This window comes from Spirosoma areae, from assembly GCF_054781775.1.
Genome location: NZ_BAAGTT010000027.1, coordinates 1 through 115343, shown reverse-complemented (window position 1 = coordinate 115343; position 115343 = coordinate 1). Strand labels below are relative to the sequence as shown.

The 115343-nt window shown below is 52.3% G+C and carries 109 protein-coding genes (1 of these 109 running past the window's edge); 72 read left to right on the top strand and 37 right to left on the bottom strand.

The genetic code is table 11. The annotated features are described in order from the left end of the window. Positions 1 to 309: the 5' portion of a 5-dehydro-4-deoxy-D-glucuronate isomerase gene (gene kduI / locus ACYVI1_RS14655; RefSeq protein WP_460911352.1), read on the bottom strand. The gene continues 537 nt to the left of window position 1, outside the view; 309 of the gene's 846 nt are visible here — the first part of the coding sequence; the start codon lies at positions 307 to 309; its stop codon lies beyond the left edge, outside the window. A gap of 237 nt (positions 310 to 546) precedes the next feature. On the opposite strand from kduI, the gene ACYVI1_RS14650 reads away from it, so the two are divergent. The 4 genes from ACYVI1_RS14650 to ACYVI1_RS14635 all read left to right on the top strand — a co-directional run bounded on the left by ACYVI1_RS14650 (position 547) and on the right by ACYVI1_RS14635 (position 4662). Further along, complete coding sequence (locus ACYVI1_RS14650; protein ID WP_460911351.1) at positions 547 to 1665, top strand: glycoside hydrolase family 88/105 protein; 1119 nt, start codon at positions 547 to 549, stop codon at positions 1663 to 1665. Positions 1666 to 1880: 215 nt separating this feature from the next. Next, positions 1881 to 2186 (top strand): hypothetical protein, encoded by a 306-nt coding sequence (locus ACYVI1_RS14645; RefSeq protein ID WP_460911350.1) that lies wholly within the window; start codon positions 1881 to 1883, stop codon positions 2184 to 2186. A 273-nt stretch (positions 2187 to 2459) separates the two neighbouring features. After that, positions 2460 to 3554 carry a GntR family transcriptional regulator gene (locus tag ACYVI1_RS14640; RefSeq protein ID WP_460911349.1) on the top strand — a complete coding sequence of 365 codons (1095 nt, stop codon included), beginning with the start codon at positions 2460 to 2462 and terminating at the stop codon, positions 3552 to 3554. 61 nt (positions 3555 to 3615) lie between these two features. After that, a complete protein-coding gene (locus ACYVI1_RS14635; protein WP_460911348.1) occupies positions 3616 to 4662 on the top strand; it encodes a LacI family DNA-binding transcriptional regulator in 1047 nt (348 codons plus the stop codon). A 204-nt stretch (positions 4663 to 4866) separates the two neighbouring features. Here the strand turns inward: ACYVI1_RS14635 and ACYVI1_RS14630 are convergent, their stop codons facing one another. Further along, entirely contained in the window at positions 4867 to 6156 is a 1290-nt protein-coding gene (locus ACYVI1_RS14630) for a sialidase family protein (RefSeq protein WP_460911347.1), read from the bottom strand. A gap of 258 nt (positions 6157 to 6414) precedes the next feature. Here ACYVI1_RS14630 and ACYVI1_RS14625 point away from each other — a divergent pair, with 258 nt between their 5' ends. The 4 genes from ACYVI1_RS14625 (at position 6415) to ACYVI1_RS14610 (ending at position 12075) form a co-directional block, all read left to right on the top strand. Beyond that, positions 6415 to 7200 carry an NIPSNAP family protein gene (locus ACYVI1_RS14625; RefSeq protein ID WP_460911346.1) on the top strand — a complete coding sequence of 262 codons (786 nt, stop codon included), beginning with the start codon at positions 6415 to 6417 and terminating at the stop codon, positions 7198 to 7200. Positions 7201 to 7292: 92 nt separating this feature from the next. Next, entirely contained in the window at positions 7293 to 9053 is a 1761-nt protein-coding gene (locus ACYVI1_RS14620) for an L-lactate permease (protein WP_460911345.1), read from the top strand. A gap of 193 nt (positions 9054 to 9246) precedes the next feature. Beyond that, positions 9247 to 10731, top strand: a complete 1485-nt coding sequence (locus ACYVI1_RS14615) for an arabinose isomerase (RefSeq protein ID WP_460911344.1) — start codon at positions 9247 to 9249, stop codon at positions 10729 to 10731. A gap of 327 nt (positions 10732 to 11058) precedes the next feature. Beyond that, entirely contained in the window at positions 11059 to 12075 is a 1017-nt protein-coding gene (locus tag ACYVI1_RS14610) for a GntR family transcriptional regulator (RefSeq protein WP_460911343.1), read from the top strand. Between the two features lie 63 nt (positions 12076 to 12138). Here ACYVI1_RS14610 and ACYVI1_RS14605 read toward each other — a convergent pair whose 3' ends face one another. The 3 genes from ACYVI1_RS14605 to ACYVI1_RS14595 form a co-directional block, all read right to left on the bottom strand. After that, positions 12139 to 12456 (bottom strand): 2Fe-2S iron-sulfur cluster-binding protein, encoded by a 318-nt coding sequence (locus tag ACYVI1_RS14605; RefSeq protein ID WP_460911342.1) that lies wholly within the window; start codon positions 12454 to 12456, stop codon positions 12139 to 12141. Positions 12457 to 12574: 118 nt separating this feature from the next. Then, positions 12575 to 13579 (bottom strand): NAD(P)/FAD-dependent oxidoreductase, encoded by a 1005-nt coding sequence (locus ACYVI1_RS14600; protein ID WP_460911341.1) that lies wholly within the window; start codon positions 13577 to 13579, stop codon positions 12575 to 12577. A gap of 171 nt (positions 13580 to 13750) precedes the next feature. Continuing rightward, positions 13751 to 15022, bottom strand: coding sequence for a M20/M25/M40 family metallo-hydrolase (locus tag ACYVI1_RS14595; RefSeq protein ID WP_460911340.1), 1272 nt, complete (start codon positions 15020 to 15022; stop codon positions 13751 to 13753). A gap of 268 nt (positions 15023 to 15290) precedes the next feature. On the opposite strand from ACYVI1_RS14595, the gene ACYVI1_RS14590 reads away from it, so the two are divergent. The 5 genes from ACYVI1_RS14590 (at position 15291) to ACYVI1_RS14570 (ending at position 19898) form a co-directional block, all read left to right on the top strand. After that, a complete protein-coding gene (locus tag ACYVI1_RS14590) occupies positions 15291 to 16838 on the top strand; it encodes a S10 family peptidase (RefSeq protein WP_460911339.1) in 1548 nt (515 codons plus the stop codon). Between the two features lie 226 nt (positions 16839 to 17064). Then, on the top strand, positions 17065 to 17637 hold the full coding sequence (locus ACYVI1_RS14585; protein ID WP_460911338.1) for a transposase: 573 nt from the start codon (positions 17065 to 17067) through the stop codon (positions 17635 to 17637). Positions 17638 to 17804: 167 nt separating this feature from the next. Continuing rightward, entirely contained in the window at positions 17805 to 18944 is a 1140-nt protein-coding gene (locus ACYVI1_RS14580; protein WP_460911337.1) for an amidohydrolase, read from the top strand. A 191-nt stretch (positions 18945 to 19135) separates the two neighbouring features. Next, entirely contained in the window at positions 19136 to 19324 is a 189-nt protein-coding gene (locus ACYVI1_RS14575; protein WP_460911336.1) for a hypothetical protein, read from the top strand. Between the two features lie 10 nt (positions 19325 to 19334). Further along, positions 19335 to 19898: an RNA polymerase sigma factor gene (locus ACYVI1_RS14570; protein WP_460911335.1), complete on the top strand. Its 564-nt coding sequence runs from the start codon at positions 19335 to 19337 to the stop codon at positions 19896 to 19898. 21 nt (positions 19899 to 19919) lie between these two features. Here ACYVI1_RS14570 and ACYVI1_RS14565 read toward each other — a convergent pair whose 3' ends face one another. Both ACYVI1_RS14565 and ACYVI1_RS14560 read right to left on the bottom strand, forming a co-directional pair. Then, positions 19920 to 23051, bottom strand: coding sequence for a hypothetical protein (locus ACYVI1_RS14565; RefSeq protein ID WP_460911334.1), 3132 nt, complete (start codon positions 23049 to 23051; stop codon positions 19920 to 19922). Between the two features lie 171 nt (positions 23052 to 23222). Beyond that, positions 23223 to 24599 carry an enolase C-terminal domain-like protein gene (locus tag ACYVI1_RS14560; protein ID WP_460911333.1) on the bottom strand — a complete coding sequence of 459 codons (1377 nt, stop codon included), beginning with the start codon at positions 24597 to 24599 and terminating at the stop codon, positions 23223 to 23225. A 164-nt stretch (positions 24600 to 24763) separates the two neighbouring features. Between ACYVI1_RS14560 and ACYVI1_RS14555 the strand changes: the two genes are divergently transcribed. Beyond that, a complete protein-coding gene (locus ACYVI1_RS14555; protein WP_460911332.1) occupies positions 24764 to 25006 on the top strand; it encodes a DNA glycosylase AlkZ-like family protein in 243 nt (80 codons plus the stop codon). Positions 25007 to 25149: 143 nt separating this feature from the next. Here ACYVI1_RS14555 and ACYVI1_RS14550 read toward each other — a convergent pair whose 3' ends face one another. Beyond that, complete coding sequence (locus ACYVI1_RS14550) at positions 25150 to 25962, bottom strand: LytR/AlgR family response regulator transcription factor (protein WP_460911331.1); 813 nt, start codon at positions 25960 to 25962, stop codon at positions 25150 to 25152. 363 nt (positions 25963 to 26325) lie between these two features. Between ACYVI1_RS14550 and ACYVI1_RS14545 the strand changes: the two genes are divergently transcribed. The 3 genes from ACYVI1_RS14545 (at position 26326) to ACYVI1_RS14535 (ending at position 28926) form a co-directional block, all read left to right on the top strand. After that, complete coding sequence (locus ACYVI1_RS14545; protein ID WP_460911330.1) at positions 26326 to 26736, top strand: hypothetical protein; 411 nt, start codon at positions 26326 to 26328, stop codon at positions 26734 to 26736. A gap of 244 nt (positions 26737 to 26980) precedes the next feature. Continuing rightward, positions 26981 to 27961, top strand: coding sequence for a c-type cytochrome (locus ACYVI1_RS14540; protein ID WP_460911329.1), 981 nt, complete (start codon positions 26981 to 26983; stop codon positions 27959 to 27961). 23 nt (positions 27962 to 27984) lie between these two features. Further along, positions 27985 to 28926: a hypothetical protein gene (locus ACYVI1_RS14535; protein WP_460911328.1), complete on the top strand. Its 942-nt coding sequence runs from the start codon at positions 27985 to 27987 to the stop codon at positions 28924 to 28926. A gap of 411 nt (positions 28927 to 29337) precedes the next feature. Here the strand turns inward: ACYVI1_RS14535 and ACYVI1_RS14530 are convergent, their stop codons facing one another. The 3 genes from ACYVI1_RS14530 to ACYVI1_RS14520 form a co-directional block, all read right to left on the bottom strand. Next, positions 29338 to 30648: an RNA polymerase sigma factor gene (locus tag ACYVI1_RS14530; protein ID WP_460911327.1), complete on the bottom strand. Its 1311-nt coding sequence runs from the start codon at positions 30646 to 30648 to the stop codon at positions 29338 to 29340. A 48-nt stretch (positions 30649 to 30696) separates the two neighbouring features. Beyond that, on the bottom strand, positions 30697 to 31029 hold the full coding sequence (locus ACYVI1_RS14525; RefSeq protein WP_460911326.1) for a YciI family protein: 333 nt from the start codon (positions 31027 to 31029) through the stop codon (positions 30697 to 30699). Positions 31030 to 31142: 113 nt separating this feature from the next. Then, complete coding sequence (locus tag ACYVI1_RS14520) at positions 31143 to 31565, bottom strand: DoxX family protein (protein WP_460911325.1); 423 nt, start codon at positions 31563 to 31565, stop codon at positions 31143 to 31145. Between the two features lie 356 nt (positions 31566 to 31921). Here ACYVI1_RS14520 and ACYVI1_RS14515 point away from each other — a divergent pair, with 356 nt between their 5' ends. The 7 genes from ACYVI1_RS14515 (at position 31922) to ACYVI1_RS14485 (ending at position 41157) form a co-directional block, all read left to right on the top strand. Further along, positions 31922 to 33262 (top strand): hypothetical protein, encoded by a 1341-nt coding sequence (locus ACYVI1_RS14515; protein WP_460911324.1) that lies wholly within the window; start codon positions 31922 to 31924, stop codon positions 33260 to 33262. A 170-nt stretch (positions 33263 to 33432) separates the two neighbouring features. Continuing rightward, a complete protein-coding gene (locus ACYVI1_RS14510) occupies positions 33433 to 33981 on the top strand; it encodes a cupin domain-containing protein (RefSeq protein ID WP_460911323.1) in 549 nt (182 codons plus the stop codon). Positions 33982 to 34124: 143 nt separating this feature from the next. Continuing rightward, complete coding sequence (locus ACYVI1_RS14505; RefSeq protein WP_460911322.1) at positions 34125 to 35906, top strand: IPT/TIG domain-containing protein; 1782 nt, start codon at positions 34125 to 34127, stop codon at positions 35904 to 35906. 157 nt (positions 35907 to 36063) lie between these two features. Continuing rightward, positions 36064 to 37116 carry a sensor histidine kinase gene (locus tag ACYVI1_RS14500; protein ID WP_460911321.1) on the top strand — a complete coding sequence of 351 codons (1053 nt, stop codon included), beginning with the start codon at positions 36064 to 36066 and terminating at the stop codon, positions 37114 to 37116. 137 nt (positions 37117 to 37253) lie between these two features. Continuing rightward, positions 37254 to 37979: a hypothetical protein gene (locus tag ACYVI1_RS14495; protein WP_460911320.1), complete on the top strand. Its 726-nt coding sequence runs from the start codon at positions 37254 to 37256 to the stop codon at positions 37977 to 37979. A 202-nt stretch (positions 37980 to 38181) separates the two neighbouring features. Next, positions 38182 to 39714, top strand: a complete 1533-nt coding sequence (locus ACYVI1_RS14490; protein WP_460911319.1) for a right-handed parallel beta-helix repeat-containing protein — start codon at positions 38182 to 38184, stop codon at positions 39712 to 39714. A gap of 111 nt (positions 39715 to 39825) precedes the next feature. After that, positions 39826 to 41157: a histidine kinase gene (locus ACYVI1_RS14485; RefSeq protein ID WP_460911318.1), complete on the top strand. Its 1332-nt coding sequence runs from the start codon at positions 39826 to 39828 to the stop codon at positions 41155 to 41157. A gap of 62 nt (positions 41158 to 41219) precedes the next feature. Here ACYVI1_RS14485 and ACYVI1_RS14480 read toward each other — a convergent pair whose 3' ends face one another. Next, the gene (locus tag ACYVI1_RS14480; protein WP_460911317.1) at positions 41220 to 42125 is read right to left on the bottom strand and encodes a LysR family transcriptional regulator; all 906 of its coding nucleotides are present in this window, start codon (positions 42123 to 42125) and stop codon (positions 41220 to 41222) included. Positions 42126 to 42370: 245 nt separating this feature from the next. Here ACYVI1_RS14480 and ACYVI1_RS14475 point away from each other — a divergent pair, with 245 nt between their 5' ends. The 8 genes from ACYVI1_RS14475 (at position 42371) to ACYVI1_RS14440 (ending at position 50159) form a co-directional block, all read left to right on the top strand. Then, a complete protein-coding gene (locus ACYVI1_RS14475; protein ID WP_460911316.1) occupies positions 42371 to 42790 on the top strand; it encodes a hypothetical protein in 420 nt (139 codons plus the stop codon). Positions 42791 to 42932: 142 nt separating this feature from the next. Continuing rightward, positions 42933 to 43685 carry a hypothetical protein gene (locus tag ACYVI1_RS14470; protein WP_460911315.1) on the top strand — a complete coding sequence of 251 codons (753 nt, stop codon included), beginning with the start codon at positions 42933 to 42935 and terminating at the stop codon, positions 43683 to 43685. A 141-nt stretch (positions 43686 to 43826) separates the two neighbouring features. Beyond that, entirely contained in the window at positions 43827 to 44573 is a 747-nt protein-coding gene (locus ACYVI1_RS14465; protein WP_460911314.1) for a hypothetical protein, read from the top strand. 46 nt (positions 44574 to 44619) lie between these two features. After that, positions 44620 to 45921 (top strand): FAD-dependent monooxygenase, encoded by a 1302-nt coding sequence (locus ACYVI1_RS14460; RefSeq protein ID WP_460911759.1) that lies wholly within the window; start codon positions 44620 to 44622, stop codon positions 45919 to 45921. 82 nt (positions 45922 to 46003) lie between these two features. After that, positions 46004 to 47089, top strand: coding sequence for a sensor histidine kinase (locus tag ACYVI1_RS14455; protein ID WP_460911313.1), 1086 nt, complete (start codon positions 46004 to 46006; stop codon positions 47087 to 47089). A 20-nt stretch (positions 47090 to 47109) separates the two neighbouring features. Then, a complete protein-coding gene (locus ACYVI1_RS14450; RefSeq protein WP_460911312.1) occupies positions 47110 to 48159 on the top strand; it encodes a sensor histidine kinase in 1050 nt (349 codons plus the stop codon). Next, on the top strand, positions 48156 to 49205 hold the full coding sequence (locus ACYVI1_RS14445; RefSeq protein WP_460911311.1) for a sensor histidine kinase: 1050 nt from the start codon (positions 48156 to 48158) through the stop codon (positions 49203 to 49205). Before ACYVI1_RS14450 ends, ACYVI1_RS14445 begins: the two co-directional genes overlap by 4 nt. A 198-nt stretch (positions 49206 to 49403) precedes the next feature. Next, positions 49404 to 50159: a VOC family protein gene (locus ACYVI1_RS14440; protein WP_460911310.1), complete on the top strand. Its 756-nt coding sequence runs from the start codon at positions 49404 to 49406 to the stop codon at positions 50157 to 50159. 229 nt (positions 50160 to 50388) lie between these two features. On the opposite strand, the gene ACYVI1_RS14435 is transcribed toward ACYVI1_RS14440, so the two are convergent. Then, positions 50389 to 51702 (bottom strand): glycosyltransferase, encoded by a 1314-nt coding sequence (locus tag ACYVI1_RS14435; protein WP_460911309.1) that lies wholly within the window; start codon positions 51700 to 51702, stop codon positions 50389 to 50391. Positions 51703 to 52074: 372 nt separating this feature from the next. On the opposite strand from ACYVI1_RS14435, the gene ACYVI1_RS14430 reads away from it, so the two are divergent. The 4 genes from ACYVI1_RS14430 (at position 52075) to ACYVI1_RS14415 (ending at position 56230) form a co-directional block, all read left to right on the top strand. Further along, positions 52075 to 52590, top strand: a complete 516-nt coding sequence (locus tag ACYVI1_RS14430; protein ID WP_460911308.1) for a hypothetical protein — start codon at positions 52075 to 52077, stop codon at positions 52588 to 52590. A gap of 91 nt (positions 52591 to 52681) precedes the next feature. Beyond that, positions 52682 to 53779: a Nif3-like dinuclear metal center hexameric protein gene (locus ACYVI1_RS14425; RefSeq protein ID WP_460911307.1), complete on the top strand. Its 1098-nt coding sequence runs from the start codon at positions 52682 to 52684 to the stop codon at positions 53777 to 53779. A 154-nt stretch (positions 53780 to 53933) separates the two neighbouring features. Next, a complete protein-coding gene (locus tag ACYVI1_RS14420) occupies positions 53934 to 54689 on the top strand; it encodes a zinc ribbon domain-containing protein (protein ID WP_460911306.1) in 756 nt (251 codons plus the stop codon). Positions 54690 to 54730: 41 nt separating this feature from the next. Then, positions 54731 to 56230 (top strand): tetratricopeptide repeat protein, encoded by a 1500-nt coding sequence (locus tag ACYVI1_RS14415; protein WP_460911305.1) that lies wholly within the window; start codon positions 54731 to 54733, stop codon positions 56228 to 56230. A gap of 64 nt (positions 56231 to 56294) precedes the next feature. Here ACYVI1_RS14415 and ACYVI1_RS14410 read toward each other — a convergent pair whose 3' ends face one another. From ACYVI1_RS14410 to ACYVI1_RS14385, 6 genes are all read right to left on the bottom strand, one after another. Then, positions 56295 to 56933, bottom strand: coding sequence for a transposase (locus tag ACYVI1_RS14410; RefSeq protein ID WP_460911304.1), 639 nt, complete (start codon positions 56931 to 56933; stop codon positions 56295 to 56297). A gap of 97 nt (positions 56934 to 57030) precedes the next feature. Next, on the bottom strand, positions 57031 to 58218 hold the full coding sequence (locus ACYVI1_RS14405; protein ID WP_460911303.1) for a phosphoglycerate kinase: 1188 nt from the start codon (positions 58216 to 58218) through the stop codon (positions 57031 to 57033). A gap of 83 nt (positions 58219 to 58301) precedes the next feature. After that, a complete protein-coding gene (locus ACYVI1_RS14400) occupies positions 58302 to 58490 on the bottom strand; it encodes a hypothetical protein (protein ID WP_460911302.1) in 189 nt (62 codons plus the stop codon). 7 nt (positions 58491 to 58497) lie between these two features. Next, positions 58498 to 58584, bottom strand: a complete 87-nt coding sequence (locus ACYVI1_RS14395; protein WP_460911758.1) for a type II toxin-antitoxin system VapB family antitoxin — start codon at positions 58582 to 58584, stop codon at positions 58498 to 58500. 43 nt (positions 58585 to 58627) lie between these two features. Then, the gene (locus tag ACYVI1_RS14390; RefSeq protein ID WP_460911301.1) at positions 58628 to 59818 is read right to left on the bottom strand and encodes a hypothetical protein; all 1191 of its coding nucleotides are present in this window, start codon (positions 59816 to 59818) and stop codon (positions 58628 to 58630) included. A 47-nt stretch (positions 59819 to 59865) separates the two neighbouring features. Beyond that, complete coding sequence (locus ACYVI1_RS14385) at positions 59866 to 60843, bottom strand: DUF2157 domain-containing protein (protein WP_460911300.1); 978 nt, start codon at positions 60841 to 60843, stop codon at positions 59866 to 59868. Between the two features lie 27 nt (positions 60844 to 60870). Here ACYVI1_RS14385 and ACYVI1_RS14380 point away from each other — a divergent pair, with 27 nt between their 5' ends. Continuing rightward, positions 60871 to 62559 (top strand): VRR-NUC domain-containing protein, encoded by a 1689-nt coding sequence (locus tag ACYVI1_RS14380; RefSeq protein ID WP_460911299.1) that lies wholly within the window; start codon positions 60871 to 60873, stop codon positions 62557 to 62559. A 27-nt stretch (positions 62560 to 62586) separates the two neighbouring features. Then, on the top strand, positions 62587 to 63060 hold the full coding sequence (locus ACYVI1_RS14375; RefSeq protein ID WP_460911298.1) for an LIC_13387 family protein: 474 nt from the start codon (positions 62587 to 62589) through the stop codon (positions 63058 to 63060). 54 nt (positions 63061 to 63114) lie between these two features. Here the strand turns inward: ACYVI1_RS14375 and ACYVI1_RS14370 are convergent, their stop codons facing one another. Beyond that, positions 63115 to 63855, bottom strand: a complete 741-nt coding sequence (locus ACYVI1_RS14370; RefSeq protein ID WP_460911297.1) for a class I SAM-dependent methyltransferase — start codon at positions 63853 to 63855, stop codon at positions 63115 to 63117. A gap of 173 nt (positions 63856 to 64028) precedes the next feature. Here ACYVI1_RS14370 and ACYVI1_RS14365 point away from each other — a divergent pair, with 173 nt between their 5' ends. Continuing rightward, positions 64029 to 64433, top strand: a complete 405-nt coding sequence (locus tag ACYVI1_RS14365) for a c-type cytochrome (protein WP_460911296.1) — start codon at positions 64029 to 64031, stop codon at positions 64431 to 64433. 211 nt (positions 64434 to 64644) lie between these two features. Here the strand turns inward: ACYVI1_RS14365 and ACYVI1_RS14360 are convergent, their stop codons facing one another. After that, the gene (locus ACYVI1_RS14360) at positions 64645 to 65133 is read right to left on the bottom strand and encodes a hypothetical protein (RefSeq protein ID WP_460911295.1); all 489 of its coding nucleotides are present in this window, start codon (positions 65131 to 65133) and stop codon (positions 64645 to 64647) included. Positions 65134 to 65773: 640 nt separating this feature from the next. Here ACYVI1_RS14360 and ACYVI1_RS14355 point away from each other — a divergent pair. Genes ACYVI1_RS14355 through ACYVI1_RS14345 form a run of 3 tightly spaced genes read left to right on the top strand, consistent with a single transcriptional unit; the run spans position 65774 to position 68354 of the window. Beyond that, positions 65774 to 66499 carry a sensor histidine kinase gene (locus tag ACYVI1_RS14355; protein ID WP_460911294.1) on the top strand — a complete coding sequence of 242 codons (726 nt, stop codon included), beginning with the start codon at positions 65774 to 65776 and terminating at the stop codon, positions 66497 to 66499. A gap of 3 nt (positions 66500 to 66502) precedes the next feature. Next, positions 66503 to 67657: a sensor histidine kinase gene (locus ACYVI1_RS14350; RefSeq protein WP_460911293.1), complete on the top strand. Its 1155-nt coding sequence runs from the start codon at positions 66503 to 66505 to the stop codon at positions 67655 to 67657. Continuing rightward, positions 67632 to 68354: a LytR/AlgR family response regulator transcription factor gene (locus tag ACYVI1_RS14345; protein ID WP_460911292.1), complete on the top strand. Its 723-nt coding sequence runs from the start codon at positions 67632 to 67634 to the stop codon at positions 68352 to 68354. The genes ACYVI1_RS14350 and ACYVI1_RS14345 overlap by 26 nt, the downstream gene beginning before the upstream one ends. 11 nt (positions 68355 to 68365) lie before the next feature. Here the strand turns inward: ACYVI1_RS14345 and ACYVI1_RS14340 are convergent, their stop codons facing one another. After that, on the bottom strand, positions 68366 to 68731 hold the full coding sequence (locus ACYVI1_RS14340) for a hypothetical protein (protein ID WP_460911291.1): 366 nt from the start codon (positions 68729 to 68731) through the stop codon (positions 68366 to 68368). 150 nt (positions 68732 to 68881) lie between these two features. Continuing rightward, a complete protein-coding gene (locus tag ACYVI1_RS14335; protein WP_460911290.1) occupies positions 68882 to 71137 on the bottom strand; it encodes an FG-GAP-like repeat-containing protein in 2256 nt (751 codons plus the stop codon). 138 nt (positions 71138 to 71275) lie between these two features. Between ACYVI1_RS14335 and ACYVI1_RS14330 the strand changes: the two genes are divergently transcribed. The 3 genes from ACYVI1_RS14330 to ACYVI1_RS14320 all read left to right on the top strand — a co-directional run bounded on the left by ACYVI1_RS14330 (position 71276) and on the right by ACYVI1_RS14320 (position 75044). Beyond that, positions 71276 to 72607, top strand: coding sequence for a UDP-N-acetylmuramoyl-tripeptide--D-alanyl-D-alanine ligase (locus tag ACYVI1_RS14330; RefSeq protein ID WP_460911289.1), 1332 nt, complete (start codon positions 71276 to 71278; stop codon positions 72605 to 72607). A 13-nt stretch (positions 72608 to 72620) separates the two neighbouring features. After that, positions 72621 to 73307 (top strand): GDSL-type esterase/lipase family protein, encoded by a 687-nt coding sequence (locus ACYVI1_RS14325; RefSeq protein WP_460911287.1) that lies wholly within the window; start codon positions 72621 to 72623, stop codon positions 73305 to 73307. 66 nt (positions 73308 to 73373) lie between these two features. After that, the gene (locus ACYVI1_RS14320) at positions 73374 to 75044 is read left to right on the top strand and encodes a beta-N-acetylhexosaminidase (RefSeq protein WP_460911285.1); all 1671 of its coding nucleotides are present in this window, start codon (positions 73374 to 73376) and stop codon (positions 75042 to 75044) included. A gap of 50 nt (positions 75045 to 75094) precedes the next feature. On the opposite strand, the gene ACYVI1_RS14315 is transcribed toward ACYVI1_RS14320, so the two are convergent. Beyond that, positions 75095 to 75556 carry a GNAT family N-acetyltransferase gene (locus ACYVI1_RS14315; protein WP_460911283.1) on the bottom strand — a complete coding sequence of 154 codons (462 nt, stop codon included), beginning with the start codon at positions 75554 to 75556 and terminating at the stop codon, positions 75095 to 75097. A 7-nt stretch (positions 75557 to 75563) separates the two neighbouring features. Then, a complete protein-coding gene (locus ACYVI1_RS14310; protein WP_460911281.1) occupies positions 75564 to 76058 on the bottom strand; it encodes a MarR family winged helix-turn-helix transcriptional regulator in 495 nt (164 codons plus the stop codon). Positions 76059 to 76282: 224 nt separating this feature from the next. Here ACYVI1_RS14310 and ahcY point away from each other — a divergent pair, with 224 nt between their 5' ends. The 6 genes from ahcY (at position 76283) to purQ (ending at position 81933) form a co-directional block, all read left to right on the top strand. Further along, positions 76283 to 77593 carry an adenosylhomocysteinase gene (gene ahcY, locus ACYVI1_RS14305; protein WP_460911279.1) on the top strand — a complete coding sequence of 437 codons (1311 nt, stop codon included), beginning with the start codon at positions 76283 to 76285 and terminating at the stop codon, positions 77591 to 77593. A gap of 174 nt (positions 77594 to 77767) precedes the next feature. Beyond that, positions 77768 to 78346 (top strand): Uma2 family endonuclease, encoded by a 579-nt coding sequence (locus ACYVI1_RS14300; protein WP_460911277.1) that lies wholly within the window; start codon positions 77768 to 77770, stop codon positions 78344 to 78346. A gap of 40 nt (positions 78347 to 78386) precedes the next feature. Beyond that, positions 78387 to 79535, top strand: a complete 1149-nt coding sequence (locus ACYVI1_RS14295) for a hypothetical protein (RefSeq protein ID WP_460911275.1) — start codon at positions 78387 to 78389, stop codon at positions 79533 to 79535. After that, positions 79532 to 80272: a 5'-nucleotidase C-terminal domain-containing protein gene (locus ACYVI1_RS14290; RefSeq protein ID WP_460911273.1), complete on the top strand. Its 741-nt coding sequence runs from the start codon at positions 79532 to 79534 to the stop codon at positions 80270 to 80272. The genes ACYVI1_RS14295 and ACYVI1_RS14290 overlap by 4 nt, the downstream gene beginning before the upstream one ends. Then, on the top strand, positions 80250 to 81176 hold the full coding sequence (locus ACYVI1_RS14285) for a bifunctional metallophosphatase/5'-nucleotidase (RefSeq protein WP_460911271.1): 927 nt from the start codon (positions 80250 to 80252) through the stop codon (positions 81174 to 81176). Before ACYVI1_RS14290 ends, ACYVI1_RS14285 begins: the two co-directional genes overlap by 23 nt. Before the next feature lie 70 nt (positions 81177 to 81246). Next, positions 81247 to 81933, top strand: a complete 687-nt coding sequence (gene purQ / locus ACYVI1_RS14280) for a phosphoribosylformylglycinamidine synthase subunit PurQ (protein ID WP_460911269.1) — start codon at positions 81247 to 81249, stop codon at positions 81931 to 81933. 57 nt (positions 81934 to 81990) lie between these two features. On the opposite strand, the gene ACYVI1_RS14275 is transcribed toward purQ, so the two are convergent. Both ACYVI1_RS14275 and ACYVI1_RS14270 read right to left on the bottom strand, forming a co-directional pair. Then, the gene (locus ACYVI1_RS14275) at positions 81991 to 83097 is read right to left on the bottom strand and encodes an alkene reductase (RefSeq protein ID WP_460911267.1); all 1107 of its coding nucleotides are present in this window, start codon (positions 83095 to 83097) and stop codon (positions 81991 to 81993) included. A gap of 93 nt (positions 83098 to 83190) precedes the next feature. Further along, positions 83191 to 83460, bottom strand: a complete 270-nt coding sequence (locus ACYVI1_RS14270; RefSeq protein WP_460911265.1) for an ArsR/SmtB family transcription factor — start codon at positions 83458 to 83460, stop codon at positions 83191 to 83193. A gap of 131 nt (positions 83461 to 83591) precedes the next feature. On the opposite strand from ACYVI1_RS14270, the gene ACYVI1_RS14265 reads away from it, so the two are divergent. Beyond that, positions 83592 to 84659, top strand: coding sequence for a uroporphyrinogen decarboxylase family protein (locus ACYVI1_RS14265; protein ID WP_460911263.1), 1068 nt, complete (start codon positions 83592 to 83594; stop codon positions 84657 to 84659). Between the two features lies 1 nt (position 84660). On the opposite strand, the gene ACYVI1_RS14260 is transcribed toward ACYVI1_RS14265, so the two are convergent. The 3 genes from ACYVI1_RS14260 to ACYVI1_RS14250 all read right to left on the bottom strand — a co-directional run bounded on the left by ACYVI1_RS14260 (position 84661) and on the right by ACYVI1_RS14250 (position 87160). Continuing rightward, positions 84661 to 85416 carry a glycoside hydrolase family protein gene (locus tag ACYVI1_RS14260; protein WP_460911261.1) on the bottom strand — a complete coding sequence of 252 codons (756 nt, stop codon included), beginning with the start codon at positions 85414 to 85416 and terminating at the stop codon, positions 84661 to 84663. Then, entirely contained in the window at positions 85413 to 85643 is a 231-nt protein-coding gene (locus ACYVI1_RS14255; RefSeq protein WP_460911259.1) for a hypothetical protein, read from the bottom strand. The genes ACYVI1_RS14260 and ACYVI1_RS14255 overlap by 4 nt, the downstream gene beginning before the upstream one ends. A 203-nt stretch (positions 85644 to 85846) precedes the next feature. Continuing rightward, positions 85847 to 87160: a lactonase family protein gene (locus ACYVI1_RS14250; RefSeq protein WP_460911257.1), complete on the bottom strand. Its 1314-nt coding sequence runs from the start codon at positions 87158 to 87160 to the stop codon at positions 85847 to 85849. A gap of 265 nt (positions 87161 to 87425) precedes the next feature. On the opposite strand from ACYVI1_RS14250, the gene ACYVI1_RS14245 reads away from it, so the two are divergent. After that, positions 87426 to 89060 (top strand): CotH kinase family protein, encoded by a 1635-nt coding sequence (locus ACYVI1_RS14245; RefSeq protein WP_460911255.1) that lies wholly within the window; start codon positions 87426 to 87428, stop codon positions 89058 to 89060. Positions 89061 to 89075: 15 nt separating this feature from the next. Here ACYVI1_RS14245 and ACYVI1_RS14240 read toward each other — a convergent pair whose 3' ends face one another. After that, positions 89076 to 90587, bottom strand: coding sequence for a sensor histidine kinase (locus tag ACYVI1_RS14240; RefSeq protein ID WP_460911253.1), 1512 nt, complete (start codon positions 90585 to 90587; stop codon positions 89076 to 89078). Then, entirely contained in the window at positions 90584 to 91309 is a 726-nt protein-coding gene (locus ACYVI1_RS14235) for a response regulator transcription factor (protein ID WP_460911251.1), read from the bottom strand. The genes ACYVI1_RS14240 and ACYVI1_RS14235 overlap by 4 nt, the downstream gene beginning before the upstream one ends. Before the next feature lie 204 nt (positions 91310 to 91513). On the opposite strand from ACYVI1_RS14235, the gene ACYVI1_RS14230 reads away from it, so the two are divergent. Further along, complete coding sequence (locus tag ACYVI1_RS14230) at positions 91514 to 91792, top strand: pentapeptide MXKDX repeat protein (protein WP_460911248.1); 279 nt, start codon at positions 91514 to 91516, stop codon at positions 91790 to 91792. A gap of 80 nt (positions 91793 to 91872) precedes the next feature. On the opposite strand, the gene ACYVI1_RS14225 is transcribed toward ACYVI1_RS14230, so the two are convergent. Beyond that, the gene (locus ACYVI1_RS14225) at positions 91873 to 92616 is read right to left on the bottom strand and encodes a hypothetical protein (protein WP_460911246.1); all 744 of its coding nucleotides are present in this window, start codon (positions 92614 to 92616) and stop codon (positions 91873 to 91875) included. 342 nt (positions 92617 to 92958) lie between these two features. On the opposite strand from ACYVI1_RS14225, the gene ACYVI1_RS14220 reads away from it, so the two are divergent. Beyond that, a complete protein-coding gene (locus tag ACYVI1_RS14220) occupies positions 92959 to 93600 on the top strand; it encodes a response regulator (RefSeq protein WP_460911244.1) in 642 nt (213 codons plus the stop codon). On the opposite strand, the gene ACYVI1_RS14215 is transcribed toward ACYVI1_RS14220, so the two are convergent. Continuing rightward, a complete protein-coding gene (locus ACYVI1_RS14215) occupies positions 93566 to 95221 on the bottom strand; it encodes a sensor histidine kinase (protein ID WP_460911242.1) in 1656 nt (551 codons plus the stop codon). The genes ACYVI1_RS14220 and ACYVI1_RS14215 overlap by 35 nt on opposite strands. A gap of 436 nt (positions 95222 to 95657) precedes the next feature. Between ACYVI1_RS14215 and ACYVI1_RS14210 the strand changes: the two genes are divergently transcribed. The 9 genes from ACYVI1_RS14210 to ACYVI1_RS14170 all read left to right on the top strand — a co-directional run bounded on the left by ACYVI1_RS14210 (position 95658) and on the right by ACYVI1_RS14170 (position 107157). Next, the gene (locus ACYVI1_RS14210; protein WP_460911240.1) at positions 95658 to 96392 is read left to right on the top strand and encodes a response regulator; all 735 of its coding nucleotides are present in this window, start codon (positions 95658 to 95660) and stop codon (positions 96390 to 96392) included. A gap of 6 nt (positions 96393 to 96398) precedes the next feature. Further along, positions 96399 to 99521, top strand: a complete 3123-nt coding sequence (locus tag ACYVI1_RS14205) for a sensor histidine kinase (RefSeq protein WP_460911238.1) — start codon at positions 96399 to 96401, stop codon at positions 99519 to 99521. A gap of 256 nt (positions 99522 to 99777) precedes the next feature. Further along, positions 99778 to 100266 carry a hypothetical protein gene (locus ACYVI1_RS14200; protein WP_460911236.1) on the top strand — a complete coding sequence of 163 codons (489 nt, stop codon included), beginning with the start codon at positions 99778 to 99780 and terminating at the stop codon, positions 100264 to 100266. Positions 100267 to 100397: 131 nt separating this feature from the next. After that, positions 100398 to 100592, top strand: a complete 195-nt coding sequence (locus ACYVI1_RS14195) for a response regulator transcription factor (protein ID WP_460911234.1) — start codon at positions 100398 to 100400, stop codon at positions 100590 to 100592. A 75-nt stretch (positions 100593 to 100667) separates the two neighbouring features. After that, the gene (locus tag ACYVI1_RS14190) at positions 100668 to 101117 is read left to right on the top strand and encodes a Cif family virulence factor (RefSeq protein ID WP_460911232.1); all 450 of its coding nucleotides are present in this window, start codon (positions 100668 to 100670) and stop codon (positions 101115 to 101117) included. Positions 101118 to 101445: 328 nt separating this feature from the next. Then, positions 101446 to 102822 (top strand): FAD-binding oxidoreductase, encoded by a 1377-nt coding sequence (locus ACYVI1_RS14185; protein ID WP_460911230.1) that lies wholly within the window; start codon positions 101446 to 101448, stop codon positions 102820 to 102822. Positions 102823 to 102841: 19 nt separating this feature from the next. Continuing rightward, positions 102842 to 103726 carry an SDR family oxidoreductase gene (locus ACYVI1_RS14180; protein ID WP_460911228.1) on the top strand — a complete coding sequence of 295 codons (885 nt, stop codon included), beginning with the start codon at positions 102842 to 102844 and terminating at the stop codon, positions 103724 to 103726. 34 nt (positions 103727 to 103760) lie between these two features. After that, the gene (locus ACYVI1_RS14175; RefSeq protein WP_460911226.1) at positions 103761 to 106169 is read left to right on the top strand and encodes a TonB-dependent receptor domain-containing protein; all 2409 of its coding nucleotides are present in this window, start codon (positions 103761 to 103763) and stop codon (positions 106167 to 106169) included. Between the two features lie 115 nt (positions 106170 to 106284). After that, complete coding sequence (locus ACYVI1_RS14170; RefSeq protein WP_460911224.1) at positions 106285 to 107157, top strand: glycosyltransferase family protein; 873 nt, start codon at positions 106285 to 106287, stop codon at positions 107155 to 107157. Between the two features lie 49 nt (positions 107158 to 107206). On the opposite strand, the gene ACYVI1_RS14165 is transcribed toward ACYVI1_RS14170, so the two are convergent. Together ACYVI1_RS14165 and ACYVI1_RS14160 are read right to left on the bottom strand one after the other, a co-directional pair. Beyond that, positions 107207 to 108079 carry a hydroxypyruvate isomerase family protein gene (locus ACYVI1_RS14165; RefSeq protein WP_460911222.1) on the bottom strand — a complete coding sequence of 291 codons (873 nt, stop codon included), beginning with the start codon at positions 108077 to 108079 and terminating at the stop codon, positions 107207 to 107209. A 99-nt stretch (positions 108080 to 108178) separates the two neighbouring features. Beyond that, positions 108179 to 108946 carry a 3-keto-disaccharide hydrolase gene (locus ACYVI1_RS14160; RefSeq protein WP_460911220.1) on the bottom strand — a complete coding sequence of 256 codons (768 nt, stop codon included), beginning with the start codon at positions 108944 to 108946 and terminating at the stop codon, positions 108179 to 108181. A 164-nt stretch (positions 108947 to 109110) separates the two neighbouring features. Between ACYVI1_RS14160 and moeB the strand changes: the two genes are divergently transcribed. The 7 genes from moeB to ACYVI1_RS14125 all read left to right on the top strand — a co-directional run bounded on the left by moeB (position 109111) and on the right by ACYVI1_RS14125 (position 113779). Then, positions 109111 to 110250, top strand: coding sequence for a molybdopterin-synthase adenylyltransferase MoeB (gene moeB, locus ACYVI1_RS14155; RefSeq protein ID WP_460911218.1), 1140 nt, complete (start codon positions 109111 to 109113; stop codon positions 110248 to 110250). Between the two features lie 136 nt (positions 110251 to 110386). Beyond that, complete coding sequence (panD, locus tag ACYVI1_RS14150) at positions 110387 to 110740, top strand: aspartate 1-decarboxylase (RefSeq protein WP_460911216.1); 354 nt, start codon at positions 110387 to 110389, stop codon at positions 110738 to 110740. 75 nt (positions 110741 to 110815) lie between these two features. Further along, a complete protein-coding gene (locus tag ACYVI1_RS14145) occupies positions 110816 to 111883 on the top strand; it encodes a lysylphosphatidylglycerol synthase transmembrane domain-containing protein (protein ID WP_460911214.1) in 1068 nt (355 codons plus the stop codon). Between the two features lie 28 nt (positions 111884 to 111911). Further along, entirely contained in the window at positions 111912 to 112160 is a 249-nt protein-coding gene (locus ACYVI1_RS14140; RefSeq protein ID WP_460911212.1) for a hypothetical protein, read from the top strand. Continuing rightward, complete coding sequence (locus ACYVI1_RS14135) at positions 112144 to 112470, top strand: type II toxin-antitoxin system RelE/ParE family toxin (RefSeq protein WP_460911210.1); 327 nt, start codon at positions 112144 to 112146, stop codon at positions 112468 to 112470. Before ACYVI1_RS14140 ends, ACYVI1_RS14135 begins: the two co-directional genes overlap by 17 nt. Positions 112471 to 112481: 11 nt before the next feature. After that, positions 112482 to 112961 (top strand): D-glycero-beta-D-manno-heptose 1-phosphate adenylyltransferase, encoded by a 480-nt coding sequence (rfaE2, locus tag ACYVI1_RS14130; protein ID WP_460911208.1) that lies wholly within the window; start codon positions 112482 to 112484, stop codon positions 112959 to 112961. 152 nt (positions 112962 to 113113) lie between these two features. Then, positions 113114 to 113779: a zinc metallopeptidase gene (locus ACYVI1_RS14125; protein ID WP_460911206.1), complete on the top strand. Its 666-nt coding sequence runs from the start codon at positions 113114 to 113116 to the stop codon at positions 113777 to 113779. Between the two features lie 126 nt (positions 113780 to 113905). Here the strand turns inward: ACYVI1_RS14125 and ACYVI1_RS14120 are convergent, their stop codons facing one another. Further along, positions 113906 to 114304, bottom strand: a complete 399-nt coding sequence (locus tag ACYVI1_RS14120) for a phage holin family protein (protein WP_460911204.1) — start codon at positions 114302 to 114304, stop codon at positions 113906 to 113908. A 77-nt stretch (positions 114305 to 114381) separates the two neighbouring features. Here ACYVI1_RS14120 and ACYVI1_RS14115 point away from each other — a divergent pair, with 77 nt between their 5' ends. Further along, positions 114382 to 115113: a class I SAM-dependent methyltransferase gene (locus ACYVI1_RS14115; RefSeq protein WP_460911202.1), complete on the top strand. Its 732-nt coding sequence runs from the start codon at positions 114382 to 114384 to the stop codon at positions 115111 to 115113. Positions 115114 to 115343 lie beyond the last annotated feature (230 nt).

The window sequence follows — 115343 nt, the reverse complement described above, 5'->3', positions numbered from 1 at the left end:
ACGCCCCAGTTCATAGGTTTCGCCATCGGCAACGACCCGGCCCGGTCCGCCAACGTTGACAGTGCCCAGTTCACGGCGTTCCAGGAAATAATTCGCCTTTAGATTTTCGGGGGTTTCCAACCTGATCGGGCCTTGCACGGGCATGGCTCCGCCCGTCAGGTAGCGGTCAAAAAAGGTGAGCACCCACGGGCATTTGTCAGCAACGAACAGGGTTTCGATCAGGAAATTCTGCCGCAATTGGGTGGTATCCATTGCGTTAACTTCGTTAGGCGAGGTGGCAAATCGACTCTCAAATAATTCGTAACTCATAGTAGATTATCAGGCTGTATGGTAGCTAAAGCAAAAACAGCGTAGAATGTACCTATACAAACCCTCACAAGTAAAGTAAAAAGTGATTCCCTCACCCCCGGCCCCTCGCCTTGGGGGAGAGGGGCCGGGGGTGAGGGAAATCTGTGTCCAATTGGGTAGATTTTAACCTTCGTTCGCTTGTTGACCTGTATTAATTAGTCAGAAATCGAACTAATAAGCCAAAGAAACAGCCTGAAAATGAGCCATTCACCTAAAACAAGACTTCTTTTTGCCAGTGTTTTACTTGCCGTGTTTGTAAACTTCATCTCTGCCGATACGGACGTCTTTTCGTCGGACTACATCAAAAGTACGATGCTCAAAGTCGTCGGCTGGCAACTGAAAAATCCCAAACACAAAACTACCGACTGGACGAACGGCGCGTTTTATGCCGGTGTCTTTGCGGCTTACGAAACCACCAAATCGCCGGTCGTGCTCGATTCATTGATGGCCATGGGCAACCGCACCGGCTGGAAACCCGGCGACCGCTACGACCATGCCGATGATATTGCCATTTGCCAAACCTATATTAATCTCTACCGACTCAAAAAAGACCGCCGGATGATTCAGCCGACCATCGACACCGTTCAGAAAATGAGCCGGGTGCCGGGCAGCGAGGTCAAAAACCACGGCATTACGTGGTGGTGGTGCGATGCCCTGTTCATGGCTCCGCCCGTGCTGGGGCAATTGGGTAAAACCCTCAACGACCCGTCGTACTACGCCCTCAACGATTCGCTTTTCAAACAAACCTATAAGCTGCTCTATAACGAAGAGGAAGATCTGTTTGCCCGCGACGCATCGTATCTGTGGAACGCAGCAGGCGAAGGCAAACGGGAAAGCAATGGCAAAAAGCTGTTCTGGTCGCGGGGAAACGGCTGGGTAATGGGTGGTTTGGTGCTGTTGCTGAAGGAGTTGCCAGTTAATCATCCTTCCCGTAACTGGTACCTGACGCTCTATAAAGACATGAGCGCCCGCTTATTGTCGCTGCAACAGGCCGACGGCTTGTGGCGGTCCAGCCTACTCGACCCCGAGGCTTATCCGGGTGGCGAAGGCAGCGGGTCGGGCTTCGATTGTTATGCGCTGGCCTGGGGAATCAATCAGGGAATTCTGAATAAGAAAACGTATTTACCCGCCGTTCAGAAAGCCTGGACGGGCCTGAACACGCTGGTTTCTGCCGAAGGGCGCGTGGGCTGGGTGCAGCCAATTGGGGCCGATCCGCGCCGTAATTTCACCGCCGATAGTTGGGAAGTTTACGGGTCGGGTGCGTATCTGCTGGCCGGTTCTGAAGTAATAAAAATCCGTGACTTAGTGAGGAAGTAAGGTATAGTCTAACTCGATTATGAACAGATCCGGCTTTGTCTTGTTTCTGCTTATTTCGCTGGTAAACCAGGCACAGCCACCATCTGTGCCTGGTAATGGCCTTGGTCAACACCCATTTCTGTCTGCTGGCGTGTGGGATCATCGCAATGCTCTGCAAACGATTTGGGTGGTTCGGGATGGTAAGGTTGTCTGGTCGTATGGCATTCCGGTCAAGGATGAAGCCAAAAGGAGAAATCGTTTGGGAGTTCACCCAGCGGGACGTGCCTGCCATTAAACTCTATAACATACAGGAAGTTATCCGCCTGACGAATGGCAACACGGTGATCTGCAACTGGTGTGCCAATGGCATCAAAGACCCGAACAACTGGCCGGGTTCCGTTCAGGTACTGGAGGTAACACCCGGCAAAAAAATGGTCTGGACGTTAAGCTCCTGGCAGGCCCCCGCCGATCTTGGCCCGGCGTCATCTATTCAGCTATTAGCTCAGCAGGGCAGCGCCGAAAATGGTGATCTGCAACGGTAGGGCCATCTAACTTAAGTTCTATTTTCCTTCTTTTAACAGGCAAAACCACCGGCTCATAACAACGTTTGTGAGTCGGCAAAAAAAACTCTTTTTTCGGGCTAACCAATTTTCTATACGTTTTGGTAACGTTCCCGATAACGATTGCATAAAAATAAGTTGATAGTTTCTCTATTATATACAATTTTATAATGAAGCTTACGAACCGAAGTAGCCAAAAAGCCGATTGCTTAAAATTTATCTTACCTTAGACTAATCTGTAAAATTCCCGTCGTTATGATAGCCAGATTTTCTTCTCAATCGCATAACCAACAACAGGGAAATGGCTTTATTGCGGTTCATAAAAATCCATTGGCACCCTTGTACAAATTACAGTTTAATCCCAAAGACAAGACGCCCAAGTATAAGCAGATTGTGCAGTCGGTCATCACGGACATTGAACGGGGAGTTCTGAAAAATAATGAGCAGCTCCCGTCCATCAGCGAGTTGAGTGTCGAGTATTATTTAGCCCGCGATACCGTTGAGAAAGCCTATCGGGAACTCCGCGAACTGGGCCACATCACGTCGGTGCAGGGTAAGGGATACTACGTTCAGGTCAGCAGCACACCGAAACTAAAAATTCTCCTTATTTTCAACAAGCTCAGTTCGTACAAGAAAATTATTTATTACGCCTTTCTGAAAGCCCTCGGCGACAAAGCCACCGTCGACCTTCAGGTTCACCATTACAGCGCACAGAACTTCCAGGACATTATTGAAAAGAATCTGGGTAAATACAATTATTACGTTGTGATGCCGCATTTCACGCAGGATCTGGACAAAGCCGATTACATGAGCGTGCTGGCCAGTATTCCTTCCGGCGAGTTAGTGCTGCTCGATAAAGACGTAGAAGAACTACCCGGCACTCCATTGAGTGTGCATCAAAACTTCGATAAAGACATTAGCGAAGCGCTGGAAAACGCCCAGGATTTGCTGGCTAAATACAGCCGGATGGTGCTTATTCTGCCGAGCGATGGCAACTACCCCGTTGAAATTGCACGCGGCTTTCGGTCGTTCTGCGTCAACTTCAGGAAGGAGTTCACCATTAAAGAGAATGCCGTAGATGAGACCCTCACAACGGGCACGGCCTATGTCGTGATCGAAGAAACGGATTTGTCGGAGTTAGTCAAAAAAGTCCGGCAGTCGAGTTATCAACTCGGCAGTGACATCGGCATTATTTCCTTCAACGAAACCACGCTGAAGGAACTACTAAATATTACCGTGATTACGACTGATTTCGAAGCAATGGGCTACACGGCGGCCTCGCTGCTACTCGACCACAAACGGATAAAAGTCAAGAATCCGTTCTACATGATTCGGCGTGGGTCGTTGTAAAAAGCGAAAGAGCGAAAGAATGAAAATAAGATGCGTCAGCTTTTCGCTCTTTCATTAAACCATGAACCCTAAACGTCCGGTTACCATTAAGGACATTGCCCGGAAATTCAGATGCTCGCCCTCTACAGTGTCGCGGGCGTTGAACAACCACTATGCCATTAATGAAGATACCCGAAGGAACATTCAGGAGTACGCACAAAAAGTTGGCTACCAGCGAAATTCGGTTTCGCTGAGTTTGCTGAACAAGTTAACCGGCTCGCTGGGTATTATTGTCCCAACCATCAGTAACTATTACGAATCGTCGGTGATTGATGGGCTTCATTCGGCTTTGCAGCCGCTGGGCTACTCGCTCACCATTTGCGTAACCAATGAAAGCAGTCGGATAGAAGCTGAGTACATTTCCAGTTTGTTGGCTAACCGGGTCGAGGGTATTTTTTTATCGGTTTCGCAGGACACCTATAACTCAGGTTACTGCGACCATTTAGAGGCCGTTCTGAAACGGCGGATTCCGCTTATTTTTATCGATCGCGACTATACCGGCTTCAACACCAGCCGGGTTACGGTCGATGACTATCATGGCGCCTATACCGTTGTGGAGCATTTGGTCAAAATGGGCTGCCAGCGCATTGCTCATTTAAAAGGACCAAACGGGCTGACGGTTTCCGAACAACGCTTTTCGGGCTACGTCGACTGCCTGAAACGATACGACCTACCAATCCGGGAAGACCTGATTATCAACACTAATTTCAAGATTGAGAGCGCCATTATACCCACCAAAAACCTTCTCGACGCGGCCTCCCCACCCGACGCTATTTTTGGGGTAAACGACGAGGTGGCCATTGGCGCAATGCGGGTTATTAACGACCGGGGCTTACAGATTCCCAACGACATTGCCCTGGTGGGCTTCGATAACTCGCCCACATCGGCCTATATGTATCCGTCGTTAACGACCGTAGCGCGGCCCGGTCGGGAAATCGGCACCGAAGCGGCCCGGCTTTTTCTACGTCAACTGAACACCGCTGATGACTTTTCGGAAGAAGCTATTATTTTACCTTCCAGCCTGATTATCCGGGAGTCTTCACTGCGGAATACGCAGGCAGGTGTTTGAGTGATGGAGTAAGTAGAATTAATTTAGCCTTTTACCCCCAACCCCCTGAAGGGAGCTTTAGTCATGCTCAGACAAAGCCCCCTTCAGGGGGTTGGGGGTATCTGATACGAAAGATTCAGGTCGTAGGTTAGCCAAAAACGCCCGTCAATGGATTCCACCATCAACGGACGCTTTAATTCACTAACTCGTATGTATTCGTATCAATTACAACTCAATCTGCGCGAACTCGATTAAATTTTTATTGTTCGCGTTTTTCACTTCATACGCCACCAGAAGTTGATTATCGACTATAATGCCGCTGGCGTTTGTGCCGCTCCGGTTAGTTTTCACAAACTGCGTGGCCGGATTCTGCTCGGCTTTGATGTTTTTGTAGGCAATCACCGATGTCAGCCCCGCTTCGGTGGTCTGATTCTGCTCCCACAGCAACACCGACGATTTCGGGGCCGACACTAAATACGCATTCTTAGCCGTCGGCTCATCGAGCACTAACAGCCGTTTTCCCTGCTGCGTAACGACCCGGATGCCCGGCGACTCGGTCGTGCCGGAAAACCAGGCAATCAGGTTCGTACCTGTGCCCACAACGGACGTAGGTCCTGAATGCGGGCATCCGTTTACCTTCCAGTTGTCGGCAAAGAGAATGGCTGGCTTCGAGAAACTCGCCCCATTGTCGGTCGAACTCATGCGGGCAATATCCCGGATGTTTTCCTGGTTTTCGCGGTAGTACATGTGCAGGGTTCCGGCATTGTCGACAAGCAGACTGATGTTGCAGCAATCGCAGACGAAGGGGTCAAGAGTTTTTTCCGTACCGAACCGATCGCCCGTTGAGGTCACAAACCGCAAATCGCGCTGGTGGGCCTGCCCTTCAATGTCGTTCAGATAAGCCACGCCAATTTCGCCATTGGCCAGCACCACCGCATCGAAAAATCCACGAACAAGATTGGGTGTTTTGTCGGTGTAAACGGGCGCAGGCTGGCTCCAGGTGTTGCCCTGGTCTTTCGACAGGCAATACACAATCTGTAAATCGCGGGGGCGTCCACCACTCGGCGGGCTGCTTTGGGGCTTTGCGTCGCTATGTTGATGCGTGGCATTATGGTCATGCGTGGCGGCTGGAACGGGCTGGGTAGCAGCAGTTTGAGATGCACTTAAATCAGTGCCACGCACCGAGAAAACCGCGACAAGCGAACCATCTCTCTTAAACAGAAGTTTGGGGCGCATCAACCGCGAACCGCCAAGGCCCTCCGACGCAAAAATTAGTTTTTTATCGCCAAAAGTCTTCCCCCTGTCGGCCGATTCGGCCCAGTAGAGATAAACGATGCTGTTTTTATCTTTCTCGGTCCACGATACGGCGGCAGTCCCTTTAGGCGTTTTTGTGAGCGTTGGTACTGCATACGTGCGGGTTGTGTCAGTGAACAGGCCATTTGCCCGTGCGTTCAGGCCAAAAACAAGAGTCAGGCACACCAACCCGACAAGTGTAAAAATAGTATTGAGTTTCATTATTTAGATTGAGTATAAGTAAGCCGCAAAGATTGCGGCTCAGCGTTTACAATCCAACTATTATTTAGCCTACTTATTTATATAGACCAGACTTTTCACTGAGCCTACCCCTTCCCTGACTCTACAACGCGCTAAACGGGTACGAGTCTTCGCTAATTTTCTGAACTTCACGGCTACAGGTAAAATTTTATGCTCATCAGTATGAGTTTCCAGGCGTTATGTGCTTTGCTAAATAGAATCACATTTTCAATTCGTATTATGCTCAGCAATCCAGTAACCCGAAGTGCTTTTTCCGGTTGGCTTTTCTTTTTAGTAATCAGTGTCGGTCAGTCATATGGGTCGGCACCCAAACGCGAATTCTACCAGCTTAAAGTTTATCACCTCAACGGCAGCAGCCAGAAAGACCGCCTGGAAACCTATCTCAAACAGGCGTATCTGCCCGCCCTGCACCGGGCAGGTGTGGGCAAAATTGGCGTTTTCAAACCAGCTACCGAAGCCGATTCGTTAGTGTATGTATTGATTCCCTTCAAATCCGTAGAGCAGTTTATGGCCCTTTCAGAAACGCTGACGAAGGATAAACAATACGTAACCGCTGGCAAAGACTATCTCGATGCTGAATACAACAACCCGGCCTATAAGGACTTCGAGTCTGTATTAATGGAATCGTTTGCCGGAATGCCAACTATGATGTTGCCGAAGTTGACGTCGGACCCATCGGAGCGTATTTATGAACTCCGCCGGTACGAAGCAGCTACTGAAAAACTGCACGAGAATAAAATCAGCCAGTTCAATAATGGCGAATTAGATATCTTCAGCCGGTTGGGGTTCAACACGATATTCTGCGGTCAGGTGAAAGCGGGGGGCAAGCTGCCGAGTCTGATGTACATGACCTCATTCGAGAACAAAGCCGAGCGCGATGCTCACTGGAAGGCGTTTAGTGCGGACCCCGGCTGGAAAGCGCTGAATGCTAAACCCGAATACGCCCATAATTTCCTGCGGGCCGACATTTATTTGCTGCACCCAACGCCTTATTCGGAGATATAAACAAGCGGGCAAAGAGGGTGCTCACCTACCTGTAATATACCCTGGTGAGGGTATGCTTCTTTAACTACGTTTAGGTCTTAACGACGACACGCATGGTCTGGCAACAACTTGTTGATCCCTTTAACACGATTGCTTTATCGGTGTTGGTTGCAGCCGTGCCTATTCTATTTATTTTCTGGGCGCTGATTATCAAAAAAATGAAAGGCTACCAGGCCAGTTTGATAGCCTCGGCGCTGGCCATGCTCATTGCTGTGTTTGCGTATGGTATGCCGCTAAAACTGGTGCTGCTGTCGGCGGCTCATGGCGCTTTATACGGCTTGTTCCCGATCTGCTGGCTGGTGATTATGGCCGTATTTCTTTTCAACATCACTGTAAAAAGCGGCCAGTTTGAGGTCATTAAATACGTTATGGCCTCGATCACTGCGGACCGGCGGTTACAGGCCCTGTTGATTGCGTTTTCCTTCGGCTCATTTCTGGAAGGCACCGCCGGATTTGGCGCCCCCGTTGCCATCACGGCGGCCATGCTGGTTGGCCTGGGCTTCAATCCGCTCTATGCATCGGGTATCTGCCTGATTGCCAACACCGCACCCGTTGCCTTTGGGTCCATTGGCATTCCCATCACGGTGGCGTCGCAGGTATCCGGCATTCCCGAACTCCCCATTTCGCAGATGGTAGGACGTACCCTGCCCATCCTGTCGGTTCTGTTGCCTTTTTACCTGGTCACCATAATTGCCGGTTTCAAAAAAGCGCGGGAAGTTGCCCCGGCGGCTATGGTGTCGGGCCTCTCGTTTGCCAGTCTTCAATTTATTTCGGCGAATTACTTAGGCCCTGCCCTGCCCGACGTGATAGCCGGACTTGGCTCTATTGTCTGCCTGATGATCTTCCTGCGATTCTGGAAACCCAGAACTATCTGGCGCTTCGCCAACGAACCGGCTCCGACACGCCCGACTGACCGGCGCTATTCAAGCCGGCAACTCATCATCGCCTGGTCGCCCTTTATCATCCTCACCATTCTGGTTATCGCCTGGGGACTACAACCGGTCAAGGATGCCCTTAATTCGGTGGGACTGCTGCAGTTCGAGTTTCCGGGACTGCATAACGCCATTCTGGGAGATGATGGGCTTCCTCAACCGAAGCTTTTCAAACTCAACTATTTATCAGCGGCTGGAACGGCCATTCTGATAGCGGCTCTGGTCGCGATTCCCCTGGTTGGGCTAACGTACCGTGACGGCGCGAAAATTTTTGGCGCCACCTTAACCCAACTGAAATTCCCCATCCTGACCATCGTGGCTGTATTAGGTTTCGCCTACAGTATGAATGATTCGGGCATTACCTTAACGCTGGCCAGAGTACTGGCCAATACCGGGGTTTTGTTCCCGTTTTTTTCTCCTGTTCTGGGCTGGCTTGGCGTTTTCATTACCGGCTCCGATACCTCAGCCAATGCCTTATTCAGTAAACTCCAGTATGCCACCGCCCAGACCATAGGTGTCGATCCGGTCGTTACTGTGGCGGCTAACGTGTCGGGGGGCGTAGTGGGAAAAATGATTTCTCCGCAATCCATTGCCGTAGCTGCGGCAGCGGGGAATCTGGTTGGCAAAGAATCCGAGCTTTTTCGCTTCACGGTAAAGCATAGTTTTATCATGCTGGCCTTCGTTTGCCTGATTACGCTCGCTCAGGCCTATGTCCTAAACTGGATCATTCCGGTTTATGAAATGCTGAGCAGCAAAAAAACCGCCATTCCCAATCCATCGGCAGGCTTTACGTACCTGATTATACTGGCCATTGTGGTGATCGGTATAGCATCTGCTATCCGCCTAACGGCAACGAAGACGGCACAACCCTTACGTCGGTAAATAGCGCATGAAGTGCCCGGCAAACAACTCAGGGATTGGGTGAAGGTCTACACCACGTTTGGAGGCTGTTCCTATCATAAAGTGTAAAAAAAGAATCAGATAGTCTATTCCCTCCCTCTTGGAATCGTATTAATTTTGACCAAAAAAAGACAATACAGACCGATTCTTCTTGTCTCCCCCACCCGTTGTCCTCATGGAATCCACAGTCGAAATTACATCGGCCAGCTTAGTCGACACGGCCCCATCGGCGAATCTCTATGCCCTGAAAGTGGGTTTATTTGGTATTGGCCTGGAAGCCTACTGGGTTCAGTTTGCTGGTTTACAGGCTCGTCTGGAAGGATATCTGGACCAGTTAACCACCACCATGCAGCGGCCAATGGTAGAAATCGTTAACCTGGGGTTGGTGGATACACCCCAGAAAGCGATGCAGGCGGGCCACCAGTTCAGGCAGGCCGACGTGGACATTATTTTTCTGTATGTGACAACCTACGCGCTTTCGTCAACCGTGCTGCCGGTAGTGCGCCGGGCAAAAGTGCCGGTCATCGTGTTGAACCTCTCGCCCGGACCCGCCATCGATTACGCCTGGTTCAATACGCTGGGCGACCGCACCCGCATGACGGGCGAATGGCTGGCCTACTGTTCAGCCTGCCCGGTGCCCGAAATAGCTTCGGTTTTCAGGCGGGCCAACATTCCATTCTACCAGGTGACGGGTATGCTGCACGGTGACCCGGAAGCCCGGACAGAAATTGACGAGTGGATCGAAGCCGCCCGTGTAGCGGCTATTATGGCGCATAATCGACTGGGCGTAATGGGTAACTACTATGGCGGAATGCTCGATATTTATTCGAACCTGACGCTGCACAGCGCTACGTTCGGCGGCCACATCGAAATGATTGAAGTCGACCAGCTTTCGTCCCTGCGCCAGGCCGTAACCGACCCCGAAATACACCAGCGGGTAGCGCTGTTCGCCGAAACGTTCGACATACAGCCCGATTGTACGATGGACGAACTCGAACGGGCGGCACGCACCTCGGTAGCGCTCGACCGGCTCATAGCGGATTTGGACCTGGGTTCATTAGCCTATTACTGCAAAGGCACCGGAAATTCGCACAACGAAGACACGATGAGTTCGGTGATTCTGGGCAATTCGCTGTTGACAGCCCGAGGCATACCCGTTGCCGGTGAGTATGAAATAAAAAATGCACAGGCCATGAAAATCATGGATGCGTTTGGGGCAGGCGGCTCCTTTACGGAATATTATGCCATGGATTTCCTGGATGACGTAGTACTGATGGGGCACGACGGGCCGGGCCACATTGCCATTGCTGAAGGCAAAACCAAAGTACGTCCGCTCTGCGTCTACCACGGCAAGGCTGGCCAGGGTCTATCGGTAGAAATGTCGGTGAAACAGGGACCGGTGACGTTGCTGTCGGTGGTTGAAACGGTTGATGGGAAGATACAGTTATTGCTGGCCGAAGGCGAATCGGTGCCAGGGCCGATTCTGGAAATCGGCAATACCAATAGCCGGTATCGGTTTTCGATGGGTGCCCGACGGTTCGTCAACGACTGGAACAGCCATGGGCCTGCCCACCACTGCGCCGTGGGGGTGGGGCATATCGCCGGCAAGCTTAAGAAACTCGGCGCCCTGTTGGGTGTTGGTGTGATTCAGGTGGGCTAACCGTCTCCCGCACCTCCCTTTACCATTTTGATAGAGTCTACTATCATAAAGTATAAAAGAAGAATCAAATAGTCTATTCCCTATTTCTTGGCAACATCTTAATTTTGTACGAAAATATACAAAAAAGAAGCAGTCATTTTTAATTCATGGGTGTTTTTCAGTCGGCTGACAACGGTGTATCGTTTATCAACCTGCTTTTTTGATACTGAGCATTCGTTGGGTTTTGTTTCAACAGCCGGTTCGGCTCACTTTATTGATCTGTTTACACCTGCTGATGGCATGAGCGAGTACAGCAACCGAAAATGATGGTGTATAACCAAGTTCAACATGCTTCACCAAATAGCCATAAATGATATTTCCAGCACGCCCAAGTACCTTCAGCTTTATAATTCAATTGTGGAAGGTATTGAAAGCAAGGCGATTCTGCCAGGCGAAAAACTGCCTTCTATTTTTGAAGTGTTTGTTGAATTTGATATATCGAAGGCAACTGTTGAACGGGCCTATGATTTGCTGAAGGAGAAAAAAATCATTGATTCAAGAAAGGGTAAAGGCTTTTATATTAAAGACACCGAAATTGGCCAGCAGCTCAGCATATTCCTGCTGTTCAATAAACTCAGCGCCCATAAGAAACTCATTTATGACGGCTTCGTCAATGAGCTGGGTCTTGATGTGCCGATTGATTTTTTTGTTTACAACAACAACGCCTGTCTGTTCAAAAAAATCCTGCTGAACCATGCCCACAACCATACGCACTATGTAACGATTCCGCATTTCTTCGAGGGCGGAGACGAGGCTACAGATCTCCTCAACAAGCTGCCTAAACATAAGCTGATTGTTATGGACAAGCTGGTTGAGGGGTTAACGGGTAAATATTCAGCCGTCTATCAGGATTTTGAAAACGACCTCTACCAATCGCTCACGGAAGCCCTGCCTCTGTTGTGCAAATACACTACGCTGACTATTTTGTTTCCGGCCTACAGCTATCACCCGGCCGCCATCCTGACGGGCTTTCACCAGTTTTGCGCTCAACACGGCTTTCAGGCCCGGGTTATCCCTGATGTTCAGGCGGTGGCCATTGAACCCGGCACTGCCTTTATTAATTTAATCGAGGAAGATTTAGTGACCCTCATCAAACGCCTGAACGATACAGCGTACCAGATAGGCCGGGAAGTTGGTATTTTGTCGTATAACGAAACGCCCCTGAAAGAACTGCTGCTGGATGGCATCACTGTTATATCCACCGACTTTACGCAAATGGGCCGAACAGCCGCCAGGCTGGTAAAGGGCAACACAATTGAGCAGATCCGGAATCCATTTCAGCTCATCATACGCAAATCGCTTTGATCCTGATTGCCTTGATTACTTCCCAGGTTCACGCTTGCGTTTGCTCCAGTTGTTCGAATTGGCTTATTCTTCGCCCTGTATCTTGAACAGAGCCCCTTCCAGGGTTTCATTGACCCGAATCTGACACGCCAGCCGACTATCGAACTCGGCATCGGGCAGCGTATCGAGCATGTCTAACTCGGCATCCTGCGCGGCCGGGAGCGCGTCGAGGCCGTTCAGCACCTGCACGTGGCAGGTCGCGCAGAGAGCCATCCCTCCGCAGGTTGCCAGGATATTGTAGTCCGATGCTTTCAGGACTTCCATCAGGCTCAGGTTAATGCCTTCGGGAATTTCCAGTGCCTGCCGCTCCCCGTTGCGGTCTTCTATCGTGAATTGAATCATTGTTTTACTACATTGGCTTTAAAGACAGAGGAACGGAGGTTGACACGGAGGTTACAGAGAACATAGACAATAATCTCTGTGACCTCCGTGTCAACCTCCGTTCCTCTGTCTTTAAAAATTAAAAGGTAGGAACACCGTTGACGGTCGTGTATTTAAAACTCAGTTTCTGGTTTGGATGAACGTGCTGAAACGCGCTCTGGCACATCAGCGCGGCTTCGTGAAAACCACACAGAATCAGTTTCAACTTACCCGGATAGGTGTTGATGTCGCCGATGGCATAAATGCGCTCAACATTGGTGGAGTAGTCCGCTGTGTTGACGCTGATGGCTGATTTGTCGATGCTCAGGCCCCAATCTGCAATGGGACCGAGTTTGGGAGTCAGGCCAAAGAGCGGAATCAGGTGGTCGGCAGGGAGCGTAGTCACGGTTTTATCTTTCGCCGTGATGTTGATTTCCTTCAGATGGCCGTTGCCGTTCAGGCTGGTAATGTTCGATTGAAGCAGAAGCCGCACCCGCCCCTGCCGGGCCAGTTCAACCACTTTCTCGGCGGAGTCGGGTGCCCCCCGGAAGGTATCGCTGCGATGAACGAGTGTCACTTCCTGGGCAATATCGGCCAGAAAAATTGTCCAGTCGAGGGCCGAGTCGCCCCCACCAGCCAGCACCACCCGACGGTCGCGCAACTGTTCGGGATTCTTCACCATATAGGCCACGCCTTTTCCTTCAAACCGCTCCAGATTGATGATTTCGGGTTTGCGTGGCTCAAAACAACCTAATCCACCGGCAATCACTACCACCTGACAGTGTACTGCTGTGCCCTCATTGGTCGTAATAACGTAGGAACCATCCGGTTGCTTATCCAGCGACTCAACCCGTTCGCCGAGGGTAAAGCCCGGCTGAAACGGATTAATCTGGTCCATGAGATTGTCGACTAATTGCTGGGCATTGATGGCTGGATAGCCAGGAATATCATAAATCGGTTTTTGCGGATAAATCTCCGAAAGTTGCCCGCCCACTTGTGGCAGGGCATCAATCAGGTGGCAGCGCATTTTTAATAAACCGGCTTCAAAAACAGCGAACAGCCCCACCGGACCCGCGCCAATTATACAAATGTCTGTAGTAATCATGGTTGTAGTAGAGAACTACCCGACTGGTAGCTTAATTCACCTGTAAACGTAACACGGGGGAAACGTTGGCCGTGCTAAAAAGGCCATCACATATCGTGATGCAGGATAATGGGAAGGAATGGAATGTACTAAACCCTAAAAGGTTTTCTGAGACCTTTAGGGCTGAAGACCCTACCGTGTCAACCGGTAAATCAACAGGGCCGCGCGTTGAATCAGCAGCGGGTATTCTTTGGTGTTCATCGTCTCTTCGATGCTGTGCGCGCCCTTGCCGGATGCGCCTAATCCATCCAGACAGGGCATGTATTGGGCCACAAACGACACATCGCCCGCACCGCGCGAGCCGGGGTCCCCCGCCTGAACGGAGCCGAAACCCATATCCTGACTGAGTTTGTCCACCTGCCTGCGGAGTTCGTCGTTGGCGGCTGAGGGTTCCATGCCCGGAATCCCGTCGGCGAACGAGATGGTAGCTTTGGTAAGCGGCAAACTTTTGGCTACGATCTCACGCATTCTGGCGCGGGCGCTTTCTTTCTGGGCTTCGGTCAGAAACCGCAGATCGCCTTTTACCAGCGCGGCTCCGGCTACGATATTGGTTTTGCCAACGGTTTGGGCTTTGGCCGTTTTGTCGTCGTAATGCACTTCTGAGCCGCCCACAATCAGGCCGGGGTTGAACGTCAGATACTCCTCCTGCCCCAGCGTCCGCCGAAACTCGTTCAGAATGCGGACGGCTTCGTAAATGGCGCCATACCCTAAATCGCTGAAAATGCGCGAGGAATGACCCGACCGAGCTTTCACGTTGAGTGTCCAGCTACTTGACCCCCGCCGGCCGGTCGTCACACTGTGCAGGCCCTGGGCGGTTTCAAACGCCAGAGCGACATCGCAGCGTTTGGCGCGGTCGATGAAATCCCGCCGACTTTCGGTCCCGCCCGAACTCTCTTCGTCGCCGGTGAAATAAATGGTAATGGACGTGTCGTCGAGCAGTTTTTGGGTGTGCAGGGCTTTCAGAGCGGCAATGATGAGCACATCGCCCCCTTTCATGTCGTTGACGCCCTGCCCCGATGCCGTCGAATCGTTGACGCGCGTAAACGGCTCCATCGGCAGGCTTTTTTCAAATACGGTATCCAGATGCCCAATCAGGAAGAGTTTTTTACCCCGTTTGCCCTGCCGGGTAGCCACTAAATGCCCCGCCCGGTTGAGCGAGTCGGGCAGCGTGACCCACTCAGTTTTGAAGCCCAGCTTATCGAATTCATCGGCCATTAGTTTCCCGACCTGCCGCACGCCTTCTTTATTCAGCGTACCACTGTTGATGTTCACGACTTTTTCCAGAAAGGCTTCGGTTTCGGGAAGTTGCTTTTTTACGGTAGCAAGAACAGCGATTTCGGGTTTGGAGAGCGATTGCGCCGACACGACAGGGCTGATAAGCAACAGGATGACGAGGTGTTTCATGAATGGAGAGAAGGAATTCAGTAAAAATATAGTAGCGGATTTTGTCATACTGACGAAGTTAGAAAAATAGGCTAAAGTACGGAAAGTTATTCATCCCGCTAAATAGCCTATATTTCTAACGTTAAACGCGAGTTCCCCGTTGCTGTGTCCTCACAGCAACGGGGAACTCGCGAAAAAGCAGTTTTCATGAAATTTAAACAATCACTTACCAAATGGCGATTGTACTACCTTCGGTCAAAAAAACGGGCACCTCGCCGAAATAGCACTCATGAAACACGTTTTCCTAAGTTTTCTCATCGCTTGCTACACCCTCATCAGTACCTACGCGCAAAAGCCAGCCAGCGCCGACAAACAATTGGCCAAAGACGACAAACCGGCCTCGCTCTCCCGCAGCCTGAACATCGATTCACAGGTGGTTACTAACGGTCAGGTAACGATCAAAGGCCAGCGGGTACCCTATAAAACCACGGTTGGCACCATTCCGGTCTGGGATGAAGAAGGCAAACCTGTGGCCGGGGTGTTTTTCACCTATTTTGAACGCGCCGATGTGACCGACCGCTCGGCCCGCCCGCTGGTTATCTCCTTCAATGGTGGTCCCGGAACGGCCTCCGTCTGGATGATGATTGGCTATACCGGCCCGCGCATCCTGAAAATTGACGACGAAGGCTACCCCATTCAGCCGTATGGCATTAAAGACAACCCCCACTCGATTCTCGATGTAGCCGATATTGTGTATGTCGATCCGGTCAATACGGGCTTTTCGCGACCCGTCAACAAAGATGTTCCCGCAGCCAAGCTGTTCTTCGGCGTTAACGCCGACATCAAATACTTGGCCGACTGGATCAATACGTTCGTGAGCCGGTACAATCGCTGGGCATCGCCCAAGTATCTGATTGGCGAAAGCTACGGCACTACCCGCGTGTCGGGTCTGGCGCTGGAACTGCAAAATTCGCACTGGATGTACCTGAACGGTGTGATTTTAGTGTCGCCTACGGACCTGGGCATCGAACGCGACGGCCCCGCCCGGGGTGCACTGAAACTCCCTTACTTTGCCGCTACCGCCTGGTATCACAAAGCCCTTCCGGATGATTTGCAGAAGAAAGATTTGACAGCCCTGCTGCCCGAAGTCGAAGCCTTTACAATGTCGGAATACCTGCCTGCCCTGGCGCTGGGCGGCTCCCTGAGCGACTCGAAACGGAGGGAGATTGCCGCAAAAGTGGCGCGGTATTCGGGCCTGTCGGAAACCGCTGTGATGCAGCAGAACTTAGACGTGCCAACCAATTTTTTCTGGAAGGAACTCCTGCGCGACAAAGGCCAGACGGTGGGTCGGCTCGACTCGCGTTACTTAGGCATGGACAGCAAAGATGCCGGTGTTGCGCCCGACTACAACGCCGAACTGACCTCGTGGCTACACTCCTTTACGCCCGCCATCAACCTGTTCATGCGCGAGGAACTCAACTACAAAACCGACCTTAAATACTACATGTTCGGCCCCACCTTTCCCTGGGATAATACCAATAACAAGACCGGCGAAAACCTGCGGCAGGCTATGGCGCAGAACCCCTACCTGCATCTGCTGGTACAGTCGGGTTATTATGACGGTGCCTGCGATTATTTCAACGCTAAATACAACATGTGGCAAATGGACGCCAACGGCAAACTGAAAGACCGCATGGATTGGGAGGGCTACCGCAGCGGTCACATGATGTACCTCCGCAAAGAAGACCTCGCCACCAGCAACGAGCACTTGCGGCAGTTTATCCAGAAAAGTACCCCGAAAAACAGTATGCCCGCCCGGTATTCGGGGAGTAAGTGAGTTAACCAATTAGCAAACAGCGGCCTGTATCCGCGCAGGCCGCTGTTTATCAGGCTTTTGCGCGTGGCCTGTGCGGACACAGGCCGAGGAGATATCGCTTCATGTAACTAACTCAACAAAAATTGCCACAGAACCGTAAATTGAAAACCGTACTTTTAGCGTAGGCTCCCCGGCATCCCGTGGTCTGTGTCCTCACAGACCGCACTCGCGTCAGCAATGAATAAACATGACTAACAATCCTGATGACCTACTCAATCGCCCCCGCAACTCACATATGGATTTTGGGCAGGTTTACTTCTGGACAAATACCATACATAACTGGAAACGACTATTGACACCAGAAAAATACAAACAGATTATCATCAACTGCTGGCAGGAGTTAGTTAATCGAGGGCGCATTGCTGTCTATGCTTTTGTGATCATGCCCAACCATTTACATATCGTCTGGGAGATGCTCGAACCCAACGGTAAGGAAATGCCTCACGCCAGTTTCAATAAATTTACTGCTCATCAATTTCTTACCGATTTAAAAACCTATCACCCGCACGTGTTGACGTATTTTGAGGTAAATAACGATCAACGTCAATATCGTTTCTGGCAACGGGATGCGCTGGCGGTACGTATGGATAATCAGGATAAACTACTTCAGAAAATAGATTACATTCACAATAACCCTCTTCAGGAACGGTGGTCATTAGCCACCCGTCCGGAAGAATACCGTTGGTCTTCAGCCCAGTTTTATGAAACGGGTGTTGACGAATTTGGCTTTCTGACTCACTATCGGGAGCGATTTGGCTAAGTCATATTGCTGACGCGAATGCGGTCTGTGAGGACACAGACCGTGGAATAAGCAATCTTTATCTCGAAAATCTGTCCCCGGTCTGTGTCCTCACAGACCGCATTCGCGTCAGCAATCACCCTCATTGGGGCAGCAAAAGCCGAATAACCTGTGAAACCTTATTAACTATGCCTTCAGAAAAAACAGACCCTTTTATCCAGTTCAGGCGCGAACTTCACCGATTCCCCGAAATGTCGGGCCAGGAAATTGACACCCAGAAGCGAATAAAAACCTTTGTCGGTCAGTTTAATCCCCTTGCGATGCGCGACGTTGGCGGGACTGGCTTATTGCTTCAGTACGGCCAGGACGTTTCCGGCCCGACTACCTTAATCAGGGCGGATATTGACGCTTTGCCGATTCAGGAAGTCAACGACTTTGGGCACAAATCGCTTCATGAGGGCATTTCACACAAATGCGGGCACGATGGGCATACAGCTATCCTGACCCGATTGGCCTCGCACTTAGCCGATAGGCCCGTAGCGAAAGGGCAGGTCTACCTGCTTTTTCAACCTGCCGAAGAAACCGGAAAAGGCGCACAGGCAGTCCTGAACGATCCAACCTTTGCCACCGTTCGTCCCGACCGGGTGTTTGCACTGCACAATTTGCCGGGCTACAAACAAGGCGTCATTTTGTGTAAAGCCGGGGCCTTTAACCCGTCGGTTCAAAGCCTGATTACCACCTTCACGGGCAGAACCTCGCACGCAGCCGAACCCGAAAATGGCCTCAATCCGGCTTATGTGATGGCGCAGTTCACGCTGCTGAGTAAGGCGCTGGAAAACCCCGATACCCAATCTGACGACTTTGCGCTGATAACGCCGGTCCATACCATTCTGGGCAAAAAAGATTACGGTACATCCGCCGGTTATGGCGAAGTTCACCTAACCCTGCGGACCTGGACCCAGCCCCGCATGGAGCAGTTGGTTAGTCAGCTATTGACCAGCCTGGCCGACCTTTGCGATGGGAGCGGTATCGACACGGAAACGACCTACACGGATGTTTTTCAGGCGGGTAAAAACGAGCCGGAAGCCGTTGAGCAGATTAAACAGAGTGCCCTGACACTTGGCTACGACTTTATCGAGAAACAGGAACCCTTTAAATGGGGTGAAGATTTCGGGCTGTTTACGCAGCAATATAAAGGGGCCATGTTTGGCATCGGGGCCGGTGAGGACGCTCCCGCCCTGCACAATAACGATTACGATTTCAACGATGCGCTGATTGAACCAGCCGCCCGGTTGCTTTTAGACCTGGTTGAGCGCCAGCATGGCTGACCCGAAAAATGAACGGCAACAGGGTGATAAATGCGCCGGTTGGGTATTAATAAGCAAACCAGTCAACTGTATCGCTTATGAAACCCCGAATGAAACATGTTCTTATTGGCGCAGCCGTGCTTATGACCTTATGCTGTATGTATCTGCTCTTCGGTAGAAGTTAATTCATAGTAACAAACTCCACCTTACGCATGAATATCTGGAACATTGAGGAATATGAAGGCGACGGGGTAAGCTGCCCCATTACACCGGCCAACCTACCCTGGTACAAAAAAGCAGGCTTGTTCTTTTTTCGATTTGGGATTTGCCCACTCTGTGTAACTACAAGTGTTGGTTATAGCCTGTATCGACTGATTCGCCCAATTGAGAAACACCCGTAAACCAGCCTGTATGCTCACACGTAGTGATTTATCGGATGAACAATTGCTCGACCGGTTGCGGGCAGGCGACAATCAGAGTTTTGACAGGCTCTATCGACAGTGCTATCCGTCGATAGAGCATTTTGTCCTGCAGAATAACGGCAGTCAGGAACAGGCCAATGATCTGTTTCAGGAGACGCTACTCAGTCTGTTAACGACGATTGGCGATGCTGACTTTCAGCTCAGGTCATCGCTGAAAACCTACGTTTTCGCCATTAGCAAGAACCTTTGGCTGAAACACCTGAAAAAATCAGCCCGGTGGACGAGACTGGAAGCGGCCGACGAATGGAGCAGTGCTGTGCCACCGGCGGAGATGGACACACCGCCAACGGCTTACGAAACAGTTATGGTGATTATGCTAAAATTATCCGCTCGCTGTCTGAAACTGTTGTCGGCCATCTTTTTCGGCAATAAACCCATAACCGACATTGTGAAAGAGGACGGCTACGCGAGTGTACACTCGGCGCAAAATCAAAAATACAAATGCCTCCAGCAAGCACGCAAAGTGGGGGGTAACGGGAGAGTAGCTCCGTAAAACTGTGAACGGGCAGTAGGGCTATCCATCGGTTTCAGCTTTCTCTTTATCACCTTTTCCCATCCGGATCTTCGGGTTGGTCTGGGTGCCGGTAATGGTCATCGGAATGCCAAAGATGCCAAACGGCGGCAGCCCCAGCCGGAAGTTCAGGTTGAGTCGCCCGTCTAAACTCACCTTTCCATCGAGCCGGGGCCGAAACCCCGCTACGCGCAGTTTGGTCCGTTCGATGGTGATGGTGTTGCGGGCAATGGTCGATTTGATGGTCACCTTCGATACGTCCGGGTTTCGGATGTCGTGCCCGGTTTTCGTGCTCACGGCATTGAACAGCCGAAACCCCTTCATTTTGACTTTATGGATCGATAAAACCCCACCCCCTGTCAGCGACGGATATACCGGCTGCATGCTGGCATCCAGATCACCCCGCAGTTGATAATCCAGCGAAACAAGCCCCTCGGCACTGGCCGCCGACGTGGCTAACTCCCGAAAGAGGGCAATTTCGCGGTAAGCCCGTTTGATGTCAAAATCGCGGGCGTTGATGTGATAGTCGAACGTCGCCCGTTTAGGCGATAAGCTCTGGTAGGTGGCGTCCATCGTAACGGGTGTGCCAATCAGGGTGAAGCCGGTTTTTCGTAGTCTAATTCGCCCACTATCGACCAGCATTTGTCCATGAACATCCTGAAGCGCCAGGCCATTATACGTCACCCGGTTAACGGCGGCCTGAACGTTAACGGCTAAATTCGTGGGCACCATTACCACACCCGTCGGCTGCGCGGCTGGCGCCCTGGATGGGGTTGACTTTGGTACTGGTTTTGCTACCGCTGGCTTAGTGGCGAAGGCCATGAACTCGTCTACATTGATGGCATCGCTATTGAGCGTGAAGCTGCCGTGCAGACGCGCCTGGGGTTGGGTTGCATAGGCCACAAGGTTCGTTAGGTACCCGTTCATATCGACCGCCGACGAGCCATAGGTCGCCCGAAACCGGTCGAACCACACTTTCTCGCGGTCAAAGCGAAATAAGCCGGTTTTGATCAGGAACGGCAGCGGAAACAAATCGGACGAAAGCGTTAAATTCCTGACCTGCATGGTTCCCTGATTGACTAATTGGTCATACCGCCCGGCCAGTGCGTCGGCCTGATTACCGCGCAGAGATAGGTCCGTCTGGATAATCCCCTTCACATCGTACCCCTGTTGCGCCACAACCCGGTAGAGCTTTCCCACATCGACCACACCCCGCGAGGTAATGGCGTAGGTCGGGTTCTCGAAATCGCGGAGATTCGCCTGTAGCTGAAATGGCTGCCCCTCAAACCAGAACGACACCGGCGTCAGCGAAACGGTTAGCGAACGCAGCGACGGCGTTCGGCAGAGCAGGCTGGCGTTAACCTGAATGCGCTCCACCGGGCGTGGGTAATACGGGGATTGAACGGAGCCATCCGTAAGCCGGAGGGTGGCGTTGGTAATGGGGAACTGGCGACTGGCGGGCACGTATCGTCCCTGCGTCCGGGCCTGAATAGCCAGGTCACCGGATAGTTTCAGGCTATCGGGGAGTGGGTAGAACGACTTAACATCCGCTAAGTGAACAAGAGCCGCTACCTGTGCGTCGACAAGGGGATTCCGGGCGTCACGAATTCGGACAAACCCGTTGATTGCATTGGTCAGTGCTCTGGCCCGCAGACCCTCCAACGCCAGATGCGCGTGCTGATAATCATGGTCGGGGCACGCGGCATCGAGCGTAAAGTGTATGCCGCTGACTGGCTGCGGCAACGACACGTACTTGATGGAGCCATTCTCCAGCGAGGACGTCAGGGTAAAACGCGGAATACTCGTGATGACCCGTTCCATTTTACGCAGGCCGGTCCGTTTCAGCGTCGTCGCATACAAACCGTCGGCCTGGAGATGCAGCCGATACCGCCCTTTCACCTCAACCGATGGAATTCCAACGGCTTTGCCCCATTTTTCCAGATCAAGATCAGTGTTGACGGTAGCATGAATGGTTGGTTTGCTGAACCCATTTACCCGCAGGCGCGAACTGAAAAAGTCTTTATCGAGCGTAAAATAAAGCGAATCCATGTTCAGGTCCAGCTCTTCGGGATTCAGGCTGGGCAGTTTGGCCGTTAAATCGAGCCGCAGGTTACGAACGGGCACGGGCGCCTTTTCGTAGGCAATATAGCCATTCCGCAGCGTCGCATTGATTTGCAGCGCAGGCTTCGTATTGGTAGCCGCGTTATAGCTACCCGCCAGCGATACTGCAAATGCGCCGAAGCCCCGGATGTCGGTTTTGTCGGCCCAGCGGACCAGATCGGGCGGCAGGGCCGAAATGATGTTATGCAAATCGGTCTCAACGGACTTCGCCCTGAAATCCAGTGTATAGCCATCGCGCAAAAACGCAAATTTACCAGTAAACTGAACCGGCAGCCGGTTGATTTTCAGGTTGTTTTTGGTAAACGCAAAGGCCAGCGAATTTGTGTTGATGCGCGTAATCAGGTCGGCATCGATGCGCTTTCCCAGTGCATACGGTTGCTGGTCGTAATATAAATCCACCGAGTCGATGTGTGTATGCGTGTGTAGGTCGAATATGGCCTTGCTCAGGTCGCCTTTACCTTCGTAGAAAACGCCCGTTGCCCGAATCAGCATCGGAATCGACAGGTCGTTGTAGCGAATAGTGGTGCGTTCAATCTGTATTTTTTCGATGGTCAGGGCCGTACTGCTATCGCTGGCCGAAGCAGCCGGCGAATCGGTGGAAGCCCTGTATACGTTGTAATTGGCCCGCCCCTCTTCATCGACCTGAACATCAATTTGCCCATCGGCCAGAAACAGTTTGTCTATCCTGATTCGCTGGTCGAACAAACTGGACAGATCGACTCCCAGGCTGATTTCTCCGGCCGCTAATAGCGTATCCCGCTCAAACGGAGCTGATCCCTGGAGGGTAACGTCGTAGAGGGTTAGGGTTAGATTCGGAAAGCGAGTGAAAAAGGACAGCGTTGCCCGCGAAAAAACCATTTTTCCCCGGAGGTGGTTTGCCGTCCAGTCGTTGAGTTTTTCGGCAAGAAGATCGGGAAACAGAAAAGGCAATAAACTAATCAACAGGCTACCTATCCCTAAGCTGATGCTCAGTCGTTTAAGCACCGTTGCCACAGGCTTTGGGCTACGTTTCATCTTGGGATAGAGTAATGTTACTATGTACGAATACCAAACGGATGGCCTTAGCCGTGTGCTGACCACAAAGTTAGTATAAGGCTACAATAAGCGATTAATTTTAACTTAGCGGTAGTAGCCGAGAGCGGCTTACGTCATTACCCATCGCAAGATTGATTGCTGCTTTTAAAACTACCCGAACATGGCTTCGTAATGAGCCGATGGCTGTAGAATACCCCCGCTTTCGGCGTAGAAAGTGTCGTCTAATTCAAATACGCCCTGTTTGGCCCGTGTCCAGGGGGCGGTGCCGCGCGGATGGTAGCTGATCATGGTTTGCCAGTTCCGGTAATTCAAATCGCCGTTGGCTTCGAGGAGTTGCATGTCTAAGCCGGGAAATGGCTGGAGCCGGGCGGCTAAATTCTTGTTCCAGTCGATGAGAATCGGGTTCACCGTGAGGTCGGCGCACAGGCAGGGAATCCCGCGTTCGTGGGCCATTTTCGCCACCTTCATCGACTGGCTCAGCGTTTTGGCAATGCCCTTCAGCACAATGGCCCCATAGCCCTGTTGCAGGCGTCGCATGGCTCCGTCCTGATCGTGTGCGCTCTCATCGGCACACAGCCGGATACCCACGTCGCCCACCAATTCCTCATTGGTTTCAAACAAGGGGTCTTCAATCAGCAAAATCTGGTCGAACGCGCCAATTTTTCGGGCATGGTCGAGCAGGCGGAGCAGGGTTTCTTTCCGTTCGTAGCGGGTGTTGGGGTCGAGGGTGTAAATCAGGCGACCCGACGGGGTTTGTGGCGTGGTCAGGTTTTTCAGCGTGTTATGAATATCGGTCAATCGCTGCTGATCTTTTTCCAGCATTTCGGCCTGCGTACCCGGCTGCCCAAGTTTGATTTTAACCACAAAATACCCCTGCTGCTCCACCGCCCGGCGGATGTCCGGGATGGGTAGGGCATACGAAGCGGAGTACAAAATAGCGATTCGCTTATTCCGATAGCTGAGGGCAGGGCGGTAGGGCTGTGGAATCAGTTCATCGAACGTGCGGTAGCCATTCTCAGCGGCATACAGCAGCCAGGCGGCATTGTCGGGGCCAACCAAAGCATTCAGGGTGAACAGTTTGTTGAGCGTAGGGCGACCCGTCAGTTGAATCCCGGCTTTGTGGATCGGCTCCAGCAACTGGTCCATCAGGTCGATGGGCGTCTGGAACGGCACGTCGCGCATCAGCCGCAGGGCCTGGTCGGTCAGGCCGAAGAGCAGGGCGTTTGCCCCCGCTTCAGACCAGGCACTGTATAGGTCGGCATCATCATACAGCACATTCTGGGTGGCTAAGCCAATCCGGCGCTGCCCCGATGCCGTTTCGACCATCGACGCCGACTGCCAGCATTCGTGCATGAAATTTCCTTTAAACCCAAAGGGACGGATAAGTGGTTCCCGCTCAAAATTGGCCCTGGTTCGACTAATCCGCAGCGTTTTGGGCGGGCAGGCCGATGAGAATAACGGCACTGGGTGTAGCAGAGGCATCCCGACCACAGCCCCGGTGGTATGCAGAAACTGGCGACGATTCATACGATACAGAAAACATATCGTATTCCGCTTTCTACTTACAGCCTGCCCTGTTCGGGAAGATTACGCAGGTTTGACTTCGCTCAGTAGCTTTGTGTCATGACTATTCCCGAACTACTGCTGTACCGGTTGATTAACCAGCAGATTGCCCTGACCCACCAGCGTTTATGCATGGAAAATGGGCCGGAAACGACTATTTTTTCGCCCCCTTCGGGTTGCCCGTCGCGCCTGACTGTCAAACCACGTTTCTGCTGCCCGATTATGATGAGTATGGCATGACCTACAAAAGTCGCAGCGTCCTGATCAACCCGGCCGTTCAGTCGGCTACGACTACTCCAGCCGTTCCCGACCATTGGTTAATCGTTGACGGAATGATTGGGGGAAGCTGGCAGCGAACGGCAGGCAACTAAACAGGTGACGTTACCTACGCAGTTTGCCCCCCGCTGGCCGAAACAAAATCGGAGCAAATTGCGCAGGCCGTTGACCGCTACAAGGTCTATAAAGGCAACTGATTCTGCCTAAATAGGGCGTAGGTAGCCGCCGTCGACGCCCCTTATTTTCCCATCCATTTCTTAAACTCCGTTGCTCGCTCGCGGCTAACCAATACCTCATCGTCGGCAACGGGCTTGAGCGTCAGTTTCAGTTTATTGTTAAAATACGGGTGAATCTGCTGGACGGTGTTGATATGCACGATGTACTGCCGGTTGGCCCGGAAAAACTGGGATGGGTCGAGCATAGTTTCCAGCTCATCGAGTGGATAATCGAGAGAAAACTTCTGATTCGTTGTTGTCCGAAACAAACTTACGCCCTCTTCAGAATAGAAATAAGCAATGTCGGTCACTTCCACCGGCACCCACTGCTGGAGGTGTTTGACCAGGAACCGACGGCGGTAGTCGGCGGGTTGAATCTGCTGGCGGAGCTGCTGCACTAAGGCATCAATATCGACCGCGCCGACGTCGTTGCCCTTTGCTTCGACCGGTTCGCCATCGGGACCGACCTTTGTGCGCTTGTATTTGGCCAGGCTTGCTTCCAGTTCATGGCGTTTGATGGGTTTCAGCAGGTAGTCGATGCTGTTGACCTTGAAGGCTTTGAGGGCGTACTCATCGTAGGAGGTCGTGAAAATAACCGGAGCGCACACGGTTGTCTGTTCAAAAATCTCGAAACTCTGCCCATCGGCCAGTTCAATGTCCATCAGGATCAGGTCGGGGGCCGATGGTTTTCCGGGGCCATTGGCATTGAGCCAGGCTACTGAGGCCCGCACACTGGCGGCTGTGCCAACAATCTGGATGGTCGGGTCCACGTCCTGCAACAGTTTGGTCAGTTTACGAACGGCCAGTTCTTCGTCTTCTATCAGCAGTACGTTCATTGAGAAAAGAGGTTAAAAATGAGTGCTGGTTATTTATTGATCAAAATAATCGACATACAATCGAATTTGCAACGGGCAGCAGGATTAAACCTGCAAATCGCTCCCCGAAACGGTACGAACCAATCATGAACCGTCAGGCCAGGTCTGGTTATTGGTTATCAACTGCCCAGACCTGGTGATAATCAACTAACCAATAACTCATCACCAAACCAATTGGTCCCTTTCTTTCCACAGTTCAATTACCATTTCTACCGCTTCAGCTAACGCGCTGTTTAGCAGCGCGTTGCCTCCCGCTACATTTGTATCGTTCCTTTTTTTAACCGCTACGGCGGACAACCAAACAACAAATAACTACTTAAACTCATGAAAACAATTGCAAAAACAGTACTGGCGGCCCTGCTGCTGAGCACGGCTACCTTCGCATCAACTGCTGCCCCAACTCGCCCAATGGTACCGGCAGGCCCAACAACTCCCACAAGTTCGTATAAAGTGGCCGTTTATCCTTCGGCTACAGCGCCCGCCAAACTCAATGTGATGGTTGAGCGGGCGCCAGGCAAGTCGATGGGTATTTACCTGAGAGATGCTCAGGGCTACATCCTGGCTACGCAATATGTGTCTAAACACGAAGGAAATCTCCACATCAAGTTTGACCTGTCGGCACTGGAAGACGGCAACTACCGCGTTGAGGTTGTTTCGGGCAACGACAAAACCGTTCACTCGGTTGAACTGACCACAAAAGTCGCCCAGTCAGCCCGCACAATTGAGCTGATTTAATTCCGGCTGGTGATTGGTTGGTGGATATCGAAAATACGCACGTACAACAAATCAATAACCAGTAAGTCAATAATCAATCACGAAAAGGCCGATTCACGTCGGTCTTTTTTCGTTTCACAGGTTTGGAATGTCGCTTCACCCGGAACAGGACTGGCTTAGGGCCGGGTAAGAGCCAACTTTGTTCCGGTCAGCAAACGACCACCTTCCTCTTTTAAACCACAACGGCGCACTGCCAACAAATACGATGAAAAAAGTTCTTAAAATTACCGGCCTCACCTTAGGCAGCGTGCTGCTGCTGCTGGCCGGATTCTGTGTCTATGTAGCTGCGGTAGGCGTCCCGACGTATGACCCACCCTCGATTCCCGAAATCACTGTCGAAAGCACGCCTGCCCGCGTGGCCCGTGGCGAGGCAATCGCCCAGATTCAGTGCATGGAGTGCCATGCCAACAAGGACAACCGATTGACGGGCAAACACTTAGCTGAGGTGCCGGCTATGTTCGGCAAGCTCTACTCCAAAAACATTACCCAGGATAAAGAAAAGGGTATTGGCAAGTGGACCGACGGCGAACTGATCTACTTCTTACGGACCGGCGTTCGTCGCGATGGAACTTATGCGCCCATTATGCCGCAGTACCCCAACTTGGGCGACGAAGACCTGAAGTCGGTGGTAGCCTGGTTGCGGTCGGATCGGTTCCCGGTGCAGGCCTCCAAAATAGAGCCACAGGCCTCTGAGTTCACGCTGTTCTCAAAAATGCTGGCCCACACGGTCATGAAGCCGGAGCCCTATCCGCAATCATTTATTGCCATGCCCGACAGCACGAATGCGGTCGCGCTGGGCAAATACACCGCCGACGCGTTTGGCGACTGCTTCGCCTGCCACTCTGGCGACATGATCAAACAGGATAAGGTGAACCCACCCAATTCCGAAGGCTATTATGGTGGGGGCATCGAGATGGTTGGCGAAGGCGGCCAAAAGATTGTTACGGCTAACCTGACCTTTGACGAGGAGACGGGCATTGCCAGAAAATACACCAAAGAGCAATTCATCCGGGCCGTTCGGATGGGTGTGCGGCCGGATGGCAGCATCCTGAAATACCCAATGGCACCGAAGCTCTCCCTGTCAGAACGGGAAGTGGGCGCCATTTATGAGTACCTGAAAACGGTGCCGAAGATTCACAACGACATCGCCAAAAAGAACGCTGAGGTGCAACTGGCCGAAAAGTAAACCCCTGAAACCAACCGAAACTCATGAAATCCTTCCTCTCCTTTACCTTCCTCGTGACCGGGGCTGTCCTCTGGATGGCCGCCCGACCGACCGACGTGCTGACCGACCTGAAACTAACGACAGAACAGGTACACAACCAGGTATTTTACCAGCTCTCAACGGAAAATCCCACGACAGAACTGCCCGGTAAGCTTCGCCAGGTTGGCAAGCAGCTTTCGGCGGGGGCGCGGGTGTCGGCGGTGCAGGCGATGGGCGCTTTGGTACGCACCTACGTGCAATCGACCGATTTCCGAAGCCGCTACGACCACTGGATGCGCGACCGCTACCGGGTTAGTGATGAGCAGACCGCCGAAGCCCAACACGCCGAGAAGGCATCGATGAACGACGTTCAGACGGCTGTTGATCAGCAGCTTGCCCAGACCAGTGCGGTGTTCGACCAGATGCCCCCGGCTACGCTGGCCATGATGCTTCAGCAGCAACTGATGCAGCTACAGCAGCAGTTGATCAACGCCGACGCCCCCGGCAAAGCCGCCCTGACCCGCGACCTGACCGTGTTAAGGCAACTACAACCGCTGGCCACTACAAAACCGGCTGAGTTCAAGACGAAATACATTGCCTTCATGAACCGCTACATGGCCCGGCAGATGGGTCAGGGACTGGAAGGCCAGGAAGAACGGCTGGCCGAAAACAAAGCCAAAGCCGCCGACTACCGCACCCGGCTGGCTCAATACAAGGCCAACGCCAACCCAAACATCGCTATCAAGAAACGGCTTACTGAGTTTATCACGCTGGCCGAGTCGGTCGATTTCGACGCAAAAGTCGAGAAGCAGGGGTACAAACTGGAGTTTGTCCGGCCCGACTACCGCAACCAGTCCGACGAGTGGAAGTTGCTGTACCGCATCGGTCGTGAGCCGGTCCTGACCGCCCGCGATGTAGCCCGCACCTGGCTGGGCGATCTGAAGTAGTAGTTCAAGTACGCTATCCTGCCATTCCACCTGTAAAAAGCCGCTGATGAAGCGGCTTTTTATATTCGTACTATTGAACCTTTTTAGGATTTTTCTTTAAGGCCTATAATGTGTTTGTTGGCCAGCCGGTTTTACCCCTAAATCCCCTAAAGGGGACTTACACCCGCCCGAAAGAAGCCCCCTTCAGGGCAGGGTTGTTAAGTGCTGGTTTTTAACCGCACGGGCGGCCCCGGCTGAAGGCGTGGCAGGAGTATAGCCAAAACACGCCAAAAGTCCAGCTTGAAGCCCGAAGGGGTGACAGTATACCACCCCTTCGGGGTTTAAACCATTTTGGACCCGTTTTTACTATAATCATTCCACCCTTTCAGGGTTTAGCGTAACATCACATAATAAACAACCCGGTAATCAGGTTTAACCCAGTTCCTCCAGTTTTCTCTGAATGAGTTGCCGGTCCGTCGCGGTCTTTGCTAACTCATACGCCTGCCAAAAATTAATCGTTGCCTGCACCGGGTCAGTTTCCCGGTAAAGTTCGCCTAACAGCATAAAATATAGGTGGTTGGTATCCAGTCTGAGCGTTTTCACTGCCGCCAAAGCCGCCGCCCGCCCGCTAACTTTGTAGAGCGCATAGGTTCGGTTGAGGGCAACGCTGGGCGATTGATTGATTACCAGGAGCTGGTCGTACAGGTGCAGAATGGCCGCCCATTTTTCCGGTGTATCTTCTTTCACACAATGCCACGAAGCGATGCGGGCTTCCAGATGATAGGCGCTCAGTTGATCGCCCTGTAACGACCGTTCTAAATAAGCGAACCCCTGACGAATTAAGGCCGTATCCCATAAGGCGTCGTTTTGCTGTTCGTAAAGAACCAGCGAATCGTCGCCTGTTCGACGGGCACTTCCACCGAAGCGTCGGATCGTCCCGGACCCTCCAGTCCCGGACCCTCCAGTCCGGGACTGGAGGGTCCGGGCCTCAAATCGGGAGGCATGAAAACACATGAGGGCCAGTAGCGCGTTGGTTTTGGGTTGATTTGTTCGGTCATACTCGGTTAGCATGATGGCTAAGCGCATGGCTTCTAAACACACATCTTTCTGCAGGGGCCGGTTGTGGGTTCTTGACTGATACCCCTCGTTGAACAGCAGGTAGATCACGTGCAGCACCCGGTCTAACCGGCGCACTAATTCAGCTTCCGACGGCAACTCCATCGTTATGTTGGCCGCCCGCAATTTTTCTTTAGCCCGAAACAGTCGTTTGTTGATGGTCTCTTTATTCGACAAAAAAGCGTCGGCAATCTCATCAATACCGAAACCGCAGAGAATCCGCAGGGCCAAACCAATCTGGGCTTCATCGGCAATGAGGGGCGTGCAAATGGCAAACAGCATTTGCAGTTGGCTATCGCGGATTGTCTGGGCCGAGAAGCCCGGCTCGTCCCATTCATCTTCGTTCCTGAGCCGGGCCGCCAACTCAGGAATAATTTTGTCGTTCAGCAGGTTGCGCCTTTTGAACTGGTAGAGGGTTTTCTGTTTGGCGACGGTGTAGAGCCAGGCCGTTGGGTTGGCAGGCAGCCCCCGAACGCCCCAGGTTTCGGCCGCCAGCAGAAACGTTTCGCTCACAATGTCCTCGGCCAGCTCGATATGCTGCAAGCCAAATCGCTTACTGATAACAGCCACCAGTTTGGCAAACTCCTGCTGAAACAGAGATTTGATTGATTCCTGGGCGTTCTCCATACATACAGATGCTTACTCACCAGCCGGAGTGGGGCGTTAACCAGCCGATCAATTGAGCATGGGCCGAATTTCGACGCTGCCCTGGACCGCTAAGACCGGGCAGCCCTGGGCCAGCGCCGTCGCTTCGTCTAAACTGTCGGCGTTGACAACCAGAAAACTACCCAGCCGCTCCTTGACTTCCACAAACGGCCCATCGGTAATTAGACCATCGGCCCGCAGGACTTTCCCTTCAGTGGCCAGGCGAGTGCCGGTGCTGGCTAACTTGCCCTGGGCCGCAATACCGCCAACCCACTCCTGCCACTGCTTTGCAATCGCTTCCAACTCCGTGGGCGACATGCGCTCCAGGCTGGGTTGCCGAAATAATAAAATGAACTCGCTCATTGTATCTCAAAAAGTTTAGTGCTGCCCCGGTTGATCATCATCCACTGGTAGATGATCTTTTGCCAAAATGCGCTTATGGCGCTTTAGATTTTTTCCTGATTTCGATCAGCTATTTACCGGCTTGCGTTGGCAATGCGCCGGTTATCTGGCCGTAGTACCCAGGAGCAGACAGCGAGAACACCGAACAGGAGCGACCAAACCGACTGGCCAGGACCATCCTCCACTACTAAATGCGACATAAATGCGCCGGCAAAAAGAATGACAACACCTGCGTATACCCATTCTTTCAGCAGCAGAAATCCAGGTATAAGGATAATCAGGGCAGCGATCAGTTTGCATACACCCAGGATAGTCCCTAAATAGATTGGGTAGCCAAGATGGGTTAAAATGTTGTATACATACCCCTGGTTGAGTACATTAAAATCCCAAAGTGCTCCGTAAATTAATTCAAATGTCAGGAATGCCGTTATAATCCAATAAGCAATGCTTTTTGCCTTTGCGTGTTGGCGAGTCGGGGAAATGACGGATGGATTCATAAGTCGTTTTTGCGTTTTGTTTTTCTGTTTATCAGTTTACGATTGGCTGCCAGTTGAAGATGGTGTTTTAGTTTACAACCCAACAAGGATTGAGGTGCCTGAAATTGGACATCCTGAGTAGTATTTTTTTACATCAGCTTTTCAACCTGCCTAAAAATCGGTGCTGAAAGCGGGTTCGCTGAGTTTGCCTATAGCCACAAAAGTCAGCCAGTAATGTAAACTCAGGAGCAGCGTATTTCTGACAAAAGCCGTTTCATCAGCGGCTTTTGTCGTTTCAGGGCGAACGCCACTGGCCAGCTAAAAGCGGGGGGGCAACTTTGGTTCACGAACAACAACCGGAACGCCGGACCGTACTCATGAACAAGCTCTTCGCCTTTTTTCTGAGCCTTGCGCTCACTGTTGCCTCGGTGGCCTGCAAACACGACACCGACGTCGTAGTGCCCGATGGACCGGGCAGCCCCATACCCGGCCAGCCAACGCCCGACCGACCGGGTAAGGTCTGCCCTGCGGGGACACCCATTGGCGAGGTTACCACAAAAACCATCGGTCCCGAAGGGGGCGAACTGGTAGCCGCCGAATTGGGTATCCGCATCAGCGTACCCGCCGGAGCCGTTGCGTCGGCTCAACCCTTTAGTGTGCAGCCCATTGGCAGCACAGGGCCACAGGCACTCGGAATGGGCTTTCGTCTGGCTCCACACGGCATCACGTTTAAAAAACCCGTTACAATAACGGTGCGCTATGATCCGGAAACACTGCCGGGTACCGTGCCCGACGTACTTGCCCTGGCTTACCAGAACAGCCGGGGTGTGTGGGTGCTGGCCGCCAAAGGCAACGTCGACACAACGGCCCATACCGTGAGCGTGGAGACGACCCATTTCAGCGACTGGAACCTGCTGCAACGGGCCGTTCTGACGCCGGAGACAGGCTTTGTCCGGCCGGGGGGCAATCTGGTTCTATCCGTGAAGATACTGGCCGGGGATGTATCTGCACCCCTACCCGGCGAAGAAGAAGTGCCTGAGCCGTATGAGTCGCCGGAGAAGGCGGTTAACTACAGCACCTGGAACCTGTCGGGCGAAGGTAAACTCACGCCAGCGTCCTTTAAAGCGTCGTATGATGCCCCCAACGCACCCCCTGCCCGCAACCCGGTCGCCGTAAGTATTAAACTCAGAGGCCCGGCGGTTGTCGATGGCAAGCCGTACAAAGAGTTGTGGCTGGTATCGAACATCTACATCGCCCAGGAAGGACTTACCTACCGCATTAACAAGGGTAAGTGGATACATACGACGGCCAGTGCGCTGGGAGCAGCTTTCGTGTCGAACGGTTATTTGTTTTTAAGCACAGGAACAGCCAAAGAGGGCAACCTTGGCGTGACCATCATTACGCCCAAACCTACGTATGCGCTGGGCGATGACGATCCTATTCAGTTCTCACCAACCAGAACGCCCTGGTCGGCTGGTGCTCAGCCCACTACATTCAATCTATCCGACTACACCAGCGGCACCCTACACCTGCATTACTACAAGCAGAAGGTCAGTACCGGCACCCTCAACATCAGCAGTTTCGGCCCCGTCGGTTCCTGGGTTATTGGCAGTTTCGAACTGGATGCTGCGGGTATCCTGCACCCCACCAATGGATTCACCGGCACAGCTCAAATTGAGGGCTTCTTCAAACTTCCACGCTCGCGAAACCTGAAATAGCCACTCATTCTCACAGGCTTACCAATACGTGGAGATGCCGGGGGTTAATCACGGGGGAAAAAGCCGCTTCACCAGCGGCTTTTTCCGTTTCAGCCAGCTACGGATTGGGTTTTGGGGCCGAAGGGCCGACCTTTGACCTACTTAATCAACCCTTAAACACAACCACTACAATGGAATTTACGTACCCGCATACAATTGAAAACTGCATCGGCGAAACGTTGACGTTTCGCGAACTACTCGCCGAACCGGATGGCGACAGAGTCCTCGTGGAAAACCAGGTTGCACCGGGCGTTGGGCCACCGATGCATGTCCACTGGCTACAGGACGAATGCCTGACGGTTGTTTCGGGCCAGCTTGCCTACCAGGTTCAGGGGCAGGCAACCCAGCACGCACGCGAAGGCGAAACCGTTCTGTTCAGGCGCGGTATGCCCCATCGGTTCTGGAATGAGGGCACCGAAATGCTGACCTGTACGGGCTGGATAAAGCCCGCCAATTCGGTTGTGTTTTTCCTGTCGTCCATCTTTGCGGCCCAAAATAAATCGGGCAAAGCCCAGCCGGAAGCCTTCGACGCGGCCTATCTGCTGACCCGGTACGCCAGCGAATACGACATGCTGGAGATTCCCCGGTTTGTTAAGCGCGTTATTCTTCCCATCACCTATCAGGCTGGGCGCCTGCTGGGCAAATACAAACAGTTTGAGCAGGCACCTAAACCGCTCTGACAACGACCTGCCTATCCCTTCGGAAAAGCCGCTTCATCAGCGGCTTTTCCCGTTTCATCAGGTTCAGCGCTGGATACATGCCGGAGACCAGCCAACTTTGACCCAGTCGAACAGTAAACAACAACTACCTCGCGAATAACCTCATGAAATCCTTCCTCTATCTCCTGCTGGCGGTCTTTACTCTGGGAATAACTGCCTGCAAACATGACAGCAACGAAATTGACCCGGCTCCTGCCAGTAGCGCTGGCGAAGGCGTTGAACGCCCGGTGGGTACACCGCTGGGTGCGGGTGTCAAAAAACAGATTGGACCCGCCGGTGGCAGTCTCCAGTCGGCAGATGGCACGCTTACCATCACCGTACCCGCCGGGGCGCTCACCGCCCTGACCGAAGTGGGCATTGAACCCATCACCAGCACCTGCCCCGGTGGCATCGGCGATGGCTGGCGGCTGACCCCGCATGGCCCGGCCTTCGCCAAACCGGTTCAGCTCACGCTGAATTATTCGGCCCAGAAAGACAGCGTGTCGCTACCGAAGGCCCTGGGCTTAGCCTACCAGGACGATAAGCGCGTATGGCGTTTTGTGGGCGCTACATCGGTGAACGCCACGACCCATACGCTGACCATGCAGACCAGCCACTTCAGCGACTGGGTGCTGCTGCAATGGATGACGCTCTCGCCCATTACCCAGCAACTGCACGAAAAACAGCAGTTGACGCTGGAAGCCCTTCAATACGTTTATGTTCCCGAAGACGATAAGGACATATTTGTGCCGATTGTGGCCAGCTACGAAAACGGCTACCCGGTGGGCGAAGCACATCAACTGTCCAATAAGTACATCAAGAAGTGGTCGCTGGCAGGTCCGGGGTCACTTCAGGAATTGTTTAGTGTGCCGGAGGCCATCTATACGGCGCCAGCCCAAATTCAGAAAACGCAAACCGTTGCGGTCAGTCTGGAATTAAAGGGGTTCAACGAGCAGGCCATTCTGGTGTCGAACATAACCTTAGTGGGCTTCTCGATTGACTACCTGCAGGTGGCCGAGCAGCACGGGCCAAATGGCCGGAACAGCCAGTTGCTTATCTACGGCAGCCACTTTGGGGCGCAGGACAAAGCCAAATCGAGTGTTATTGTTGGGGGCGAAGTGATTGGCGCCGAAGACATTGGACTGTGGAGCGATAACCTCATCATGTGCCGGATTCCAATGATTGGCCCCGGTTCATCCGGCGAAGTACGCATAAAAACGGCAGCGGGCACCGTCAGCGAACCCCACCTGCTAAACGAGTGGACCGTATCCATGCACATCAAACGACCCTGTGGCCGCGTCGGGCAGAGCCTCTACGAATCTGGCACGGTGTACCTGCGGATTCGGGGCGATGCCGCAACACCGCCCCAAAATCTGGAGCCTATCCTGACCCCCGGCCCGTATGACGATAACGCCAATACAGTCGCGTTTAAGTCGTATGTGCACTGGGAAGCGGGTGGCGAGGGCCACTCCAGCTACGACAACATCGAAAGTTGCGGCACCGAAAATGAACGATGGGCGGAAAGTAAAGGAGATATAGACCTGACAACCGACGTCAATAAGTCGGATAAGGAGTCGTTTAAAGTGGCTCTCTATCACCTGCCAGGGAAAGGATTTGAGGTCAGCTTTACGTATGAAGCGGTAGGTGTTGTGCCGGTCAATTTTGTATTCACCCCCTGCAAAGGCGATGCGGTACGAAACAACTACCCCTACACGGTTCATTTTCCTGGCGAGTTTCACGAAGAGCGTTTCCCGCTGCTGTTCAATGGCAACATCTTGAAAGGCGGAAAATCGAAGGTTCACGGAACGGGCGTTGGCTCTTCCAACCTGCACTTCGACATCAGTGACGCCCCCAACTGGAAACACGAACTTCAGCTAACCTGGAACGACACAAAAGCCAAGTGGTAGCGCATCATAACAGGGTGCTCTCCGCCGGTACGGAAAAAGCCGCTGGTGAAGCGGCTTTTTCCGTACCGGCGGAGAGCACTTTGGGTTTAAACCGACTAAGATAGCGACTGATTTTTAACCATAGGTAGTATCTTCACGACCGTTACTTTCCGGTTTTATGAAACAGTGGTTTTCTCTCGACCGCAACGAACTATTGGTGATGCTGTTGAGCTACCCAACGGTATTCCTGTCGAACTACTTGATTCTGGGGCCGTTGTACTTTCAGAACAGACAGGTGTTTCTGCCGACCACTATTGGAGTTAGCGGGCTGTATGTCCTGTCCGTCTGGCTGATGGATGCCTGGATGAAGTTTATGCGTTATCGGTACCCTCATCTGAGTCAGACGGCCCGGCGTGTGACTTACTCCATGATCGTCTATGTAGCCCTCACCTTTACGCTTATTAGCCTGGTTGCGGGAATTTATTACGTGGTGGAATTACCTGGCTATCAATTCAATGCCGGCCCGTTTCAGGTAGCCTTGCTGGTTGGCTTCGTGTCGGTGGTCCTCTCCAACGGCATTTTAGAGGCTATCTATTTCTTCAGGCAGTGGAAAAGCAGCATGGCGCGGGAGTACGAACTCAAGCAATTGCACATGCAGCGTCAGTTAGATGTATTGAAGCAGCAGGTCAACCCGCATTTTCTCTTCAACAGTCTGAACTCGCTGATTTCGCTCATTGGCGAGAATCCCCGGCAGGCGGAAACCTTTGCCGAAGAACTCAGTTCGGTGTACCGCTACGTGCTGCAAGCCAACCGTGGCGACGGACCGGAACACAACTTGACCGACCTAACCAGCGAACTCGGGTTCATCCACTCGTATTATCAACTGCTTAAAACTCGCCACGGGTGCGGTCTGAGTTTAGTCATTGCCGTCGATGAAAGGTTTGGCTCCTATCAGATTCCGCCCCTGACGCTACAACTGCTGGTCGAAAACGCCGTCAAACACAACATTGTCATGGCCGAACAGCCGCTGACGATTGAGATTACATCCGATGAGAAAGCCCAGCTGTCAGTACGCAACACCCTGCAAAAGAAGCCCACGCGAGTGCTGAGCAACGGCGTGGGGCTGACCAACATCATGGCGAAGTACCAGATGCTTGGCCAGCCTATGCCTACCGTACAGGAAGCCGACGGGCAGTTCGTGGTGACGCTGCCGCTGATCGCCAATCCATAGTATAGCTGGTATGACGCGGTAAAGACAAAAGCTGCTTCATAGGCGGCTTTTGCCGGTTCAGTGCCGTCACGATTGGCCGGGCGAGGATGGGCACCCAACTTTGGGGTAGTAGACAATGTAAATCTCTTCTGTTCACCATGAAAACTCCCATCGCTTATGCCCACGCAGTGGGCTGTCTCACCCTGCTCTCTGGCCTGCTGGCCCTGATTAGCCTACTGCTGCTTGCCATCCCGCTAGCCGACCACCCCGAAGCGCTCACCAACCCAGCCCAGATTTTGACCATCCCGAACGTAGATCAATCCCTGCTACGCTGGTCAATGATTGCCGATATGACCGGTTATTATCTGTTGCTGTTGCCGGTAATTTTCTACCTTAAGCCGCGGCTAAAAGCCCAAACGTCCTGGGCTGACATGATTACGTTCTGCGCCACAAGCTACGTGCTGATTGGGGCTATTGGGGCGGCTATTCTGGCCGCCGTTATACCCCCGTTACTGACGGATTATGCGTCGGCGACTGTCGGTGAAAGGGGCCAAATTGAAATTGTGTACCAGTCGGTGATAGACGTGGTATACGGTGGGTTGTGGAACCTGCTGGAAACGCTGCTGGCAGGTATCTGGTGGCTATTATTGGGTTATTTCCTGACCCAATTTGGCAAAGCGTTCCGCTGGACAACCCTCGTGCTGGGCGCGTTCACGCTGCTCGATGGACTTGGCAACGTAGTGGCATTGAAGGCAGTGGCCGAGCTTGGCCTAAATGGTTATTTAGTGCTGGCACCTGCCTGGGCCATCTGGCTGGGCATACGGCTCTGGCAAACTGACCGCCAAAGCCTGATGAAAGCCGAACGGAGCTGTATAACCGTTTGATGAACACCATGCTACTTAGGTAAACCATTTCCGCTCCTGCACAGGCGATTGATATAAACGGGATGCTCTATGACTAAAGCCACAAAAGCCGCTTCACCAGCGGCTTTTTCCGTTTCATCAGGTTCATCATTCCGGGCCGGAAACCGCCCCAATACCTTTGAGCCAGGTAAACAACAAACCCCGCAACAGCGGCCCTCTTTTTATGAAACCAACAACCTACTTCTTCCCGAACCTTCGCGTTCACACCCGTAGTACCCCAGCCGTATCCGTAGTTACCCGAATGTTCCTGCTGCTGATTGCCAGCCTGTTTCTGACGACAGGCTGCAAGAAAGAAACCGAGGTTAATCCTGTCGGTTCGCTGACAGCCAACGCCGGACCCGACCAGTCGGTGCAGGTTGGTCAGATCGTTACGCTCGATGGCTCAGCCTCAACGGACAGCCAGGGTAAACCGCTGTCTTATCAGTGGACGCTGCTCCGCAAGCCTGCCAAAAGCACCATTACCCTCGCCCAGCCAACTTCGTTTAAGCCAACCGTCAAACCCGATGAAGTAGGCGAGTATGAGTTTGAATTAGCCGTGACCAGCGCCAGCGGAAAAAGCACCGACAACGTAATCATAGCCGCATCAGCGTCCGAACCCATAGCCATCAACGCCAGCATCACCGTCAAAACGACCCTCATCGACCGCGTGCTGAATCCTGAACTGCCCGACTACGTCGTCACGAAATCCATCGACGTCACCCACGAACTGACGATTAATCCCGGTGTGGTGATTGCCTTCGAGCGCGACGCACGCATAAACATCAACGACAATGGTGGCCTGCTCATCGCGAAGGGCACGGCCGACAACAAAATCAAGTTTGTGGGTGTACAGCGCACCAAAGGCTATTGGGTGGGCATTTCGCTCTATTCGGGCAGCAACGCCAACATCCTGGAGCACGTTGAGGTGATGCACGCCGGAAGCCGCCCCATCTATAGCACGACCAAATCGGCCCTGTTTATGTCGGGGGGCAGCCGGGGGCAAATTGCCCTGAAAAACTGCCTGTTCTCGCAAAATGATGGCTATGGTATCTATGTCTACGAGGGTGCTATCCTGAGCGAATTCACAAAAAACGCCTTTACGAACAATACGGAGGCCGGTATTCTCCTGGATGCCGCGAACGTTCCAAACCTGGACCCAGCCTCTACGTTCACGGGGGGTAACGGACATAACATCGTGGAAGTGACGCCGTCGAGCATTACCAAAAGCACCACCGAAGTTGCCTGGGCAGGCTTTGCCGACAAAACTCCGTACCGGATCAACGGTGAGTTTACGGTCAATGCGGGCTGGAAACTAAACCCCGGCGTAACGCTCGAAATGAACCGCGACGCCGTTATCCGAATCAACACAGAAGGGTACATGAGCGCCAAAGGTACGGCAACGGAGAAAGTCGTCTTTACGGGTGCCGACCGCACGGCGGCCTACTGGCGGGGTATCATCTGCTACTCGGCCGATGCAAAGAACGCGCTGGAAAACGCCGAAGTCAAAAACGCGGGCAGCCTCACGATTGTGTCGGGTAAGAAGGCCAACATCGCCATCTACGGCAACCGGGCCACCATGAGCATCAAAAATACACGCATCAGCGGCAGCGGTGGCTACGGGGTTTATGTAAGCTACGGCTCCTCAGCCAACGCCGACCTCATGACGGCCAACACCTTCGAGGCCAACATGCAGACGAACGTGCTGATTGAGAAATAGTTGATGGTTTTTAGACAGGATTACAGGATTAACAGGATGGAAGCGTAAAATCCTGTAATCCTGTAATCCTGTCTAAAAAATTTATCTAACCAACGCTATACCAAACGACTTATGACCTTTCAGATTTGGGGAGCGGTATTTACGGGGATGGTTCTGTCGATCATGCTGCTGAACGTGGTGCAGTGGGCAACGCATCGGGATCGCAGCTATGGGCTATACACGCTCTATATGCTGGCCTGGCTGTTTTATTTTGGCCTGCGGGTTTATGCGTTCCGCGACTGGTTTTCGGTAGAAACCAACTATTTCGTCCGGGCGGCTGCGCCGATGGGCGCCTACTACGTTTATTTCGACTTCGCCGATGCCATCCTCGACCTGCGCCGTCGACTACCCCGTTTTTACCGCCACCTGCAATGGGTTAAAGTCGGCATTGTGGTCTATGTGGTTGGCCACCTTGTGCTGTGTTACACTCCGCTCTGGCATTCAGACGTTTACGAAAGCACGTTCATCGGTATGCGGCTGGCGATGGCCGTGCTGGGGGTGTATGGTATCCGGCAGATGCTGACCTTAGGCGACATGGTGTCGCGGGCTTATGCCATCGGCACGGCTTTTCTACTCACGGGCGGGCTGACAGCCATGTTTATGTCGCTAACCTGGCCCGCCGAAGACTGGTCGGGGCCGTTCTGGACGGTGTCGCTGACATATATGCAAATCGGCATCACCGCTGAACTTGTCTGTTTTTCGCTGGGGTTAAGCTACCGGCAGCGGCAGGCCGCCGTTCGGAGCGCGGTGGTGGAGCAGGAGTTGACAAACGAGCGCGAGAAGCACCACCGCGATCAACTGGAAGCCGAACTGGCCGTGCAACGGTTAGAGAAGGAAAAGACGGAGGTGCATATTCGGGCGTTGCAGGCACAGGTAAACCCGCATTTTCTGTTTAACAGCCTGAACTCACTGAGTGCACTCATCGACGACGACACCGAGCAGGCCGGGCTTTTCTTAGACGAACTGAGTTCTGTTTATCGGTATCTGCTTCGTGCCAACAATCAGATTCTGACTCCACTGTCCGCTGAACTGGCCTTTATTCAATCCTATTCTCATCTGTTGCAAACCCGACATGGCAATGCCCTGCGCGTGGTGTGGCAGGTGGACCCGCCCCTGCTCAACCGACAATTACCGCCCCTGACGCTGCAGTTGCTGGTCGAAAACGCCGTCAAACACAACATTGCCCTACCCGATCAACCCCTGACAATCGCCATTGCTACCGATGCACACAACCGGCTTCAGGTGCGAAACAATGTACAGCGCAAGACTATGCGCGTGGCCTCCAATGGCGTTGGCTTAGCGAATATCTGGTCGAAATACCAGATGCTGAATCAACCCGCCCCCACCATCCTCGAAGACGATGGGGAATTTGTAGTAACGCTGCCACTGATTCAGGGAGAATAGCGTGGAGCGCGGGGCAGGGAGCAGGGACTTATCTCTGCTCCTTGCCCCGTGCTCCACGCCCATCACACCGGACACGCATAGCCGTCCAACTCTTTCATGTAGCAAGCCAGTTGCTCAATGAACGCAGTTGTATAGGGCGGCAGTTGTTTATTCTTCAACGTAGCCGCATACCACGTCCGCAGGACCCGATTCTCCGTAATCCAGACCGCCGACAGTTGGCCGGATTGCAGATACGGCCTCACCACCCAGTTGGGCAGTACGGCAACGCCCAGACCAGCCTTCACCATCTCCAGAATAGCTTCGGTCAGGGTAATCTTATACACTTTCGGGGGTCGGCGATGCTTGTAGAGCATCATGAAATTCGAGCTTTCCTCGTCCGGGATGTTGTACATAATGTAATTCTGGTCGGCAAACTCGTCAATCTCAACCCAGCGACGATTGGCCCAGGGATGGTCGGGTGCGACGATGGCGACGAACTCATCCTGAAAAAGCGGAGTATAGCTGAATTTCGGGTTTTCGTCGCCCTCCGTAATGGCTACATCGATTTTGTTTTCTAACAGATGCTGATCAGCGAAGTGAGTAGCGGCTTCCAGTTCAACTTTGACATCCACTTTAGGATAAATCCCCTGAAACTCCCGCAGAAAGCCAGCCAGCCAGTGGTAAGAGGTATAGCACTGGGTGCAAAGTCGTACTTCCCCCGCTTCCTTATCGGTCAGGCACCGGACTTTAGCCCGTATATCGGTCACTTCCTGTAGTATTTTCTCAGCCGCCTGCAGGACTGCCTCGCCCGCCGGGGTCAGCAGCATCTGCTTTTTGTCGCGGATGAAGAGCTGCGTATCGAAATAGCTTTCAATTTCCTTTAACTGATGACTCAAAGCCGACTGAGTCAGAAATAATCGGTCGGCGGCTTTGGTCAGGTTGCCGTGTGCGGCCACCTCTTTTACCATCTGAAGATGCCGGATTTCCATGATGAATATTTCTAATGGTTTGGACAAAAATAATTCGTTTTGCTAATATATGCAAATACCTGACCTTTGTTCCATGATTTCTCAAACGCTTATGCACGTGAGCAATTAGAACATTTTCAAGTGCCTCTAAAGTCAGCAATAACCGGGTCGCAGGGCTGAACAGGGCTAAGTAATTTTGCAAGACAAATCAAGTTAAACTTCTTTTTATCAATTCATTACATCCTTATTTTAAACAACCAAATCCAATGAAAACGATTAACAATTTTTTACGAGTCCTGTTTCTGATTGGCCTGCTATTCACCAGCACGGAGTTAGTAGCCTTGGCTGACAAACCCGATAGTGCGGGTGTAGCGCAGCGGTCTTTCGAGGTTGGTATGTATATGAGTCCTCAATGGAAGATAAATCTGAGAGTAGCCATTCGCCGACCCGAGCGGCTCGTGATTACGGTACGAAACGCTAAAAACATCGTACTGTATCGGGAGTATGTAAGACGGGGATCGACTGGCTACTGGCGGAAGTTCGATTTTGAAGGGTCCGAACCGGGTGTCTATCAGTTCGAGATCAACGACGGTCAGCAAAGCGTTGTTCGTCGGGTCGAGATAGTGGACATTCCGACCATCGACTCCCAGCGCTACATAACCTACGACCAGCAACTGGGTCAATAGCGCTATATATGCTACACTATGCTACACGAAAAAGGCTTTCCCAGTGGGGAAGCCTTTTTTAATTACTGTGCCTGCACTGAAGGTGTTTAGGGTATTTTTTCGATTATCTATGTTTTGATGACAACTGCACTCCAGTATTCGGATGAATCTGCTCCTCCTCAAACTAACCCTTATTCCGGCCGTCATTGCGCTGGTGACACTGGCGATTCGGAAATGGGGGAATAAAATAGGAGGATTGATTGGCAGTATGCCGTGGACTGCCGGACCGATTCTGCTTTTTTTCATTCTTGAACAGGGCAAGGCATTTGGCATTCTATCGATTCGGGGAGCCATGACGGGGATTTTGGCCTTAATCAGCTTTGGCTTCAGCTACTCAGCTTTTTCCCGCAAACTGACCTGGTTCCCTACCCTCCTGCTGTCGTATGGATTCTACACAGCGACCGCTTTGGCTGTTAATTACCTACAGCCAGGTTTAGTAGTGAGTTACGCCCTCGTGATTGGCGTTATCCTGCTGGCGCTGCGGTTTTTTCCGACCCCAACGGCCCAATCTCCCAGCGTTCGGCGGTTACCGTTCGGCATTCCTATCCGAATGCTTGTGGCTACGCTGTTTGTGCTGGTCATCACGGGGTTAGCCAGCGTTTTAGGCCCGAACTGGAGTGGCATTTTAACGCCGTTTCCCATCATGACGTCGGTTCTCGCCATTTTCGCGCATACGCTTCAGGGCAGTAATGCCGCCATCATAACGCTCCGGGGACTGATTATCGGGTTATTGGGTTTCACCACCTTTCTGTTCCTGCAAGCCTTCCTGCTGCCTGAGTTTTCGGTCGGCCTGTCGTTCGGGCTTGCCTTCCTGGTGAACGCGCTCATTAATCTAATTGCCAGCCGGATCTGGTAGCCGACGTTTCCACGCGCGCTATTTTCCTGCTCACCGGTTCACCAACGAATTTTCCCGGTTCATCCGATACACCATTGGGCCGACGCAGGCCAGAGGGCAACTTTGTCGTATCGAAAACAGTAAACAACAACTACAATACGTATGAAACCTGCATCGCTGCGTCTCACCACGCTATCCGTTGCCTTAGCCGCCTTTCTGGTTCTGTCGGCCTGCACAACGCCTGACTCCACCGAAATTAGCCCTGATTCGGGCACGGCCCAAACGGGCGTTGTTTCGGGCCGTGCGCTCGATGGCGCCGGAAAGCCGCTAACCAACGCCAACATCGTCGTCAACAACGCGCAATTTTACAATCACAACATCCTGGGGCAGACCGACGCCAACGGTCGGTACAGCCTTCAGGTAACACCCGGCTCGTGGTACGTGCGTGGCACAGTCAGGACCAAATTCGATAACAAAATCTACGTGCTGGACCTGCATCCCGACACCGATGCGGCCTTCGCTGGCTCCGACGGGGCTGTACGTAACCTGACGCTGAAGGTAGCGGGCGAGCGCACCGGCGAATTCGGGAATGATGGGTATTACGGCGGTCAGGTAGAGGTGTTCACCTGGGGGCTGGCAGCCGAACAGCTAACGCTGACCCTACAACCCGTTGGCACCCTGATTGATGGCTCGACGGGCAGAACCCTTACTACCAAACCCGACCGAATGTACATCGACGATGTGCCGCTGGGCAAATACACCATCACGGCCCGCTTAGGTAATCAATCCCTGCGGGTACGGGTTCGGAATGCCAATCAGGCTTATGGCAACTCGGTAACGGCCAGTTTCGATCCGGCCTATGCCGGGGCCGAAGGTCGCTACAAACTCAATGTTGAGGTGAGCGAATAAGGATTACATCGACAGGCATACCAATTCTCCAGAAAGCTGACGGGGTCTGGTAGGCGGCATAGTTAAAAGTCGCTTCACAGGCGACTTTTGGCGTTTCATAGAATTTGGGTATGGGCGTTCTGCGTTTCTGCCCGTATTTAGTGGGCGAAATACCCCAAAATTGACCAGATACAGGTCTGACAAACAGAGCCTTAACTACATGAACCGGAAACCATCATTTACCATTATTGGCGGGGGCATTGCGGGCCTGAGCATGGCCATTGCCCTGAACCGATTAAACCTACAGACTACCCTTTTTGAATCCGCACCGACCATCCGACCACTGGGGGCAGGATTAGCCCTCGCGGCCAATGCGATCCAGGCGTTTCGGCGCATGGGTATTGCTGATGCGGTTGTGCGGGAGGGGCGGCAACTCGACGCATTCACGGTTCTGGACGAACAGGGGCAGGTCGTTACGCGCACTGACAGCCGGGCCATTAGTCAGCGGTATGGTATTAACAATTTCACTATTCACCGGGCCACCCTGCACAAGGTTCTGCTGGCACAACTTGACCCCAATGGCATCCATACCGGAAAACGGGCGATTCACATAGACCAGCAACCGGCCAGCGTACTGATTCACTTCGATGATGGCACTACCCACCAGACCGACTACCTGCTGGTAGCCGATGGTATTCACTCGGCCATCCGCCAACAGTTGTTGCCCGGTTCGTTACCGCGTTATGCAGGCTACACCTGCTGGCGGGCAGTGGTGTATCGGCCCGGCAATAGCCTGCACGAAGCGACCGAAACCTGGGGCACTCGGGGGCGGGTGGGTATCGTGCCCTTAGCGAACGATCAGGTGTACTGGTTTGCCTGTGTCAATGCACCCGCCCAGGATAAGTCGATGCACCAACTGACAGCCCGTGACCTCGCCAACCGGTTTCGGAGCTATCATGCACCCATACCCGACCTGCTGGCCCAAACGCCGGACGAAAATCTTTTGCTGAACGACATCATCGACCTGAAACCCCTGTCTCGCTACGCCTTTGGCCGGACGTTGCTGCTCGGCGATGCGGCCCACGCCACCACGCCCAACATGGGGCAGGGTGCCTGTCAGGCCATCGAAGATGCGGTTATACTGGCCGATGAACTGGCTAAAAACGGTTCACCCGAAACCGCTTTTGTGGCCTTCGAGCGCCGACGGCTGCAACGCACGCACTACATTACCAACACCTCATGGCGCGTTGGACAGTTAGCTCAAACGACCAGCCCGCTACTGGCAGCCCTCCGCAACGGGCTGTTTCGGCGGCTACCGGCCAGTCTGAATCAGCGGCAGTTGGAGACATTATATCGGGTGGATTTTTGAGCGACATACGAACAGATCGGCGCTTATCAGCGTAATCGTTTGATCGTTATCTTTACTCAAAATGCGCTAAACGCCCTGCCTCTTGAACACCATAAATGACAAATGGCTCCGTATCATCGGTATCACACTGTTATGGGTGCTCAGCATTACCGGTGGTGGTTTGCACCGGCAGCCCCTGACGGGTGATAGTCTGATACGAATGTTGATCAGTTTGCTGTCCATTACGGTCACCTGGCACGTCATTCGCGCCCTGATCGTTTATTTCCGGCAGAAGTATGGGTCGAAGCACCAACTACTCAACCGGCTGCTCTTCACCTTTCTGGCTGGCAGCGTAGTTACCACCCTGATCGTCCTGCTAACGGGGGCGGTGTGGCAGTTAGCTCTATTCGGTACCCTGGCTGCTTACCGAACCAGCCATCCGGCAGGCAGCATCACGGTCAACAAAATGAGCATTGCGCTTAATTTGTATGAGTTCAGCTTTGTGTTCGCCAGCACTACGTTTCTTTTCTTTCAGGTTAGCTACGAAATGCTGTTCTTCGTCCGCAACTCGCTGCTCTATCAGAAACGGCTGAAACAGGCCGAGCAGGAACACGAAAAGCTGCGGACGGCCAATCTGGAAAGCCAGCTTAACGCCCTCAAACAGCAGGTAAACCCGCATTTTCTGTTCAACAGCCTCAACGTGCTGGATTCACTCATCGACGATGACCCCCAACAGGCGCGGGTGTTTCTGGAAGAACTAAGTACCGTATATCGGTACCTGCTGCGGGCCAATGATCAGCACCTGACCGATTTAAGTTCCGAACTGGCCTTCATCAACGCCTATTTTCATCTGCTCAAAACCCGGCATGGGTCGGGGCTAAGCCTGAATGTACTGGTCGACGACCGCTACCAGACCTATCAGCTCCCCCCGCTGACGCTGCAATTGCTGGTTGAAAACGCCGTCAAACACAACATCGTACTGCCCGACCAGCCCCTGACAATTGCCATCCTGACCGACGATCAGCACCGGCTACAGGTGAGCAATAATGTTCAGCGAAAGACCGTGCGGGTGGTTTCCAACGGAATAGGATTAACCAATATTCTGACGAAGTACCAAATGTTAAACAAACCCGCGCCCACCATCCGGGAGGCCGACGGGCAGTTCATCGTGACCCTGTCGTTAATTTAAACAAATACCGTAAGCACCCTGTGAAAGCCCTTAACGACAACCAATTACGAATCATCGGCCCATTCGTCCTGTTTTTGATGGGTACGTTGTTTTTTCGGCTGAACTGGTATCTTGAACTATCCGAAAATAAGTTGATTCGGTCGGATTTGATAGGCCTGACAGCAGGATACGTTTGCTGGCATCTGGCCCGCTGGGTGGCGCTCCGGTTGCAAAAACGTTACCCCGGCTTAGCCAACACCCGCCGACGGCTGCTCTGGATGGCCGTGCTGATGCCCGTATTGGTCAATTTTGCCTGGCTGATTCGGCAACTTGCCCACATCGCCTTCAACAACGCGTCGTACTTAACGCAAACAATACCCAACTATACCTATTCAATTGGTATTCAGATTTTTTACCATTGCGTCTATTTCGTCGTCTACGAGGGGGGATATGTCCTGCGGGCGTGGCAACAGGCCTACGAACAGAACGAACGCCTTAAAAAGAATAAACTACAGCATCAGCTCGACACGCTGAAAAGTCAGATTAACCCGCATTTTCTCTTCAACAGCCTCAACTCGCTGTCGATGCTGATTCACGACAATCCCCGGCAGGCCGAAGCCTTCGTGGACGAAATCAGTAGTGTGTACCGCTACCTGCTCCGGGCCAACGACCAGGAACTAACGACCCTGGGGCGCGAACTGGCCTTCATCAAATCGTATTTTCAACTGCTCAAAACCCGGTACGGCGCGGGCATCGACCTTCACATTGCGGTTGCGGAGCGGCAGTTGGACTGCCGCATGCCCCCCCTGACGCTGCAACTGCTGGTCGAAAACGCCGTCAAACACAATGTTATTTTGCCCGATAGTCCGCTGGTGGTTGAGATTCTGACACGGGGGCCGTTGCTGGTGGTGCAGAACAACCTGCAGCGGAAAAATACGGCGGTACTCTCCAACAAGGTAGGCTTGGCCAACATTGCCACCAAATACCGCCTGCTGGGCCAGCGCGACATTGCCATCCGGGAGGATGCCGGACAATTCGTGGTCACGCTGCCGTTGCTGGCCCATCAACCCGAAACCAACCCCACGCCATGAAATCGTTGCCCGATACCCACCTGCGGTTGCTTGGCCCGGTGGGGCTGTATGTGTTCGTGAGCCTATTTTTTCGGCTGGACCTGTATCTTAAACTTCCCGCCGATGAACGGATGGTCAACGCCTTTATCGCCATCACGGCCGGTATTCTTTGCTGGAATATGGCCCGCTGGGCCGTTCTCCGGGTTCAGCAGCGCTATCCCGGCTTAGCCAACACCCGCCAGCGCCTGGTATGGCTGGCCATGGCCCTGCCGGTATTCGTCAGTTTCGCCTGGCTTCTGCGCCACCTGATCCGCTTTCTGATCGACGGCACATTCCAGTATTACAGCAACGCCGTTGAACTAAGCCGCAACATCGGCATCCAGATTTTCTACCATTTTATTTACTTCGCCATCTATGAGGGCTGGTACATTCTACAGCAATGGCAACGCGAAACCATCGAAACCAATACGCTGGAAAAAGTCTCGCTCCAAAGTCAGCTTACGTCCCTGCAACACCAGGTGAACCCGCACTTTCTGTTCAACAGCCTCAATTCGCTGTCGTCGCTGATTGGCGAGAATCCTGTCCGGGCTGATGCGTTTCTGGACGAACTGACATCCGTTTTCCGGTATCTGCTGCAGGCCAGCGACCGCCATTTAGTGCCACTGCACGACGAGGTGGCCTTTATTCGTTCGTATTTTCACCTGCTCCAAACCCGCTATCGGGCCGGTCTGGTGCTGAAGTTGACCATCGACGAGCCGCACGAAAGCCTGCTCATTCCCCCGCTGACGCTCCAGGTGCTGGTTGAAAATGCGGTGCGCTTCAACGTGATTCTGCCCGAACAGCCGCTGCACGTCAATATTTACACCACGCCCGACCAACGGCTGCACGTAGCCAACACACTCCAGCGCAAGACCCTCCGTGTTGAAACCGCCGGTGCCGGACTAAGCAACTTAGCCACCCGCTTTGAGTTGCTGAATGAAGGCGAGCTGGTGATTGAGGAGCAGCCAGGCTGGTTCGTCGTCAGTTTACCGCTAATGAGTGAAGGGCGGGTTGTGGAAACTACCTAAATGAATAGTTAATGATGAATAGTGCAGCTCACCACACCGGAATGCCAGGCCAGTGAAAATTATCCATTATCCATTATCCATTATCGATTCCTATATCGTTTCACTCCCAGTTTTTTCCGGTTCATGCAGGTTAGCCTTGATTGCCAGCGGGCGATGAATGACTTTTAGGTCAGTCAATCACGAACCTCCTTTTATCCTGTGAAAATTCTCGAACTCGACCTCTATACCGCCAACCTTGAGACCACGCGGCTCTTCTACGTCCGTCGATTGGGCTTACCCATGTTGTCTCACTCGCCTACCCACCTGACCGTGCTGATCGGCTGGACCCGGCTAACGTTCCGGCTGATTGACCAGCCGGTAGCGCCCTACCACCTCGCCATCAACGTACCACGCGGATCGCTGGAAGTACTCATGTACTATTTTGATCTGGACTACCTGCCTACCCAACCGTCGGGCGTGGATGCGCCCACAAAAACGATAGCCGACTTTCCTAACTGGCGGGCCAAAGCCTGCTATTTCCAGGATGCTGCGGGAAATCTGCTTGAGTTTATCGCCCGCACAGACCTGAATCTGGACGACCCGAACCTGACACTCACGGACCTGTTTCAGGGTGTCAGTGAGATTGGTATCGCCACGGAGGACGTAACCGGCACAACCGACCAAATTCAGCGACGATTTGGCGTTAAGCAGTTCGCCAAAACCACGCCTGCACCGAATTTTAACGCCCTCGGCGACGACAACGGGCTGTTCATCCTGGCGCGGGTGGGCCGCAACTGGCTGTTTTCCAACATACCCGCCGGCCTGAACTACTGCCGGGTCCAATTCACGAACGAGGCCAATGGCGAGGTGCAGGAGTTGTATTCGTATGAAATCAATCGGTTGCCGATTGGGAAAGGCTATACCGACACATGCACGCAGGAGGACATTCATCACCTTGAGGCTCCTGTCTGGTAAGCGTTCTTCGTTATTGGGTTGTTCGTCTGCACGCCATCCTTATCTACCAGAAACTCGTCTCTACAGCCAATAAATTACCCCAGTACTGACAACGCTTCCAGTACTGGGGTAATTTATTGGCTGTTGTGCAGGTAGTGAATTTGGTGCAACGCGGAGGTAAACCCGCACTGTTTAGCCTGAAGCTGCGGGTTTACCTCCGCGTTGCACTAAATCCACTACTCCGTTATGGTCAGGCGGCAACAAGCGTCCGCTCATGCGCTGTCATTACTTCTGCAATGTAGCGTTCGCACAGCCGCAGGGTGTCATATTGGGTGAACTCGGCGGCTAATCGTTCCACATTACGCTGATACTGCCGGTTGTTCAGAGCCTGCTCTACACCCTGACGGATGCGGCTGACTTTAGGCGTTTCGGTATTCAGCCTGACGGCCAGCCCGAAGTAGCCTAAGCGGGCAGCAATTTCGTTTTTACCCTCATGCACGCCCGCCACAACCATTGGCAGGCCATTCTGGATACTTAACAACACCCCGCCATAGCCCCCGTTGGTAACAAACACATCGGCGAAGGGCATCACCGAATTAAAGTCGATGAAGTCTTCGATAAGGACATGAGCCTGTGGGTAGCGCTGGCGCAGTTCGGCGGTTTGTGAGCCACCCGTTGTGACGATAACCAGTGTTGACGCATCGTTTTTGAAGGCTTCGAGCGTAGGAACGATAATTTTTTCGGGATTGCGCTCGACGGTGCCCTGGGTAACGAGTACGACGCGCCGGTACTGTTTGGTTAAGGCTACATGCCGGAAGGGATGCTTCACGCCCGAACTGTGGGGCAGCAATGGCCCAACAAAGCGCACATTCTCGCTCATGTCGGAGCGCATGTACTCGAAGTTCGGTGTGCCGCTCTGAAGATACAGATCCGCATGTTGAACCGCAATATCGAAGACGAGTTCTTTCTCCGGCGGCAAGCCGAACTGGCTAATCACCTGATTATATACCTGCGTAGGCCCGCGCATCGTGTAGCTGATTACGGCCCGGAGCACGTCCTGTATTTTTCTGCCGATCCAGGAAGTCGACGGTGTCATACCGAGGCCGTTGGGGGGCAGGTCGCGGGAGGTTTGGGGCAGCGGTATAATGCCCATCACCACCACCGGCACCCCGAACGCATGACGCATGACCGACACGGCCGAAAAGCCCACATCGCACACGACCATGTCGAAGGCAAACGCCTGCACTACGGCCTTCAGGTCGGCCATGTAGTCCTGAATGGGCAGCACAAACACGTTGTTAATGTCGAACTTGATGCGGGCCAGTGCGCCTTTGATCCGGGCGCGTTCGGGAAACAGTTCATCTAAGTTCTCCTGGTTGATAACGCGGGCCTGTTGAAAGCGAAAAGCTGGAATGCCCAGCCGTTCGGCCCGGTCGGCGTAGGTCCCGCCGGTGTACCAGCGTACATCGTGGCCCTGCTGTTTGAGGTGAACGGCCAGGCCGGTCAGGGGATTGAAATGCCCATCCATGGGCATAGTGGCGAAAAGAATTTTACGCGGTGTCATCGTCTTTGTTGTTTATCTGTTCAAGAAAGGTTTAGGCAAAAGTGGCCCTGCCCCCGCTGCTTAGCCAATCACGGGAGCGACGAAACCGCATTTGTTCGACCTGAACCGAACGAACCCCCGTATAGAATGAAGCTGTATTTGCTGATCTGATCAGTTTCAGGTTTCAGTCGGACCAACCGGCGATCCGGCTGAAACCTGAAACAGCAAACCTGGAACTATATCACTGGCGGTTGATAACCCATTTTCAGCACTTCGCTGGCTGCTTCTGCCGGTTCGTCCGTTCACGCCTTTCAAAGCGGGCGTCAACCTCCCAATTTTGACCCGGCAACCGACTCTGACTTGCCTTTCTCTTTTTCGCTAAACAACATACTCATGAAAACGAACTCATTTACCTCACCCCGCAATCTGGCCATTTGCCTGTTGGGCCTCCTGCTGTCGACCGCAGCCTGTAAGAAAGATACCGATGGTGTAACGCCCGTCAACAACGACGACACACCCGTCTTCGTGGACAAGAACCTCAGGATTAGCGCCGTAACCTCCGACCCGCTCATTGACCTCGACGGCGACGGCAAAGTTGACAAAGACTTGTTAGCCTTCCTTCGCCCCTGCGACACCGACAATATCGTTCGCTTTGAAAAAGGCGGCCGGCTATCGGGCAACGACGGTGCCCTGAAGTGTAGCGATGGCAACACGGATACCAACGAAACCACACCCGGCAAATGGACCTATAATGCCAACACGCATATTCTCCGCCTGATAACCGGACCTAACGAAAACGTTGCCGAATGGGAAATTCTGGAAGCCTCGGCGACCGGCTTAAAAGCAAAAGTTAGTACGCAGGATAGCAACGACCCGCTCAAACTCATCATGACCTGGAAGGTGCAGTAAGCCTGAACTGGCAGAGGTAAAAAAAAGTTAGTAGTTTGTGGTTGGCGGACGCAATTGTGCGTCCGCCAACCACAAACTACTAACTTTTTCTATGCCCCAGATTCGTCAGCTTACCACGTACCTTGAAGCATTCGCGCCCCTCGTCTATCAGGAAGCTTACGATAACGCGGGCCTGATCACGGGCGACCCAGCCACCGAAATCACGGGTGTTCTGGTCACGCTCGACGCTACCGAAGCCGTTGTGGATGAGGCCATTGCCAAAGGCTGCAACGTAATTGTAGCGCATCACCCGATTGTTTTTAAGGGACTGAAAAAACTGAACGGAAAGAACTACGTGGAGCGCACGGTAATCAAAGCCATCAAAAACGATGTAGCCATCTATGCCGCCCACACCAACTTAGACAATGTGGCCGGGGGAGTTAATTTCAAAATCGCGGAAAGGCTACAGTTGCAAAAGGTTCGGGTGCTGGCCCCTAAAACACAGGTACTGACCAAATTAGTCACGTTTGTACCGCTGTCTCATACGCAGGCCGTGCTCGATACGCTGCACGAAGCCGGAGCCGGGAGCATCGGAAAGTACAGCCGGGCAAGTTTCCGGGTCGAAGGAACGGGTGCCTACCAGGCCGGGCCGGGCGCCAATCCAGTCATGGGCGAAGTTGGCGACTACCATCGGGAGCCGGAGCACCGGATTGAAGTGATTCTCCCCTCGCACGCGAAGCAGACCGTTTTAGCGGCCCTTTGGCAGGCTCACCCCTACGAAGAAGTGGCCTATGACCTCTACACGCTCGATAACCAGAACCCCGATGTTGGGTCGGGCGCAGTAGGTGAGTTGCCGGAGCCGATGGATGGCCCGTCGTGGCTTTCGTATCTGAAAGAGGCCATGCATTTACATCTGATTCGCTACACATCGTTCCCCCACCGCCCAATCCGGCGTGTGGCCGTGTGCGGGGGCGTGGGAAGTTTCCTATTGCCGGATGCCATCCGGGCCGGGGCCGACGTATTCGTAACCGCTGATTACAAGTATCACGAATTTTTCGATGCCGACGGGCGCATTAGTATCTGCGACATTGGGCACTATGAGAGCGAAGTCTTCACGAAAGAGTTGATATGCGGACATTTGGCAAAAAAATTCACTACTTTTGCGGTAATTTTATCAGAAACCGACACAAATCCGGTACGATATTTTTAATGAATACTGTATAATGAAACTTGTATAATGACTGATGCGCGGCAGTAACTTCCTGTTTTTCAATAGCTTAGTTCAGTCTCCATTAGGCATCAACTACCGTTCGTTATCCATTGTCCATTATGCATTATACATTTTATATTAACACAACTTCCGAATGGAACTGACGATTGCGCAGAAATTAGACGCCCTTCTCAAACTACAATCTCTTGATTCTCAGTTAGATGAACTCATAAAAATTCGGGGTGGTCTACCTGAAGAAGTCCGTGACCTCGAAGACGACATTGCTGGTTTTGAAACCCGGATTGGCAAGTTTCAGAGCGAAATCAAGACGCTGGAAGAAGAAATCGAGCACAATCGTGTAGCGAAGAAAGATGCTGAAAAGCTGATCACCAAGTATAAAGATCAGCAAATGAACGTCCGCAATAACCGCGAGTTCGACGCTATCTCAAAAGAAATTGAGCTGCAAACCCTTGAAATCGAACTGGTTGAGAAACGAGCCAACGAATCGCAGTTTCGGGTGCGGGGCAAAGAAGAGGAGATTAAAACAACGCAGGCCGCGCTGAACGAACGCCGGGAAGACCTGAAAGCCAAACGGCAGGAACTGGACCAGATCACATCGGAAAGCCAGGAAGAAGAGAAAGAAATTATTAAAAAGCGCGATATTCAGGCCACTACGATTGAGACGCGTTTGTTGAATTCCTACAACAAAATTCGCAGCAACGCGCTCAATGGGCTGGCCGTTGTGGTGGTCAAACGCGGAGCCTGCGGAGGTTGCTTCAATGTGGTGCCGCCCCAGCGTCAGGCCGATATTAAAGACAAAAAGAAAATTATTGTCTGCGAACACTGTGGTCGGGTTTTAGCCGATGTGGAAGGCGTTCCCGAACCAGCCCCAACGGGTCGTGGGCGGTAGAGCAATAACTTAGATCAGCGGGTTGAAACCCGACGCAATCCATGAAGAGCTTTTTTACAAAAACACCGGGTTTCAACCCGGTGTTTTTGTTTATATTTCTGCTCATACCACTGTTAGGCCATGCCCAGGATTTCGTCTGGACACCGGGTCTGCAGCGGGCCTATGCCGACCTGCAAAAGCTGAAGATTCAGTCGGCCCGCCAACAGATGATGGGCGAATCGCCGGCAAACGGCGTGCATATTTTTCTGGATGACTACGCCGACATGCTCACCCTCGTCACCTCCGACGACGACCAGGCCTTTGCCACCCTGAGCGACCGGGAAGACGACCGGCTCGATGCGCTGAAAAAATTAGACGATACCTCGCCCTGGCAACGTTTGCTGCTGGCTGAAGTGCGGTTGCACTGGGCGTTTGTCAAACTGAAATTCGGGAAAGAAGTTAGTGCGAGCTGGGATGTTATTCGGGCGTATAAGCTACTGGCAGAAAATCAAAAACGATTTCCCGATTTCGGGCCGACTTACAAATCGCTGGGGACGCTGCACGTCATGATTGGCTCTGTACCTGACAATTACGGGTGGGTGGCTACTCTGCTGGGGTTACATGGGAATGTTCGGCAGGGGCAACAGGAATTGCAACGGGCGCAGCAACACCCGACCTTCCGGCTCGAGAGCCAACTCATCGACCTGATGGTGCGGGCGTATGTGCTCAACTTCACCGATGCCGACGGGCAATCCCTGCAGAAGCTGGTGAAGGAAAACCCCGACAACCTGCTGCTGCATTTCTTTGGGGCCACCATTGAGCAAAAAAATGGCCATAGTGAGCAGGCCCTTACCTACCTGAAAAGTCGGCCTGCCGGTTCGGCCTATCAGCCATTGCCGGTTATCGAAAATATTCTGGGCGACATTTATCTGCAAAAAGGCCAGTATGCTACAGCCATTACTCATTTCGGGCAATTTCTGACGCTGTACAAAGGCCAGAATTTCCTGAAAGACACCTACTACAAACTCTTTCTGTGCCATTGGCTGTCTACCGACCGGAATGACGCGCAGGCACGACCCTTTCTGCAAAAAGTACTGGTAGTCGGGCGAACAACGGTCGAGTCGGATAAGGCTGCCCAGAAGTTTGCCGAAGCCTATCTGAAAAAGGGAGCACTGCCCAATCAAAAGCTATTGATGCGGGCACGGCTGGCGTCGGATGGCGGCTTTACGGATAGCGCGCTGGTTTACCTTCGCCCGTATACAGAGCGTAACTTTTCGCTTACCGCCGAGAAAGCCGAGTACACGTATCGCATGGGCCGAATCTACCAGCGTCGGAACGAACCCGACGCAGCCATTCCTTACCTCAGCCGGGCGCTTGCCCTCAGCGAGCCGGATCAGCTTTCCTTCGGGGCTACGGCGGCTTTACAGTTGGGCTATATTTACCAACAAAAAAACGACCGGGCGCTCGCCCGGTCGTTTTTTCGGAAAGCCCTGAGTTTCAAACACCACGAGTACAAAAACAGCGTAGACAACAAGGCGCGGGCGGGGCTGAGTCAATTGTAAGGAACCAAAACCATATGCCATATCTTGGAGATATGGCATATGGTTTTGGTTCCTTACAATTGACTTAAGCCTCAATAATCAACTCACTGATCGACATTGACTCATTGCAATTTTGATGAAAATATTGATAAGCTTCACTCCCACCAAACCAATCAAGCACCTGATGTTTCATTAACCGGGTCGGATTTGGCTTCATCATTTTGGAATATGAACTGTACGGATACTCGGTGAAGTCAGAACAGATACCATGCGTTTGCGGATTGTGGTGAATATAAGCAATGAGCGTTGTGAGGTAATTGTCTGAATCAACAAGTTTACGCCTGAAATTCTTTTCAAAAATGCTGCCAGTGCGCTCTTGCTGAACCTTTATAGATTTAGCATAAGATACAAAGAAGCGTCGAAATTGCTCGCTGATGATACGCTCTGGTGATGTAATTAACTCCGTACCATGCTGAAGTGTCTGATATGTTTTAGGTAGGTCAACAAAATTTTTGACCCGTACTAACAAGTGGAAATGATTTGGCAATAAGCAAAAGGTATATGTCTCTAAATAAGCACTCAGGTAAAAATCATACTTCTGCAAAAAGTACTGATAGTTTCGGTGTTGATAAAAGAGATTATCCCCATTATTACCTCGATTATAGATGTGATAAAAGCTCTCTTCCAGCAACGGCGGATAATATTGTTGACGATGCGATAGCATACTGGTGTTTTTGTCGATAATCTACTAAAAAATGGCGACATACGCCATATCTTGGAGATATGGCGTATGTCGCCATTTTTTAGTAGATTATACGTCTCTACGCCAGCGCAGCCACACCCGGCAGCACCTTCCCTTCCATGTACTCCAGTAGTGCACCGCCCCCCGTTGAGACGTAGCTAACGCGGTCGCCGTAGCCAGCCTGATTGATGGCCGACGCCGAGTCGCCCCCGCCAATGAGCGAGAACGCGCCGTTTTCTTCGGTGGCTTTCACCACTGCTTCGGCAATGGCGTTGGTGCCGGTGGCGAAGTTTTCAAACTCAAAGACACCCATCGGGCCATTCCAGAGAATGGTTTTTGACTGCATAACAATAGCCTTGAAATTCTCGATGGTTTCGGGGCCGATGTCCAGGCCCTGCCAGCCATCGGGAATCTGGCCGGTCGGAACGACCTGCCGGTTAGCATCGTTCGAAAACGAGTCGGCGCAGAGGTTATCGACAGGCATGTAAATTTTTACGCCTTTGGCTTCCGCTTTTTTCAGCAACTCAAGGGCCAGTTCCTGTTTGTCGGCTTCGAGGAGTGAGTTCCCGATTTGGCCACCCTGGGCTTTGGTGAAGGTGTAGGTCATGCCTCCGCCAATGATGAGGTTGTCCACGTTGTCGAGCAACTTCTCGATAATCAGGATTTTATCGGAGATTTTAGCCCCGCCCATAATCGCCGTAAACGGCCGCTGGGCATCTTCCAGAATCTTTTTAGCGTTTTCCAACTCAGCCTGCATCACATAACCCGAAACCCGGTCGGTGAGGAATTGCCCCATCACGGCGGTGCTGGCATGGGCGCGGTGGGCCGTTCCGAAGGCATCATTTACCCAGACATTACCGAGTTTGGCGAGTTTTTCGGCGAACGCCACATCCCCTTTTTCTTCTTCCTTGTAGAAACGAAGGTTTTCGAGCAGCAGAATTTCGCCCGGTTGCAGGCTGGCTGCGAGGTCGATAGCCGACTGACCAATGCAGTCATCGGCAAATTTCACCTCGCGGCCAAAAGCTTCTTTCAGCGCAGGCAGCAGGTGTTTGAGCGAATACTTTTCTTCGGGACCACCCTTTGGCCGACCCAGATGCGACATCAGAATGGCCGAACCGCCATCGTTCACGATTTTCAGGATGGTCGGAATTGTGGCTTTGATTCGGGTATCGTCGGTGATGGTATATTGGTTGTCGAGGGGGACGTTAAAATCGACCCGAACGAGGGCTTTTTTCCCGGCAAAATTGTAGGCATCTACGGTTTTCATGCGACGGCGTATGGTCGTTGGTTTGCGGGGTCAAACTTAGCGGTTTTTCGGCAGACGCGAAACGTGAAGTTTATCGGCAATACTCACGGGTTAGCAATCCGCGATGTCGTAAAACGAGCAATCTGGTCGAAGTCAACGTCGTTATGCAGGATGGGAAGGTCGTTATTCGGAGTTTCGTCAGTACGCATCTGTTCCAAATCACCATCCCACTGGACTTTACCAAATAAGGACAGCAAATCTAAGCGTGCCTGTCGCTCAACGTATTCCTGCAAAGCCAGTTCAACAATCGCCTTCTTCGTTTTTTAACTGACTAAATTCTAATGCTCTCTGAAGCAGTTTATCATCAATATCAATGTTGGTTCGCATGATATTTTGTAGCTATACACAAATATAATCGTTTTTATACACATCAATAGTTTCCTTCGCTGCCAGCACCACCGAACGTGCCACCCCCGAATCGGAGGTCATCTTTCGGCCCATGAGATGCCCCGGCGGTGGCCTGGATAGCGGCAATGGTGGCCATATTTATAAAAAACTCGTTTGGCGAATCGTCGTCCGGGGCATCGGTGAAGCCGTGTTTGGGTTGGGTTAAATACCGAATGCCGAAAACGGCGATGCCAATCAAAATCAGCCCGCCAAGCGTCAGGGCGACGTTGAGGGGCACCAATGCCGTGTACTCGTGCAGGGTAGCAACGGCAGCAATCAGGCCCAGCGCACCCAGAATAAGCAACATCCGGTTTTTCTTCATCAATCCCTGCCACAGGTAAATGGCTGGAATGGCAAACGTCAGCAGCCAGAACAGGGCGGGGAGCGCAATTTCGGGCGCACCCGTATTGACCGAAACACCCGGCTGGGCGTCGAGCAGCACGCCATTCAGCTCACGCACGACAAAGTAGTTGCCGCTGGCGGCCAGCACAATCAACGCAATCCATTGTACCAGATTCAGGGGGTCAGTATAATAAAGCGGTTCCGGCTTATTTTTCAGGATTTGTTTCGCCAGCACATACAGCCCCCCTGAAACGCCCATCATCACAAACGGAAGCGCGTCTTTCCCCCAGCTAATATCCAGCAGGCTATCGAAAACGAAGGCGTAGAACGTAGCCAGGGCAGAAAACGCGATGAGTGTATCGCCATAGTACCACAGAACCAGCAACAGAACCGGCAAGGTCAGCAAACAGTGTATGGCCACGGAGAGACCATCAGGCAGTAGCTGATTGACGCCAAACGCCAGCAGTCCGGCCATCGTAACCACAAACGCATTGTCGATACCGTTTCGGTAGAGAAGCCGCCGATTAATGAGCAGCCGACCCACCAAACCCACGGCAATGCCCGACGCAATGTTGAACACGCCATAGCCCGTCTGCGATTCTAAAGCAGACCAGAATAGACTGGCAGGCAGGAGATAACAAGCCAGAATGGCAACGGTCGTAAACAGAAACAGGCCAATTTCGAGAAAGCCGTTTGTTTGTCTGAACTCAACCGGATACGCCTTCCGCACAGCCGCTATCTGCTCATCGGACAGCACCTGTTGCCGGTGCCACCGCTCGGATTGCTCCAAAACACTGCGGTTATAAATCCATTGCTCGTTATAGGCTTTCATAACTAAGAGCGAAAGAGTGAAAGAGGGGACGCTGAGTAGTGAGTGGGCTAAGCATGTTTATTTTCTGTACTTCGTTTCGGTAGCTGACTCATCAAATAATACACAACGGCAATGCCCGTGACGATAAAGTACCAATAATACAGGTCGTCGCCATCGGGGCGCAGGTAGTGAAAAAATAGGTAAGTGAAGCCAATATAGCCATACACCACACTCATCAGCAGAAACACGAGCGACTGGTCGCGTCGGGCGTATCGATCAAAGGCGAAACAGGTCATGGCTAACCCTACAGCAAATACCAAACGAAGTTCGTCAAAATTGAACAGACCGCCCAGCAACGCGATTAAGAGCAGATTGCCCGCCATTGTCAGATACGTGTAGGTGAAGTGGGATTTTATTTCCTTCCGCTCCAGGGCTAAACTCACGCCAATCAGCACGAGCGCCAGCCCAATCGCGGAGAAGACCGTTACCTGGTCGAAAAAATTGGTTTTAACATATAGTTCGAGCGGGCGAACCGTAACGCCTACCCACGAAATCAGGGCCGTCAGCGCCATGCCCAACACGCCCCGGTGGTCAAACCGATACGCCAGAGGAAGAAATAATAAGGCGGGCAACAGCGTGACCAAACCATACCGATTCCCAAACACGTTATAGGCATACTGAGCGTAGCCTTCGAGGGTCAGAAACAACAGACAGGCCAGAATTAAGGCATAATCACCAAAAGTGGAACGACTCTTGGTCTGGGCCGTTGTCCACTCCGGCCGGTACCGCCAGGCGAACCAGAAACAACCAGCACAGGCCACCGCAATGGCCGTCAGCAACGCTCCGTGCCCAATTCGGTCGAAGTTATCATACACCAGCAGCGCCAGGCCCGAACTGAGCAGCAGGATGCCGGCATAGAGCATTGACCGGAGTTCCCAATGAATGGAGAATGGTCTTGCCTGCTCAATTTGGGCGATTTTGACTTGTTGCCCGGCAGGCAAAATACCCTGCTTATGCAACTCATTCAGAACGTCATTTGGGGACATAAACGGTTGTTTTTTTGTTCTTTATGTATGGTTGGTCGACAGAAAATTATCCTTACTCCCCGCTACTACCTCGACAATTTCCGCTATGTGCTGGATTTTGTCAAACGCCTGTATGGTAATCTGCTAAACGATGCCGAATGGAATTTTGTGCGCCGGTTCGAGGAGTTAAGCCTCGATGCCCAGTGCCTGTATGTCCGGTTCAGCAACCGCAAAGGACTCTTTTTTCGCATCAACAAACTACAATATAATGAAATAACCGACCTGCCGGCGGCCGTTGGCGAATTACTGACCGCCGGATTCATCGAGCGGCTGTCGGCTCACCACTCAAGCCTGGGCGTCGATGCGCTGGGCGTTTTCACCAAGCCCGAACTGCTCGATTTACTGCCGCTGGCGCCCGAAGAAATCCGGCCCTTAGCCAAAGAAAAGAAGGAAGGGGTAGTCCGGTACGCCCTGCAGGAGCTTGATTTTGGGGAGGTTATGACGAGTCTGACGACCCACGAAACGGTTATACGCATGAATTTTGAAGCCGAAGGGATGATGGTCAAATACTTGTTTTTCGGCAACCGGGGCAGCAACATGACTGAGTTTGTCGTGCGCGATCTCGGCATGGTCAATTTTGAACGCTACGACGAAAGTAAACTTACGGCCCGTTTCCGTACCCGTAAGGAGGTCGAAGATAAACTCTTGATTTCGCTGACCAACGAGGAATTCTACGAACTCAAAGAAGCCGAAACGCCCGCCGACGATATTTACAACTGGTTTCTGAACTGGAACGAAACCCGCCCCGAACTCACCGAAATTGCCATTCCGGGTTATCAGAAACTGGTGTGTCGGGTGGGTGCTTATCTGGAGCGGCAAAAACTTCCCGAACAGGCGTTGTCGGTCTATGAACTCTCCGACCGCGTACCGGCCCGCGAACGGCGCGTTCGGCTCTTGTTCCGAAACGGCTCGGTCGACGAAGCCCTCGCCCTCTGCGATGAGATTGCCGTGAGTCCGCTCAACGCCGAAGAGCGGTATTTTGCCAACGATTTCCGCGAGAAGATTCTCACTGCGGGCGAGAAAAAACGCAGCCGCAAAGCCACCACCCGTTTTTTGTCGGATGCCGAGAGCGTCAATATTCCGGCGGCCTACCGGCACCATGTAGAAGCGGGGGTGATGAACTATTACTTCGAGCAGGATTTCGACGCGGCTTTTACGGAGAATTACCCCTGGCGCGGGCTGTTTGGGCTGGTGTTCTGGGATATTATCTACGACGCTAACGTGTCGGCGATTCACCACCCGCTGCAACGCGCTCCGTCGGATTTTTACCTGCCCGACTTTTATCTGAAGCGCGAAGATTTACTAAAAAAGCGACTCTCCGAACTCGCCACCAAAGACGACTGGCGACGGCACACGGGCCGCATGTTCAACGCCAAATACGGCATCACCAACGTGCTGGTCGACTGGTCCGACGAACTGCTGACCCTCGTTCAGCGGATGATCGACCTGCTGGGCATTGACCAACTGCGGCTGATTCTGCTCGAAATGGCCCGCAACCTGCGTGAACACACGCGGGGTTTTCCTGATTTACTGGTCTGGAATGAACAGGGCGAGTATTGGTTCGTTGAAGTGAAATCGCCCACCGATCACCTCGGCCCGCAGCAACTGCACTGGTTAGAGTTTTTCCAGACGATTGGCATTCACGGCAAGGTGGTGCGGGTGATTTGGGAAGCGTGATTATTGGCTTTCATCATTTGTATAGTCATGAGTTCTGCATCATTTTTAAGTGCCCGCAACCAATCTATTTTTACAAACAAAATGATGGCAAACTATCTTTGGCAAATAGGCTCAGTAATAATTGCTGTTTTAGGTAGTATTCACCTGTATTACACTTTTTTCACTACTAATTTTTCGTCACGAAATGAAAAGATGATAGAGCATATGAAATCTTCCTCTCCTATTTTGACAAAGGAAGTAACAGTATGGAAAGCGTGGATCGGTTTTAATGCAAGTCATAGTAGTGGCGCAATTTTTATCGGTCTGATCAACTTTTATTTAGCCTTTCAGTATTTCACAATTCTACAATCTGACCATTTCTTTTTTCTTTTTAATATTCTGACAATTAGCTTCTATGTTTGGCTGGCAAAACAATATTGGTTCACAATACCCTTCATAGGCCTATTGATAACATTTGTATGCTACAGTATGGCGTATTTTTTGATACTTATAGACAAATGAGATTTAGTGGTAAAAATCCGCCACATCGCCAGGCTTAAAAACGTTGCTATTAAATCAAACCCGCCCCAACCGTAGAAAAACCGGAAAGCGCATCTCGCGCTCCCCATCGCCCCAAAACGCTTTTAATTCCTCCCCCAGCCCAACCACCGGGTCTTCTTCGTTTTCGTGGATATACTGCCGCACCGCCGACCAGGTTCGAAGGTAGTTCAGGAATCGCTCCAGCGACCAGGTCCGCCAAATCATGAACCCGGCGCGTTGGGCACTGGCGAAGGGAAAGGGCAGGGTGGCGTAGGCATCGTCGATATACTGCCGCTGCGGGTCCCAATACGGGCCAATGCGGTTCCGGTAGAAATTCAGCATAATCGGGTCGAGGGCCGATGAATCGAGTTGCACCAACCCATAGCCCCATTCGGCGATGATGGCACCGGGTTTGGCCACCCGACGCACTTCCTGATGAAACGCGTCAATATCGAACCAGTGCAGGGCCTGCGCCACCGTGATGAGGTCGTAGGTATGGCTGGCAAAGGGCGTTTGTTCCGCCGGGCTGAGCTGGTAGTGAAGGTTTGGTTTCTGAACGGCCAGTATCAGTTGCGTTTCGCTGATGTCGGTCGCATCGACCTGCTCAAAAAAATTCGCTAATGTGCCCGCTACCTGCCCGTTGCCGGTGGCACAATCCCAGGCAATTTGACGTTTCTGAACAAACGAAAGGACAAAATCGTAGAGTTCAGGCGGGTAGTCGATGCGGTATTGGGCGTAGAGGTCGGCATGACCCGAGAAGCGGTCGAGCGGTTGCATAAAGTTTATTTTAACAAATTTTAAACGTTTTTCGGGAACAAGTGTCCAAGAGTTGGTTTAATAGGAAAAACCGAAGCTAAAATTAGGTTATCGCCTGAAACCCTCTATTTTTGCGCGACTTACCGACTACCAATACTCAATTTATTTATTCAATTATCGCGTACCCGATTCTCATGAAAAAAATCGTTGGCCTTCTCATCGCTTCGGCTTCGCTGGCCGTAGCGTCTTTTGATGCTCACGCTCAGGCACCTGCCGACATTCCGGCGGACATGAATGCCCTGATGACGAAATACACCTGTATTGCCTGCCACCGCCCCAATCAACGGTTAGTTGGCCCGGCCTATGCAGATGTTGCCAAGAAGAAATACTCTACTGAAAAAATCGTTGAGTTGATTTACAACCCGGTACCGACCAACTGGCCGGGCTACCCGCCAATGGCACCGATGAAGCAGGTTCCGAAGGAGGACGCAACGAAATTAGCCGTCTGGATTAACTCGTTGGATGGCGGAGCCAAGTCTACGACCAAGAAAACGTCGAAGTCGTCGACAGCAACCAAGAAAACCAGCAAAAAAGCTTAATTGGCTATTGCTGTTTATTAAAAAAAGCACCGGACGTCAATCCGGTGCTTTTTTATGGTCCTACCAGTAGCTATTTGTGGCGAAGCTTTTACTATCGGGATTATCGGCCCAGAACAATGCAATCGTCTTCTGCTCTGCCGGTTAGGGTCTGCGAAATAGCATAGACTTCTTTGGCCTGGTCATAGTAGGCCGACACCGGGTTTTCCGTTGATCACCTCACTGTGTACTGATAACAATCGCTGGTCAGTACGACTGCCAGGGTTTGTTGATTGACGACTTGAAAGTGAATATCAAAGGTAGTGCCCGAGGGGAAAGCCGACACATCGCGAAAGAGGGCCGCGCTGCCTGTACCCAGATTATCCGTCAGAATGGTTTGTGGCACAAGGCCCTTACCGAGTGTAAGCCAGGACGTACTGGTGCAATTGCCATCAAGGTTAGTGTCCACGGCCCGCTGAAGCACATAATTGGTGTTCGGTTCCAGGCCCTGTACCGATGTATCCAGAAAGATGGTAAATGGACGGTCGGTGAACTGCTGAAATTTCACAAATCCAGACGCTTTCCCCGTTCCCCGAAGCGTTACATCCAGGTTGTATTTAGGTTGGGGTAGTTGATGGTCTTGACAGGAGGTTGTCAGCAGGGAACAAACGAGCAGCCAGCGTAAGGGCCGCATGATGCTTTGAGGGGGTGTAGATCGGTTCATTGGATAATAGGTTTTAGATTCAGCCGAAAAGTAGTACGTATGAACAGGGCCTGCTGGCTTATTCGACCAGAAAAAGAAAGGGCTTGTCAGATAACGTAGTCCCGACGACCAATACCGTTCATCGGCGACGAACGGTATTGGTCGTCGCCGGGAGCTTACCGTTCGCCTAAAAAACTGATTATGAATAGTTTATTTGAAAAACGTTAACCACCTTAGGTGTTCAAATGAACTCTCTCAAATGAAGCGGTTTACGCCCAACTCTCAGAGCCGACAGAGATTAAAACGGCATCTGCTGTTCTGGGCGGTGGTGTATGTAGCATTGACTATAAGTTTATGCGCCCCCTATTTCTTATCTGCTATTCGTTCCCATTCGCTCACTGAACTACCGCAACTGGCCTACACTCTTCTTGTCTTTGTCCCTTATCAAGTGACTTTTGTCTATATGGGGTTGTATTGGGTCTTACCACCTGTGCTGCTGAAGCAGTTTGGCCTGTTTGCGCGTCGTTATCTGATCTATGCAGGTAGCGGCCTGGTAGTTAACCATCTGATGCGATTTTTCATTTTAATTCCGTTACGAACAGGTCATCCCCCTTTGTTTCATGACTTTCATTCGTCTTTTGCTACTGGGGTCTTCGTGACCATGCATCTTATTACCGGGGTAGCAGTCGGGATTAAATTATTCAGAGCCTATTATCAGCGCAATGAGGCCAATCAACAACTGGTTCGCCAAACGCTGCTGATCGAACTACAGGTGCTGAAAGCACAGATTCATCCGCATTTTCTGTTCAATACACTTAACAACCTGTATTCGCTAACCCTAAAACAATCGTCCCAGGCTCCTGATATGGTCTTGAAACTGTCGGGGCTATTGCATTACATGATCCACGAGTGTGGCACACCACGGGTGCGGTTGAAAAAGGAAATAGAGTTTATCCAGAACTACATTGAGCTTGAAAAACTACGCTACGGACCAAGATTAACGATTTCTATGCGGGTGAGTGGCGAAATCAGCGCGACGTTCATTGCCCCGTTGTTGTTGATTACGTTCGTCGAAAACGCCTTTAAGCACGGAGCAGCCAAACAAATTGATTCCGCCTGCATCCATCTCGCGTTAACCATAACCGATGACACCCTGCTGTTCAGGCTCGAGAATAGCCGAAGCGAACCAGCCGGCAATGCGGGCAGGGAGGGAGAGGGAATTGGGTTGATGAACGTCAGGAAGCGACTGGCATTACTCTATCCAAACCTGCACGAATTAACCATACAGGCTACTGCTGGTTTGTTTATCGTCGAACTGGGCCTCACGCTAAGTAGTGAACGCAAACCCACCGAGGTGCTTTCTGCTGTTTTAGAGACTGGTTTCTAAGCAATGACTCCGCATCTGCCCACCAACCGACTAACCCGCCACCTGCTATTCTGGGCGAGCGTTACCGTCCTGGCCGGATTGGCTCACATACTGCCGGATATTAGTAATTCCTGCTTTTTTTGCCACTGGGTTCCCATAGTTATTGATTTGTTTTTCAGTATGTTACCAACGTTTGTTGTTTGTACGTACTTGTGGGCTTACCTGGTATTACCGTTGCTATTTCGCAGGCATTTTGCCGGTTTTTTGGCAGGCGTACTGCTGCTTAACCTGGCTGAGTGGTTTCTGAATGATTTGCTAACGTATAGTCTTACATTCCCGCTGATGCACTGGCTGCACCAGGAAATGCCCTTTGAACAAGATACCTGGCTATTCGGCTCCTTATTTCCGGGCAGAACCTTTTGGATAAGAAATCTAATAGCCGGACTATTTATAGGGGTGAAACTTTTTCGTGAGTGGCAACAAAAGCAGGCTGAAAGCCAACGGCTCGAACGCGAAAAACTACAGACCGAACTGCAATTGCTCAAACTTCAGCTTAACCCCGATTTTCTGTTTGGCTCCCTTCGGGCCTTGCACACTCTCGCTCAGCAACAGTCTAAACTGGCCCCCGAAGTCGTGCTGAAACTCGCCCATTTTCTGCGCTACGTGCTTTACGAAAGCCAGGCCGAACGGGTGCTTGTAGCCTGGGAAGCCAAGGTTATCGAACAGTACGTCTTTCTTCAACGAGCTATGCATCCTTCGGGCCTGGAGGTATCGCTCACAATTCGGGGTAATCTTGCTAATCAGACGGTTGTTCCCTTACTATTGTTTCCGATTGTCGAAAATGCGTTTCGCCAGCTACCGGCCAAACAGGCCAGCCAGCAACCTGACGAACCTGCCTGGATTAGCATCGATCTGGCCGTTGGCGAAACGCATCTAACCCTGAAGGTCATTGACGGGCAGGCAGTCGCTCAAACCGATAACTCAAAACAACTTGTTGATATACAGAAGCAATTGTACTTTCACTACGCCGATAGCTACGACCTGCAACTACGCTCAGAACCCGATGTCTATATCGTTACACTGATGCTGCCATTCGTTGTATCAGCCGCATCGCCATCCGGTCAACTGTCAAAGTCTCAATCCTCAGCCGACTATGAAACTACGCTGCCTGCTCGTTGACGATGAGCCACCCGCCTTGGATGTGCTGGAACTCTACATTGAATCGGTGGAGGGTTTGAGCGTTGCCGCCCGTTGCGAAAATGCCCTGCAGGCTTTTCAGGTGCTACAGCAGCAACCCATCGACCTGCTGTTTTTAGACATTACGATGCCTAAACTCATCGGCACCGATTTTTTGCGGACGATGCGAAATCCGCCACCGGTCATTATTACGACGGCCTACCGGGAATATGCCCTTGATGGGTATGAATTAGATGTAATCGATTACCTGCTTAAACCGATTTCGTTCGACCGATTTTTGCGGGCGGTGGGCAAAGTGCTGAAAACGGCGGATGGCCCACTACTAGCATCGCTTCCTGAAAAAGAAACTCCCCAACAGGCGGAATCCGGTTTTCTGTTTTTCCGGTCCGACCGCAAATTAGTGAAAGTACTCACCTGCGACATTCTGTACGTAGAGAGCCTGAAAGACTACGTCCGAATCATAACGGCGACCGGCAAACCCTTAGTTGTTAAGCAAACCATCAGCGCCCTCGAAGCTATGCTCCCCGCCGACCAGTTTGTGCGGGTGCATCGGTCGTTTATTGCGGCTTCGGCCCATGTTTCAACCTACACGCCCCGCCACGTCGAGGTAGCCGGGCAGGAGTTACCCATCGGCCGGCTGTATCAAAAAGAAGTAGAACGGATACTACAGGTTTCCTGAAGATTGGCTTCTCAATAGCGTTCATTCCCTTCGTCTTCCTCCTGGGCAAGTTCAACAATCTGCTCGTCTATTTCATCGTCCGACAGGTCATTGCTGGTCAACTCATCCTCAAATTCATCCGGTTCTTCATCGTTTGAGATCTGGTCGGTAGCATGGCGTGCCGTCACGTTATCGGTATAGAGCAACGTATCAGACGCTTCCTGGTCGCCCGGATTCATGATATCAGGGTGGTTATTGACGCCCAAACCGGCGTAAACAATGGCATCCTGCTCTTCATTATTTTCGGGCATATTGGTATGCTGGGGCGACATGCCACCTAATGGGCCGCCTGAATTCTGATCGACGCGCTGTTGATCGGAGTTGTTTGTATTTTCCATGAGCAAAACAGTTTAATGTGTCACCTTCGGGGTTCCAGCGGGGCTACCAGAGCGGTTTCTGTCGGGTAGTTCAACTTACCCATAGAAATCGTTCCGGCGGCCCGAATAGAACCCTGAACGTGAAACGCCAAATACTTAAAAGAGTTTTCTTTATTTCGAGACAAGAATTTTCTGCACCCGACCTGGCCGATTAGGGGCCAGCAGCCGCAACAGGTAGGTACCATCGGGCAAAAGTCCCAGGTCGACGGTGGTCTCAACGGCAGCCCGAACGGTTTGCGCGGGCAGTACCCGCTGCCCCGATAGAGACACCAGCTCAACCTGGCCATCGTAGGGAGGTCGAATGCTAAGGTAGCGACTCGTTGGATTCGGAAAGGCCCAGGGGCCGGTTGGCTCTTCGTCAATACCCGTGATGATCCTCCGCGAGGTGTTTTTCAGGTAGCGCAATCCGCCGGTCAAACTGCCCAGCATCAGGTCGGGAAGTTGATCGCCGTCGAGGTCGGCGGCTGTGGCAATAAGCCCTTTGCCGGGCAGGGTCAGCGCGGGCAGCGAATCCAGCAACGTCAGCGGCTGGTCGGCTCGCTCAGGAAACTGATACACCCGAACGGTCCCATTGTCGGCGGCCGCAATCAGTTCGTTTTTCTGATCGCCGTTCAGGTCGGCAACCACTAATGAGCGGGCGCGGGCATACACATAATCATCGGTTGTGAAGCCGCCAAAGGTCTGATTCTGAAGTTGAAAGGCTGGATTGGTGGTCGTTCCGGTGTTTCGGTAGTACAGAATGGTACCGAAGTCATACCGGCCAAGTAAGAGGTCGATTTTGCCATCCTGATCAACATCGGCTACGGTCAGTAAATCGTTGGCACTCATTAAGTCAGGCCTGGGCCAGCGGGTAACTCCGGCAAGGGAATATTGAGCGGCTGCGCCCTTCGCTCCGGCATTGATCAGCACGCGAATCTCAACCTCCTGAACACCCACGCCGGTCAGAATCAGATCGGCGCTGCCATTGCCGTCAACATCCGCAAACGACGGAACCACGTTCGTGAGCATCAGCGACTGCCCAATGCCGAGGTAGTCGGTTGTCGCAAGGGTAAAAGCCGGTTTTTGGGTCGTGCCTTTATTCTCGAACTGCCACAGGCCAGCGCGGTAATTTTTGCCCAGGCCCATGCCGCCGTAACCAACCAGCAAATCCAGGTCGCCATCGCCATCCAGATCGGCTAAGGCCGGGGCCGCCCGCTCGCCCAGGTCGAGCATATCGCTTTGCAGAAAATCTTTCTGGATGAGTTGAAAATCGGGCTTCTGTGTCGTACCTACATTCTTATAGAACCAGCCCGACGCCCGAAAATCGAACGCCTGGTTTTCGTTGCGGCTTACGTTGGGCGCTGCCAGCAAATCTTTCTGCCCGTCGCCATCGACATCTTCCCAGAACGTTGCCGGAAACGCCGGGAATAGAATAGGGCTTCGGGCTGGAAACAGACTGTCGTAACTCGTAAAATCAGCCTTCTCACTGTTCGGACCGGTATTGCGAAGCCGGGCAATGTTCTCGCAGCTCACAAACCCAAACAGCAGGTCTTTGTGCCCATCGCCATCCGTATCGATCACTGTCAGGGTGTTGCCCGTATGCAGGGGCCGTGCTCCACTATGAATAACTGGTGTTGTAACAGCGCCCAGTCTACCCGAACCATCGCATTGAAACCCAAAGATAAAATCGTTGCAGAATTCTTTCCTGAAATGGCCCCAGCACTGGTCACCGGTACGCTTATAATCAAGGCCGCCCTTTTTACCCGTTCGTTCGACGCTCATATTCTGCTGATAGGCAACAACGTTACCACCCGCATCGAAGGTGATGATGTCCGTGTCGCCATCGTCGTCGTAGTCGATAATAGCCGGTATATCGCCACTATTCACATAGAGCGGTTGCCGAAAACCACTAAGCCCTTCAGTCATGAGTGGATTGGCTACGAGGACAAAGCTAATCTGCCCGCCCTGCGATTCGTTATGATAGACCTGCAGGCTGGTGGGGCCGTTGGCGAAAATATCTTTGCGACCATCGAAGTCATAATCCACCAGCAGCAGCCAGCCATATATCTTTACCGGGAAAGCCGATTCATACTCGGGGGCGTACTGCCAGGCAATGCCACTTCCTGTTGGGTTGTCGATGGCAACGAACGTGCTGAGTTTGTCAGTCGCACGGTCGAACACCACCAAATCGTCGCGGGCGTCATCATTCAGGCGGATGGTCGAATACTGCGGGGCGTTCAACCCACCGGCCCAGGGATTAAGCAAGGTGCGCCCGTTGATGCTCACCGGTGGACTTTGGTCGTATCGGAAGCCAAACGCCGGTGTCGATGACTGGGCGTAGCTGCAAAGCGGAATCACGAAAAAACAAAACGTAAACAGCTTTTTCATCTACTTTTGACTGTTTTCTAAACCGCAAAAGACGCGACGAATAGCGCAAAGGCGCGAAGAGTAAACTTTCTTTGCGGAGGCTTTGCGTCCTTTGTGGTTAAATCCTGCCTTGAAAACGATGAAACCAGTCGGAATGTGATGATTAGTACCGAACAACTCTATCCTAAATTTCTGGAATGTACGGGGGTTTCGACCGATACACGTCGAATTACGCCCGGTTGCCTGTTTGTGGCCCTGAAAGGAGCCAGTTTCGATGGCAATCAATTTGCCGGACAAGCCCTCGCAGCGGGTGCCCGCTATGCCCTCATCGACGACTCAACGGCAATATCCCCCAGCCTTGACCCGTCTCGCTTTCTGCTTGTTGCTGACGGATTGACGGCATTGCAGGACCTGGCCCGTCATCATCGGCAAACGTTCAGTTTCCCGGTGATTGGCCTGACCGGCTCCAATGGCAAAACCACCACCAAAGAGTTGATTGCGGCTGTATTGTCGAAAAACTACCGGACCTACGCCACTGCCGGCAACCTCAACAACCACATTGGCGTGCCGCTGACCCTCCTGGCCATTACGGACCAGTACGACATAGCCGTTGTTGAAATGGGGGCCAATCACCAAAACGAGATCGAACTGCTTTGTTCCATTGCCCAGCCTACGCACGGCCTCATTACCAACGTCGGCAAGGCGCACCTCGAAGGCTTTGGCGGCATCGAAGGCGTTCGGAAAGGGAAAGGCGAACTGTATGATTATCTGGCCAAAAACGGACGGACAGTCTTTATCAATTCGCGCGATAAAACCCTGACGGGCATGTATCGGCAACGGCTGAAAACGCTTCGTTCCGAAACCACCTTCGCCGAAGCCATTTTTTATCCCGCCGTCGAACCAGCGGATAAACCAATCGAGTTGATAGCGGAATCGCCGGTGGTTGTTTACCGGGATTCGGCCGGTCAGAACATAACGACGCACCTGCCCGGTCGTCATAATTTCGAGAACATGACAGCAGCTTTAGCCATTGGTGATTATTTCGGCGTTTCGCCCGAAGATGCCAACCGCGCCATTGCCGACTACAACCCGACCAACAATCGCTCGCAGGTGATTACTAAAGGTACAAACACGGTGCTGCTCGATGCCTATAATGCCAATCCCAGCTCGATGGCTGCCGCCATCCGGCAATTTGCGACGATGCCCGCCCACCGCAAAGCGGTGATTCTGGGCGATATGTATGAACTGGGTACTGAGAGCGAAGCCGAACACGTGGCTCTTGGCAAACTCATTGCCGAGGGCAGGTTCGATTTGGTTATTCTGGCTGGGAAAGATATGCATTACGCCCTGAGTGCCTTGCCCAAAGCCTACTATTTCCCCGATAAATTTTCACTGCATAACTGGCTGATGGACAACCCCCTGACCGATACGCACGTCTTAATAAAAGGTTCGCGGGGCATGAGTTTAGAGTCGGTCGTGCCTTTTATTTGAAATCCTGAGCCGAATGATCTTTTTTCGCTTGTGTCGCCCGACGTTCAGTTGGGGTATTGGTCTGTTTTTCATTCTTAGTTGGAGACTGCCGCTCTGTTCAGTAGCACAGGCTCCGCCCTACGAGGCCGAAATTCGGGCGTTCGAAAAGATGGACAGCACGACTCCCCCACCCAAAAATCCAATCCTGTTTACGGGTAGTTCGTCCATTCGACTGTGGGAAAACCTGCCCGCTTATTTCCCCAACAAATCCATACTTCAGCGGGGTTTTGGGGGTTCGCAGTTAAACGACGTATTACGCTATGCTGATCGGATTATTATACCCTATCACCCAAAGCAGATTGTGCTCTATGCGGGCGAAAACGACGTGGCAACGGGCAAACTAAGCGGGCAGCAAACCTTCGGGCGATTCGTTGCCCTGTTTCGGCACGTTCGCCGTAAATTACCCGGCGTTCCCTTTGCGTTTATCGCCCTGAAACCCAGCCCGTCGCGCCGGCAATATTTTACCCAAATAGACATTGCCAATCGGCTTATCAAACGGTATTTAGCCAACAAGCGCAATGCCCGCTTTGTGGATATCCGGCCCGTTATGCTCCAGAAAAACGGCCAGCCTGTGCCCGCCCTGTTCAAGCCCGACAGCCTGCACATGCGCGAAGAAGGTTATCAGCGGTGGGCAACCGTGCTGAGACCGTTTTTGAAATAGGTGAGAGTCCATCGAAATGAGCAGGAAGTGTACCTTTGTCGCCTACAACAAGATACCCTCTTTTCTATGAAAAAATTAGCCCTCTACGCAGTCGGTCTATTGCTGATGGCAGAGCCGCTCTCTGCCCAAACAACACCCTACGCCATTGTCCCGAAACCCACGCGCTTAGCCGCTGGCAGCGGAGCGTACACATTCCCCGCAAAACTGACGATTGGTGTACAGGCAGCCGCCAGCGCCGACGTGCGCCGGATTGCCCAGATGCTGGCCAACCAATTGGCGAAGTCTACCGGCTCAACACCGGTCGTCACAACCGGAACGGCCCCGAAAGGCATTTCATTCGTGAGCGCCAAAAGCGGCAGGTTAGGACCGGAAGGCTATACGCTGACCGTATCACCGAAGCAGATTGTACTTACTGCCGAGCAGCCGCAGGGCTTTTTCTATGGCATACAGTCACTCATGCAGTTGATGCCTGCGGCTGTCTTTAGCCCGACGAAAATAAGTGGTATAACGTGGTCGGCGCCCGCCTGCACCGTCGAAGACCAGCCCCGGTATGGGTATCGGGGGTCGATGCTCGACGTAGGACGGCATTTTTATCCGGTGGCATTCATCAAAAAATACATCGACCTGCTGGCCCTGCACAAAATGAATGTGTTTCACTGGCACCTGACCGAAGATCAGGGCTGGCGCATCGAAATCAAAAAGTATCCTAAACTAACCGAGTTCGCGTCCATCCGCCCATCAACAATGGTTGGCCACTACACCGACCGCAAATACGACAACAAACCCTACGGCGGCTTTTATTCGCAGGACGACGTGCGCGAGGTGGTTAAGTATGCTCAGGAGCGGTACATAACGGTGATTCCCGAAATTGAAATGCCGGGCCACTCGATTGCCGTGCTCTCGGTTTATCCGGAACTGGGCGGCAACCCTGATCGTGTTTTGCCCGTGACCGGTACGTGGGGTGTGCATGAGCAGGTGCTGTTTCCCCGCGAAGAAACCTTTACATTCTTAGAAAACGTGCTGACCGAAGTGATGGCCTTATTTCCGAGCCAGTACATTCACATTGGGGGCGACGAATGCCCGAAAAAAGAATGGCAGCAGAGCAAATTCTGTCAGGCCCTGATGAACGAAAAAGGGCTGAAAGATGAACACGAGCTCCAAAGTTATTTTATTCAGCGCATCGACAAATTCATTACCTCGAAAGGCCGCCGGATGATTGGCTGGGACGAAATTCTGGAGGGTGGCCTATCGCCCAATGCTACGGTCATGAGTTGGCGCGGAGTTAACGGCGGCATTGCAGCCGCCCGGCAGAATCATGATGTAATCATGAGCCCAACCACCTATTGCTACCTCGATTATTACCAGGCCGACCCCAAAACCCAAAGGCTGCCGGTAGCCATTGGCGGTCTGCTGCCCCTCGAAAAAGTGTACAGCTTCAACCCGTCGGTAACGGATAGTTTAACGGCCGGGCAGTCCAGGCACGTGCTGGGCGTACAGGCCAACATCTGGTCGGAATACCTGCCCACAACGCACTACGTTGAGTACATGACATACCCCCGCCTGATTGCCGTTGCCGAAACCGCCTGGACACCCGCCGACGGAAAGGACATCGATGACTTTAAGCAACGGCTGGAAGCTCACAAAAAGCGGTTAGACTACCTGAATGTCAACTACTTTGGTGCGCCCATCAATAATACGTTTGACTACGTGTGGCCCAGAGAAACGGCAAAGAAGTAAGCATCTGCAACCCTAAAAGGTCTTAAAAGACCTTTTAGGGTCAAGTAGTCTCACAACGCCATCTCCATGCGAATGTCGGCGCGGGAGTAAGGCGTTGGCACACTGGGCACTTCGCGGAAGCCCACACGGGTGTACATCGTTAGTGCGGGAGTGAGTTTCCGGTTCGATTCGAGCCAAAGGGTTTTAACCCCTGCCTGCCGGGCATACTCAATGGCCGCGATGCACAGTTTTTTGCCAATACCTTTTCCCTGCACACTGGGCGACACCGCCATCTTAGCCAGTTCAAAACCGGACTCGCCCATGTTCACGACGGCGACACAACCGACAATGCCGTCGTCAGTTTTGGCAAAAAAAATCTCGCCCTTATTGGGAAGAATGTGGGTTTCGGGGTCGTCTAACTGCTCGGAATCGTGCGGTTCAACGGTGAAATAGCGGGAAATCCAGTCGATGTTCAGGCGTTTAAAATCAGGCTGGTAGTCTGGTGAGTAAGGGATGATGGATACGTCGCTCATACGATTATCAGTGGTTGGTGTTTGCTTGTTTCAATTGGTCCTGAATACGGTCGAAGAAGGTTCGTTCGGCTAACTGCGCTTCCATTTCCTGAAGCGATGCCAGCAAATTGTGCGCCTGCTGAGCTAACATGCTCCGATTGACCGCAACAAAGGCATCCCAGAGGGGTTGCAGTTTGGGCAGCATTGTCTGCCCGGCTTCACTCAGCGTCAGCAATCGCTTCCGGCCATCCTGCTCCGACCTGGCCGATGCAATCAGGCCGTGTTTTTCGAGTTCATTGATCACCTGAATCACGGCCGGGTGCGTGATGCCCAGCCGGTCGGCAATTTCCATGACAGCCACCGGCCCCTGCCGGGCAATCAGCACAAAAATGGTGGCCCAGCGCACATCGAAATCCACTCCCGATTGCCGGTAGGTGGCCGTTACCCCCTGCCAGTAGAGGTCACTCAATCGCCGAAGTCGACTTGCCAAAGCCAGTTCGGCCATTTCCGCCATAAAATCCATAATAGGTTAGCAGTTACGTAAGGAGTTACATAGTTAGGGAAAACTATTCTTCGTGTCAAGAAAAGTTTCAATTAATTTACCCAGACGTGTAGTGAATGAAGAAGATAACTACACTCACTCTATGACTTGCCGGTCTACACAAAACACCAAACCGTTAGTCTTTCTGGCCAACGCTCTTTATTTTTGCACTTTCCTAAGAATTCAACCGCATTCCAATACTTACTATGCAAACGTCAACCTACGTTCCTTACAAGGTTAAAGACATCGCACTGGCCGAATGGGGCCGCAAGGAAATCCGGCTGGCCGAAGCCGAAATGCCGGGCCTGATGGCGCTCCGGGCCGAATATGGTCCTTCGCAGCCGCTCAAAGGTGCCCGCGTTGCCGGGTGTCTGCACATGACCATCCAGACCGCCGTGCTGATCGAAACACTGGTCGAACTGGGTGCCGATGTAACCTGGTCGTCATGCAACATATTTTCGACGCAGGACCATGCCGCTGCCGCCATTGCCGCTGCCGGGATTCCGGTGTATGCCTGGAAAGGTATGAACGAAGAAGAATTCAACTGGTGCATCGAACAAACGTTGTTCTTCGGCGAAGATCGCCAGCCGCTCAACATGATTCTCGACGACGGTGGCGACCTGACCAACATGGTGTTCGACGTGTATCCTGAACTGATTCAGGGCATTAAAGGGCTTTCGGAAGAAACCACAACGGGGGTTCACCGCCTATATGAGCGGATGAAAAACGGAACGCTGCACCTGCCCTCCATCAACGTAAATGATTCGGTAACGAAGTCGAAATTCGATAATAAATACGGTTGCCGCGAATCGCTGGTGGATGCCATTCGCCGGGCTACCGACCTGATGCTGGCCGGTAAAGTGGCCGTTGTAGCGGGTTATGGCGACGTAGGCAAAGGTTCGGCGGAGTCGCTGCGGGGTGCCGGTTGCCGCGTGCTGGTAACGGAAATTGACCCGATCTGTGCGCTGCAGGCTGCCATGGACGGCTTTGAGGTGATACCGATGGATGAGGCCGCGACGCGTGCCCAGATCTTCGTGACGGCAACCGGTAACGTCAACATCATTAAAGACCGTCACTTTAAAGCCATGCGCGATAAAGCCGTTGTGTGTAACATCGGGCACTTCGACAACGAAATCGACATGGCCTGGCTGAACACCAACTACGGCCACGCTAAAAGCCAGATTAAACCGCAGGTCGATATGTATGAGATCGACGGCAAGGAAATCATTATTCTGGCCGAAGGTCGCTTAGTGAACCTGGGTTGCGCGATGGGACACCCTTCGTTTGTGATGTCATGCTCGTTTTCGAACCAGACCCTGGCGCAGTTGGAACTGTGGGCCAACTCCGACAAGTATGAGAACAAAGTGTATGTGCTGCCCAAAATTCTTGATGAGAAAGTAGCTGCCCTCCACCTTGCCCACGTGGGTGCCCGGCTCGAACCCCTGGAAAAGGAACAGGCCGACTACATTGGTGTATCGGTGCAAGGTCCGTTCAAGTCGGAGATGTACCGGTATTAAGTAACGCGACCGGGCCGCCGGAGCGGTGGAAACCCGCGATGGTACAGAAAATCCAGGATTGCGGGTTTCCACCGCTCCGGCGGCCCGGCCGCGTTACAGCGCGACTCTGGTAACGGAGCCGCGCTTTTTTGCGTTAAATTTGTTAGTATTGACACCAGGAAACGACGCTCGACCATGATGTTCCCGCTAAATCCCACTACGCGCCGGGATGACCGCCTGACGGACGATGAATTTTACGCCTTCTGTCAGGCAAATCCCTCGCTTCGTATCGAACGCGAAGCCGACGGCCAGATTATTTTTGAGATGCCCACCAATACGAAAACTGGATTAAAAAACGCCGATCTTGTTGCTGATGTTGTTTTTTGGAACCGTAAAGCCAGGCTGGGCTTAGGGGCCGATTCGAGTGCTGGCTTCACCCTGCCCGATACGTCAGTTCGTGCGCCGGATGTGTCCTGGATTAGCCACGAACGCTGGGATAGGCTTTCTGAAAAAGAACAGGATACGTTTGCTAAAATCTGCCCCGATTCTGTCATCGCGTTGATGAGTGATTCGGATGAAAACTATACGTTGCCGAAGAAGTTAGAGAAATACCTTCAGAATGGCGTTCGGCTGGGCTGGTTGATTGACCCATTTAGGCAGCAAACAACCATGTATCGGCCTGACCGTGAGCCGGAAACAAAAGCATTTACCGATGAATTGAGTGGTGAAGACGTACTTCCGGGCTTTATGATCCGATTAGATGAATTGATCTGACAACCGCTATTTTCATAAATTTGCATACCTGGCCAATACAATGAACCGACTGCTCCTTGTGCTGCTGCTGTTGTCTCCCCTGCCCGGTTTGGCGCAGGCGACGATTGACACGCTGCACTGGAGCGCGACCCGGCGGTTGCTCCTGTCTGATTTCCATTCGCCAACCCAGCCCGGCCTGGGAGGCTCAGAGTTTTATTACCAGATTGGCTACGAAGTTCGCCCAACGTCGGTTTGGAGTCAGCCCGCCATCGAGTCGTTCTGCCTGATGTTCCGCAACCTGTCGTGGGTGTCGGAAACAGCCCGCAACGAGCGCACATTAGCCTATAATCAGGTATTGTTCGATTTGGTGGAGGTACACACCCGCCAGATGAAAGCCAAGCTTATTGCCCTGCGGGCCGACCGCCGGTTTAAGCAGGAGGCCAAACAGATTGAATACCTGACCAACTCTGAACTGGGCGCCGAAGTCAACCGGTTCAGGGCCGAAACCGGCGGGGGCGATGACTTGCCGGTTTTGCAAGGCTGGCAGCAGCAGGTGGTGCAGCGGCTGTTCGACACCCCCGACCTGGTCAATGTTTATCGCTCCTCGAAAATTGGCTTCGGTCTGTTTGTGGGTGGAGCCGGGACCTTGCCCACCGGCCCAGCTTCCAGTACGATAAACCCTCTGGCGGGCATTGCATTCGGCGTAGATATTGCCTTTCGCCGAACGATGCTGTTACTCCACCCGGCCATTTTTAATGGTTCGCTAAGCTCGGCCTTTTCGCACCGTGATCAGAACTGGGAAGGCGGCATGAACATTCGTTCCGCCCTGTTTGAGGTGGGCATTGGTCAGGTAATCAGCGATTCACCCCGCAGCCGCTGGACTCCCTTCGTTGGCTACCGACTATTCAATGTAGCTCCGCAGAACCGGAACGATGAGCGATATAAAGGTTTTTACGTACTCGATTATGCACCCACAGTGGGACTTATCGGCGATATTAAGTTAGGCGACAACACCCGCAAACCCGACCTCTCCGACGGCAGTTTTCTGTTCATACGCACAAAATTATCGTACACTCCTTTTCTGACTATGCAGCCTTTTTCGGGCGGGTTAATCAATCTTCAAATCGGCTTAGGCGGATTTGGGCGGATCCGCCGGGTAACGTATAAGCCGGATCGTACTGTGATTGTTTTGCCTGGTAAAATTCTATGAAAAAACAGCTTCTTTGGCTGGCGTTGGCTGGCCTTTCGGCCTGTAGCCCCGGCTACCACCTTACCGGCCGCACGGCCAACCGCATTGGTGTCGATTCGGTAACGGCTACAGCCGACAGCAGTGTGGCCAGGTTTCTGCAGCCATATCGGCAGGGTCTCGACAAAACCATGAATGAAGTGCTGACCCATTCCACCGGGCGCATCGAAAAAGGCCAGCCTGATGGGCCGCTTAATGATTTACTGACCGATGCCCTGCTTCAACAATCGGCGCAGCGCTATGGCAAACCGATTGACTGCTCACATCTGAATTTTGGGGGCATTCGGAACAATCTGCCCGACGGAAACATCACGACCGGCTCTATTTTTGAAGTTATGCCATTTGATAATCAATTGGTTATCCTGACCGTTACGGGCGATATGCTCCGGCAATTGCTCAATCACTTCGCCAAAGGCGATAAGTTAGTGGTGGGCGGCTTACGGGCCAAAATTCACGATGAACAGGTGCAATCCGTTACCTTCACCAATGGCCGGACACTCCAGCCTGCCGAAACCTACACCATCGCCATGAGCGATTATGTAGCCGACGGTGGCGATAACGCTGGCTTCCTGAAAAATCCTATTAAACGCGAAAACATCAATTACCTCATCCGCGATGCCCTGATTGACTATTTCCGGCAGCAGGGCAAAACCGGCCAACCCATTAACCCTGTTTCCGATGGACGCATCAGCATCGAATAGACGTCAGTTTCTGAAACTGCTTGGCACAGCCGCCGTAGTTGGCTCGGTGACCCCCGACTTATTTGCCCATTCAGGTCGCGCCAAAACTACGTCGCTGACCATTCTGCATACCAACGACGTACACAGTCGGTTAGACCCGTTCCCGATGGACGGGAGCCGCAATGCCGGAAAAGGTGGTGTGGCTCGCCGGGCCACGCTCATCCGAAAAATTCGGCAGGAGCAGGAAAACGTGCTGCTGTTCGATGCGGGCGATATTTTCCAGGGAACGCCGTACTTTAACCTGTATAAAGGCGAACCCGAAATTCTGGCTATGAGCCAGCTCGGCTACGACGCCGGAACCATTGGCAACCACGACTTCGATGGCGGCATCGACAACATGGTAACCCAATTCGGCAAGGCCAGTTTTCCGTTACTCATTGCCAACTACGATTTTAAAAACACGGTCATGGATGGCAAAACGATGCCGTATAAACTCTTCGAGAAAGACGGCATCAGGATTGGTGTTTTTGGACTGGGTATCAAACCCGACGGGCTGATTCCAAAAGATGCCTACAGGGAAACGAAGTACCTCGATCCGGTTGACATTGGCAACCAAACTGCCGCCACACTCCGCACGGAAAAAAAATGCGATTACGTCGTTTGTTTGTCGCACCTCGGCTTTAAATACGATGGCCCGACGGTTTCCGACAACGTACTGGCGGCCAAAACCCGCAACATCGACCTCATTATTGGTGGCCATACGCACACGTTCTTAGATGCGCCGGTGGTGGTCAACAATCCCGATGGGCAGCCCGTCTGGATCAATCAGGTTGGGTTTGCCGGCATCAATCTGGGTCGTATCGACCTGGCCTTTGAACGGGGAAAAGCCGTTGCAAGTACCGGAAAATCCGTTGAAGTAAAGTAACTTTACCAAAGAGTGAAAGAGCGAAAAGCTAACTGTTTCACTCTTTCGCTCTTTCACTCTTTAGATTCCTATGAAATTTGGCGTTGTTGTTTTCCCCGGCTCCAACTGCGATCAGGACGCAGTCGATGCGCTGGAACTGATGGGCCAGGAGGTCGTTAAACTCTGGCATAAAGACCACGACCTGCAGGGGTGTGATTTTATTATTCTGCCCGGTGGTTTTTCCTATGGCGACTACCTCCGCACGGGAGCCGTAGCCCGGTTTTCGCCCATCATGAGTGAAGTGATTGCCCACGCCAGCCGGGGCGGCTACCTGATGGGTATTTGCAATGGCTTTCAGGTGCTGGCCGAAGCGCGGCTGGTGCCGGGGGTACTCCTGCGGAATGCCAATCAGCAGTATGTCTGCAAAAATATTTACCTGACCCCTCAATCGCCCGACGCGCTCTTAACCGCCGGGCTTGACAGAACCGCGTACAAGATTCCAATGGCACACGGTGAGGGCCGCTATTTTGCTGATGCCGATACGCTTAGCGCACTGAACGACAACGGGCAGGTGTTATTTCGGTACTGCGATGAAACAGGGGCCATTACCGAAGCCGCCAACCCAAACGGCAGTTTAGAAAACATTGCGGGCGTGACCAACAAAGGGAAAAACGTTTTCGGAATGATGCCCCACCCCGAACGGGCCGCCGACCCTGCCCTGGGCAACACCGACGGTCGGTTAATTATGGACCAGATTCTGAGAGCGGTATTGGTATAATGAAGGGAGAAAAGGAGAAGGGAAGCCAGTGACGGCTTCCCTTCTCCTTTTCTCCCTTTATGCTTTCACCTCTTGCAATACCGGATAATCAATGTAACCTTGCTCAAAGCCGTTCGGGCCGGGCGCGTAGAATGTAGCCGGGTCAGGCTGAGCCAGGTCAGCACCCGTTTCCAAACGCTCCACCAGGTCGGGGTTGGCGATGAACGGACGGCCAAACGCGACTAAATCAGCCAGTCCACTTTCCAATGCTTCTTCGGCCCGGGCGGCCGTAAAACTCCCCGCCAGGATTAAGGTTCCCCTGAAACGTTCGCGAATGCCATTTATGACCGATGGTGGCACAACCGGCGCTCCCAGGCCCGAATGATCGACCAGATGCAGATAGACTAAGCCTATTTTGTGGAGTTGTTCGGCGAGGTAATTATACAACGTTTCGATGCCGTCGTAGATTGGCAAATCGCCGGCCACACCATAAGGCGATAACCGAATGCCAACTTTATCGGCCCCAATAGCATCGACCGCCCCCTGAGCAATTTCGAGGAGGAACCGGCTGCGATTTTCGTCGCTGCCGCCATATTCGTCGGTCCGCTGGTTAGCCGCCGGGTGCAGAAACTGCTCGATCAGATACCCATTGGCCCCGTGCAGTTCGATTCCATCGAAACCTGCTTCAACGGCGTTTTTAGCCGCCTGCACATACTCCTGAATGGTTTGTTTTACCTCCGCCGTTGTTAGAGCGCGGGGTGTAGGCTGGGGCTGCATACCCTGGGTATCGGTCCACATATCACCTTTAGCGGCAATGGCCGAGGGCGCAACCAGTTCAGCCCCGGCAGGCAGGTTATCGGGGTGCGATATCCGGCCCGTGTGCATCAATTGTACGAATATTTTCCCTCCTTTTTCGTGAACGGCATCCGTCACATTCGTCCAGCCTGCAATTTGCTCTTCGCTATACAAACCCGGAATTCGGGCATAGCCAAGACCATTGGGGGAGGGAGAGGTGCCTTCCGTAAGGATCAGACCGGCTGTAGCGCGTTGAGCGTAGTAAGTAGCCACCAAATCACTGGGGGCATTGTGGCTGAGGGCGCGGCTCCGGGTCATGGGGGCCATCACAATGTGGTTCTGAAGTGTCAGGTTGCCTAAGCGGGCTTCCTCGAAAAGTGTCTGTGCCATGTGCGAGTATCTGTAATCAACCGTTTTTGAGTACGTCTTTAGGTAGTTAACATTTCCAAATATTTAAAAGTTTGAATGTTTAAATTAAAATTTTTAGCTGAATTGCATCAGAAATGCCGATAGTTGCCGCATCATATCTTTATTCAGGTGCAGATACACATTTCGGCCTTCTTTCGTGGCAATCAGCAGGTCGCTCTCGGTCAATAACCGAACGTGGTGCGACACACAGGGCTGCGACAAACCCGTCAGTTCCTGGATATCAGACGGAGTCATGCTATCCCGTTGGGCAAGTTCCTGTAGAATCGAGAGCCGGTATTTATCAGCAATAGCCCCTGTTGCTTTCTCGAATGATTTAGAATCCATAGTACAAATCTAACAAAAACCAGTCTGTTAAGGTGCCGCCTTCCGTAATCGGCTTATTCCCACATGGTTTAAATATGTATCTTTGTGCATATCCGTTTAGTTTCACAGACGATAACAACCGCGAAAACGACATGAAAGACGCCATATCAACATCAATGAACCGGCGCGAATTTATGGGTGTCTCCGCACTCGCGGCTGCTTCTGCCGCTATGCTGCCGACAAGTTTTGCTGCGGCTCGGAAAAACGCACCAGGCCGGTCGAAACGCGATTTGATGATGCAGGTGCTCAACACCTCCGGCACGCCGAGTTACATTCCGGCTGGCTTTTTTCTGCATTTTCCGGCAGAGCAGCGAACCGGCGATGCCGCCATCAAGGCGCACCTCGACTACTTCCGGGCTACGGGTATGGATTTCGTCAAAATCCAGTTTGAGCAGAGCTACCCGCGCATTGCGGAGGTCCAACGAGCTGCCGACTGGGCCAAAATTCCCGTTCTCAGGGAAGCATGGTTTGAACCGAGTCTTTACATTATCAAAGGGCTGATCAAAGCGGCTAAACCGGAAGCTCTGATTCTGCCAACGATGTATTCGCCCTACCAGATGGCCAAACAGGCAGTGCCGAAAGAACTGTTGCTGAAACATGTGCAGGAAGACCCCGAAGCCGTGAGCCGGGGCATGGAAAACGTTACCCTCTCGGTGATGAATTATGTTCGGGCGGCAGCACGCGCCGGTGTAGACGGCTTTTACACCTGTTCGCAGGGGGGCGAAGCCAGTGCGGTGGCCGACCGCGCGCTGTTTAATCGGGTCATCAAGAGCTATGACATGCTGATTCAGAAGGAAGTGACTCAACTTACGCCGGTCAATATCCTGCACGTTTGCGACTACGAGGGTGCCTACGCCGAATTCGGTTCCCGGTTTCAGGACTACCCCGGCCAGATTGTGAATGTACCTCTTGCTGCCGAGGGTAAACCCCTGTCGCTCAACCAGGCTGCCGACCTGTTCAAACGACCCGTAATGGGCGGCATCGACCGCCATGGGGTTCTGTCGACGGGCACACCGGCAGAAGTGAAAAAGGCCGTAGAACTCGTGCTGAAAGATGCGCCAGCGCATGTAATTCTGGGAGCCAACTGCACCGTCCGCACCGATATTCCCATCCAGAATTTACAGACTGCCATTAAAACAGCCCACGAGTTTCGGGCGTAAGTTACTTCCCCGGCCACTGCCACTGCTGTAAATCATCGCTCCAGGCAATGCCAATGGAGGCATTTTTATCAAAATCCCCCGCTTCTTCGGTTAACGGCCCCGACCCGTGAAACAGCATGACGTATTTTCCAAAACGGGGTTCGTTTTTCAGGTTTAACACCGTGCCTGCTGTCAGCTGGCCTTTGGCCCAAAGCCATTGTGCCTGTCCCAGTGTAATTAAGCCGCCCCAGTCGCGCCAGTTCTGCAAATCGGGCGAGCGTTTAAGGGCGATGCCATTTTTAGGCGAGTGCATCAGCATGTACTCGTTGTTCTCGACGAGTACGCAGGCATTTTCGCCGGATTCGGTGTGACCAACGTATGTCCAGTTGCGTAAATCGCGGGAGTAGGACATGCTTACACCGTTCTGTTTATAGAAACACCAGTACTTGCCGGGTTCGTCTTTATCGGCCAGCAAATATGGGTCAATCATGCGCCCCATCTGCCGCTCATCTACGTCCGGCCCCTTCACCCGCAGCAGTTCAGGTTGGCTCCAGTGTTCCAAATCCCGGCTGCGGATGGTAAAGAGCCGCGCATCGCCGGTACCGAAACGGGGCATCTGCCGGGCGGTATAGTCGGGGCGCGGGTAAGTTTGCAGGCAGAGTACCCACTCGTTATCGACGCGAATAACATTGCCCGGACTGCTGTAGTCGAGCCGCTGGTCGCGGGGAGTCAGAATCCGAACCGGCGCCCACCGACGTAAATCGCGGGAGTGACTCATGGCGGTATAGGAGTAGACCTTTCCGTCGGCCTCTGTCCGAACCCATGTAAAAAAACGTAGAGCGTGTTCTGGTGATATAGCATGGCTGGATCGCGGTAGGCCGTTCGCTCATCACCCCGGAACAGAATGGGCGATTTCAGGTCGTTAAGCAAGCTTTTTGGGGGATGCTTTGCGGGCAACAGCGCGAGTAGGCTGGCGGCCAGGAGCCAGATAGCAGGGAGGGGCATAAACGTTTGTTTTGTTAGCCCGTGAATCTACTCAACACCTATCGTTATCAGGCCAGTATAGCCTCGAACATCTATAGAACGAACGATAATGCTTAAGCTGCGAGGCCGGTTCACTGAACCGGCCTCGCAGCTTAAACACATAACAATCACCACTTCTATTTCCTTCCTGACTACGGCAGCGCCAATATAGTCAGGAAGTTGACTCACTTCTCAAAACCGGTCAGGCCCAGAAAAGCGTGCTGGTCTTTGGTTTTCCCGACCGAGGAGGGCACCCGGTACGGAGAGCTACTTTCTTCGGCAAGAGATCCATTGGCCGCCACCTTAAATGTCGAGACCGAATGGCTCTGATAAGCCCCCAGCACATACAGAAAATTGCCGGGAGTTTCGTGCATGTCTTTCGTATCTCCCTCCGGAATTCCACCCCCACGGGCAAAGAAATTAGGGGTTAACGATTTCGAGAGTTTGTTATCGGCACCGATGTCGAAAACACTCACGACGTTTTGGGCAAAACTGGCTACGAATAATTTTGACTTGTCGCGGCTCACCCACGTCCAGCAGCCCTCGTCATTGCGGCCTCCGGTAGCAAAATTCTGAATTTTAGCGCCCGTCGTTCCGTCGTGGACTGTCAGACTATTGTCTTCTTTAGACGAGTGAAGGTTGAAGTTCGACATGTAGATGTACTCACCATTCGGGCTCCAGGAAATACCGATGTTACCCGAAACACCTGTTTCCTCATACAACCCCGTTTGGGTGAGGGTGCCGCCCGCAAACGAGTATACGTAGAGCCTGCCGGGTTTTTGAAGCGTCAGGTCCGGGTCGGGCGTCATGATGTGGGCCACGCCCCAGGTGGACGTAATCAGTTTGGTTCCGCCGGAATTGAACTCCACAGTGGTGGGGCCACCATACTGGCCGCTGTCGTAGGTAGCGCCAATACGGCTGAACTGCAGCAGGCCCGTTGTCTGGTTAAAGGAGAATACCGCCAGATTGCGTAACGAGCTTGACTGTACCATGCCTACCGCAACCGGTGGCGTTTTTTCGTAGTGCGGGTTGCTGTGCTGATTGGCCACCACTACCCAGGTGTTGCCCCCTGATGTGCTGGCAGCAATGGAGGTTGCCCGGATACCGCGCGAATCCATGTTGTCGATGACGGGCGTGGCCGGATCCTGATCGACCTGGGTCAGGCTGCCATCGGTGCGGTTGATTTTAAAAACCGAGACGCTGCCATTGGTGGGGTTACCGCCCGCATTAACAGCCAGCAGGTAGTCGCCCACGATGCGGAGTGCCCATTCGGTGTCGAAATCACCCTCGGCTGCATCGCCGTTGCCGCCCGTGGTATAGGGTGAACCGGAAAGCTCTGCCAGCGCACCACTACTGTTCCGACCCAGGGCAATGATGCCGTTGCCCGTGCTGGCGTTGTTGCTCGTGTACATATAACCGGCGTAGCCGGTCGGATCGCGATGGTCCTGGCAGGCGAAAAGAGCCGTAGCGAGCAGAAGAGAAAAAAGCGTGTGTTTCATAGCGTATAAGTAGTTTTGTTGGTCTTACGTGCCGATAGTTTACCGCCACGGGGTATCCTCTAACGTATTGAATAACTTATGTCTCTTCTGTAGGGTTATCACAGAAGTATAACATTTTCAGATACTTACGAACTAGAAGGCTTTCGTGTCTATGAACGAAACCACCCCTAAAAGCTACTACAAACCAGCCGTATCAAGATTGTGACACATCAGTCTGTCCCAAAAAATACCGGTATATTTAGCATTTAAAAACGCCCGCAACTTTATGCGAATCAGTTATTTAGTACTCTTCATCAGTGGCGTAATCTGTTCATCGACGTTCGGGCAAACGTTCACGTCGTCGAACCTGCCCATCCTGCTCATCAATACGGGGGGTCGCGTTATTCCCGACGAACCGAAAATTGTGGTCGAACTGCGTATTATTGACAACGGTGCGGGCAAACGCAACAACGTGACAGACAAACCCACGTTTGTCAGTAAAGTGGGCATTGAACGACGGGGCGCGACGTCGCAGCTTCTGTTTCCGAAGAAGCCCTATGGAATTGAACTGCGCGACACGTCGGGCGTGAACTCGGTGAATGTGTCGCTACTGGGCATGCCCGCCGAATCGGATTGGGTGCTCAATGCCACCTATAACGATAAAACCCTGATTCGGGAAACACTCACCTACGACCTGAACCGGCAGATGAGTTCGTTCTATACGCCACGCTATCGCTACTGCGAAGTGGTTTTGGACGGTATCTACGACGGTATTTATATTCTGTTTGAGAAGATTAAGCGCGACAAAAACCGCGTTAATATCAGCAGTATCAAGAAAACCGATGTATCGGGCGATGCGCTAACGGGCGGTTACATTTTCAAAATCGACAAAACCGAAGGGTCGCCCTCACGGTCGTGGAGTTCGCCTTACCGAAGCAGTGGCGGGCGAACAATTTCTATTCAGATTGATCGGCCCAAGCCGGAAGACCTCGCCGAAGAGCAAGTTCAGTACGCCAAAAAATTCATTACCGATTTCGAGACAGCCCTCCAGGGTGGTCAGTATCAGGACTCTACGGCAGGCTATCGCCACTACATCAACGACGATTCGTTTGTCGATTACCTGCTGCTCACCGAAGTCTGCAAAAATGTGGATGGCTATCGACTCAGCAGTTTTTTCTATAAAGACCGCGACAGCAAGGGGGGCAAACTAACGATGGGGCCAATCTGGGATTATAACCTAACCTACGGAAACGCCAACTATTGCAATGGGAACACGTATCAGGGGTGGGCCTATGACTTCAACCGCACCTGCCCAAGCGATTTCTATCAGATTCCGTTCTGGTGGGAGCGGCTACTGAGCGACCGGGCGTTTGCCAACAAAGTGCGCGTTAAGTACCAGGCACTTCGTAGAACTGTGCTGAAAACCGAGCGGATTCAGGCGTATGTAGACTCCGTAGCCACCCAACTCACCGAAGCCCGCACCCGCAATTTTCAGCGATGGCCGGTTATAGGTACCTATGTCTGGCCAAACAGCTACATTGGGCAAACCTATCAGCAGGAAGTCGATTACCTGAAACAATGGGTGCGAGACCGGCTAAACTGGTTAGACAATTATGTACAGCCCTTCGGCGCCGACGTGCTGGCGACCGAACCGACGGATGATTTCGGGTTGGCCCTAACACCCAATCCATCGGCGACCGACGTTACCCTGCGCTATCGACTTCGGCAACGTGCTGATATACGGCTGACAATTACCGATGCCACCGGGCGAACCCTTCAGTCAATGGCTTTGCCCAATCAGGCTGCTGGCGAACATACGCAGACGCTGCCCGCCCGTTCGTTGCCCACCGCGCCGGGGATTTATTTCCTGCAGGTTGATGCCAATGGGCAACCCGTCAGCCGAAAGATGCTACGTTTTTAACCGGGGCAACTGGACCTATTCGGGATCGCCCCCATTTGTATCTGGCTGATAGACAGGCAGTTCAAAGGAGAAGCAAACTTCAGTACCCGTCGGCAGGGTCACGTGTAAGTCTGAATCGTGCAGGCTAAGGATTTTGGCCACAATCGCTAAGCCCAGCCCCCTGGTTGGTGAACGGCCCGCCAGGTCTGGTCTGTCAGGCTGACGGCTTACTAAATAAGCCAGTGTTGATTCGGGTACTGACAGAACTGAATTGAGTACGGAGACCGTTAGTCTGCGCTCATTACCGGCCAACTGAACCACAACATATCCTTCATCGGGGGCGTACCGGATGGCGTTTTCCACCAAATTCTGCAAAACCTGCTCCACCATATTGATGTCGGCGTAACAGACTGTGGGCAATTCACAATTGATACAAGTAAAGGCAATTCGCTTCTGTTGAGCACTCAGTTGAAAGTTTGTAACTATTTCCGTTAGCAGGTCGGACAGCAGAAAAGGTTCCTTTTCAGGTTGCCGTTCCTTAGCTTCCAGTTTCGATAATTCGAACAGTTCATTGATCCGCTTCGTTAGTCGATGGGTGCTTTGCAGAATAGCCGCCACGTAGCTTTTCTGGGTCAAATTGAGTGAGGAGTCCATATCCAGCGTTTCGGCATAGCCCCGAATGGAGGTCATGGGCGAGCGGAGGTCGTGCGAGACATTGGCGACCAAATCGCGCCGAAGCTGTTCAGATGTTCTTAACTGGTCGAGACTTTGGGCTAACTGGTCGGCCATATCATTGTAGGCATTCGCTAATGTAGCCAGATCGCTGGTCGGCTTCAGGTAGGTGCGCGCCGTTAAATCACCATCGCGAAAACGCATTACCGTCTGGATGATGTGCCTCAAATCACGGGTGAGCAGGTAGAATACTAAAAAACCGACGGCCAGTGCGGCCAGCAGCGTAAAGAGCGTTGTCTTGAGGCCCCATTCGACGGCATAACTTTTCAGCAGTTCCGATAGAGACGTACCATAACTTTCGCCCAGCAACACAACGTAGACGTAGCCCTGCAACTGCCCTTCACTGACGACCCGGGCCGCCGAAAATACCTGTTGCCCATCGACTTGCTTGGGGTCATCGCCCTGGATAAAAACCAATCCGTGCGTTTGAACAAACCTCCGGACAGGTTCCAGATTAACCCGTTGCCGCTTGATTTTTTCGGGTGGTGAATGATAAATCATAAGCCGGCCCGTTGTGTCGAGCAGGTAAACCTCGGCACTCGGATTGGTCACCATCGCGTTAAAAAAAATCCGCTCCGTGGCTTTATAGTTTACGTTCATCCCGACAAAGGGTTTCGAGAACGTTGCAATATGAGCCGCTACCTCCCGGTTTAGGCGCTGGTGAGTCGCCTTGAAGTACCGAATGGCAACAAAACCCGTTAGCAGACTGTAGCCAGCAACCAGTAGAACGACTAACAGCGACAGGAAAACGGCTAACCGCCCGTAGGGGGCCGGATAGAGCCGGGCAGGCCGGGATTTAGGACTGAACGGCGTCATGAAGCGATGGGGTTTTCGGATTCAGCAAACCGGTAGCCAATGCCCCAGGTCGTCAGAATGTAAGTTGGCCGGGCAAAGTCGGATTCAATTTTGTTCCGCAACCGGTTGATATGCGACGTTACCGTATGCTCGTAGCCCGATACATGATAATCCCAGACCAGATGCAGCAATTCTTTCCGGCTGTAGGTTTTTCCCGGATTTTCGGCCAGCAACACCAGTAAATCAAACTCTTTGGGTGTCAGCTCCACGCGGGTTCCATTCAGGATTACAATCCGGTCGGACGTATGAATCGACAGCGCATCATGACTAATCAGCAACCGGGGCGTGGGCGCATCCGGCTGGCCTAAACCGCCCCGGCGCAGCATAGCCCGAACCCGTGCCATAAACTCCAGAATGCCAAAGGGTTTGGTTAAGTAATCGTCGGCACCCGCTTCCAGGCCGATAACTTTGTCTGTTTCCTGTGCCTTAGCCGTCAGCATTAAAATTGGCGTTCGGTTGTCGCGCTGACGAATTTGGCGGCAGATGTCGATACCATTCATATCGGGCAGCGTAATGTCGAGAATACACAGGTCGACGGGTTGGTGGGCCAGCCAATCCAGTCCTTCCCGTCCCGACGCGGTGCTGATTAAGTCGGCGGGCAGGTGGCGCAGATGGATACGGACTAAATCGACAATGAGGGAGTCATCTTCAATGAGCAGCACTTTTCTGACAGACGGATTCATAGGGGTAGAGGCTATAGCCAACTGACAAAACTCCGCTTAATTACGAACTCATAAGCGTGAGAATCAAAATGTTATACTTCCGTGATAACCTTAACCCGGAGGATAAGTTTTTGAGTATGAACTGCCTGCCCTACAGGTATCCGGGCAGGCTATCGGTTTGTTTCTCTCAACAAGTTTCACTCTGTACAATCAATTCGTTTACTCATGAAAAAACTAATCGCGCTGGCGTTGGTAACCGCCCTGACTCTGTCCACGGCGGCATTCGCCCAGGACAAAATGAAAGACGACAAAATGAAGAAAGACAAGATGTCGTCCTCGAAAATGAAAGACGACAAAATGCAGACCGACAAAATGTCGGATGGGAAAATGATGGATGATAAAATGGCTAAGGATAAGATGTCGGACGGGAAGATGATGGATGACAAGATGAGCAATAAGAAAATGGCTAAAATGAAGAAAGATAAAATGAAATCAGGTAATTAGGTAGCTGCCTTGTCATAAGGGGAACCCGCAATTTCAGGCTAAAAATTGCGGGTTCCCCTTATGACAAGGCAGCTACCTAATTAAAAATGATAACCAGCGGCCAGCAGTACGCGCAAATTGCTGCTGCGAAACCGGTCATTTTCAAATGTCAACCGGTGGTTGGTGGTGTATTCGTTGAACTGAAAACTTAGTCCGGTTCGCAAACTAAAACGTGGATTGAGCCGGTAGCGAATATAACCCTCGGAGTTCAGACTACCCCGGTCGCTTTTGTCGCCCAGCAGTATGTTGAATGGCGTTAACGTCGCTTCCTGCACCGTGCCACTCAGGGATGACCGCACCGGACTGTTAGCGATGAACGTGCCGCTTTGTTTCGGACCGAATGTGAACCCAATGACGTCGATGTTGAATCCAAGTTCTACCCGTCGGCTTACTGCATACTCCAGATTAAAGCTGACGTTGACCGAATGCCCCTGTGTTTTCGGCAACCGAAGCGTGTCGATATGTTCGTCGAGGTCTTTACTCAACAGGCCCAGCACACTTCCTCTCCCCTCCCCCTTCACCAAATCTGACGGCGCTGTTCTATAGTCGGTCGTGCGACCAAAAGCCGACGTAAGCCGCAGACCGTAGCCAACCCGAAAGCGCCGGGACTGTCCCAGCCCGTGCAGTCGGTTGATGGACAGCGCAACCGTAGTCAGACTTCCTTTTGTGGCTCCACTCAAATCAAGGTTTTGTGTAACCGCCTTGACATCAGAAAGGCTTCCTTCTGATTGTGCGACTACGACCAACGGCAGCCATACCACCAAAAGCAAGCTAAGTCGTTTCATAGCAAGTTCAGCACAGTTGAAAAAGAATATACGACAAGAACACGCCCATCCGTGCAGAGTTATCACGAAAGTGTAACATTTGGATAAATTTCTTTGGGCGAATTAGTTAGTTAGCCGGCTGGTTAAACTCATCAGCCGCGACTCGGCTACAGAAGCCCTATCATTCCCCACAATTGGGGATGGCGCCGATCCAGGAAATTCAATACATTTACGACCGTAGCCTATGCCAGCCTATTCGCTGCGAAATAACCATCCGTCCTTTGTAAGTTCCTATTTTTGAGTACCTTAGCTTGCCCAATAGCACTAACCAAACCAGCCACCTTTCTTCGTCGATTTTCTGCTATGACCACCACCCGCCTGTTGCTCGTTGACGATCATCAACTGATTCTGGACAGTCTGAAAACGCTCTTTATATCCATGCCTGGCATTCAGGTTGTCGGGGCAGTTAGTGACAGCCGCCGGGTGCCCGATACCCTCGCCAACACCGACGTAGACGTACTGATTTGCGATCTGCACATGCCCTACCTGTCGGGTATCGACCTCACGTTACGTTTACGAAAAACGCACCCGACTGTAAAAGTCCTCTTGCTGACGATGGCTGAAGATGCCTCACTCATTCGGGAGGCCGTGCGGGCTGGTGCTGCGGGGTATATTCTAAAACGAGCGGGACGCGACGAACTCGAAAAGGCCGTGACGGTGCTTAGCCGGGGCGAGCGCTATTTCAGCAGCGAAGTAATCGAGCAATTAGCACAACTGGAAGAAACCCGGGCTGATGAGCACGGCCCCCTAACAGCCCTTACCGATCGTGAAGTAGATGTGTTACGGTTGATTGCCGACGAAAACCCAACGCATCAGATTGCCCAAAAACTGTTTATCAGTGTCCCCACGGTGGAGACCCACCGCCGACACCTAATGCAGAAATTAGGCGTAAAAAGCGTAGTGGGCATGGTTAAGTTCGCGATGAAATATGGGCTGGTGTCCTGACCGGCACCACAATCCGGTTCTGAACGCCCGGCCCTGAGGCAACAACCCATGTTCCGCCCAGTGCTTCGACACGGGCCGCTACATTTTGCAAACCCCGCCCTTCTGTCCGCTGATCAGTTACTCCCATTCCATTGTCGCTCACCGTTAGGGTTAGTGTGCCATTAGCCTGCACGAGGTCAATAAAGGCCTCGCTGGCCTGAGCATGCTTAAGGATGTTATTGATCAATTCCAGACAGATACTGTATAATTCAAACTCGGTCTGGCGGTTGAGTCGGGGGAGTTCATTGACGCCCGTCAGCCGGAAATGAACCAGTGTATTGCGGTTCATTTTGTCGACTACGTTTCGGAGGGTTATGGCCAGCCCCTGCTTGGCCAGTTCATCGGGCAGCAGGTTGTGAGACAGCAGCCGCACGTCTTTATACGCCTGATTCACCTGTTGGCTGATGGTAGCGAGTACGGCTTGTTCAGTGGATGTCAGTTTGGATTTATCCATTGCTTCCAGGTTCCAGCACAGAGCCGAGAGGGTGGTACCGAGGTTGTCGTGGAGATCAGCGGCAACACGCTGTCGTTCGAGGGTTTGGCCCTGCACTAAGGCCGTACTGATTTCGCGGTTTTTCTGACGTAGCTGGCGGTTGTTGTACAGAACAAATCCAGCAAACGCAGTTAACAGTATGAAACCGGCTAGCAACAGATAACTCAACTGTTGTTGTTGACGGAGTTGTTGCTGCTGGTTATTAATCTGAAGCTGGTCAATCTGTTTTTGTTGCCGTTCGGTATCGTATTTGAGCTTAAGTGAGGCAATCCGTTCATTTGTACTGGCCATATGTAAACTGTCATTCAACCGGTGATACTCCTCTAAATACGTAAAAGACTGAGGGATATTTCCCATATTTTTATAAGCCACATATAAATTATGGGTAACAATACTGGCTCTAAGGGGCGACTTCATTTTACGACTAAAATAAACACCTTGCTTCGCGGCCTGAATTGCTTCGGGATATAATTTTTTATAATACAGATAATAATCACTTAATGAATGATAGAAACCTACTTTTGCATAGATGTAATTCGTTTTATCGGCCATCTGATGGCATTTTCTCACGTAAAAAGCAGCACTATCCGGCATGTTCCGGCGCCTGTACCAGATAGACAGCGACGAACATGCATTGGCCAAACGCTCATCGCGACCGTCGAAACTGACTTTTTCCAGGAGACTAACTTCCCGGTAATAATTTAAAAAATGATCGATACCCATATTGGCATAAAGGCGGTAGCAGGCCGCTAAACCCATTAAATCATGGTGTTTCTGCGCCAGCTCGAAGGCTCGCTGCAGCGTAGCTCTTGCTAATTTGCCATTTTCAGTCTGTACTTGTGTATGGGCAATGAGCCGCAACGATTCAATCAATAACGGGTAATCCGTCAGACGTTCATAAATACGGGCCGCTCTCAACAATTCATCGTCTCCTTCGACAAACGTACCAATCATTACCTTTTGATGGCCATTTAATTCCAGCACCATCCCGTCAGCTTTTTCCCAGCGTATTTTCTGATTTTTTTGCCTGATTTTGTTAATAAGTAATTGAGTGGTGTCCGGGCTGATGCCAGTATATATTTTTGCCATTTTATAATAACACCAAATCAAATTAGTATCCTTTCCAAACGATGGTTTTTGCCGCTCCAGGCGCTGAATATCCCGTTTAATTTTCAGAATAGTAGACCCTTCAGCATAGAGCGCCCTGCTGTAGCCGGTTGCAATAAGAAAAAGGAGCAGAATTCGCATCGATGAGTTAGCCTAAAGATTATATAGGCAGGACTTACGCAACAACCCCTAAATCCCCTTCAGGGGACTTAACTCGAGCACGAGCAAAGCCCCCTTCATGGGGTTGGGGGTAATTTTGCGTAAGTCCTGATAGGTTCACAAAACAACCTGAAAAACGCGACTGTAGTAGCGGCATTAGACTATACCAGGTTTTTAAGAAATATACACAATCGCAAAGAGATAGATCGTAACCCGTCATAAAATCATGGTTTACCATGAGATAAACTACAGGTTTTCAATGATTTATGAAATGGTAAGTAGTCGTTATGTTTGCCTGCTTAACGCTATGCACGACCAGTTTATCGTTCATGCCAGCCGCAAAACGATTCCCAGTAACAAACTCATGAAACGCCTTCTCATTGCCGACGATCACCGCCTGTTTGCCGAAGGGGTTCAGTTCATGCTCAACTACTCCGACGATTACCAGATCGTGGGTATCGTTTCGGATGGTACGGCAGTCATGCCGTTTCTGGTGACGCAGCCAGTCGATTTACTACTCCTGGATGTGCAGATGCCCCATCTGTCGGGTATTGACGTAGCCCGGCGGGTGCGTCTGGAACTTCCGGCATTACCGATACTGGCCTTGTCGATGCAGACCGACTATGAGTCAGTGCGGGCGATGTTTGATGCTGGAGCCAACGGTTTTTGTCTTAAAAGCGTCGGTCGAAACGAACTGCTTCAGGCACTTGACTCGGTAAGCCGGGGCGAGTTTTTTTTAAGCCCCGACGTAGGAGCGGTATTAGCCCAGGGTACGCTCCAGTCTGCTGCGCCAGACCTTTCAGGCCTGCTGACAAGCCGCGAACGCGAAATTGTACAACTGCTGGTGGAAGGGCGCAGTAACACCGACGTTGCCGAACGACTCTACATTAGCCCCCGGACGGTGGAAACGCATCGAAAAAATATATACACTAAATTAAGTATTCACCACGTGACGGAATTGACGGCCTTTGCTTTAGGCCGGAAACTGACGTAGGAATGTATGTATACTGCCTGTCGACTACGATGCCAGCACCGGGTAAACTGGCTGCGTAAGCTCGTTGCTGTGTTGCTGCTCTTATTGGCAGGCTTCCTGGCAATGGCACAGCCGCGCCCGGCAGACCTTCAGTTCGAACGGCGAACACCCGCCGACGGCCTGTCGCAGGGAAGTGTGATGAGTATGTTGCAGGATACGCAGGGGTTTATCTGGCTGTCAACTGCCGACGGTCTGAATCGGTACGACGGAAAAACCTTCAAAACCTATTACTACGACCCGCTTGTCAGCCATACCGTGGCGTCATCCTATATTCCCTGCATTACGCTTGATCGACAGGGTACGCTCTGGATAGCGTCGGATGGTGGGGGCCTTAGCCGCTACAATCGCCAAACCGACGACTTTACCCGGTTTCGGCACAGCGATACGGATGCCTATTCGATCCGAAACGACAAACCCAGCAGTTTGTGTGCCGCCCGCAATGGTCGCGAACTCTGGGTAGGTACCGAAGATGGCCTGAGTTTGTTAGCGCTGACGACCCGGCGGTTTCAGGATATGGCTATTCCTACTAACGACTCCTTATCCGTTTACATCAAAACGATTGCCGAAGACCTGCGTGGTAATGTCTGGGTAGGCACTTACCGGCATGGACTGTTTATGTACACGCCTGAGAAACAAGTCTTTCGAATCCCTTTACCAGCTACGTATATCGAGCATATTCTCTGCGACCGGCGCGGGCGGCTTTGGGTAGCGACCAATACCGGGGTTTGGGTGTCCAATAGCCCGGCAGGCAAACAAACGACCTTCAACGAATTGCTCTTAGCCCACGACCAGGGCCACAGGTCGGCCAAAGGGGCCACGGCTATCAGCCAGCAGGCCGATGGCAATTTCTGGATCGGCACCAAATCGGAAGGATTGTTTTGGGTATCTGAGGATGGCAGACAGCAAATTCAGTTTCGCAAAAATCCACAAAATCCCGACGCCCTGCTTGATAATTACATCTACAGCCTGCTCACTGACAGGCAGAATAACCTGTGGGTAGGCACGCCCACCGGACTGAACATCTGGTTTAAACAACAGAAGCCTTTTAAGCGATATGTGCAGGATGCCGAACATGCTGAACGGCATATTGGCGTGGTACAGGCTATCTGGGCCGATGACCGGGAAATCCTGCTGGGCGGGATTGGATACATCGCCCACATCGATCGCCAGAGTCGCCGGGTCACGTACCTGCGAAACCCCTTTGGCGATAGCAGCACTGAGTATTGGGCACTTTATGGCGAGCCTGATGGCCGATTTCTGGTCGGGTCGAGTCACGGGTTGTTCCGGCTCGTGGATCGAAACGGACACTATGTTTTTCAGGATTTTCCGAACGAGTCGGTGACCCGGAAATTGAAACCAGACCTGCAGGAGCAGGGCGAGCATCAGATTAATCATATCACGCCCATAAGCCCCGGCATTTACTGGCTCTCCTCCTATGATACAGGCCTGTATCGGTGGGACAGCCGACGCAATACACTAAAGGTATATCGTCATGACAAGGCTAACCCAAACTCGCTGCCCATCAATTATATAACAGCCCTCAAAGCCGATGCTGATGGGTATTTTTGGGTGCTCAGCGACAATGGTATCAGCCGGTATCGGGGCGATACCGACGATTTTCTCAATTTTCCGTATCAGGGCAACCACCCCGGTACCATTAGCTGCCCGTTTACAAATGACTTATACGACGATGGGCAGCGGCTTTGGATCGGCACCTATGGCGGTGGCCTGAACGTGTTCAACAAAAAAACCGGACGTTTTTCGGCCTACACAACAACTAACGGTCTCAGTAATAACCTTATCTATCAAGTTTTACCCGATCAGCACAAACGCTTATGGTTATCAACTAACCGGGGCATCAATCGCTTTAATCCGCAAACCCGCCAATTTACTGCCTATGGTATTAGTGAAGGCTTGTCGCACATCGAGTTCAATTCTGGAGCCAGCTTTCGGAAAGCAGATGGTGAATTGTTTTTTGGCGGTGTCGATGGCGTAACGGCCTTTTATCCCGATCAGATAGTACCCAATCAGACTATACCACCTGTCTGGATAACAGGCATGAGTGTGAATGAGCAACCCCTGTTAAATTGGTCTATCGGTAAGAGTGATGCGGTACGGGTAGTTGAGGCTCACCAAAACCGAATTGGCTTTACCTTCAGAGCCTTAAATTTTGTGGCTTCCGACAAAAATCAATACCGCTATCGGCTGTCGAACAGTCAGCAGGACTGGGTGCCGATAGGTACGCAGACAAGTGTGAATTTTTCCAATCTCCCACCGGGTGACTACACGTTTGCCGTACAGGGATCTAACAATGATGGCCGGTGGAATCCCGAACCGGCTACGGTGTATTTTCGAATTCGCCCACCCTTCTACCAGACGCTCTGGTTTCGGGCCGCGATGGTCCTATTGCTACTCGGTGGCTTACTGGGGTTTTATCAATACCGGCTCCACACCCTCCAGCAGCGCCAGAAAGACGAACTGGCCGTGATGACCCGCACCCAGGAAGCCGAACGGAAACGGTTTGCCGAGGACCTGCACGATGGGCTGGGGGCCAATCTGTCGATGCTTAAACTATACCTGAATATGCTGGGCGACAGAAAGGTGCCGATTGCTGACCTCAAACAACGTTCGGAGAGTCTGCTCAACGACTCTCTCGATGACCTCCGCCGACTGATTCACGACCTTAGCCCACGGACTTTAGCCAGCATTGGGTTGGTGAATGCCTTGCACAACCTGGTTCAGCGCATCAACGCCACGGGTAAACTGAAAGTTACCTACCAGGCAGATGGTTTTACTGAACGGCTGGAACATACGCTCGAGATTCATCTGTATCGAATGGTGCAGGAACTCCTCCAGAATGCTCTCAAACACGCCCAGGCCAGCCACATTAGTCTCTCGCTCTCCCAACCGACCGACCACATTCACGTACACTACCGCGATAACGGCGTAGGGTTCGACGTAGCGGAGGCCGCCACGCGAAGTAATGGACTTCAGAACATCCGGCACCGCGCCCAACTCCTCGGCGGGCAGTACGAGCTTACCTCACAACCTGGTCGGGGCACACAGGTGCTCATCGACATACCGATTTAAGCTGCATTCCGTCAACTTCCTGCTAAAAATACCATACCTACGGTAGAGCAATATACCCTGCCTGTGGTATGGTGCCAGGCTATAATCTGACTGACCTTTGTTCTGACGATGAGGGCATTATGAAAACACGAATTAAGAACTGGGGCTGGATAATTATGATGCTGGTATCAGCCTTAGCCGTTCTGATTGCTGTGTTAAGCCTGTTGTTTATCGTCTGACGATCGAACCAATCAATTCACATAAACCAATTCACACCATGAAAAAGTCGCTTAAATCAACCGCACTCGTCCTTGCCATTGTCTCGTTGTTCATCGGCTGCAAAAAAGACGAAGCCGTTCCCGAATTCGAGCAGGAAAATGCGCTCTACACAGGGCAATTCAACTTCAGGCCCAAAAGTCAGCAGTTTACTCTGAACAGCGACGGGAAGAATATTATCAGAGTCGTCGTTGAGGGAGCTGGTTCACTGTCCTTCGCGGGCAATGTAACGTTTGTCGACGAATTCGATTTTGTGCTGGCGACCGGAGCGGCCAATCACAAACTGACCGCCACCACCTCCACCGGCGACAAACTATACACCACCATGACAACTCAGGCTGGTCAAAGCAGCATTACGGGTACCACCACGTTCACGGGTGGCACGGGACGCTTTGCCAAAATCAAGGGTGGTTCCCCGAACACCGGGCCGCTCCCGGGCGCTACCGGTGAGGGGTCGTGGAAAGAGGAAGGCGGTAGAGTGACGTTTTGAAGAATACCATCTTACAACAAAGTAAAGTGCTGAAAATCATGGTTTTCCATGACGTCAAATCCGGGTAAACCATGATGAGTTAACTGGACTGAGTTTACCAGATTTGCTTAATCTTGTCAAGCCCCGCTCCTATGACGTTAACGCCCCGCGAATTAGACGTGCTGCACCTGATTGTTGCCGAGTTAACAACTGCCCAGATTGCCGACCGGTTGGGGGTATCGGTAGCCACCATTGAGACCCACCGGCGTCATCTGCTCCGCAAGGCGGGTGTTCGCTCGGTAGTGGGGCTGGTGAAGGAAGCGGTGCGGAATGGATTGGTTAATTGACTGATTATAAACCGTTCTCCTCTATTCACGCCCTTTCTAATTAGTAAATCAACCTACAAATCACCCGAAAACCTAATGAAAACAGCGCTTACCCTCCTCGCCCTGTGTCTGACGACCATGGCCACCATTGCCCAAAACCCAGCCGACGAAAAAGCCATTAAGAACGTCATCGCCGGTGAATCAGCAGCTTTTTATCAGCGAAATGCCGATAAGGTTCTGTCCTACTGGGCAAATGTGCCCTATGCCTCCCACTCCTACACCGAAAAAGGAATGGGCTACCTGCGGGGATACGACGCTGTTAGTAAAGCCATAAAGAAGTACATCAGCGGGCATCCCGACCTGGGCAGGGATGTCCACAAAACCCATGATTTCAGGATTCACGTCAATGGTAATTCGGCGCTGGCAACGTTCATCACCGATGCGGTATCAGGCACAAAAAAAAGCCAGAGCTACGATGCCCGTTATTTAGAAAAAGTAAAGGGCGCCTGGAAATTAGTGAGTGTGTACGGAACGCCTGCACCCTAATAAACTCATTACCTGATCTTTAATTTGTTATCAACCTAAGCCAATTGCCATGAAAACCATTCTGCTTATCCTATGGAAAATTGTGAGCAACTTGTATAGTATCGAACCCATGAAGAAACCGTAGGCAGGCACTACAAAAAGGACAACGATTGAGCAGACGATCTGGTAGTCCGACGTGTCAGCGCCGGGATTCAATCAACAACCCGACACCGCCCTAACCGTTTCAATAGTTCACCTATACGCTCCTCCTCTACAGGCTTCCCCGATTAAAATCGGCCCCGATACCTATTCTGTACTGCCAACCCAACCCCCTAAAACCTTTTACCCAATGACTCAGGAAGCTACATCCAACTCGCTTTCCAGCGACGCGATAACTGCCTTAAAAGCCACCTTCAAAGGTGTTCTCCTTCGCGCTGGCGACGAGGGCTACGACCAGGCTCGTGCGGTCTGGAACGGCATGATCGACAAATGCCCCGCCCTGATTGCCCGCTGTGCCAATAGTGCCGACGTTATTAGTGCGGTGCAGTTTGCTCAGGAACATGATCTACTGGTGTCGGTGCGCGGGGGTGGACACAACGTAGCCGGTAATGCCGTATGTGCGGGTGGCCTTATGATCGACCTGTCGCCAATGAAAACCATTCAGGTCGACGCAGCGAAGCAGACCGCCCGGGCCGAAGCGGGAGTACTCTGGAGTGAACTGGATCAGGCAACTCAGCAGCACGGGCTGGCAACCACAGGCGGCACCGTTTCCCATACGGGTATTGCAGGCCTGACGCTGGGCGGAGGCTTAGGCTGGCTGATGGGTAAACATGGCCTCACCTGCGACAACCTGCTCTCTGTAGACATTATAACCGCCGATGGAAAGCTGTTAACAGCCAGCGAAACGACCAATGAAGACCTATTCTGGGCCGTGCGGGGCGGGGGTGGCAACTTTGGCATCGTCACGTCGTTTACTTACCAACTCCATCCCGTTGGACCGACGATATTAGGCGGCATGGTGCTCTACCCACAGGATCAGGCCCGAGAAGTGCTGCGTTTCTACCGTGAATTTGCCCGCAACACGCCCGATGAGTTAATAGTCTTTGCCGCCCTACTCAACACACCCGATGGAATACCGGTGATTGCCCTCCTCGTGGGTTGGTTTGGCCCACTTTCTGAAGCGGAGCAGTACTTAAAACCACTACGCGACTTCGGCCCGCCCCTGGCCGATTTGCTTGCTGAAATACCCTACACTCAACACCAGACTCTTTTTGATGCCGCAACCCCACATGGCCTGCCCCGCTACTGGAAGTCGGGTAATGTGCCGGAAATAAAAGACGACTTTATTGATGTGGTCATTGAGCAGGCAGCCCGGCAACCATCGCCGTTCTCCTTCATTCTATTCTTCCACATCAAGGGGGCGGCCGCCCGCGTCGATCCGGCAAAAACAGCCTTTGGTTTACGCGAAGACCAGTGGGATTTCGACATCGTGTCGCAGTGGATGGACCCCGCTGATACCCAGGTAAATATTGACTGGACGCGCACCTTCTGGAACCAGATAGAGCCATATACGAAAGGCGTTTATGTCAACCATCTGGGGGGCGAAGACGAGGCCACACGGGTCAGGGCAGCCTATGGACCAAATTACGAACGGCTTGTCGCGCTGAAGACCAAATACGATCCCAAAAACTTCTTTCGGCTGAACAACAACATTGTGCCTGCTTAACCCCCAAACCCTTACCCTTATGTCAACCATCCTCATTACCGGCTGTAGTACCGGCATTGGCTTCGCTACTGCTGAAGTTATGGCCCGTAATGGCCACACCGTTTACGCAACGATGCGAAATCCGCAACGTGCGCCCGAATTGGCCCAGCTCGCCCAGCGCGACAATCTGCCCATTCTAATTCTGCCAATGAATGTCGATTCCGACGAGTCGGTGAGCGCGGCTGTGGCGGAGGTGCTGGCTCAGGGCGGCCCCATCGACGTGCTGATCAACAACGCGGGCATTGGACCGGTTGGACCCGTTGAGGAGGTACCTATGGATGAATTTCAGGCGATTATGCAAACCAATTTTTTCGGAACGCTGCGCTGCATTCAGGCTGTACTGCCCGCCATGCGCGAACGTCGGCAGGGATGCATCATCAACATTTCGTCGGTAGCAGGCAAGCTCTACAGTCCGTTTCATGGGGCTTACTGCGCGTCAAAAGCCGCTGTCGAAGCCCTCAGCGAGAGTTTGGCGGGCGAGGTTGGCCCGCTTGGTATCCGCGTCGTGCTAATTCAGCCGGGCGTTATCGACACGCCGATTATCGACAAGCTGGGTGGGAGACTCACCAACACGAGTTACCCGAATCAGGCCCGGTTGCTGTCGTACCTAACCGCATCGCGGGATAATCACGTACCGGCTGCGGTAGTGGCCGAGGTGATTCAGGCTATCGCATCGGGCGAACAGAATGCGTTTCGAAATCCGGTGGGAGCGGATGCCGGTCCGTTGCTGGGCTGGCGCTCCTCACTCTCCGACGAAGACTGGATTGCCTCAGCAAGTATTGATGACGAAACCTGGATTACAGGCATGGCACCCTTAGGCGTCGACGTGCGGCCCTATCTGGAATCATTGAGTACAGCAAACTAACGAATTACCTACGTATCACCCGCCTATCCTCACCATGAAACTACTACTCATTTGCCTGCTACCTGTGTCGGCTTCCTATGCCCAAACCCGCCTGATCGGGAAGGTCAATGATGAGCAGGGAAAGCCAGTGCCCTACGCCAATGTGCTGGTAATCAACGCGGGTGATTCGGCCTTAGTGAAAGGCGGTGTTGCCTCCAGCGACGGGCTGTTTGCCATCGAGCGACTTCGCCCCGGCCACTACCGGGTAGCGGTCACCGGCGTTGGGTATCAAAAATCATATTCCCCACCATTTATTCTGACTACTGGCAATGGTACCCATCAGTTGCTCCCACTCACGGCTACAGCTAATGCCAAACAACTGAACGAGGTGCAGGTGATGACCCAGAAACCGCTGTTCGAGCAGCAGATCGACCGGTTGATTATCAACGTGCAAAGCAGCATCTCGTCGGCAGGAAGCACCGTTCTGGACATGCTCGAACGGTCGCCGGGTGTCATGGTCGACCGCCAGAATAATACCTTAGCCATGAATGGTAAGCAAGGGGTGATGGTCATGCTCAATGGCAAGCTGACGCGCCTGCCCATGAACAGCGTCATGCAACTACTGGGCGGTATGAACGCGGGTAATATCGAGAAAATTGAACTTATCACGACGCCCCCGGCCCAGTACGATGCCGAAGGCAATGCCGGGCTGATTAACATCGTGACGAAGCGAAGCCCGAACATAGGAACCAACGGGTCCCTGTCGGCCAATTTCGGATACGGCAAGTGGGAACGGGCGGGCCTGGCGGTTAATGTAAACCGCAGGGGAGAGAAACTGAGCGTGTTTGCCGACTATTCGGGACAGATGAATCATTTTCTGCGGCCCTCGGGCGGAAGCCGGACCCTTAGCCTGCCCGTGCCGACGGAGACTATTTATACGATTCGGCGCGACGAGCGCGACTGGATACACAACGGACAGGCCGGTATGGAACTGGCCCTTACTGACCGCACGACCCTTAGCAGTCTGGCAACAGTGCAGAATATCCAGTCGAACCAATTGGCCTACAACAACTCACTCACTACCCGCCTGGGCCAGCCCCTTACGCGGGTAGCTATTCGGGATGACGAACTGAACGACACCTGGATTTACACCGCCAACCTGAACCTGCGCCACAAGCTAAAAAAGCAGCAAACCCTCAGCACCGACCTGGACTACATTCGTTTCGTGAACAACAACCCCCATCGCTACCTGTTCAGCTACGAGTACCCCCAGGAAAACCGAAACGAGGAAGAAACGGTCAATAACGAAAAACGAACCCCGCTTCGATTATGGGTGGCGAAGGCCGATTACAGCCGGACTATCAGCAGGAAGGTCAACGTGGAGACCGGACTTAAAGGCACGTTTGCTCATTTCGATAACGACATTCAGTTTGAACGACTGCAAAACGGAACCCGACGGCTCGACTCAGCCCTGACTCAGCACGTACAGATGGACGAAACCATCTGGGCTGGCTATGTGAATATTAGTCAGCAATTTACGCCAAAAACCCGCTTACAGGCCGGTCTGCGCTATGAACATACCGAAACCGACCTGCATACCAGTAACCAGCAGGCGCTGGTCTATCGGAACTATGGTAGCTGGTTTCCATCTGTATTCATCGCCCATGAACTGACCCAAACCAGCAGCATTCAATGGTCCTACAGCCGCCGGATCAGCCGGCCCACTTTCGGGCAACTGGCCCCGTTTTTCACCTTTGTTGAGCCAAACTACACGCTGGGCGGCAATGAGCGGCTGTTGCCAGCCCTGTCGAACAACATCCAGGCTATCTACCGGTTCCGGAAAAATTTTCTGCTGACGCTCGATTACACCCAGCTTAAAAACTACATTACCTATAACCTCCGGATTATTCCCAATGAAAACCGGCAGATTATCCGCCCGGAAAATCTGGAGCAGGCCAATAACCTCGCGCTTACCTTCTCCTTTCCCGTGCCGGTAACGGCCTGGTGGCAAATGCAGACCAACGTGCAGGGCGTTCGGCAGGAGGCCCGGTTGACACTGGAAGGCATCACCCTGCGCCAGCAACTAATGTATGGCCGCATTGGCTCGACGCAAACGTTCCGGCTACCGGGCAAATTAACGGCCGAACTGTCGGGGTTTTATCAGAGTCGCAGCCTGTTGGGAGTGGCAGCACGCCGTCCCTTTGGCGCGCTGAATGTGGGCCTGCAAAAACAGTTGGCCAACAACCGGGGAACACTTCGGCTCGCGGGCGAGGACGTGTTATGGACCAACCGCCTGGAGGTAGAAACGGCCAGTCCGGCAGAAGGTTATACCGCGTATTCTAATTTCTTATCGCACAACCGGCTGGTTCGGCTGACCTACTCACGCTCGTTCGGCAACCAGAAAGTGGTCGTCAACAGCAAACGCGCCACGGGTTCGGACGACGAACGGAAGCGGATGAACTAACCAAATCAACCCATTTCCTGACATACGAAACGCCTTGCCGACCAACATGGCCCGTGCCGCCAATTACGCCGTGAAGGAGATGAAGACGGGAAAATTGTGGGCGTATCTTTGCTGAATGAAAGTAGCCGGTTTCAGTTTTATTCGTAATGCCGTTCAGTTCGATTACCCGATTGTTGAGGCTATAATGTCCGTTCTGCCATTATGCGATGAGTTTGTCGTTGCCGTCGGCGATTCGGACGACGATACACTGGGGCTGATTGCCGCTATTGAGTCGCCCAAAATCCGAGTCATTCGAACCACCTGGGACCAGAACGCTCGGGCAGGCGGGCAGGTGCTGGCGCAGGAAACCAACAAAGCCCTCGCGGCCCTTTCACCCGATGCCGACTGGGCTTTTTATATCCAGGGTGATGAGGTGCTGCACGAGCAGTCGATTCCGGTGGTTCGGGAGGCTATGCAATTATATCTGACCGATAAGGGCGTGGAAGGGCTGCTGTTCAAGTACCTGCATTTCTACGGCTCATACAGCTACGTGGGCGATTCCCGGCGGTGGTATCGGCGCGAAATCCGGGTAATTCGCAATACGGGCAATGTGGTGTCCTATAAAGATGCTCAGGGATTTCGCACCCGCGACAACCGCAAACTGACGGTGAAATTGATCGATGCGTATATTTATCACTACGGCTGGGTGAAGCCCCCGGAAACCCAGAAGAATCGGCTTCGGCATACGAACCATTTTTGGAACGATACCAGCACGATTACCGAAGCCAACGCCACGCTGGACCACTTCGATTACAGCAAAATTGATTCGCTGGCGCCCTTTACCGGCACTCACCCCGCCGTAATGCAGCCCCGCGTTGACCGGCTGAACTGGCCTTTTTCGTTCGATACCAGCCAGAAACACTACTCACCCCGCGTGCGCTTCCTAACCTTCATCGAAAAGCTAACCGGCTGGCGGATTGGTGAGTATAAGAATTATAAGCAGGTGTAAAAGTCGTAAGTCAATAGTTGCCACTGACTTACGACTTACGACTTACGACTTACACATCACACAACAACACCGCTTCTTTCAGGCTCGTTAATGGGTCGCGTTTAGGGATAAACTCCTGCGCCACAAAGCCTTTGAAACCGGTATCGACAATGGCTTTCATAATGGCGGGGTAGCAGAGTTCCTGCGTTTCGTCAATCTCGTTCCGGCCCGGATTGCCGCCCGTGTGGTAATGGCCGATGTACTTATTATGCTCACGGATGGTACGAATGATATCGCCCTCCATGATTTGCATGTGGTAGATGTCGTACAACAGTTTGAAGTTCTCTGAACCGACCTTTTTGCACAAATCAACGCCCCAGGCCGTATGGTCGCACATATAATCTTTGTGGTCGACTTTGCTATTGAGCAACTCCATAATGATGGTAACACCGTACTTTTGGGCATTGGGTATCAGGCGTTTCAGTGCTGTAGCACAATTTTCCATGCCTTCGGCATCGCTCATACCTTTCCGGTTCCCCGAAAAACAGATGACCGTGCTGAGACCCGCTTCCTTTAATTTCGGGAAGATACCCTCGTAGCTGGCTACCAGTTCATCGTGCAGTTTCGGGTTATTAAACCCATCGACAATACCTTTGCCTGCCCCATTCGGCAGCGCACACGTCAGGCCGTGTTTTTTCAGGACAGGCCAGTCTTCAGGACCGAGCAGTTCAACAGACTTCAGGCCGATTTCTTTGGCCGATTTACAGAAATCGTCGAGTGGAATTTTACCGTAACACCATTTACAAACGGAATGGTTGATACGCCCTTTCAGCAGGGGAGCCGTTTGGTCAGCGTGAGTCATAGAGTGGGCAAAAGAATCGGTCAGGGCGGGCAGGGCCAGGGCAGTGCCAGTCAGAGTTTTCAGAGCCGTTCGGCGTATCATAATGAGTGGTTTTTTTGTAGAGACGCAATACCTTGCGTCTCCTGTGCGGCAGCAACACCATCCGGTCAGGAGACGCAAGGTATTGCGTCTCTACAGAAATTATAATTCGCGAATCCGAATGTTACGATACCAGACTTTGTTGCCGTGGTCCTGTAGGGCAATATGGCCGGCAGCGTATTTACCAAAGCCTTCCCACCCCTTGAATTTACTCTCCGAAACCATTTTATCCCATTCGGGGCCACTGGTTGGATACTCAGCCGTTTTTTTACCGTTCAGATACTGTTCAGCCTTCCCGTTGCTAATCACTAAGCGAGCCTTGTTCCACTCACCGGCAGGTTTGGCGGCTCCGGCCGTAACGGGTTTTTGCAAGTCATAAAGTGCACCGGCTGTGCGGTTGCCATCGCGCCCCTGTTTGGCGTCGGGATGGCGCTCATTATCAAGCACCTGCATTTCTGGCCCGGTGTTATACGTAGCTTTGAACTGGGGATCTTCGTGAACGTGATAGATAATGCCGCTGTTGCCGCCTTCGGCAATTTTCCACTCAATTTCCAGGTCGAAATCACCGTATTCTTTATCCGTTACAAGGTCACCAGCGCCACCGGCTGTGAGGTGAATGGCCCCGTTATCGACCGTCCACTTCTCCGATACGGGCTGGCCCGATTTCAGATAAGTATGCCAGCCGGTCAAGGTTTTGCCATTGAAAAGAGTGACCCATTTGCCTTTTTTCAGCAGCGCATCGGGTGAATTCGTCTTAGGTGGCTTCGCAGGATTGTTGGCTGCCTGAGCAGGGTTGTTGGTAAGGGTCAGCGTCAGGGCCAGCAGACTAACCGCCAGCCTGCTTCCGGCGGGGAAACACATCTTGTTCATAGTTGAGAAACGTTAAGGTTTTGTCGGAGCAATAGTACTAAAAAAAACTACATGCCGAACGTTTGCAAAATATTTCCATTTGTACTTGATTCAACGCAATTTTCGCCGTCATAAATCTGTTGGATTAAAGCAACACCGCCTTAGATTGCCTACTGTGCGATATCATGGAAGCCACAACCTTAGTTCCTGCCGAAAAGCAACGCTATCAGAAACACCTGAACTTGCCCGAAATTGGCCCTGCCGGTCAGTTAAGGCTCAAAAATGCTCGTGTCCTGGTAGTTGGGGCGGGTGGCCTGGGTTGCCCGGTGTTGCTTTATCTGACGGCGGCTGGGGTAGGAACTATTGGTATTATTGACCCCGACGTTGTGGATTTGAGCAACCTTCAGCGGCAGGTGCTCTACACCACCGACGAAGTTGGCAAACCCAAGGCTAAAATGGCGGTTAGCCACCTCAACCGACTTAACCCCGACCTTACGTTCGATGCCCACACGATGGCGCTCGACATCAGTAATGCGCGTTCCATTATCGAACCTTATGATATTGTGGTCGACTGCACCGACAATTTCAAAGTACGGTATCTGGTTAACGATGTGTGTGTTACTCTGGAAAAACCCTTTGTTTACGGGGCTATCCATCGCTTTGAGGGTCAGGTAGCCGTACTGAACGCGACGCTCGGCGACGGGCAGCGGGGCCCAACGTATCGGTGCCTGTTTCCTGAATATCCCAACGAAATCGAGATTCCAAACTGCAACGATACAGGCGTATTAGGCGTGTTGCCGGGCGTTATCGGCACCTACCAGGCCAACGAAGTCATTAAACTCATTACGGGCATTGGGCAGTCATTAAGCGAGCATCTGCTCATGGTTGATTTGCTGGCCATGACTCAGCATAAAATCAAAACCAAACGCCGGGCCGATGCTGAAGACCTCGCCCGGCGGGGGTTAGCCTCGGCAGGTTCGCGCCCAGCCCCTGGCGCATCCGGCCCGCAAAAGATGGCGGTGCAGGACCTGGCCGACCGGCTGGCATCGGGTGAGGAAATCTTTCTGTTAGATGTTCGCGAACGACCTGAATATGAGCTTTGCCACTTAGACGGCGCCGTGCTGATTCCGGTTGGCATGATTTCCAACAACCGCAAGCGTATTCCAACCGACCGCCCTGTGGTTGTCTACTGCCATCACGGCATCCGCTCAGCCAATGTTGCCCAGTATCTCTACGCGCAGGAAGGGCTTACAAATCTCTATAATCTCGATGGAGGCATCAACGCCTGGGCGCGCGAGGTTGAACCGGAAATGGAGGTGTATTAAACATAAAAGTCGATAGTGGCTAACCGCTCCGGCCGGCGCAACGGCGACCCGTGCGAAAGCAATCCTCGTGCGTTAGTCACTAACCACTATTGACATATCTCTCGTACCTTTGCCGCGCTCAAACGGCAACTCAACCATGTTTCTTACTGTTTTAAAGTCAAAACTTCACCGCGTTAAAGTGACGCAGGCTGAACTCAATTATGTTGGCAGCATCACCATCGACGAAGACCTCATGGATGCGGCCGGGCTGCTCGAAAATGAGCAGGTTCATATCGTGAACAACAACAACGGTGAGCGGCTCATTACCTATGTCATTAAAGGTGAGCGCGGTACGGGCATTATCTGCCTGAACGGAGCAGCCGCCCGGCGGGCGCAGGTTGGTGATATTATCATTATTATTGCCTACGCCATGCTGTCGGCCGACGAAGCTCAAACCCATACCCCAATCATCGTTTTTCCCGATGAAAACAATCGACTTGTGAAAGGATAAGCGGGAGAAAGGGGACGAAGGGAGAAATCCTCTCGTTCCTTCCCCTTTCGTCTCCTTCCTTCTTCCCCCATTCTTATGAATCTCAAAAACAGTCTCAAATTTATTATCTCACTGGCTATTGCCGGGGGGTTACTCTGGTTCACGTTTCAGCAAAGTCACCTCGATGCCGCTGACCTTTGGCAGAAAATTAAAGCGGCCGACTATCGGTGGGTACTGCTTTCGGCTCTGCTCACCCTTGTTGCCCACTGGAGCCGGGCCGAACGGTGGCGTATTTTGCTGGAACCCGTTGTGTCTCAACGGCCAACGTCGCTCGATACCACTGTCAGCGTACTAACGGGTTATTTAGCCAACCTTGCCCTGCCCCGCGCCGGCGAAGTAGCCCGGTGCGGTACGCTTTACAGACTTGCCGGGGTGCCGGTCAATGTTAGTTTTGGTACCGTCGTGGCCGAGCGGCTCTTCGATCTGCTGATGCTTGTGTTGTTGCTGGCGGCTACGTTCGTACTGGAGTTTGACCGGCTAAGCCAGTTTTTCATGGAGTTTCTGGGCGGTAAAGTGGCTAATGGAACTACCGGAGCAAGTTCGGGCAGTTCAGGCGTGTTCATGTTGGTGGGAGCGGCACTGCTGGGCCTGGCGCTATTGGGCTGGTTTTTGTTCAACCGGTACCGCGAAGCATTAGGTCGGCACCCACTGTATCAGAAAGTTAGTGGATTTCTGGTGGGTTTGCTGGACGGACTGTTAAGCGTTCGGAAAATACGCAGGCCAGGTGCTTTTGTGTTTCATACGTTACTCATCTGGACGATGTATTACCTGATGTCGTACACGTTATTTTTTGCCATGCCCGCAACGGCAAACCTGAGTCCGCTGACGGGTCTGACAATTCTGGTCGTCGGGTCAATCGGTATGGCGGCTCCTACACCGGGTGGTATTGGTTCGTTTCACCTGCTGGTGGGTCAGGTGGCTCTGCTCTACGGTCTTACCAGTCAGGATGGGCAGGTACTGGCAACGTTCATTCATGGTGTTTCGGCTATTATGATTATCATTCTGGGCATTCTGGCCCTGTTAGTCGTATTGCTCCGGCGCAACAAAACAACCGATTTACCCGACGTGCTGGACGACCCCAAAGCGATTAAACTGGAGCAGTAATTGTTATATTTGTGAAAACAGAACAGCTATGAGCATCGCTGAAGAATTGCACAAAACGATAGACGAACTATCGGAAGAGCAGCAGCACGAGTTGCTGCAAACAGCCCGTCAGTTGTTAACAGGCCATGTAGATGAGGAAGAGAATGCCGAATATCAGGCTTTACTGAAAGAATTCCTCATGAAACGATATGAACATCACAAAGCCCATCCTGAAACGGGTATTTCAGGTGAGGAAGCTTCCCGTCGTATCCGGCTAAAGTATGGATGGACCAACTAAGTTTTCGATTGTATTTACTGAACAAGCCGATCTTGACCGGGACAGAATTATTGATGAGTTGATAGGCCGAAAACCTATATTAGGGCGTCAATGGCTGGATGCTTATGAATATATTGAGTCGTTGATAGTTAATAATCCATATATGTATCAGGAACATTTGCTGTTTGTCCGCAGGGCGCACTTCCGAAAATTCCCTTATACAGTTTATTATGTGGTAGATGAAGTTAACGCCGTTGTTTTAATAACGGCAGTCCTTCATCAGAAACAAGACCCTGCTATTATTATGGAGCGACTCAATATTGAGTTTTAGTTTTTTGCTAAGTGACTGAATCCAAAATACTCACCCGTGAGCAGGCCATCCGCCAAGCCGACCAATGGCGGGCCGAAGGTCGGCAAATTGTTTTCACCAACGGCTGCTTTGATATTGTTCACCTCGGCCACATCGACTACCTCGAAAAAGCCCGTCACCTCGGCGACCGCCTGATTCTGGGCCTAAACACCGATGCGTCCGTTAGCTGCATCAAAGGCCCGCTCCGTCCGGTTGTGAACGAGTACGCCCGTGCCCGGCTCATGGCCGCGCTTGAATTTGTCGATGCCGTTACGCTGTTTGGCGAACCTACCCCGCTCGAACTAATCGAAGCCGTTAAGCCCGACGTGCTCGTGAAAGGAAACGATTATACCGTTGCGACCATCGTCGGGGCCGACTTTGTGCTGAGCAGGGGGGGGCGCGTTGACACAATTGCGCTGGTGCCAGGTTATTCAACCACCAAACTCATCGACCGCATAAAGCAAAGTTATTAGCAACTGTCTTGTTGAAGGGTCCGCAGGCTTGATAAATGGTACGGCTGTCGGGATACTTTTTTGGCTCAACTGTTGTTTAATTAGTAACGAACCAGTACCTGGTCGTTCTATCAAAACTCAAACCTGACTAACTGACGATGATCTGGTTAATTATGATTGCTATCTTCGGCGCCAGTGCTTTTGTGGGCTGGCGATTACGAAGCAAGTTCAACGAATATTCTCAAATTGGCCTGGGCAATGGCCTGAGCGGTGCCGAAATAGCCCAAAAGATGCTGAATGAAAATGGCATCTACGATGTTCGGGTTGTTTCTGTTGAAGGCATGCTTACTGACCACTATAACCCTGAGGAAAAGACCGTTAACTTAAGCGCCGATGTCTATTATGGCCGGAGTGTGGCGGCTGCGGCTGTGGCCTCGCACGAGTGCGGTCATGCCGTGCAGCATAAACTGGCCTACGCACCGTTGAAATTCCGTTCGGCAATGGTGCCCGTGCTGACCGTCTCCTCAAAGTATATGCAGTGGGTTTTGCTGGCTGGTATTTTGCTGTTGCAAACAACACCACTCCCGCTTGCTATTGGGGTTGGCCTGTTCGCGCTCACAACGCTGTTTAGTTTCGTGACGCTACCCGTTGAGTTCGATGCCAGCCGCCGGGCACTGGCCTGGATTCAGGACCGGGGCGTGGTGAACCAGCGCGAATATGCCTTTGCCAAAGATGCCCTCTGGTGGGCAGCCATGACCTATGTAGTTGCTGCGCTTGCCTCATTGGCCACCTTGCTTTATTACGGAAGCATCCTGTTAGGCGGTCGCCGAAGCGATTAATTCAGACTGCCTTCATACTGCAAAAAGCCCTGATTATCAGGGCTTTTTGCAGTATGAAGGCAGTCTGAATTGGTTTAGGCTTACAGTTTCTCATCGAAAAGAAAACAAGTTAAGAGCGAGTGTTTGTCATGCCCATCTCAAACAGGAAAATAAAGCAACCTCGTATCCCGACTCAACCATTTCGGGTGTCGGGGCCGAGCGGTCGATGAGCACACCTGCTACGGCAACGGCTATGGCAATAACGAGCGCGGGCCAGAACCCAACAATCGTGAAACTATCCATAAACCGATCGATGAGCTTTAATAAAATTGCCGTCACCACGATTCGGACAATACCCGTCAGCAGAAAGAACGTAACTAAGTTCAGCGGGAAACGAATTAGCCAGCCGACCGCGAAGTTAAGCAAACCGAGCAGCAGGGCAATCAGCAAGGCTGTACCGAAATTTTTGACATCAACCTGGGGCATGAAGTAAGCTAAGCCGAAAATTACAGCCGCATCGAGTAGTAAATGTAGAATGAGATTCATAAACAGGTGTATTTGATTCTTTTGAACAACTGTTTTGGGCACAGATGGTTTAGACCGTATAGCTAACCTGTTTCAGTATGACTCGTCTCTGGATTCTGTTTTTTGCCTTCTTACTGGCCTGCGGGCCCGGCTCCTCCCAGCAACCGCCAACGGAATCGCCGACGGCTGATTCCCTGAAGGTCTACCGTTTTGGCGAAGCCAGCCGCGACGGAATCGGCAAAATTTACCAGGGCCGCGAAATCGCGCAGGTGATGGGCCACCTGGGTGCGTCGTGGCTCGAACGACCCGAGCGCGAACGCGAAGAGCGCACGGATCTACTCCTGAAAGCCCTAAATCTGAAACCGACTGATGTTGTGGCCGATATCGGCGCCGGAACGGGGTTTTTCACCTTTCTGATGGCCCCTGAGTTGCCCAAAGGCAACGTGCTGGCGGTGGATATTCAGCCCGAAATGATCACCTACCTGAACGAGGGAAAAGTCAAACGGAAGTTACCGAACGTGCAACCCGTACTTGGCACCGAATCCAACCCAAAACTGGCAGCCAACAGCATCGATCTGGCCATTCTGATCGATGCCTACCATGAATTCTCGTACCCCCGCGAAATGATGAGCCATATTGTCTCAGCGCTGAAGCCGGGCGGACGCATCGTGCTGGTTGAATACCGCGCCGAAGACCCCACCGTTCCCATCAAAGAACTTCATAAACTCAGCGTAGCGCAGGCAACGAAAGAAATGAAAGCCATCGGGCTGAAACTGCTGAAAAACGACGACCGATTGCCGCAGCAGCATATTATGTTTTTTGGGCAGTAATGGATGAATTGGTTAAGTACGGGGATTTACATATGAGCAAGTTGACTCATAAATTATTATTTCGTCTCAATCATTTTAGAACTATTCCTCGGATTGCTTTATAAACTATCTGGTGATGGCTGAATAGGGTTGAAATGCATATCTTTGATCATGGTCTTAGAAGCAGTCGCCTGCAAACATTGCGGGCTAACTCAGCAAGTCAAACGATACGGCATTACGCCAACTGGCAC

Bases quoted from the DNA above. Each gene is read 5' to 3' on its own strand.
- ACYVI1_RS14650 (WP_460911351.1), top strand. From the start codon at position 547: ATGAGCCATTCACCTAAAACAAGACTTCTTTTTGCCAGTGTTTTACTT.
- ACYVI1_RS14645 (WP_460911350.1), top strand. From the start codon at position 1,881: ATGAAGCCAAAAGGAGAAATCGTTTGGGAGTTCACCCAGCGGGACGTG.
- ACYVI1_RS14640 (WP_460911349.1), top strand. From the start codon at position 2,460: ATGATAGCCAGATTTTCTTCTCAATCGCATAACCAACAACAGGGAAAT.
- ACYVI1_RS14635 (WP_460911348.1), top strand. From the start codon at position 3,616: ATGAACCCTAAACGTCCGGTTACCATTAAGGACATTGCCCGGAAATTC.
- ACYVI1_RS14630 (WP_460911347.1), bottom strand. From the start codon at position 6,156: ATGAAACTCAATACTATTTTTACACTTGTCGGGTTGGTGTGCCTGACT.
- ACYVI1_RS14625 (WP_460911346.1), top strand. From the start codon at position 6,415: ATGCTCAGCAATCCAGTAACCCGAAGTGCTTTTTCCGGTTGGCTTTTC.
- ACYVI1_RS14620 (WP_460911345.1), top strand. From the start codon at position 7,293: ATGGTCTGGCAACAACTTGTTGATCCCTTTAACACGATTGCTTTATCG.
- ACYVI1_RS14615 (WP_460911344.1), top strand. From the start codon at position 9,247: ATGGAATCCACAGTCGAAATTACATCGGCCAGCTTAGTCGACACGGCC.
- ACYVI1_RS14610 (WP_460911343.1), top strand. From the start codon at position 11,059: ATGCTTCACCAAATAGCCATAAATGATATTTCCAGCACGCCCAAGTAC.
- ACYVI1_RS14605 (WP_460911342.1), bottom strand. From the start codon at position 12,456: ATGATTCAATTCACGATAGAAGACCGCAACGGGGAGCGGCAGGCACTG.
- ACYVI1_RS14600 (WP_460911341.1), bottom strand. From the start codon at position 13,579: ATGATTACTACAGACATTTGTATAATTGGCGCGGGTCCGGTGGGGCTG.
- ACYVI1_RS14595 (WP_460911340.1), bottom strand. From the start codon at position 15,022: ATGAAACACCTCGTCATCCTGTTGCTTATCAGCCCTGTCGTGTCGGCG.
- ACYVI1_RS14590 (WP_460911339.1), top strand. From the start codon at position 15,291: ATGAAACACGTTTTCCTAAGTTTTCTCATCGCTTGCTACACCCTCATC.
- ACYVI1_RS14585 (WP_460911338.1), top strand. From the start codon at position 17,065: ATGACTAACAATCCTGATGACCTACTCAATCGCCCCCGCAACTCACAT.
- ACYVI1_RS14580 (WP_460911337.1), top strand. From the start codon at position 17,805: ATGCCTTCAGAAAAAACAGACCCTTTTATCCAGTTCAGGCGCGAACTT.
- ACYVI1_RS14575 (WP_460911336.1), top strand. From the start codon at position 19,136: ATGAATATCTGGAACATTGAGGAATATGAAGGCGACGGGGTAAGCTGC.
- ACYVI1_RS14570 (WP_460911335.1), top strand. From the start codon at position 19,335: ATGCTCACACGTAGTGATTTATCGGATGAACAATTGCTCGACCGGTTG.
- ACYVI1_RS14565 (WP_460911334.1), bottom strand. From the start codon at position 23,051: ATGAAACGTAGCCCAAAGCCTGTGGCAACGGTGCTTAAACGACTGAGC.
- ACYVI1_RS14560 (WP_460911333.1), bottom strand. From the start codon at position 24,599: ATGAATCGTCGCCAGTTTCTGCATACCACCGGGGCTGTGGTCGGGATG.
- ACYVI1_RS14555 (WP_460911332.1), top strand. From the start codon at position 24,764: ATGCATGGAAAATGGGCCGGAAACGACTATTTTTTCGCCCCCTTCGGG.
- ACYVI1_RS14550 (WP_460911331.1), bottom strand. From the start codon at position 25,962: ATGAACGTACTGCTGATAGAAGACGAAGAACTGGCCGTTCGTAAACTG.
- ACYVI1_RS14545 (WP_460911330.1), top strand. From the start codon at position 26,326: ATGAAAACAATTGCAAAAACAGTACTGGCGGCCCTGCTGCTGAGCACG.
- ACYVI1_RS14540 (WP_460911329.1), top strand. From the start codon at position 26,981: ATGAAAAAAGTTCTTAAAATTACCGGCCTCACCTTAGGCAGCGTGCTG.
- ACYVI1_RS14535 (WP_460911328.1), top strand. From the start codon at position 27,985: ATGAAATCCTTCCTCTCCTTTACCTTCCTCGTGACCGGGGCTGTCCTC.
- ACYVI1_RS14530 (WP_460911327.1), bottom strand. From the start codon at position 30,648: ATGGAGAACGCCCAGGAATCAATCAAATCTCTGTTTCAGCAGGAGTTT.
- ACYVI1_RS14525 (WP_460911326.1), bottom strand. From the start codon at position 31,029: ATGAGCGAGTTCATTTTATTATTTCGGCAACCCAGCCTGGAGCGCATG.
- ACYVI1_RS14520 (WP_460911325.1), bottom strand. From the start codon at position 31,565: ATGAATCCATCCGTCATTTCCCCGACTCGCCAACACGCAAAGGCAAAA.
- ACYVI1_RS14515 (WP_460911324.1), top strand. From the start codon at position 31,922: ATGAACAAGCTCTTCGCCTTTTTTCTGAGCCTTGCGCTCACTGTTGCC.
- ACYVI1_RS14510 (WP_460911323.1), top strand. From the start codon at position 33,433: ATGGAATTTACGTACCCGCATACAATTGAAAACTGCATCGGCGAAACG.
- ACYVI1_RS14505 (WP_460911322.1), top strand. From the start codon at position 34,125: ATGAAATCCTTCCTCTATCTCCTGCTGGCGGTCTTTACTCTGGGAATA.
- ACYVI1_RS14500 (WP_460911321.1), top strand. From the start codon at position 36,064: ATGAAACAGTGGTTTTCTCTCGACCGCAACGAACTATTGGTGATGCTG.
- ACYVI1_RS14495 (WP_460911320.1), top strand. From the start codon at position 37,254: ATGAAAACTCCCATCGCTTATGCCCACGCAGTGGGCTGTCTCACCCTG.
- ACYVI1_RS14490 (WP_460911319.1), top strand. From the start codon at position 38,182: ATGAAACCAACAACCTACTTCTTCCCGAACCTTCGCGTTCACACCCGT.
- ACYVI1_RS14485 (WP_460911318.1), top strand. From the start codon at position 39,826: ATGACCTTTCAGATTTGGGGAGCGGTATTTACGGGGATGGTTCTGTCG.
- ACYVI1_RS14480 (WP_460911317.1), bottom strand. From the start codon at position 42,125: ATGGAAATCCGGCATCTTCAGATGGTAAAAGAGGTGGCCGCACACGGC.
- ACYVI1_RS14475 (WP_460911316.1), top strand. From the start codon at position 42,371: ATGAAAACGATTAACAATTTTTTACGAGTCCTGTTTCTGATTGGCCTG.
- ACYVI1_RS14470 (WP_460911315.1), top strand. From the start codon at position 42,933: ATGAATCTGCTCCTCCTCAAACTAACCCTTATTCCGGCCGTCATTGCG.
- ACYVI1_RS14465 (WP_460911314.1), top strand. From the start codon at position 43,827: ATGAAACCTGCATCGCTGCGTCTCACCACGCTATCCGTTGCCTTAGCC.
- ACYVI1_RS14445 (WP_460911311.1), top strand. From the start codon at position 48,156: ATGAAATCGTTGCCCGATACCCACCTGCGGTTGCTTGGCCCGGTGGGG.
- ACYVI1_RS14435 (WP_460911309.1), bottom strand. From the start codon at position 51,702: ATGACACCGCGTAAAATTCTTTTCGCCACTATGCCCATGGATGGGCAT.
- ACYVI1_RS14430 (WP_460911308.1), top strand. From the start codon at position 52,075: ATGAAAACGAACTCATTTACCTCACCCCGCAATCTGGCCATTTGCCTG.
- ACYVI1_RS14425 (WP_460911307.1), top strand. From the start codon at position 52,682: ATGCCCCAGATTCGTCAGCTTACCACGTACCTTGAAGCATTCGCGCCC.
- ACYVI1_RS14420 (WP_460911306.1), top strand. From the start codon at position 53,934: ATGGAACTGACGATTGCGCAGAAATTAGACGCCCTTCTCAAACTACAA.
- ACYVI1_RS14415 (WP_460911305.1), top strand. From the start codon at position 54,731: ATGAAGAGCTTTTTTACAAAAACACCGGGTTTCAACCCGGTGTTTTTG.
- ACYVI1_RS14410 (WP_460911304.1), bottom strand. From the start codon at position 56,933: ATGCTATCGCATCGTCAACAATATTATCCGCCGTTGCTGGAAGAGAGC.
- ACYVI1_RS14405 (WP_460911303.1), bottom strand. From the start codon at position 58,218: ATGAAAACCGTAGATGCCTACAATTTTGCCGGGAAAAAAGCCCTCGTT.
- ACYVI1_RS14395 (WP_460911758.1), bottom strand. From the start codon at position 58,584: ATGCGAACCAACATTGATATTGATGATAAACTGCTTCAGAGAGCATTA.
- ACYVI1_RS14390 (WP_460911301.1), bottom strand. From the start codon at position 59,818: ATGAAAGCCTATAACGAGCAATGGATTTATAACCGCAGTGTTTTGGAG.
- ACYVI1_RS14385 (WP_460911300.1), bottom strand. From the start codon at position 60,843: ATGTCCCCAAATGACGTTCTGAATGAGTTGCATAAGCAGGGTATTTTG.
- ACYVI1_RS14380 (WP_460911299.1), top strand. From the start codon at position 60,871: ATGGTTGGTCGACAGAAAATTATCCTTACTCCCCGCTACTACCTCGAC.
- ACYVI1_RS14375 (WP_460911298.1), top strand. From the start codon at position 62,587: ATGAGTTCTGCATCATTTTTAAGTGCCCGCAACCAATCTATTTTTACA.
- ACYVI1_RS14370 (WP_460911297.1), bottom strand. From the start codon at position 63,855: ATGCAACCGCTCGACCGCTTCTCGGGTCATGCCGACCTCTACGCCCAA.
- ACYVI1_RS14365 (WP_460911296.1), top strand. From the start codon at position 64,029: ATGAAAAAAATCGTTGGCCTTCTCATCGCTTCGGCTTCGCTGGCCGTA.
- ACYVI1_RS14360 (WP_460911295.1), bottom strand. From the start codon at position 65,133: ATGAACCGATCTACACCCCCTCAAAGCATCATGCGGCCCTTACGCTGG.
- ACYVI1_RS14355 (WP_460911294.1), top strand. From the start codon at position 65,774: ATGCATCTTATTACCGGGGTAGCAGTCGGGATTAAATTATTCAGAGCC.
- ACYVI1_RS14350 (WP_460911293.1), top strand. From the start codon at position 66,503: ATGACTCCGCATCTGCCCACCAACCGACTAACCCGCCACCTGCTATTC.
- ACYVI1_RS14345 (WP_460911292.1), top strand. From the start codon at position 67,632: ATGAAACTACGCTGCCTGCTCGTTGACGATGAGCCACCCGCCTTGGAT.
- ACYVI1_RS14340 (WP_460911291.1), bottom strand. From the start codon at position 68,731: ATGGAAAATACAAACAACTCCGATCAACAGCGCGTCGATCAGAATTCA.
- ACYVI1_RS14335 (WP_460911290.1), bottom strand. From the start codon at position 71,137: ATGAAAAAGCTGTTTACGTTTTGTTTTTTCGTGATTCCGCTTTGCAGC.
- ACYVI1_RS14330 (WP_460911289.1), top strand. From the start codon at position 71,276: ATGATTAGTACCGAACAACTCTATCCTAAATTTCTGGAATGTACGGGG.
- ACYVI1_RS14325 (WP_460911287.1), top strand. From the start codon at position 72,621: ATGATCTTTTTTCGCTTGTGTCGCCCGACGTTCAGTTGGGGTATTGGT.
- ACYVI1_RS14320 (WP_460911285.1), top strand. From the start codon at position 73,374: ATGAAAAAATTAGCCCTCTACGCAGTCGGTCTATTGCTGATGGCAGAG.
- ACYVI1_RS14315 (WP_460911283.1), bottom strand. From the start codon at position 75,556: ATGAGCGACGTATCCATCATCCCTTACTCACCAGACTACCAGCCTGAT.
- ACYVI1_RS14310 (WP_460911281.1), bottom strand. From the start codon at position 76,058: ATGGATTTTATGGCGGAAATGGCCGAACTGGCTTTGGCAAGTCGACTT.
- ahcY (WP_460911279.1), top strand. From the start codon at position 76,283: ATGCAAACGTCAACCTACGTTCCTTACAAGGTTAAAGACATCGCACTG.
- ACYVI1_RS14300 (WP_460911277.1), top strand. From the start codon at position 77,768: ATGATGTTCCCGCTAAATCCCACTACGCGCCGGGATGACCGCCTGACG.
- ACYVI1_RS14295 (WP_460911275.1), top strand. From the start codon at position 78,387: ATGAACCGACTGCTCCTTGTGCTGCTGCTGTTGTCTCCCCTGCCCGGT.
- ACYVI1_RS14290 (WP_460911273.1), top strand. From the start codon at position 79,532: ATGAAAAAACAGCTTCTTTGGCTGGCGTTGGCTGGCCTTTCGGCCTGT.
- ACYVI1_RS14285 (WP_460911271.1), top strand. From the start codon at position 80,250: ATGGACGCATCAGCATCGAATAGACGTCAGTTTCTGAAACTGCTTGGC.
- purQ (WP_460911269.1), top strand. From the start codon at position 81,247: ATGAAATTTGGCGTTGTTGTTTTCCCCGGCTCCAACTGCGATCAGGAC.
- ACYVI1_RS14275 (WP_460911267.1), bottom strand. From the start codon at position 83,097: ATGGCACAGACACTTTTCGAGGAAGCCCGCTTAGGCAACCTGACACTT.
- ACYVI1_RS14270 (WP_460911265.1), bottom strand. From the start codon at position 83,460: ATGGATTCTAAATCATTCGAGAAAGCAACAGGGGCTATTGCTGATAAA.
- ACYVI1_RS14265 (WP_460911263.1), top strand. From the start codon at position 83,592: ATGAAAGACGCCATATCAACATCAATGAACCGGCGCGAATTTATGGGT.
- ACYVI1_RS14260 (WP_460911261.1), bottom strand. From the start codon at position 85,416: ATGAGTCACTCCCGCGATTTACGTCGGTGGGCGCCGGTTCGGATTCTG.
- ACYVI1_RS14255 (WP_460911259.1), bottom strand. From the start codon at position 85,643: ATGCCCCTCCCTGCTATCTGGCTCCTGGCCGCCAGCCTACTCGCGCTG.
- ACYVI1_RS14250 (WP_460911257.1), bottom strand. From the start codon at position 87,160: ATGAAACACACGCTTTTTTCTCTTCTGCTCGCTACGGCTCTTTTCGCC.
- ACYVI1_RS14245 (WP_460911255.1), top strand. From the start codon at position 87,426: ATGCGAATCAGTTATTTAGTACTCTTCATCAGTGGCGTAATCTGTTCA.
- ACYVI1_RS14240 (WP_460911253.1), bottom strand. From the start codon at position 90,587: ATGACGCCGTTCAGTCCTAAATCCCGGCCTGCCCGGCTCTATCCGGCC.
- ACYVI1_RS14235 (WP_460911251.1), bottom strand. From the start codon at position 91,309: ATGAATCCGTCTGTCAGAAAAGTGCTGCTCATTGAAGATGACTCCCTC.
- ACYVI1_RS14230 (WP_460911248.1), top strand. From the start codon at position 91,514: ATGAAAAAACTAATCGCGCTGGCGTTGGTAACCGCCCTGACTCTGTCC.
- ACYVI1_RS14225 (WP_460911246.1), bottom strand. From the start codon at position 92,616: ATGAAACGACTTAGCTTGCTTTTGGTGGTATGGCTGCCGTTGGTCGTA.
- ACYVI1_RS14220 (WP_460911244.1), top strand. From the start codon at position 92,959: ATGACCACCACCCGCCTGTTGCTCGTTGACGATCATCAACTGATTCTG.
- ACYVI1_RS14215 (WP_460911242.1), bottom strand. From the start codon at position 95,221: ATGGCAAAAATATATACTGGCATCAGCCCGGACACCACTCAATTACTT.
- ACYVI1_RS14210 (WP_460911240.1), top strand. From the start codon at position 95,658: ATGATTTATGAAATGGTAAGTAGTCGTTATGTTTGCCTGCTTAACGCT.
- ACYVI1_RS14205 (WP_460911238.1), top strand. From the start codon at position 96,399: ATGTATACTGCCTGTCGACTACGATGCCAGCACCGGGTAAACTGGCTG.
- ACYVI1_RS14200 (WP_460911236.1), top strand. From the start codon at position 99,778: ATGAAAAAGTCGCTTAAATCAACCGCACTCGTCCTTGCCATTGTCTCG.
- ACYVI1_RS14195 (WP_460911234.1), top strand. From the start codon at position 100,398: ATGACGTTAACGCCCCGCGAATTAGACGTGCTGCACCTGATTGTTGCC.
- ACYVI1_RS14190 (WP_460911232.1), top strand. From the start codon at position 100,668: ATGAAAACAGCGCTTACCCTCCTCGCCCTGTGTCTGACGACCATGGCC.
- ACYVI1_RS14185 (WP_460911230.1), top strand. From the start codon at position 101,446: ATGACTCAGGAAGCTACATCCAACTCGCTTTCCAGCGACGCGATAACT.
- ACYVI1_RS14180 (WP_460911228.1), top strand. From the start codon at position 102,842: ATGTCAACCATCCTCATTACCGGCTGTAGTACCGGCATTGGCTTCGCT.
- ACYVI1_RS14175 (WP_460911226.1), top strand. From the start codon at position 103,761: ATGAAACTACTACTCATTTGCCTGCTACCTGTGTCGGCTTCCTATGCC.
- ACYVI1_RS14170 (WP_460911224.1), top strand. From the start codon at position 106,285: ATGAAAGTAGCCGGTTTCAGTTTTATTCGTAATGCCGTTCAGTTCGAT.
- ACYVI1_RS14165 (WP_460911222.1), bottom strand. From the start codon at position 108,079: ATGATACGCCGAACGGCTCTGAAAACTCTGACTGGCACTGCCCTGGCC.
- ACYVI1_RS14160 (WP_460911220.1), bottom strand. From the start codon at position 108,946: ATGAACAAGATGTGTTTCCCCGCCGGAAGCAGGCTGGCGGTTAGTCTG.
- moeB (WP_460911218.1), top strand. From the start codon at position 109,111: ATGGAAGCCACAACCTTAGTTCCTGCCGAAAAGCAACGCTATCAGAAA.
- panD (WP_460911216.1), top strand. From the start codon at position 110,387: ATGTTTCTTACTGTTTTAAAGTCAAAACTTCACCGCGTTAAAGTGACG.
- ACYVI1_RS14145 (WP_460911214.1), top strand. From the start codon at position 110,816: ATGAATCTCAAAAACAGTCTCAAATTTATTATCTCACTGGCTATTGCC.
- ACYVI1_RS14140 (WP_460911212.1), top strand. From the start codon at position 111,912: ATGAGCATCGCTGAAGAATTGCACAAAACGATAGACGAACTATCGGAA.
- ACYVI1_RS14135 (WP_460911210.1), top strand. From the start codon at position 112,144: ATGGATGGACCAACTAAGTTTTCGATTGTATTTACTGAACAAGCCGAT.
- ACYVI1_RS14125 (WP_460911206.1), top strand. From the start codon at position 113,114: ATGATTGCTATCTTCGGCGCCAGTGCTTTTGTGGGCTGGCGATTACGA.
- ACYVI1_RS14120 (WP_460911204.1), bottom strand. From the start codon at position 114,304: ATGAATCTCATTCTACATTTACTACTCGATGCGGCTGTAATTTTCGGC.
- ACYVI1_RS14115 (WP_460911202.1), top strand. From the start codon at position 114,382: ATGACTCGTCTCTGGATTCTGTTTTTTGCCTTCTTACTGGCCTGCGGG.